The 93,678-nt window shown below is 59.5% G+C and carries 78 protein-coding genes, 2 pseudogenes and 1 riboswitch; of the genes and pseudogenes, 26 read left to right on the top strand and 54 right to left on the bottom strand.

All coding sequences use genetic code 11. The features are described from left to right. Positions 1 to 4,057 (top strand): calcium-binding protein (locus tag FHT71_RS21970; protein WP_281412175.1); only part of this gene is annotated, 4,057 nt, incomplete at its 5' end. Positions 4,058 to 4,515: 458 nt separating this feature from the next. Here the strand turns inward: FHT71_RS21970 and FHT71_RS21965 are convergent. The 3 genes from FHT71_RS21965 to FHT71_RS21955 all read right to left on the bottom strand — a co-directional run bounded on the left by FHT71_RS21965 (position 4,516) and on the right by FHT71_RS21955 (position 8,393). Next, positions 4,516 to 5,451, bottom strand: coding sequence for a HEPN domain-containing protein (locus FHT71_RS21965; RefSeq protein ID WP_183721982.1), 936 nt, complete (start codon positions 5,449 to 5,451; stop codon positions 4,516 to 4,518). Between the two features lie 300 nt (positions 5,452 to 5,751). After that, entirely contained in the window at positions 5,752 to 8,052 is a 2,301-nt protein-coding gene (locus FHT71_RS21960) for a conjugal transfer protein TraA (protein WP_183721979.1), read from the bottom strand. Continuing rightward, positions 8,052 to 8,393, bottom strand: coding sequence for a mobilization protein (locus tag FHT71_RS21955; RefSeq protein ID WP_183721976.1), 342 nt, complete (start codon positions 8,391 to 8,393; stop codon positions 8,052 to 8,054). The genes FHT71_RS21960 and FHT71_RS21955 overlap by 1 nt, the downstream gene beginning before the upstream one ends. A gap of 523 nt (positions 8,394 to 8,916) precedes the next feature. Here FHT71_RS21955 and FHT71_RS21950 point away from each other — a divergent pair. Together FHT71_RS21950 and FHT71_RS21945 are read left to right on the top strand one after the other, a co-directional pair. Next, positions 8,917 to 9,627: a ParA family protein gene (locus tag FHT71_RS21950; RefSeq protein WP_183721973.1), complete on the top strand. Its 711-nt coding sequence runs from the start codon at positions 8,917 to 8,919 to the stop codon at positions 9,625 to 9,627. After that, complete coding sequence (locus FHT71_RS21945) at positions 9,624 to 10,016, top strand: hypothetical protein (RefSeq protein WP_183721971.1); 393 nt, start codon at positions 9,624 to 9,626, stop codon at positions 10,014 to 10,016. The genes FHT71_RS21950 and FHT71_RS21945 overlap by 4 nt, the downstream gene beginning before the upstream one ends. A gap of 50 nt (positions 10,017 to 10,066) precedes the next feature. Here FHT71_RS21945 and FHT71_RS21940 read toward each other — a convergent pair whose 3' ends face one another. Then, positions 10,067 to 10,231 carry a hypothetical protein gene (locus tag FHT71_RS21940; RefSeq protein WP_183721968.1) on the bottom strand — a complete coding sequence of 55 codons (165 nt, stop codon included), beginning with the start codon at positions 10,229 to 10,231 and terminating at the stop codon, positions 10,067 to 10,069. A gap of 198 nt (positions 10,232 to 10,429) precedes the next feature. On the opposite strand from FHT71_RS21940, the gene FHT71_RS21935 reads away from it, so the two are divergent. After that, on the top strand, positions 10,430 to 11,620 hold the full coding sequence (locus tag FHT71_RS21935) for a DUF1173 domain-containing protein (RefSeq protein WP_183721965.1): 1,191 nt from the start codon (positions 10,430 to 10,432) through the stop codon (positions 11,618 to 11,620). Positions 11,621 to 11,629: 9 nt separating this feature from the next. On the opposite strand, the gene FHT71_RS21930 is transcribed toward FHT71_RS21935, so the two are convergent. The 19 genes and pseudogenes from FHT71_RS21930 to FHT71_RS21835 form a co-directional block, all read right to left on the bottom strand. Further along, on the bottom strand, positions 11,630 to 11,836 hold the full coding sequence (locus FHT71_RS21930; RefSeq protein ID WP_183721961.1) for a DUF736 family protein: 207 nt from the start codon (positions 11,834 to 11,836) through the stop codon (positions 11,630 to 11,632). A 141-nt stretch (positions 11,837 to 11,977) separates the two neighbouring features. Then, positions 11,978 to 12,301: a DUF736 domain-containing protein gene (locus tag FHT71_RS21925; protein WP_132594430.1), complete on the bottom strand. Its 324-nt coding sequence runs from the start codon at positions 12,299 to 12,301 to the stop codon at positions 11,978 to 11,980. A gap of 1,217 nt (positions 12,302 to 13,518) precedes the next feature. Further along, entirely contained in the window at positions 13,519 to 14,868 is a 1,350-nt protein-coding gene (locus FHT71_RS21915; RefSeq protein WP_246718080.1) for a type II toxin-antitoxin system HipA family toxin, read from the bottom strand. Between the two features lie 20 nt (positions 14,869 to 14,888). Continuing rightward, positions 14,889 to 15,131: a helix-turn-helix transcriptional regulator gene (locus FHT71_RS21910; RefSeq protein ID WP_183722027.1), complete on the bottom strand. Its 243-nt coding sequence runs from the start codon at positions 15,129 to 15,131 to the stop codon at positions 14,889 to 14,891. Between the two features lie 301 nt (positions 15,132 to 15,432). Continuing rightward, a pseudogene (locus tag FHT71_RS21905) lies at positions 15,433 to 16,023 on the bottom strand (type IV secretory system conjugative DNA transfer family protein); the annotation flags it as partial. A 120-nt stretch (positions 16,024 to 16,143) separates the two neighbouring features. After that, positions 16,144 to 17,244 (bottom strand): GSU2403 family nucleotidyltransferase fold protein, encoded by a 1,101-nt coding sequence (locus tag FHT71_RS21900; RefSeq protein WP_183721955.1) that lies wholly within the window; start codon positions 17,242 to 17,244, stop codon positions 16,144 to 16,146. A gap of 788 nt (positions 17,245 to 18,032) precedes the next feature. Beyond that, positions 18,033 to 19,985 (bottom strand): type IV secretory system conjugative DNA transfer family protein, encoded by a 1,953-nt coding sequence (locus tag FHT71_RS21895; RefSeq protein WP_183721952.1) that lies wholly within the window; start codon positions 19,983 to 19,985, stop codon positions 18,033 to 18,035. Further along, the gene (virB11, locus tag FHT71_RS21890; RefSeq protein ID WP_183721949.1) at positions 19,982 to 21,007 is read right to left on the bottom strand and encodes a P-type DNA transfer ATPase VirB11; all 1,026 of its coding nucleotides are present in this window, start codon (positions 21,005 to 21,007) and stop codon (positions 19,982 to 19,984) included. The genes FHT71_RS21895 and virB11 overlap by 4 nt, the downstream gene beginning before the upstream one ends. Beyond that, positions 20,973 to 22,208: a type IV secretion system protein VirB10 gene (gene virB10, locus FHT71_RS21885; RefSeq protein WP_183721946.1), complete on the bottom strand. Its 1,236-nt coding sequence runs from the start codon at positions 22,206 to 22,208 to the stop codon at positions 20,973 to 20,975. Before virB10 ends, virB11 begins: the two co-directional genes overlap by 35 nt. After that, positions 22,208 to 23,017, bottom strand: coding sequence for a TrbG/VirB9 family P-type conjugative transfer protein (locus FHT71_RS21880; protein WP_183721943.1), 810 nt, complete (start codon positions 23,015 to 23,017; stop codon positions 22,208 to 22,210). Before FHT71_RS21880 ends, virB10 begins: the two co-directional genes overlap by 1 nt. Beyond that, the gene (locus FHT71_RS21875; protein ID WP_183721940.1) at positions 23,014 to 23,706 is read right to left on the bottom strand and encodes a type IV secretion system protein; all 693 of its coding nucleotides are present in this window, start codon (positions 23,704 to 23,706) and stop codon (positions 23,014 to 23,016) included. The genes FHT71_RS21880 and FHT71_RS21875 overlap by 4 nt, the downstream gene beginning before the upstream one ends. A gap of 25 nt (positions 23,707 to 23,731) precedes the next feature. Next, the gene (locus FHT71_RS21870) at positions 23,732 to 24,766 is read right to left on the bottom strand and encodes a type IV secretion system protein (protein WP_183721937.1); all 1,035 of its coding nucleotides are present in this window, start codon (positions 24,764 to 24,766) and stop codon (positions 23,732 to 23,734) included. An 11-nt stretch (positions 24,767 to 24,777) separates the two neighbouring features. After that, positions 24,778 to 24,990: a hypothetical protein gene (locus FHT71_RS21865; protein WP_183722024.1), complete on the bottom strand. Its 213-nt coding sequence runs from the start codon at positions 24,988 to 24,990 to the stop codon at positions 24,778 to 24,780. Between the two features lie 4 nt (positions 24,991 to 24,994). Then, entirely contained in the window at positions 24,995 to 25,696 is a 702-nt protein-coding gene (locus tag FHT71_RS21860; protein ID WP_183721934.1) for a type IV secretion system protein, read from the bottom strand. A 12-nt stretch (positions 25,697 to 25,708) separates the two neighbouring features. Further along, positions 25,709 to 26,737, bottom strand: a complete 1,029-nt coding sequence (locus tag FHT71_RS21855) for a lytic transglycosylase domain-containing protein (RefSeq protein ID WP_246718082.1) — start codon at positions 26,735 to 26,737, stop codon at positions 25,709 to 25,711. A gap of 77 nt (positions 26,738 to 26,814) precedes the next feature. Next, complete coding sequence (locus tag FHT71_RS21850; RefSeq protein ID WP_183721929.1) at positions 26,815 to 29,229, bottom strand: VirB4 family type IV secretion system protein; 2,415 nt, start codon at positions 29,227 to 29,229, stop codon at positions 26,815 to 26,817. A 2-nt stretch (positions 29,230 to 29,231) separates the two neighbouring features. Further along, the gene (locus FHT71_RS21845; RefSeq protein ID WP_183721926.1) at positions 29,232 to 29,531 is read right to left on the bottom strand and encodes a VirB3 family type IV secretion system protein; all 300 of its coding nucleotides are present in this window, start codon (positions 29,529 to 29,531) and stop codon (positions 29,232 to 29,234) included. 3 nt (positions 29,532 to 29,534) lie between these two features. Then, positions 29,535 to 29,873 carry a TrbC/VirB2 family protein gene (locus FHT71_RS21840; RefSeq protein ID WP_132594456.1) on the bottom strand — a complete coding sequence of 113 codons (339 nt, stop codon included), beginning with the start codon at positions 29,871 to 29,873 and terminating at the stop codon, positions 29,535 to 29,537. Positions 29,874 to 29,890: 17 nt separating this feature from the next. Further along, the gene (locus FHT71_RS21835; RefSeq protein WP_245505552.1) at positions 29,891 to 30,424 is read right to left on the bottom strand and encodes a lytic transglycosylase domain-containing protein; all 534 of its coding nucleotides are present in this window, start codon (positions 30,422 to 30,424) and stop codon (positions 29,891 to 29,893) included. Between the two features lie 514 nt (positions 30,425 to 30,938). On the opposite strand from FHT71_RS21835, the gene FHT71_RS21830 reads away from it, so the two are divergent. Both FHT71_RS21830 and FHT71_RS21825 read left to right on the top strand, forming a co-directional pair. After that, entirely contained in the window at positions 30,939 to 31,511 is a 573-nt protein-coding gene (locus FHT71_RS21830) for a hypothetical protein (protein WP_165933185.1), read from the top strand. Between the two features lie 221 nt (positions 31,512 to 31,732). Continuing rightward, a complete protein-coding gene (locus FHT71_RS21825; RefSeq protein WP_246718079.1) occupies positions 31,733 to 33,013 on the top strand; it encodes an ATP-binding protein in 1,281 nt (426 codons plus the stop codon). Positions 33,014 to 33,088: 75 nt separating this feature from the next. Here FHT71_RS21825 and FHT71_RS21820 read toward each other — a convergent pair whose 3' ends face one another. Beyond that, the gene (locus FHT71_RS21820) at positions 33,089 to 33,391 is read right to left on the bottom strand and encodes a hypothetical protein (protein WP_132593834.1); all 303 of its coding nucleotides are present in this window, start codon (positions 33,389 to 33,391) and stop codon (positions 33,089 to 33,091) included. Positions 33,392 to 33,467: 76 nt separating this feature from the next. Here FHT71_RS21820 and FHT71_RS21815 point away from each other — a divergent pair, with 76 nt between their 5' ends. Next, complete coding sequence (locus FHT71_RS21815) at positions 33,468 to 34,010, top strand: helix-turn-helix transcriptional regulator (RefSeq protein ID WP_245505550.1); 543 nt, start codon at positions 33,468 to 33,470, stop codon at positions 34,008 to 34,010. Positions 34,011 to 34,132: 122 nt separating this feature from the next. Here FHT71_RS21815 and FHT71_RS21810 read toward each other — a convergent pair whose 3' ends face one another. The 4 genes from FHT71_RS21810 to FHT71_RS21795 form a co-directional block, all read right to left on the bottom strand. Next, positions 34,133 to 34,579: a helix-turn-helix transcriptional regulator gene (locus FHT71_RS21810; protein ID WP_132593832.1), complete on the bottom strand. Its 447-nt coding sequence runs from the start codon at positions 34,577 to 34,579 to the stop codon at positions 34,133 to 34,135. A 529-nt stretch (positions 34,580 to 35,108) separates the two neighbouring features. Then, a complete protein-coding gene (locus FHT71_RS21805) occupies positions 35,109 to 35,699 on the bottom strand; it encodes an acyl-homoserine-lactone synthase (protein WP_246699494.1) in 591 nt (196 codons plus the stop codon). Positions 35,700 to 35,813: 114 nt separating this feature from the next. After that, a complete protein-coding gene (locus tag FHT71_RS21800) occupies positions 35,814 to 36,467 on the bottom strand; it encodes a LuxR family transcriptional regulator (protein ID WP_132593830.1) in 654 nt (217 codons plus the stop codon). A 419-nt stretch (positions 36,468 to 36,886) separates the two neighbouring features. Further along, complete coding sequence (locus FHT71_RS21795) at positions 36,887 to 37,840, bottom strand: C45 family autoproteolytic acyltransferase/hydolase (RefSeq protein ID WP_132593828.1); 954 nt, start codon at positions 37,838 to 37,840, stop codon at positions 36,887 to 36,889. 357 nt (positions 37,841 to 38,197) lie between these two features. Here FHT71_RS21795 and FHT71_RS21790 point away from each other — a divergent pair, with 357 nt between their 5' ends. Further along, positions 38,198 to 39,211 (top strand): C45 family peptidase, encoded by a 1,014-nt coding sequence (locus tag FHT71_RS21790; RefSeq protein ID WP_183721920.1) that lies wholly within the window; start codon positions 38,198 to 38,200, stop codon positions 39,209 to 39,211. 7 nt (positions 39,212 to 39,218) lie between these two features. Here the strand turns inward: FHT71_RS21790 and FHT71_RS21785 are convergent, their stop codons facing one another. Next, positions 39,219 to 40,382: a hypothetical protein gene (locus FHT71_RS21785; protein ID WP_183721917.1), complete on the bottom strand. Its 1,164-nt coding sequence runs from the start codon at positions 40,380 to 40,382 to the stop codon at positions 39,219 to 39,221. 133 nt (positions 40,383 to 40,515) lie between these two features. Here FHT71_RS21785 and alr point away from each other — a divergent pair, with 133 nt between their 5' ends. The 3 genes from alr to FHT71_RS21770 are packed head-to-tail and all read left to right on the top strand — an operon-like array spanning position 40,516 to position 43,314. After that, positions 40,516 to 41,601 (top strand): alanine racemase, encoded by a 1,086-nt coding sequence (alr, locus tag FHT71_RS21780; protein ID WP_132593822.1) that lies wholly within the window; start codon positions 40,516 to 40,518, stop codon positions 41,599 to 41,601. Continuing rightward, a complete protein-coding gene (locus FHT71_RS21775; RefSeq protein ID WP_132593820.1) occupies positions 41,598 to 42,452 on the top strand; it encodes a DMT family transporter in 855 nt (284 codons plus the stop codon). The genes alr and FHT71_RS21775 overlap by 4 nt, the downstream gene beginning before the upstream one ends. A gap of 4 nt (positions 42,453 to 42,456) precedes the next feature. Next, positions 42,457 to 43,314: a TIGR01459 family HAD-type hydrolase gene (locus tag FHT71_RS21770; RefSeq protein WP_132593818.1), complete on the top strand. Its 858-nt coding sequence runs from the start codon at positions 42,457 to 42,459 to the stop codon at positions 43,312 to 43,314. 140 nt (positions 43,315 to 43,454) lie between these two features. Here the strand turns inward: FHT71_RS21770 and FHT71_RS21765 are convergent, their stop codons facing one another. From FHT71_RS21765 to FHT71_RS21755, 3 genes are all read right to left on the bottom strand, one after another. Beyond that, entirely contained in the window at positions 43,455 to 45,140 is a 1,686-nt protein-coding gene (locus tag FHT71_RS21765) for an adenylate/guanylate cyclase domain-containing protein (RefSeq protein WP_183721914.1), read from the bottom strand. Between the two features lie 279 nt (positions 45,141 to 45,419). Then, positions 45,420 to 46,769: a hypothetical protein gene (locus tag FHT71_RS21760; protein ID WP_183721911.1), complete on the bottom strand. Its 1,350-nt coding sequence runs from the start codon at positions 46,767 to 46,769 to the stop codon at positions 45,420 to 45,422. Then, positions 46,753 to 47,091, bottom strand: coding sequence for a recombinase family protein (locus FHT71_RS21755; protein WP_132593812.1), 339 nt, complete (start codon positions 47,089 to 47,091; stop codon positions 46,753 to 46,755). The genes FHT71_RS21760 and FHT71_RS21755 overlap by 17 nt, the downstream gene beginning before the upstream one ends. A gap of 381 nt (positions 47,092 to 47,472) precedes the next feature. Between FHT71_RS21755 and FHT71_RS21750 the strand changes: the two genes are divergently transcribed. Further along, positions 47,473 to 49,038 (top strand): Fic family protein, encoded by a 1,566-nt coding sequence (locus FHT71_RS21750; RefSeq protein ID WP_183721908.1) that lies wholly within the window; start codon positions 47,473 to 47,475, stop codon positions 49,036 to 49,038. Between the two features lie 327 nt (positions 49,039 to 49,365). On the opposite strand, the gene atzF is transcribed toward FHT71_RS21750, so the two are convergent. From atzF to FHT71_RS21710, 8 genes are all read right to left on the bottom strand, one after another. Next, complete coding sequence (gene atzF, locus FHT71_RS21745) at positions 49,366 to 51,177, bottom strand: allophanate hydrolase (RefSeq protein ID WP_183721905.1); 1,812 nt, start codon at positions 51,175 to 51,177, stop codon at positions 49,366 to 49,368. A gap of 3 nt (positions 51,178 to 51,180) precedes the next feature. Then, on the bottom strand, positions 51,181 to 54,720 hold the full coding sequence (gene uca / locus FHT71_RS21740) for an urea carboxylase (RefSeq protein WP_183721902.1): 3,540 nt from the start codon (positions 54,718 to 54,720) through the stop codon (positions 51,181 to 51,183). 2 nt (positions 54,721 to 54,722) lie between these two features. Next, positions 54,723 to 55,373: an urea amidolyase associated protein UAAP2 gene (locus tag FHT71_RS21735; RefSeq protein WP_183721899.1), complete on the bottom strand. Its 651-nt coding sequence runs from the start codon at positions 55,371 to 55,373 to the stop codon at positions 54,723 to 54,725. A gap of 10 nt (positions 55,374 to 55,383) precedes the next feature. Next, positions 55,384 to 56,205: an urea amidolyase associated protein UAAP1 gene (locus FHT71_RS21730; protein ID WP_132593802.1), complete on the bottom strand. Its 822-nt coding sequence runs from the start codon at positions 56,203 to 56,205 to the stop codon at positions 55,384 to 55,386. Further along, positions 56,202 to 57,026 (bottom strand): ABC transporter ATP-binding protein, encoded by an 825-nt coding sequence (locus FHT71_RS21725; protein ID WP_132593800.1) that lies wholly within the window; start codon positions 57,024 to 57,026, stop codon positions 56,202 to 56,204. The genes FHT71_RS21730 and FHT71_RS21725 overlap by 4 nt, the downstream gene beginning before the upstream one ends. Next, positions 57,023 to 57,841 carry an ABC transporter permease subunit gene (locus FHT71_RS21720; RefSeq protein ID WP_132593798.1) on the bottom strand — a complete coding sequence of 273 codons (819 nt, stop codon included), beginning with the start codon at positions 57,839 to 57,841 and terminating at the stop codon, positions 57,023 to 57,025. Before FHT71_RS21720 ends, FHT71_RS21725 begins: the two co-directional genes overlap by 4 nt. A gap of 58 nt (positions 57,842 to 57,899) precedes the next feature. Then, positions 57,900 to 58,973, bottom strand: a complete 1,074-nt coding sequence (locus FHT71_RS21715) for a putative urea ABC transporter substrate-binding protein (RefSeq protein WP_183721896.1) — start codon at positions 58,971 to 58,973, stop codon at positions 57,900 to 57,902. A 74-nt stretch (positions 58,974 to 59,047) separates the two neighbouring features. Beyond that, a riboswitch (guanidine-I (ykkC/yxkD leader) is annotated at positions 59,048 to 59,156 on the bottom strand. A gap of 1,052 nt (positions 59,157 to 60,208) precedes the next feature. Further along, the gene (locus FHT71_RS21710) at positions 60,209 to 60,700 is read right to left on the bottom strand and encodes a hypothetical protein (protein ID WP_183721894.1); all 492 of its coding nucleotides are present in this window, start codon (positions 60,698 to 60,700) and stop codon (positions 60,209 to 60,211) included. A 249-nt stretch (positions 60,701 to 60,949) separates the two neighbouring features. Between FHT71_RS21710 and FHT71_RS21705 the strand changes: the two genes are divergently transcribed. From FHT71_RS21705 to FHT71_RS21695, 3 genes are read left to right on the top strand one after another with little or no spacing between them, the layout of a single operon-like run. Then, positions 60,950 to 61,744 carry a TIGR04255 family protein gene (locus tag FHT71_RS21705; protein WP_132593784.1) on the top strand — a complete coding sequence of 265 codons (795 nt, stop codon included), beginning with the start codon at positions 60,950 to 60,952 and terminating at the stop codon, positions 61,742 to 61,744. 8 nt (positions 61,745 to 61,752) lie between these two features. After that, entirely contained in the window at positions 61,753 to 62,319 is a 567-nt protein-coding gene (locus FHT71_RS21700; RefSeq protein ID WP_183721892.1) for a hypothetical protein, read from the top strand. Between the two features lie 5 nt (positions 62,320 to 62,324). Next, positions 62,325 to 63,104, top strand: a complete 780-nt coding sequence (locus tag FHT71_RS21695; protein ID WP_183721890.1) for a hypothetical protein — start codon at positions 62,325 to 62,327, stop codon at positions 63,102 to 63,104. A 125-nt stretch (positions 63,105 to 63,229) separates the two neighbouring features. On the opposite strand, the gene FHT71_RS21690 is transcribed toward FHT71_RS21695, so the two are convergent. Further along, positions 63,230 to 63,730 carry a GNAT family N-acetyltransferase gene (locus FHT71_RS21690; RefSeq protein ID WP_132593840.1) on the bottom strand — a complete coding sequence of 167 codons (501 nt, stop codon included), beginning with the start codon at positions 63,728 to 63,730 and terminating at the stop codon, positions 63,230 to 63,232. Between the two features lie 446 nt (positions 63,731 to 64,176). On the opposite strand from FHT71_RS21690, the gene FHT71_RS21685 reads away from it, so the two are divergent. Next, a complete protein-coding gene (locus FHT71_RS21685) occupies positions 64,177 to 64,458 on the top strand; it encodes a DUF982 domain-containing protein (RefSeq protein WP_007791104.1) in 282 nt (93 codons plus the stop codon). 405 nt (positions 64,459 to 64,863) lie between these two features. Here FHT71_RS21685 and FHT71_RS21680 read toward each other — a convergent pair whose 3' ends face one another. The 10 genes from FHT71_RS21680 to FHT71_RS21635 form a co-directional block, all read right to left on the bottom strand. Continuing rightward, positions 64,864 to 65,277, bottom strand: coding sequence for a DUF2442 domain-containing protein (locus FHT71_RS21680; protein WP_183721888.1), 414 nt, complete (start codon positions 65,275 to 65,277; stop codon positions 64,864 to 64,866). Continuing rightward, complete coding sequence (locus FHT71_RS21675; RefSeq protein WP_183721886.1) at positions 65,264 to 65,512, bottom strand: DUF4160 domain-containing protein; 249 nt, start codon at positions 65,510 to 65,512, stop codon at positions 65,264 to 65,266. Before FHT71_RS21675 ends, FHT71_RS21680 begins: the two co-directional genes overlap by 14 nt. Before the next feature lie 692 nt (positions 65,513 to 66,204). Then, the gene (locus tag FHT71_RS21670; RefSeq protein WP_183721884.1) at positions 66,205 to 67,899 is read right to left on the bottom strand and encodes a dihydroxyacetone kinase family protein; all 1,695 of its coding nucleotides are present in this window, start codon (positions 67,897 to 67,899) and stop codon (positions 66,205 to 66,207) included. 63 nt (positions 67,900 to 67,962) lie between these two features. Further along, a complete protein-coding gene (locus tag FHT71_RS21665; RefSeq protein ID WP_183721881.1) occupies positions 67,963 to 68,685 on the bottom strand; it encodes an amino acid ABC transporter permease in 723 nt (240 codons plus the stop codon). After that, complete coding sequence (locus FHT71_RS21660; RefSeq protein ID WP_183721878.1) at positions 68,682 to 69,332, bottom strand: amino acid ABC transporter permease; 651 nt, start codon at positions 69,330 to 69,332, stop codon at positions 68,682 to 68,684. Before FHT71_RS21660 ends, FHT71_RS21665 begins: the two co-directional genes overlap by 4 nt. Continuing rightward, positions 69,329 to 70,102 carry an amino acid ABC transporter ATP-binding protein gene (locus FHT71_RS21655; protein WP_183721875.1) on the bottom strand — a complete coding sequence of 258 codons (774 nt, stop codon included), beginning with the start codon at positions 70,100 to 70,102 and terminating at the stop codon, positions 69,329 to 69,331. The genes FHT71_RS21660 and FHT71_RS21655 overlap by 4 nt, the downstream gene beginning before the upstream one ends. A gap of 55 nt (positions 70,103 to 70,157) precedes the next feature. Next, entirely contained in the window at positions 70,158 to 71,039 is an 882-nt protein-coding gene (locus tag FHT71_RS21650) for a transporter substrate-binding domain-containing protein (protein ID WP_183721872.1), read from the bottom strand. A gap of 30 nt (positions 71,040 to 71,069) precedes the next feature. Further along, positions 71,070 to 72,206, bottom strand: coding sequence for an FAD-dependent oxidoreductase (locus FHT71_RS21645; RefSeq protein ID WP_183721869.1), 1,137 nt, complete (start codon positions 72,204 to 72,206; stop codon positions 71,070 to 71,072). Next, positions 72,203 to 73,573 (bottom strand): NAD(P)/FAD-dependent oxidoreductase, encoded by a 1,371-nt coding sequence (locus FHT71_RS21640; RefSeq protein ID WP_183721866.1) that lies wholly within the window; start codon positions 73,571 to 73,573, stop codon positions 72,203 to 72,205. The genes FHT71_RS21645 and FHT71_RS21640 overlap by 4 nt, the downstream gene beginning before the upstream one ends. Beyond that, positions 73,573 to 73,878: a (2Fe-2S)-binding protein gene (locus FHT71_RS21635; RefSeq protein ID WP_132593755.1), complete on the bottom strand. Its 306-nt coding sequence runs from the start codon at positions 73,876 to 73,878 to the stop codon at positions 73,573 to 73,575. The genes FHT71_RS21640 and FHT71_RS21635 overlap by 1 nt, the downstream gene beginning before the upstream one ends. A 138-nt stretch (positions 73,879 to 74,016) precedes the next feature. Here FHT71_RS21635 and FHT71_RS21630 point away from each other — a divergent pair, with 138 nt between their 5' ends. Further along, positions 74,017 to 75,354: an MmgE/PrpD family protein gene (locus FHT71_RS21630; protein WP_183721863.1), complete on the top strand. Its 1,338-nt coding sequence runs from the start codon at positions 74,017 to 74,019 to the stop codon at positions 75,352 to 75,354. A 62-nt stretch (positions 75,355 to 75,416) separates the two neighbouring features. Continuing rightward, on the top strand, positions 75,417 to 76,202 hold the full coding sequence (locus FHT71_RS21625) for an IclR family transcriptional regulator (protein ID WP_007791060.1): 786 nt from the start codon (positions 75,417 to 75,419) through the stop codon (positions 76,200 to 76,202). Positions 76,203 to 76,409: 207 nt separating this feature from the next. On the opposite strand, the gene FHT71_RS21620 is transcribed toward FHT71_RS21625, so the two are convergent. Beyond that, positions 76,410 to 76,613, bottom strand: coding sequence for a hypothetical protein (locus FHT71_RS21620; RefSeq protein ID WP_183721860.1), 204 nt, complete (start codon positions 76,611 to 76,613; stop codon positions 76,410 to 76,412). After that, positions 76,614 to 78,788, bottom strand: a pseudogene (locus tag FHT71_RS21615) (methyl-accepting chemotaxis protein); the annotation flags it as partial. Between the two features lie 49 nt (positions 78,789 to 78,837). Between FHT71_RS21615 and FHT71_RS21610 the strand changes: the two are divergent. The 3 genes from FHT71_RS21610 to FHT71_RS21600 all read left to right on the top strand — a co-directional run bounded on the left by FHT71_RS21610 (position 78,838) and on the right by FHT71_RS21600 (position 82,555). Continuing rightward, a complete protein-coding gene (locus FHT71_RS21610) occupies positions 78,838 to 81,117 on the top strand; it encodes a hemagglutinin repeat-containing protein (RefSeq protein ID WP_246718078.1) in 2,280 nt (759 codons plus the stop codon). Positions 81,118 to 81,711: 594 nt separating this feature from the next. After that, positions 81,712 to 81,963, top strand: coding sequence for a hypothetical protein (locus FHT71_RS21605; RefSeq protein WP_183721853.1), 252 nt, complete (start codon positions 81,712 to 81,714; stop codon positions 81,961 to 81,963). A gap of 328 nt (positions 81,964 to 82,291) precedes the next feature. After that, positions 82,292 to 82,555 carry an Imm8 family immunity protein gene (locus tag FHT71_RS21600; RefSeq protein ID WP_183721850.1) on the top strand — a complete coding sequence of 88 codons (264 nt, stop codon included), beginning with the start codon at positions 82,292 to 82,294 and terminating at the stop codon, positions 82,553 to 82,555. 733 nt (positions 82,556 to 83,288) lie between these two features. Here the strand turns inward: FHT71_RS21600 and FHT71_RS21595 are convergent. Then, positions 83,289 to 84,623, bottom strand: a complete 1,335-nt coding sequence (locus tag FHT71_RS21595; protein WP_183721847.1) for a mechanosensitive ion channel domain-containing protein — start codon at positions 84,621 to 84,623, stop codon at positions 83,289 to 83,291. 278 nt (positions 84,624 to 84,901) lie between these two features. Between FHT71_RS21595 and FHT71_RS21590 the strand changes: the two genes are divergently transcribed. From FHT71_RS21590 to FHT71_RS21570, 5 genes are all read left to right on the top strand, one after another. Continuing rightward, complete coding sequence (locus tag FHT71_RS21590; RefSeq protein WP_183721844.1) at positions 84,902 to 86,170, top strand: DNA repair exonuclease; 1,269 nt, start codon at positions 84,902 to 84,904, stop codon at positions 86,168 to 86,170. Then, positions 86,171 to 89,665, top strand: a complete 3,495-nt coding sequence (locus tag FHT71_RS21585; RefSeq protein WP_183721842.1) for an AAA family ATPase — start codon at positions 86,171 to 86,173, stop codon at positions 89,663 to 89,665. It abuts the gene before it with no gap. 323 nt (positions 89,666 to 89,988) lie between these two features. Then, entirely contained in the window at positions 89,989 to 90,447 is a 459-nt protein-coding gene (locus FHT71_RS21580; RefSeq protein ID WP_132593743.1) for a (2Fe-2S)-binding protein, read from the top strand. A 5-nt stretch (positions 90,448 to 90,452) separates the two neighbouring features. Further along, entirely contained in the window at positions 90,453 to 92,606 is a 2,154-nt protein-coding gene (locus FHT71_RS21575) for a molybdopterin cofactor-binding domain-containing protein (protein ID WP_183721839.1), read from the top strand. A gap of 2 nt (positions 92,607 to 92,608) precedes the next feature. Continuing rightward, positions 92,609 to 93,250: an Isoquinoline 1-oxidoreductase subunit gene (locus FHT71_RS21570; protein ID WP_210294244.1), complete on the top strand. Its 642-nt coding sequence runs from the start codon at positions 92,609 to 92,611 to the stop codon at positions 93,248 to 93,250. Positions 93,251 to 93,678 lie beyond the last annotated feature (428 nt).

The raw sequence follows: 93,678 nt of genomic DNA, 5'->3' as shown, positions 1-93,678 counted from the left end.
CACCTACATCGTCGACAGTGTCGGCGACGCCGTCACCGAAAACGCCGACGAGGGAATAGATACGGTCAGGACCGCGCTGGCGGCCTATACGATCGCCTCAAGCGGCAATGTCGAGAACCTGACCTATATGGGAGCGGCGGCCTTTGCCGGAACGGGAAACAGCCTTGCCAACACGATCAGGGGTGCGGCAGGTGCCGATATACTGGATGGAAAGGCGGGAGCCGACATCCTGATTGGCGGTGCCGGCAACGACACTTACCTTGTCGATGATCTGGCCGACGTCGTGACCGAAGCGGTCAATCAAGGCACAGATCTGATCAAGACGGCGCTGTCTGCCTATGCGTTGACCAATATTGCCAATGTCGAAAACCTGACCTTCATCGGCACTGGCGATTTTGCCGGCACCGGCAATGGGCTCGCCAACATCATCACCGGCGGTGCCGGCAACGACATCCTCGACGGGGGTGCGGGTGCTGACACGCTGATCGGTGGCGCCGGCAACGACATCTACGTCGCTGACAACGCCGCCGACGTCGTCACCGAGGCGGCAGGTGTGGGCATTGACGAGATCCAGACGTCGCTTGCGACCTACTCGATCGCCGCGCTGGTGAATGTCGAGAACCTGACCTACACCGGCACCGGCAACTTTGCCGGCACCGGCAACGCGCTCGCCAACACGATCACCGGTGGCGATGGTGACGACACGCTGAACGGCGGAGCTGGCGCCGACACGCTGATCGGCGGGATGGGCAACGACACCTACATCGTCGACAGTGCCGGCGACGCCGTCACCGAAAACGTCGATGAGGGCATTGATACGGTCAGGACTGCGCTGGCGGTCTATACGATCGCCTCAAGCGGCAACGTCGAAAACCTCACCTATACGGGCACGGCAGCCTTTAGAGGTACCGGAAACGGGCTCGACAACGTTCTGATCGGCGGTGCAGCGGCGGACAGCCTGAGTGGCGGTGCCGGCAATGACACATTGATCGGCGGTGCCGGTTCCGACGCGATGTCGGGTGGGGTGGGCGACGACACCTATGTGGTTGACGTTGCGACCGATATTGTGATCGAGAATCCGGAGGAGGGGACGGATACGGTCAAGACGGCACTTGCGAGCTACTCGCTGGCGCCTACAGCCAGCGTCGAAAACCTGACCTATACGGGCATAGCGGCGTTTACCGGCGTAGGCAATGCCGCGGTCAATGTCATCATCGGCGGAGTCGGCAACGACACGTTGGACGGCAGCGCCGGCGCCGATACACTGATTGGCCGGGGAGGCAACGACACCTATATCGTCGACGACCTCGGCGACCTCCTGGTAGAGGCGGAGAATGGTGGCACGGACACCGTCAAGACGGCACTCACCAGCTACTCGCTGGCATCTGCGGCCAGCGTCGAGAACCTGACTTTCACGGGAACTGGCGGCTTCGCCGGCGCCGGCAACAGCCTCGACAACGCAATCACTGGCGGAGTAGGCAACGACACGCTCTCCGGTGACGCGGGCAACGATAGGCTGAATGGTGGGGCTGGAGCGGACGCGCTTTCCGGCGGGACTGGCAACGACATCTATGTCGTAGACAATGCCGGGGACACGGTCACCGAGAATGCGGACGAGGGCACCGATACGGTGCAGGCGAATCTGGCCTCTTATACACTCGGCGCCAACGTCGAGAACCTGACCAACATCGGCGCGACGGCCTTTGCCGGTACCGGCAATACGCTGGACAACGTCCTGACCGGTGGGGCTGGGGTCGACACGCTAAAGGGCGGCGCGGGCGACGACACCTATGTCATCAGCACTGGTGACATCGTCCTCGAGAATGCCGATGAGGGTACCGACACCGTAAAGACGGGCCTGGCCGCCTACACACTGGCGGCCAATGTCGAGAACGTGACCTATCTAGGCACCGTCGCCTTCACTGGTACTGGCAATGCGCTCGACAATATCATTAGGGGTGGTGCTGCGCCCGACAGGCTCGCGGGAGCTGCTGGCAACGACACGCTGGATGGCGGGGCAGGGGCCGACGCCATGATTGGCGGCTCCGGCGACGACGTCTACATCGTGGACATCGTTACGGACGTGGTAACGGAAGCAGCAAATGGGGGCACCGACACGGTGAAGACCGGACTCGCGGGCCTGACGCTTGCAGCCAACGTCGAGATCCTGACCTACACCGGCACGGCAGCTTTTGCCGGCATGGGCAACGACCTCGCCAACACGATCACCGGTGGAGCCGGGAACGACACACTGAACGGTGGGGCTGGCGCCGACGCGCTGATCGGCGGGATGGGCAACGATACCTACATCGTCGACAGTGCCGCCGACGTCGTCACCGAAAACGCCGACGAGGGCATTGATACAGTCAAGACCACGCTGGCGGTCTATACGATCGGCAGCGACGTTGAGAACCTGACGTATACGGGAACGGCCGCCTTTTCCGGAACGGGCAATAACCTTGCCAACACGATCAGGGGCGCAGCAGGTGCCGATATGCTGGATGGAGAGGCGGGAGCCGACATACTAATTGGCGGTGCCGGCGACGACACTTACTTCGTTGATGATCTGGGTGACGTCGTGACCGAACTGGTCAATCAAGGCACCGATCGGGTCAGGACGGCGCTGTCTGCCTATGCGCTGACCAATATTGCCAATGTCGAAAACCTGACCTTCATCGGCACCGGCGATTTTGCCGGCACCGGCAATGCGCTCTCCAACTGGATCACCGGCGGCGCCGGCAACGATATCCTGAATGGTGGCGCGGGAGCCGACATGCTGATCGGCTGGGCCGGCAACGATGTCTACATCGTGGACATTGCTACGGACTTGGTAGTGGAAGCAAAAAACGAGGGCACCGACACGGTGAAGACCGGAATCGCGGGCCTGACGCTTGCAGCCAACGTCGAGAACCTCGTCTATACCGGCATGGCTGGATTCACCGGCACGGGGAATGACCTCGCCAACACGATCAGCGGCGGTGCCGGCAACGACACACTCGACGGCGAGGCTGGCGCCGACACCTTGATCGGTGGGATGGGCAACGACATCTACATCGTCGACAGTGCCGGCGACGTCATCAGCGAAAGCGCCAATGAGGGAATTGATACAGTCAAAACCACGCTGGCGGCCTACATGATCGGCAGCGAAATCGAGAACCTGGCCTTCATCGGCACAGGCGCCTTCACTGGCACCGGCAATGGCCTCAACAACACGATAACCGGTGGCGTGGCCGCCGACACCTTGTCGGGTGGCGATGGTGACGACACGCTCGACGGCAAGGCTGGCGCCGACACGTTGATCGGGAGTGCCGGCAACGACACCTACATCGTCGACAACGCCGGTGACGTGATCGCTGAAAGCGCCGACGAGGGCATTGATACGGTCAAGACCACGCTGGCGTCCTATACGATCGCCAGCAATGTCGAGAACCTCACCTATACGGGCACCGGTAACTTTACTGGCATCGGCAACGCACTCTCCAATACGATCACCGCCGGCAACGGCAACGACACGCTGAACGGTGGCACGGGGGCCGACACCCTGATCGGCGGGGCTGGCAACGACTATTACGTCGTCGACAACACCGGCGTCGTCGTCATCGAAAAGGCCAACGCGGGCGTCGACCTAGTGCAGACGTCCCTCGCCAACTACGCGCTAGGAGAAAACATCGAAGACCTGCGGGCGGTCGGCGACCCCACCGTAGCCTTTGTCGGCACGGGCAATGCGCTCAATAATCGGATCGAGGGTAATTTGGGCGCTTCGAACACGCTGACGGGTGGCGCGGGCGATGACAGGCTCTGGGGTGGAACGGCCGCAGATTTCTTCGTCTATTCGCCCAACTGGGGTCACGATATGATCGAGAATTTCGTGGCAACTGGCGCCCAGCATGACACGATCAGGATCGATCACACTATCTTTGCCGACTGGGCATCGCTGCTTGCTGCATCGCACCTGTCGGGCAGCAGCACGATCATCACCGCGGATGCGAACAATACCATCACGCTGTGGAACGTCGCCGTGTCGAGCCTGCAGTCGGCGGATTTCCAGTTCGTATGATGTTCGCTCGGACCTACCCGACCGCATTTCGTGTCGGGAGGAAATGGGCTGGAGTTATGGGATCCGCGAGGATGCAGAGGGAGATGCTGTCGACAGCCCTGCGCGACGCATCGCCGCGACCAAGAGGCGAGAAATAACGACGAGCATGCGAAGCCCTGCAAAAAAACACTCATCATCAAAGGGGTGGTCAGCAGCGCGGCGAGCTCCAAAGAAATGCGGCTCCGGTTTAGTAATCACAGGAATTCCCATTTCCTGGGCTGCGCGAATGAGGGCCGCACGGCATCGTGTGCCGACGCATCTCCACCAATTGCGTCCAGGCAGGTCGTAACTGCTGCCCGGCAGTCCTCGCCATCGTCGTTGGCCATGCGGTAATAGCGCTGCGGCAGCATCGCCATTCGATTTCGGGGCGCCCTTCGTAATCGGATAACGGGTCGTGGATTCCTGAGCGGGCTAAACTTTCACAGAGAAAGTCGCTGCTTGCATACCGTTTCGACGAGTGTTTGAAGAGCCTTCACGTGCTCGACTAACCAACCGAGCTCCTCGTTGCTGATTGTGTACTTTGACGAATATCGCGCTTCCACGTAGGCCCGAGATAGCAACTCGAAGCAGCGTCGTGAAAACCGGCTGTCGCGAGGCCATGCGGCGATTAGTCGAGCATCTATTCCTTCGGCTTGGGAGCGAAGGATCTTTATTCGATGCGACTTGGGGCTATAGAGAGTCAGCGTCAAAAGGACACTGTGATAAAGACGCTCGGTCGTTTGATGAAGCAGGAACGCCGCCTCATTGGGAAAGTCCTTCTTTAATGCTTCCTGAGCTAGATGGAGCATGCGCGAAGCGCCATCGAACCACTGTTCAAAAAAGGTCCTAGCTTCAGTCTGCTCCTCTTCCGCCGTCAACGGCTTCGGCTCCGCCAGCGGATGGCCGGGCTCCTCGTAGACGACGATACCGTCCCTGGCGATGTCGACGAAGAAGGGGCGACCGCGCGAAAGCTGGTCGTTGACATCGGCCAGCGTGTGGATGATCGGCACGACCGGTGTTTCGATGCGATGGCCGATCTGCTCTTTCAACAGCTGCTCTTCGATGCCTTCCCAGAGCTCCTGCTCCTCGGCGAACGACTTGCTGTCGACGATGATCAAGAGATCGTAGTCGGAGCGATAGCCGCTTAAATGATCCTCGACCCAATCACCCCGGGCATAGGATCCATAGAGAATGACCATCAGGATCCTGCCGGCGTTGCGCTTCGCCGACAACTTGCTTGCCTGGAAGTGTTCGACTTCGGCAAACAGGATCTCGATGATGCGCGCCAGTTCGCGCCGCTTCCTGTCCGGTAAATGTTCGATATGGTCGGTCAAGGTAAAAGCCGCATCAAAGCCTTCGGTCAGAATCGCATCCATCGTAGCGGTTCCATCGTAATTGCGCATCTAAACGTTATACGGGAATAACGACGTAAATACAATCAAGCTCCGAACGCGGCGCCATCGTCGCTGTGGTGATGCGGCCACGCGGCTAAGCTCATCCCAAGGAACACCGCGCGGCTCCGCCAGCCTGCACAGAGTTCTGTGCTATGGTTAGCTCTCGATCGCGGAGGGTCAGTGCTACTGTCCCCCGAAAAGCTAGCGAGGGTCGCAAATCTATCTTCAACTCTCGGACCATAATCAGGAACGAATCGCCGGCGCACGTCATCGATTCCGTTCCTATTGCTCAGACTCGTCTCGATCACGGTCGCGGTCGGCTTCCTGCCGAAGCTCTTCCAACCGTCGTACACGCTCTTCGGCGGGATCTGTTCGTTCGTCTCCGCTATCCTTCATGCGATCAGCTCGCAGCAGCTTATCGGATTTTGATTTGCGGTCGTGACTCCCATGTTCGGGACGCGATGGGCCCTGACGCTCATCAGCATTACCGAACATCTTGCGTACCCGCTCGCCCGATCGTTGAGCGGCCTCGATCGCAACCCGCACGTCGTTGTCAACTTCAGCGATCTCGCGAATATAGGCGTTCCCAGCGGCGCCGAGTTCCCCTGCGCGTGCGAGCTCGAAATTCAGGCTTGCCTGCAACGACGCTCTATCGAAGCGAGTCTGATCATCGCCAGCCGACCCGATCAGCTGGCGGTAATATTCGACCGCCATCATCACACCGGTTCCTGTTTCGACCGACGACAGCCCATGTCGCGCGACAGCTTCGTCCCATTCTCGGTTGGCATCATCCAGCTGTCGGACGCGGCGATTATCGCTCGTACGGTCACGGGCCTGCTCGGCCTGCTCCATCATCTCGCGGCGGGCCTCGACATGGTCGCGCGCTGCCGAAGCGATCTCCTCGAACCGGCTCCGCCAAGCTTCCGGCGTGACGCGTTCAGCCTGAACCAAGGCAGCTTCGACACGCTTTTCATATGCCTCGAACTCGGATCGCGTCATCGTGCTCATGCTGTCGACCTCCGCAAGTTTTGACAATTCAACCAATGCAGCCCGCGCTCGCGAGCCATTCTCGTTTTGTAGATCTCGCGCGTCCGGCATTTCCTTGAGGGAAAGTTCTGCGGTCGCCATCCGAGAAAGCTGCGCCTTGGCAAAATTCTGAGCGTCGGAATTCTCTGCGTGGCGGGCAACCTCCAGCCACTGCGAGCGAACTTTCTTCATGTACTCCAGGCTTCTCGCGGTCCTCGGCGCCGTCGGCTCCTCCCGCCGTTTCTGATCATACCGTCGCCTGGCGAAATTCGAGGTGCCGGCGTGCTCGGTTCGTCCCTTACGGCTGATCGGCCGGACTTGATTGCGCGTGTAAGCCGGCGCGCTTGCCTGGTCTCGGCGATCGGTCATCTCCATTAGAATGCCGCGGGCTCGCGCCTCTTTTGCCAAGCCCTCGCGCCAGCGTCGAAGCGATCCGATCGATGTCTCGATCCGGTCGCCATCCTCGGACCGCATCGCGACAATCGCGTGGACATGAACATGCGGGCGCCTGCCACCCACCTGTTCGGCCTTCGGATCGCGCGTCGGATCATGAAGGGAAAAGACATAGCGGTGCTCGCCAAATTCCTCTGCCAGAAACGCGCGTGCCGCCGCCCGGAAGGCTTCGACATCGGTGCCGGCCCGTGCTGACACGACGAGATGCATGACGTCGCGCGACTTGCGGCTGTGGAGTTCACCGCGCCATTCCTGTTGCACCAGATCACCGGCCTGTTTGGCGTCGGCAATCTTTTCGCCACGATCGGTTTCGACAGCGCCGTCGAACCTGGCCACCAGCCTGCGCAGCCGGGCGGCACCATACTCGACGCCATTGCCGTAACCCGTGAAGCGAAACTCCGCTTTGCCGACGTCACCTCCCTTCGCTCTCATACGGGCCTGGACGATCTCAGTGGCCTTGGCGTCGGCTGTTAGTCGCTCGCCAGCCTTCGAGCGCAAGACAACAACGCCTTCGATGCGGAAAGTTCCGTCGTGCTCCGCGACCCCGAATGCAAAGGATCGATCGCCGACCGCGGATCTGACGATGTAACGCGCCCATTCATGCAGTGCTTGCCCTTTCTCGGGACCATGGGCAATGTCGATGCAGAAAAGTCCGATATCGCGGCTTTCAGTGCGATTGCCCATCAGATGTGCCCAGTCGTCGCAGAGTGCGGCTATTGCATCGCGACCTTGCAGCTCCTGCCCAGATTGGGTTTCCATCGAAACCTCTCCATTGCGGGAGATATAGCCCGCCATCGCGCCGAGCCGGCCACCACCGCCAAACGACGCCATCTTCACGACAGCCGGTTGGCTTCCGCTTGCAAGTCCGGCAAACCGCGTTCCCATCGGTCGGCGCGGCGACGAGGAATTTGGCGTCTGGGGTCGACGAGCAGCTTTTTTGAAATTTCTCGAGGGCTTCTGGCTCGATCCAGCAACAGGCACGGTACTTCCGCGACGGCCGCGATCCTCCTCATCGTCGTTTGCCCTTCCCATCAGCCGCTCATGCAGGAAGGCGGCCCTTCGGCGCTCCCATTCCTCTGTGAAAGCACCGAGAAAGATCTCCATCAGGCACGCCCTCCAACTTTACGGCCGTTTCTCCTCTTAAGCCGGTTCAGTTCCAAGGCGAGACCGGTGGCGACCGGCAGGAGGCCCTTTAGGAGTTCGCTGACGTCGCCGGCGTTGAACTGCCGGTAGGCGAGCTGTGCAAGACTGTTCAAGTTCACACCGATTGTTCGCAAGTCGCGGTGAAGAAACTCGAAAATCGCCCGATCTTCCGCCGTCAGAAACGGTTGGACCCCGGCACCTTCGAGCGTCAGCGAGCGCATGAACGCCGACACCGTCAGTTCCGCCTGCTCCGCAGCCTTGTGAACAGCGGCCAATTCCGACGCGGTGAAACGAGCATGCACGACATGCGATCTCCGCTCGTTCGAAGGCGTCGTGACCGGTGCTGTCTGCCTTGCTCGAGCCACGTCACCTGCCTCGTTCATTGATCGCCGCAGGCGCCATCGACGGCTTGTCCGTCGATCGTCAGCAATTTTGTATCACAAAATTGCGTATCCTGCCAAACCAATATAGTTCATTTCAGTTCATCGATGCAAGGCTATCCTCGGGACTGCGCTCGATGGAAAAGCTCGCAGTGGGGCGATGTTGCCGTGAGCCACGTCAATGTCGTGTGTTCATGGTGTGGCCCTGATTCCCATGGGAGTACAGGAACAATATAGCGCAATTCCAAAGATATATAGTCAACGGATGCTTTTCTTGTTGAGGGCGGGGCATGCTATCGCCGATTGGCGAGTTGACACGTAGTGGCCACGCATCCATGTGAAAAGCACCTGGATAAAAGGGGCTGGACGAGAGGAAAAAAGGAACTAATATAGTTCAACATGAAAGAGCGGCTTTTGGAGACAACAATCGTTGGAGAGAGCTTTCATGACGCGGACTTATGCAGTGGTAAGCAACAAGGGCGGCGCCGGGAAGACGACAATGGCGACGCTGATTGCGGGCGAATATGCGCTGGCCAAACAGAGCATTCTCATGATCGATGCCGACAGCCGGCAAAATCTCGCCGGCTGGTGGAAGCTGTGTCACAAGAAGGGCAACGTGCCAGCCAATATCGAGGTGGCAATTGCGGCCAACCAGCGGGCGATCGAAGATGTGCTTCGAACCTATGCACAGGCGTTCGATGTCGTCATTATCGATGCGCCCGGTGTCGACAGCGCCCTGCAGACCACCATCATCCGCTCCTCCAACATCGTCCTGTCGCCGGTGCAGCCTGGAATCAAGGAGATCGAGGCGGCCGGCCAGACGATTGCAGAAGTCAACGACGTCAACGATCAACTGGGTCTATTCGTGCTTCATATGAATGTGCGAACCCGCATCACACTGACGGGTCGAAGCCTCGAGGCCTATCGCTACATAAGGCCGTTTGTGGCGGGGCTGATTGAGGCCAACTACCAGACGATGCTGCTCGACACCGAACTTTATGAGCGCAATGTCTACCGGGAAATCCAAAATGGCCTTGGAACACTGCAAATGCAGGAGCCGACAGAACCGGTTCGCAAGGCGCGTTTTGAAGTCAAGGCGCTGGTGGACGAGATCGAGCTTCGGCGGACGAGGGCTTTGGCGGAGATTGCGGCATGACCAGGAGTACCATTGATTTTTCACTTGCTCCGAGACGCAAGCAGCCTGAACAGGGTGACATGCTGAAAGACATGTCTTCCGGCGATGGTTCGAACGCTGCCGCCGTCGACCCTCCTCGATCGGCAGAAGCCAAGACCCTGCTGCCGAGACTTCCCGAAGAAGAAAGACTGCGTAATTCGGCCAGGCGCGCGGCCGAGCAGCAGGAAACGAGACGAAGGCTCAAGAACCTGAAGCGCACGAAAGAGCGGAACATCAGGTTTTATGTCAACGTGCCGCTGGAACAGGACGTCAAGGCAAGGCTTTTACGCGCCGCCCATGAAAACGATATCCGCATGACGGTCATCATGCAGGCGGCGATCGACACCTATTTGCAAGACAATGGATATTGAGCCAGTGCCTGCACCTGACCCGTCGAAGTGTGCGGCAATGATCAGCCGCCTTAGAAAGGCGGGTCGGGATCGATGCGGCCGTCGAGCTCCGCCCAGATGACTTCGCGCTCGGCGATCATCAGCGCGAGTTCAGCTTCGATCGCCCGACGTTCCTGAAGTGTCTCGGCGTTTCTGGCCTCGGCGCGGAGTTCCTCGATGTACTGTTCGATGGTCATGGTCGTCGTCTCCTTGAGAGATGTGAGAGATGACGGTGGCGAGCTGGGCGGGGAGAGACAGGTCAAGGCTCGTGACCACGACCGGCGGAGCCGGCGCAGGGAGGACCCGATTTTGTCGGAACGTAGTAAAACGAAGTGGAGAGAAAATTGGAGGGGCCGTGCGGCCTTGGTGCGGCTGGAACAAAGGCAGCCTGACTGATGCGCGCGTTTCTCATCGACGGCGAAACGGTCTCCGACGAAGCTGAAGATTTCGGCAACCGGCTGGCGCTTGCTTATCGCAATCGCTCACGCCCGATATGCCTGTGCAGCAATCCGGGGATCCCGATGTACATTGCCATGATCGGCGATCAGCCCACGATCAAAAGGATGCCGCTGACAGGTGGTGCGCATCATCAGGCTTGCCCGTCCTATGAGCCACCCTATGAGCTGTCGGGGCTCGGTGCCCTGATGGGGCACGCGATCAAACTCGATGATGATGGTAGAGCAGCCCTCAGACTGGATTTTTCGTTGTCGAAGAGGGGGGTCGGCGCTGCGCCGTCAGCGGGCACGGAGACCTTGGAGAGCGTCAGAAACGACAGCAGAAAGCTATCGCTTCGGGGTCTGTTGCATTTTTTATGGCATGAAGGTGGACTGACCGAGTGGACGGCGCGTTGGGCGGGAAAGCGCCATTGGAGGCAGGTCCACAGCCACCTTGTCGAGGCGGCGAGGACCATGTCGGTCAGGGGTGAGCGCCTCGTGGGGCGGGTTCTTGTTCCCGAGCCCTTTCGCACGGAAGACAAGACAGCGATCGAAAAGCGGCGCGCCCTTGCCCTGGCGCCGCTTTTCGAGAACAAAGCGGGCGCGAAATCCCTGATGATCCTGGTCGGCGAGATCAAGGACCTTACACCAGTGCGGATGGGACAGCAGGTCGTTATCAAGCACCTGCCAGGTTTCAGGCTCTATCTGGAGGACGAGACGTGGCGGCGTCTCCAGCGTCGTTTCGAAACCGAGCTGACGCTGTGGCAAAGCGCCGACAATCATCACCTGATGGTCATTGCAACGATCGGCGGCAGTCCATCCGGTCTGGTCGCGGCTCACGAAATCGCATTGATGACGGTAACCGAACAGTGGCTACCTGTGGAAAGTGTTCATGAAACGCGATTGCTGGAGGTCCTGACGCGCAAACGTGAAAAGACGATCAAGGGACTGCGTTTCGATCTACCGCGGGCACAGCCCTATGCGGCGGCAGTCTTGCCGGAGCGTCCTCAGCCGTTGGCACTTTACATCGTTCCGGCAGGCGCCGATTCTGAGTTTGAGGCCAGGCTCAAGGACATGGTCGAGGCAAGGCCCGATCTTGCCGCATGGATCTGGCGTGTCGGCAAGGACGAGATGCCTGATATCACCGATTAGATGCATCCCTTAAGGGATGCCGGTCGTGCTCGCTCTCGCGGACTGCTTCTGCCAGGCCGCGTCGAACTCGACATTGCAGGCGAGAACCCGGAAGTCACGAGCGTCTTTTGACGCGCGTTCGACGTGGACGATCTTGGCTTTGACGTTGACGTTGAGTGTCTTGAAGGTGCCGGAGAAGCCATTTTCGGATGCGGTGAAAGAGCCGATGGTTGCCATTGTCTTGTTCCTTTTCAGATGCTCGGGGCCGCGCCCATCGCGGCCTCATATGACGAGCCACTCGTCAAGCTGCTGTTTGGAGCTACGGGTGGGTGGTTTTCCGTGACGCCCCGCAGGTGCGGGGCGTCACATCCAGAGCGGTCAGTCGCCAGAACGGCGGGCCGGCCGCGACCAGATGAGGCTGAAGCTCTTGCCCTCTTCGTCCTCCACGAGGTTGGCGTAGAGCGGAGCGGTGAAGCTCGGGTCGTCGAGCTTGAGACCAAGGTAGTTGCGGCCCTCGTTGGACTGCTTGGACCAGGCGGCTCCGATTTCGATCCGGCCGACGAAGACGCGGTGGCTGGGAGCGTTTTCGCCGCTGGAGCGCGTATCGGAAACGATGCGGACGTTTTTGGCCTGGAGGGAGAGGGTGACGATTTCGCCGCTGAAGTCGTTGCCGGATTGTTGGAAGGTTCCGATGGTAGCCATTGTCGTTTTCCTGACTGGGTTGCCGAAGCCGCCCCATGCGGCCTCGATAGCGGTCATAAGGCGCCGATCGGGCCGACTGCATCCCAACGGGACCGCAGCTTAAGCGCAGGACGGCGAAAGCCGAGCTTGTTGCCTCGCGAGGAATGCGGCGAAGCCGCAGGGGAAGAAGGTCGGGGGAGCCGTTGCAGGATCAGGACAGATTGGCGTCAGACCCGCCTGAAGAGAGGTCGTATGGGGCGGCTTCCGCACACCGGTCTCGCGGGAACGATGCGGGGCAACGACCTTCCAACCATGAGCAGGCACCGATGGAGCGTCAGAGTTCGCCTTTTGAACCTCCGGTCTAAGCCCGCTCCTTGATCCGCGCCCTGCACGTATCAAGCTCGTGTCCGCTCGCCGTTCCAACGGCGCCACCACAATCCCGCCTGCGGCGGCTAAGGACGATCGAGGCGAAGCCGCTCTCCCAGACATGCCTCATCGGGCCAGCGGAAGGAGCGCCGATGACAACCAGCTAGGTGACGTGACAATGGCGCCCGTGCGACCAGCCTCTTGCCGGCTTGTGCCTGGCCACTCCACAGATAGTGGAGACGGAGGACTTGTCCCGCCTCAAACACGGTCGTCGTCAAGCAATTGATCGAGGCGGCTCATCAGTTCATCATGGAGCTCGTCAGGTGCGTCGTCCAAGCCGTCGGCCACCGTGTGTACGACCAAGCAGCCCGCGATATTGTTCTGCGGTGAGAATGATGAGCTTTTCCCTGTCGCGCTTGGTAAGCGTGACAGGCTCTACCCGCGCGGTCTCGAGAATTTCGCCCGACGCTCTGTTCATATCTGAAAGGGAAAACTGCGATGGTTATGAGGATCAACCACCAAGACTCCTCCTGGCGAATTCCCATGCCTCGTTGCTGTCCTCGGTTCGAATGACCCGAGTGAGGGTGCGTTCTCGGCCGCGGCCGAAGAGTGTCTTCTCACGCATGGCGAGGATCGTCCTCCGTTTGAGATTCTGATACTTTTTCTTTCGCCGATCGATCCGATCCTCAGGTCTGTTCTTCTGCTTCAGGTGTCCGTCAGCATACTTGCCGTCGATGTGGATCTCGCCTTCGGTTTGCTGTCAGTAACGAGGGATTTGCCCGCCCTGTGCGGCATTTTCATTTCAAGAGCCCCGATCTCAACGCCGCATTTGCGCAATTCAGTAGCAATTGCCACCAACGGCTGATTGGAGATCAACGCTTGGGACCGAAGCCGTCTGCGTCATGATCGTTAACATCGCTCATGCTTTCCGTTGCCCGTGACGGCCCAGAAATGCTGTGGTCATTTCGACCATCGTGCAAACGCAGTGTTTGAGCCGGCGTCCTACCGTTCAAGATTCTGTCAAGTTCGGCTGTACGGGATCTGGATAGCCGAACCTTTTCAGCGAACTGTGGCCAGCGACTGATCGCCGTTCGAACCTGCTCTATGACTTCCTTTGCGTCGTGATCGGAGATTGAAGCCCCTCTGGAGACCGTCAATAGGTGAGACATCCCAGGGTCTCTGCCTTCACCGGCGATAGCCGCGCTATGCTCCCCACCCGGTCCGGAGGAAAAAGTAAGATCATAGGCCGGTGCCAGCGACCACCGGCCACTACCGTTCATAAGAAATGCGTGGTTCTTCACATGGTCGTCACGGTTCTTGGCATAGACATTGAATACCATGTTTCGAAACATTTTCAGGACATCCGCGCTGTCACGGGTCATCATGAGCGTAAGCTTGTGAAGCTGTTCGTAGTTCAGCGATGCCTCGCGATGGTCAGCGTTCAATAGTCCACTCGCAGTGTGCATGTGGACCCGTCCAACAGGGATTCTGTCAAAACGTTTTGTCGCGAAAAGCCGCTTTCCCTTGCGGGTATCGAAGAGCCGAGTCTCGGCCATCTCTACCCCTGCGGCTGCCGCCATAAGCGCGTAAGCCTTCTCTTCCGCACCGATCTCAGCCGGATCAGACGTACTAGGAGCTTTCACCATCCATCGTTCAAATCCCGGTTCCAACGACTGACCGTAGTCCAGAACACAGGTATTCTCGACCTTGTTGAAACCTATCATTATCTTTGGCCGTGCGCCCGCGGAGCCACCTTGGGCGCCCTGTAGGCTATCGATATCGGCAACATCCATGTCTGCCTGTACCAAATCTACTTGATCAGCAAACCAATCGAGATCAGTGGCTTGGGTTGATTGTTTCTGGTTGTCTGGCAAATCAGGAATGTATGTTAGCGCCCCCATCCCCGTTCTGCCAACAGCCGAAAGGCGATCCAATGGGGTGAGTCGGGTGTAGTCGATGCCAGCTCGCTGGAGGCGGCGGTCCAACAACAGCCGGCCCCAACCATCAGGTAGGCTGTCGTTAAATAGGCCATGGAGACCGTCAAAGGGGTCGCGTGGTGCCGCAATCAATCCTGGAGCGGTCTTCATATGGAAGGGCGAAATCAACAGGGGCGCAGCGAGAAATTCTGCCGCGTACTCGAAGTATGCCCTGCGTTCCTTACCACTCCATGCGAGGGTGCCGAGTTTCTTCTCGTGCCCTTCGAGATCCAGATAAACGCTCATTCGCTGAACTGGCCTGAACTTCATTTTCTACGCACCCGCTGCTTAAGAGGACGATCAACGACATCATCAATTGTCCGCGGTGGCCGATTTGGAAACAAGTGCTCGAACTCGACCTCGGCCTCAAGGATAAAGGCAATTTTTACAAGACTTTCGAGGGAGATTTTCCCAGATTCTTCAAAGAGCCTAAGTGATCCGTAGGAGACGTCCGATCTTGTGGCCAGCTCCCTTTGGGTCAGACCATGCTCGATCCGCCGACGCTTCATTCTTTCCGATAAGCCTTTGATGACATCCGAAGGAGAAGACATATTAAATGCGAACATATTAGCACCTAGGTAGTAAAATTTGTGACAAATGCTAATATAATGGCATTTAACGTGCTTTGCAATATTGGCGGCGTGGGCTGGCATTTCCGATCGCATCCAGCGGGCCGATGTCGGCGTCCATCACCGCTTTCGGTGTGACGCTTGACGTCAGAAACCGGTTCGTCTGATCGCCAAAGTCACCACATTCAATCCAGGCCAAGGTCCTCCGGATCCGGCACAGTCTTGGCCAGAACTTCCTGGAATTGCCGAGGAGCGAATGCCGGGCGGTCTCTCCATAGATCTCGTCGATGCTCTTCAGGTCCTGAACGACGAAGGCCATCTTGATGTTGTAACCGGCGACGTAGGGGAGCTTGTTGAAGATCTCGTCCATTTTCTTCAGTTGCCGGAATTCGTCGAGCAGGAAGTAGACGGGGAGGGCATCAGGGTTGTGCTCGCGTGTCAGCAAGTCCATCACCTGCTGCACGAAGAGGGTGAGCAATGGCCGAAGCACCGTCATGTCAGTGATGTTCGGGGCGAGATAGATCGTCACCGGGCGCCGTTGCAACGAGGAAATAGCCATGTCGGTCACCGCGGTTGCCGCAAGCACGCGTTCGTTGCGAAATGGACCCAGGGCTTTCTGGATATCGAGAAGCGCGGAGCGGGCGGCGCGTTCGTTCAGGGAGATAAAGGCGTTGAAGCTGTCGATGGTGAAGCGGGAGAGATCACCTTCGTTCTCCTTGATCCGCTTCATCATGGATTGCAGGTCGACGCCTGTATTGAAGAAGGCATTGACCTCGCCAAGATTGCGACGATTGCGATAATGCCGGCTCTCAAGCACATAGCTGATCACCCCTCAATGGGGTGGGTACGCTTCGGGCCGATGCGGCCTAAAGATCGGCGCGGTAAGCAGCCACGCGATGTCGCGCGCGATGGAATGTGCCGAGTTTCTGTTCCAGCAACGGCCGGGATCTCCTTAGGCACGAATTCCGTTTTCATGTCTGGTCCCTAGGCCGAGCTGATCCACTGACACATCGAGAGCCTTCGCCAGTGCCTGCCTGCCATTGTCGGGCATCAACGAGAGGCCGGAAACCATTGCCTCCTGCCATGATTTCCCGCGATCCCATGCCTCCTGGTAGGCGTCGACAATCAGATCGGCCTGTCGCGTCTCCAGGAGCGCCTGGAAGAGCAACGAGGCTTGCAGGAGGTCCTTGTTCCGCTTTGCGCGCCCTATCGTGTCTGGGGCCCGCCTCGAAGCCACAATGAGCTTGTGCACCGCATACCGTTCGGGCGCCGGGATGTTTACGGTTACGCCCTCGCGATGAAGCAGGACGGCCCGGACAGGCTCGTAAATCAGGAAATCGGGGAACCGCAGGTTTTCCGCCGACGCGCCGCCGAGGGCGGGCATGGGCGAGGGCTTGCCTGTGTATCCGTCTGAGCCCCTGTTGCCGGTCAGGAATTCCACGCGGTAGCCCTTCTTGTCCTGGAAGGCGACGACTTTCGTCTGGTCCGCCTGGTGCGGGGCCGCACGGAAAGACGGCTCGACTGCTTTCAGAATATCCAGAATAGGCGGCAAGCTGTCTGCGACCTCGGCCGAATTCGCAAAATCCTGCGCGAAATCCGCGTCGCCAGTCTGCATTGCCGCCGCGGGCAACCGGACCCCAAGCAGGCCGCTATAACAGCTGAAAGCCACCGACCCGATCAGGACAGCCCGCAGGCGGAACAATCCGGCGTCCGCAAGGGCTTTCGTGACGTCGCCCGCGAAAGGATTGGGGCCAGCAAGCCCCGCGCTACGGCGCAGAACGCCGACCATGCGCCGACGCTCGCGGATGTCATTCTTGATGTCCTTGTGGGCGTTCACCCGCGCCGTGATCGCGGGATCGTCGTGCGGGCCGACATAGCTTCGCTTGTCCTTGCCCTCGGGAGTAGGCCGATCGAAATACCAGTAATGGCGCCCCTTGACCGGAACGGTTACGAAACGGCCATCAAGGGGAAAGTCGCTTTCGAATTGGGCATCGAAAGATCGCTGTGCGAGTTCCGCGAGCATCGTTCGGTACACGAGGTCGATCTGTTTCATTCCTTGCGTCCCCGTTGAGTATGCCGCGGCCTCGGCCGCCAGTTCGCTCATCACCCTTTCGTAAGTCGCTTCTCTGCAGGCGATCCTTTGCAGTTACCCTCGAGCGCTGTCCTACGAACGACGGGCAAGTCCTTGCTATAATTTCCTTGTAAAAACATTATAACCGTTCTGCCTTTTGTCAACCGCCTCAGCACGTATTTAAAGCCCCGGAAAACCGGGTTTAAGTGCATGGTAATTTCAGTCAGATCGCTGAGTGCAAAGGCCTGCCTATCGGTTTACACAACTCCACCGACGCTGGTTCTTAGCTACGCGGCCTGTATTCATGAAGCGCCAGGCAGCCGCTTTCTGCTCGCTTGTGCAACGGCAGAATATGGCGGGCTCGTTTTCCGAGCGACGGCATCGAAATCATAGTTGTCGATAGCAATGCTCGCCAACCCAACTGTGCCGAGTTATAATGTTTTTGCAAAACAATTATAATAGCAACCCGACGCCGTCGGGCCCGCCAAGGGCGCCTCGGTGGCTGATGTGCGCTCTACCGTCGTTTCGTCGGCAGCCGTCGCCGCACCAGCACCGTGCTTGGTCATACTTCAGTCCAATATCTCGTCGTCTGAGCAAGTAACCTCAGCAAGCCCCGCGCACGCTCGAGGACCGTGCGAGCAAGAGAGCGGGCCGTTTAGTCTACGTCGTCGCCATACTGCTCCTCCTCGTCATAGTCTTATGTTCGCCCGAGCCAGGATTAGAAAGCATCCGGAGCAGGTCGCCGCAGCGACGATAATGGGTTTGATATGTCAATTCAGGCCGACCTCTTCCGGATCCGGAATAGTCTTGGCAAGAACATCCTGGATGCTGATCCTTTGGTTCATCGGCATGTCCGCAGCTGACAGGCAAGCAGCGATGACAGACTTCAACTTGCGTGCAGTGACAACCAGTCTTTCCTTCGAACTGACAGCAGCGTCGACGTTTTCTGCAGACGAGGCCTCAAAGGCAGCATCGTCAATGACCTCATGCCGATTGAGTTCCATCCCACCAGATCTCGGATCAGGTCCATTGTCCGCGTAGTCGGGCAATGTGGCAGGCACCGGCAAGGCTCGGGCCATTTCGACGTCTGGAACTGGTACAGTGTTCCGGCGAGAAGCGAGAGCGGCAGTCTTGAACGGCTCGATAGCGTGGTAGCGAAGCTTGCTGGCGAGGATCGGCTGCTGCCCTTCGACCAACAGGATTGCCTTGTCTTCCCGCATCTGCCGGACCTCCTGTGGCATCATCAGGTCGCGCTCACGGATCTGCTCGACCCTGGTGCGCCGGGCCCGACCGAAAACCTCAAGCGTCCTTGTTTCCGACTGATAGCGGATCGTTCGTTTTCCAAGCGCGCGTGAAGCGTATTCTGCGGTGACCTGATCGTTGGCGCCGAGGATGAGCTGAAGCCCGCAATTGCCCAGGAGCGAGTGCCGGGCGGTCTCTCCATAGATCTCGTCGATGCTCTTCAGGTCCTGAACGACGAAGGCCATCTTGATGTTGTAACCGGCGACGTAGGGGAGCTTGTTGAGGATCTCGTCCATTTTCTTCAGTTGCCGGAACTCGTCGAGCAGAAAGTAGACGGGGAGGGCATCAGGGTTGTGCTCGCGTGTCAGCAAGTCCATCACCTGCTGCACGAAGAGGGTGAGCAATGGCCGAAGGATCGTCATGTCCGTGATGTTCGGGGCGAGATAGATCGTCACCGGGCGCCGTTGCAACGAGGAAATAGCCATGTCGGTCACCGCGGTTGCCGCAAGCACGCGTTCGTTGCGAAATGGACCCAAGGCCTTCTGGATATCGAGAAGCGCGGAGCGGGCGGCGCGTTCGTTCAGGGACATAAAGGCGTTGAAGCTGTCGACGGTGAAGCGCGAGAGATCGCCTTCGTTCTCCTTGATCAGCTTCATCATGGATTGCAGGTCGACGCCGGTATTGAAGAAGGCATTGACCTCGCCAAGATTGCGACGATTGCGATAATGCCGGCTCTCGAGCACATAGCTGATCACCCCTGCAATGACCTGTTGGGCCATTCCTTGCCAGACGGCGTTCTCAGAACCAATGGCCTCTGGAATGAGGATCGCAGCCATGTTCTGAATGTCGATCGTCCGGCTGCCGCGGTCGGCACGCACGAAGTCGAGGGGATTCCAGCGATGCGTCTTTTGCGAGCCCGGCGAAAACAGGAAGACCTGGTGTCCCTTGGCTCGCCGATATCCCGCCGTCAGGTCGAAGATCTCGCCTTTCAGGTCGGTAACAATCATCGAGCCCTCAAACATCAGGGCATTGGGAATGACATAACCGACGCCTTTGCCGGAGCGCGTTGGCCCAACGATCAGATGGTGGCGATCGTCCTGTCGTCGAAGGACACGAGTACCGAAACGCCCGAAAATATGACCCTGCCTGCCGAACCAGCCGCCGCGCCGCATTGCGGGCATGTCCTCGAAGGCGGCGTCGCCGAGCGGGCTGCTGTGTCGCCTGAGGCCAAAGGCGGCCGCAAAGGCAGCTGCTGCGATTGCGGGAAGCGCCGCTGACAGCGCCACGAGCCGCAGCGATCGGTTGCCAAAATAGGCCGCAAACTGCTCAAGCGGTGCGAGCGGATTGGTCGTCGTCATTACGTGCAGGACCCGCCCGTCCTTAAAGACGATTTGCAGGATCAGGCCGTAGGCAAGCATCCAGACCGCGACCGCGATGAGCGCGCAAAAGAACAGGTAGACGGCGAGGTATCCCCGGCTCATGGCGCACGCCGGGAGTAGTAGATTTCAGAAACGCCTCTCAGCCCCCCATCACGGCGCAGCTGGATGACGATCGGGATGACCATCCGGATATAGGTCATGAGGTCGCCTTTCGAATAGCCGGATGACATGCCGGCCTGCATCATCATCATCGCAAGTTGTTCGTAGGCACCCATCGGCGTGTCTGCATGGACGGTCGACATGCTGCCGGGATGACCGGTATTGATCGCCCGCAGGAAGGCAAATGCCTCAGCGCCGCGAATCTCGCCGACGAACAACCGGTCAGGCCGCATGCGCAACGATGCTTCCAGCAGGGTCTGGATCGACACATGCGCCGTGCCCTGGTCGCCGCGCGACGCCAACAGATGCACGGCGTTGCGATGCGGGGGAAAGAGTTCACGCGTGTCCTCGAGCGTCACGATGCGCTCGCGCTCATCGATGCTCTTCAGGCAAGCGTTCAGGAATGTCGTCTTGCCCGTCGACGTGCCGCCGCTGACGAGGATCGAGACCCGCTCGCGGATGGCCGTTTCGATAAATTCGTGCGCCCGTCCGGCCTTAAGAAGGGCATTAAGACGTGCTTCGGTCTCCGACAGACCGTCGACAGTCACCGACACTTTGTCGAATCCACCGGCATCGCGATACTGCGTCAAGGTGAGGTCGTTGATGACCTGCTTTCTTATCGAGATCGATCCGCCGTCGGGTGCTGCTGGCGGCAAGACGATCTGGATCCGCTCGCCGGTTGGAAGTGCCGCGCTCAAGAGCGGATTGACAGGACTGATGAACTGGCTGCTTGCGGCAGCGACCCGCTCACCGATATGCTCGATTTCTCTGGCGGTCAGTTCGGCGATGGCGTGAAACTCCATGGCGGAGGCTCCCAGGCGTTCAACGAAGACCTCACCTGGTCGGTTTACGGAAATCTCTATGACGCGGGAATCGGCGAGGAAATCCGCAAGCGGCGCAAGCGCGCGTCGCAGAAAATAATAGGCGTCCCTATCGGGTGCGACCTTGATCGAGGCCTCGCGCATTCCTGATCTCCTTCAGTGCTTCCTCGACCGGATCCGGGTAGATGGCGGAGAAGTCGAGGTCCTGCCGGACATAGACAAAGATCCGCTCGCCCTGGGTAACGTTGATGGTCGGGGGGATACGGAGGTTTTCCGACAGCGCCTGATTGGCCATGTCGGAGAAGGTTTGTGCGATGGTCTGGCGAGCGAGCTCGCCAGCCCGGTCGTCGTTGGTTTCGCCGTTGCCACCGCCAGAGCTATACTGGTTGCTGCCGTATCCGATCAGATAGGACGAGCCCGCACCGACGACTGAAAGCAGGATGGCGGAGCCGAACCGCTCGCGCCATTTGGTATCGACGATGCCGGTAAGGCCGGAGCGGCCAAGGCTATCGGCGCCAATACTATTGAGCCGGACCGAGACGCCGTCGTCGCGCAGCAGCCGGGTCCAGATCACGAAGATCCGCTTTTGCCCGCGCGTCACGTCAGATTGATATTCGCCAATCAACCGCGTGCCGGTTGGGATGAGAAGGCGGCGCCCATCAAAGGAATAGACATCCTGCGCGGTAATGGCGCGGATCTGCCCCGGCAAATCACTGTTGATGGCGGTCTCGAGAATGCCCGGGATCAGCGTGCCTTCGGGTATCATCGCATCGATCCGGTCAATCCGACGGGCTTTTGCGGAGCGGTCACCAATCGCGGACGCCGTCGCCAGGAACTTGCTGTTGCGGTCCTCGCCTGCAACAGTCGGGCCGCTGCCGGTGCTGTCGGGGTCTGCCGTATCACCGCTGATCTTGGCGGTGTCGACGACGATCTGCTTTGAGCGATATCGGTCGGGGAACGCCTCCGGTTCCGGGTCAGGGGGCACGGCCGGTTCGACGATCTGCGGTGGAGGAGGCACATTGAATTCGGTCGTATCCGGAGGCGCTTGCGGCTTTTCGGGGGGAGGCTCGGGGATCTGGATAATGTTGTCGGCGGGCTTTGGTTCAGGCGTCTGCTCTTCGCGCAAGAACGACGGCGGACTGTAGGTCGTTGTCGTAAACTCCTCATCGCCTTGCAGAACATCTGGTGTCGTTTTGTGAGGCGCGAAGACGGCAATATAGGCAAGAGCGGTACCGGCAAGCAGCAAGGCCGCCGCGCCAAGCAGTTGCTTTTTGCGCACACGCCTGTCGCCGACTGCCGTTTCGTCGGCCGCAAGCATGGCCTCGAGCTCAGGCGAGCGCTGCATCAATTGCCACTCCTTCTGCGGTTCGTCGCCTTCTCATCGACAGAGGGAGCAAAAAGCGCGGGATCCGGCTGACCGAAATCCGGCTTTCTCAGATTGAAGATGCAGGTCCACTGATTGCCGTCGCGCAGCGTGTACTGCGACGCGGTTCCATCGAGGACGATGTAGTCTCCTTCTCGACGGAAGTTCAAAAGTGTTTCGGTGAAGTCGCTGTTGACGGCAAAGACGGCCGGCACCTTTTGGCCAAACTTGAAAAAGGTCTTCTTGCCGTCATCGAAGATCATCAGCGGTTTGAGGGCCGGATCGCCGGAGAAGGAATAGTCGATGTTGACGTTGGCCTTGTCGATACCGGACATGTTCGGGTAGCTTGCCCGGGCTTCGGCTTGTTTCCTGAGTGAGGCGTTCAAATCCTTGTCGGGGTAGACGAAGCGGATACCGAAGACCTTTTTGTTGTCCTCCGGGGCATAATCGTTGAGCTCCAGGTAGTAGATCCGTTTCGTCGTCACGACATTCATGTTGGTCGCGACGTTTTTCGCCTTCGGCTTGACGAACAGGATGTTTGCCTTGTCCGCCGGGACGATGTCCCAGCTGTCGGTATCGCCAACAGCGATCGTCTCGAACCTCTCGTCCTCATCAAAGATGATCATCGTCGAAATGCCGTAGGTGGCAAATACCCGCACGACGTCGTCCGGTCGATAGACCACGCTGGTCACCCGTGGATCAAGCCGGCCTGCCAGGGGGGTTCTGGCAGCATGCGATGATGCCGGCAAGACCGAGGCGATGATTGCAACCATTAAAATGCGTCGTCTCACGGGTTGGTCTCCGTCACCGTCTCCTGATCGCGTCGATAATCGTAGACCTGAAATCCCAGAGGGTTTTCAAAGCGCCACTCGTTGGCGGTGGGCGTATCGGTGTAGCGATAGCGGACAACTGCAATCCAATGGCGCGTGATTGCATCCGAGTCGGAGACCTCACTTGTTGCGAAACGGACGATGCCGGTTGAATTGTTTGGGAACGTCACGGACGCGATCTCGGTCATCACCCGCTTGGCTTTTCCGTAAAGCCTCGCAGGATTTTGAACGTTGGCCGCGCTATAGAGGTCCTGTAGCTCCCGCGCCGCGTTGCCAGTGGAAAGGAGCGCTGCAATTTTAAAGTTCTGCTCGATCGCATAAGGGTCATATCCCTCCCGCGATCTGATATAGCGAACGATGTTGGCCTGCGTGACGGCCTGTTGGTCGGTGAGATTGGCCGGCCGGGTCAAGCCGCTCTTGACTTCGAGATAGCCGGTGTTCTTGTCGACCTCGACAATATATGGCTCGAAACTCTTGAGTGGCACGAGCATCACCAGCGCGATCAGGCTGAGCAGCGTGATGCCGGCAAAAATCGTCGTCACGAACCACGCGAGCGTCCGGGAGCGCTTGGCCCTCTTGACGATTTCCTGCTCCCAGGCGTCACCGCTCTGGTAATAAGTGCTGAGCTCGAGCTCTTTTTTGTCAGCCATCGTTTATCTCTTCGTTTCCGGGTCGTCAGCTGGGCAGGCTCTGGCGGGAGATCTTCGTTTGCATGGCCGAGCGCGCCCCGGAGGCATTGTCCTCGCCTTTACTGTCGCCGCCGCTGAAGCGGTTCGAGAGCCAACGAGTGCCGCGATAGGCAGCGACGCCTGCGCGCGCGCCGCCCTTGGCAGCGGCCAATGGATACTGGATGCCAAGCCGGCGCGTCACTCCAGCGGCTGCGTTTCCAACGCCGACGGCAATCCCGCCTGCAATCCCCTGGCCGATCGACTGGATGTAGAGCATCACGAACCCGCCGGCGATGCACAGAAGCAGGAAGCCGGCGATGTCGGCAAGCGTTAAGGTCCGCGACCCGCTTGCAGCATCGATCTTGCTGAGCTCCGGGTTCACCGCTGCAATCAGGAAAGCGGCGATGACGTAGACGAACAGGGGAATGAGCGCATAGGTCAGCACCTGATTGAACCACCCCATGCCGTAGCCACGCGTGCGATCAAACAGCATGCAGGCAATGAAGACCGGCGCGGTGCCGATCAGCACCCAGAGCATCACCTTGGCCAGGATGAGGACGGCAAGTGCGATTGCGATGAAGATGCCGGCGCCAACCAGGATCAGGATGCCAACCATGCTCGGAAGGATCGAAAAGTAGCCGGACTGCTCCGCAAAGGCCGAGGCTGCCTCGTTGGCCCGCATCCAAATCTCAGACAGACCGTTCGTCGGCTCGGTGATCCCCGTTCCGGAGGCAGCCAGGATCGCCCGGCCGACGTCTTCGGGCGTATCGTTGAGCCAATGATAGAAAAGATTGTCGAAGTTGGCCCAGGAGCTGACCAGTGCGAGAATGATCATCATTCTGACGATCCGGCCAAGAATATCGCCGAGCGAAAGCCGTGACGTGCCCATGACGAGCTGCAGGCCGTACCAGGCGAGGTAGACCATGAACATCACGCGCAGGAGCGGCATCAGTTCGTTGCCGACCACCGTGTAAGCCTGCTGCGAAAAACTCGAACCGGAGTCTTCGATGCGCTGGAGGAGATCGCCAAGAAAATCCTGCATGCCTGAGATCCTCATTGCTCGTCGGGAAGAATGACGCCGATCGCCGCAAAGGCTGCGGCCGGGTCATTGACACGCCGCATGACGCCGCAATCCTGTCTGGTGTCGCTGGCAAACGACGCAAGGCTTAAGGGTCGTTTGCACGGAGCCGTCTTCTCCTTCACGGTGCCGCACCCCGACAGCAAAGCGATCCCGACGGCGGCAATGGCAAGCATTCTTCTGATCATCATGCTAGTTGCCGTAGGTCAGCGTCTTCCTGGTGTTGGAAATATCGGTGAGGCGGCGTTGGTTTTCGGCCTGCAGCGACGAAACCGCCCCGTTCATCACTCCGATCATTTCGTTCAGGGTCAGTCCAGACTGCACCTGCAACTGGCTGTTCTGATCGATCGAACCCTTGATATCCTCAGCAGTGCCGATGCGCGCACCAGCTTCTTGGAAGGCGCTGCGCCGCGTTTGTGCTGCCTTTTGCGAACCGTTGGTCAGGGCGGAGACCCCAAGCACGGTGTTGACCAGCTGCTCATAGGACTTGTCGCCCGAAAAGCTGCTGCTTTCTTTGCCTGACAGGTTTTTTACCAGCTGCAGGCCATTGATGAACATGGTCGCCGTTTTGGCGATGTCGCCGCTCATCGACCCGAAGTTCGGCGCCCCCTCCTTCAGGATGTTCTCAAACGATGGGATCTCAGAGACGCTGAAGCCATTCCCGATCGCCAGATTGTTGAGGGGTGCTGCGGTGCTGGCACGCTCTCCGGTCACCGCCTTCAGCGTATCGTCTACCGTCGCCAGGATGCGCTTGTTGGTGTCGAGGATCCTGTCCGTGGTTTCGGCGGTCCTTCTGGCGACCTGATAGTTTGTCTTGTCGATGACCGGCACGTCGCCAAGGGCAGCCTGCTGCATGGAAAGCAGGACGGAAATTGTCAGGACTTCAAGTCTCATGTCGTTCTCCCATCATTGCGGTTGCAGCATGAGCTGCACCTGGTTCACATCGGGGCGTTTTTCGATGCAGGCCTGGTCGGCGGCGCTCCAGACCAGATCTTGCCGGGGGGCGCACAGACCCGGTGTGTCTGGCGATGCCCGGTGATCTGGCTTGCTGCGGCTCGTCTGCGAGGAGCCGGAGAGATTGGCCGATGCCATGGCATTGCGCGAATTCAAAAGATCAGCCATGGCAGCGGCGAGCTTGACGAGGTTGTTCATCATGTCGAGATTGGCGTTGCGGGCCGTCGAATTATGATCCCAGCTGTCCTGGAGGGTTCCGGTCTGCAACGCGGAGAGTTGCTGGTACCAGCTTGCGACATTGCCAAGGCTGGCAGACGTCGACGCGCTGATCGCCATGGCGTTCAGGGTCGAGGCGCGCATGCCGGTATAGGCTGTTCCTCCACCCCCGAAATTCAGAGGAATTCCCGACTTGTCTGAGCCACCAAAGGCCGGCAGCCAGTCCCTGGTGATGGCAGCGACATAGCCTTGGGTTTCCTTGAAGGGAGGGATGCCGCCATACTTGCTGACGCTGCCGGGACCAGCGTTATAGGCGGCAAGGGCGAGGTTCACGTCACCGCCGAAATTGGAGAGTTGTTGCCTGTAATAGAGCGCCCCGCCCCGCAGGTTCTCTTCGATGTTGTTCTCGTCGACACCAAGCTGCGCGGCGGTGTCCGGCATCAGCTGAGCAAGCCCGGTCGCTCCGGCCCCGGATTTGGCGCATGGATTGAAGCGGCTCTCCTGATAGACGAGGGCGAGGAACTGGTTCTCGTCGACACCGGATTGGCGGGCGACGCGACGCACAAGACCCGAAATTTCGGGATTGCCTTGTGCTGCGCCGATTGGGTCATTGCGCCGGCCTGGCCGGTACATCGAACAGGTAACCGAGGTGTGGATGGTATAACGATCGTGATCGGTGTCCTTGAGTGCGGCGGTCGTCTTGTCGCGCTGCGCACGCGGATCAAGATTGCTCTTGTCGAAGGTTGGAACCTCTGCCCCTGCCAGCTGCGCACTCAGGCTGATCGCGGAGGCGGTGAGGACGAGGAGGGTGGCGCATGGCGGCCTTTGTGCTGCGTCGCTCGTCACCGGCCTTCCTCCCACCCGCAGAACCTTGCCAGCCAGCCGGAGGGATCATCGCCGTGCTGTTTGCGAAGCAGGGCGCATTCCTCGATGGTTTCCTTGCGTGCGGAGAGCACCTTGATCAGGTCAGGCATCGAACCGAGATCGAGCCGGGCAATGACGCTGTCGTGACCGTGCTTGATCAGGAAGGATCGCTTTTCAGGCGGGGTGTTGCGAACGAAGCCGAATTCCTTGGCGGTGAGCCCGAAACGGTTGATGTAGCTCTCCTCGTCGGCGCGCGGATTGGGAAAATGTATCGTCGTGGCAGACTGCTCGATCAGCGTATGGGCGGCCGGCGAGCGGACGATATCTGCAGCGGACTGTGTGGCGAAGCCGACAATGCCGTTCAGCTTGCGGATGGTCTTCATCTTGTCGACGATGAAGTCGCTGAAGGTCTGGTCTTTCAAAAGGCGCCAGCCCTCGTCCATGAAGATCATGACCGGGCTGCCGTCGAGGAGCTCGTCCAGCCGATGGAAGATGTACATCAGCGCCGGGGTGCGCAGATCGTCATTGTCCAGGATGTTCGTCATGTCGAAGCCGAAGACGCGGCCTTCGCAGAAGGACAAGACGTCGCGGGACGCGTTAAAGAGCCAGGCCTTCTCGCCCTCGATCCAGGGGCGCAGCCGCGCATGGAGGTCGTTCGGGCCGGCGCGTGAGCGTCCGGTGACGAGCCCGGCCAGGTTGGTCAGCGTTCGCTGCGCCGCAGGCTCGCGCATGAGCCGAATGATCGCGCGCTCAAGCGTGTCCTCTTCTTCCTGATCGAATGGGGCGTCTTTGTCCTTGCTGAGCATTGCCTTGAGCAAGCGGAGCAGAAATTCCCGGTTTTCACCGGTGTTTTGGATCTGCATGGGATTGAAGCCGGTCGGTATGCCCGGGGTGAGGATCTCGTATGAACCGTTCATTGCCCGCAGGAAGATTTCGCCACCCCGGTCCTTGTCGAAGAAGACGGCGCGCGGCGAGGGTTTCACCCTGAACGCCTGCGCCAATAGAAAGGCAAGGGCGACGGTCTTGCCGGATCCGGTTGGGCCGGTCACCAGAAAATGGCCTATGTCACGCTGGTGGAAGTTGAACCAGTAGGGTGTCTGGCTGGATGTTTCCAGAATGGTGACCGGCCTTCCCCAATGCATCCCGTCGCTTCGGCCGGCCGCGAAATTGTGCATCGACGAAAGGCCGGAGAAGTTGGCGCTCGAAAGCATCGCCCGCCGGGCGATATAGGCATGATTGCCCGGCAGTTGCGCCCAGAACGCTGCCTCAAGGTTCAGGTCCTCGCGCAGCCAGTTGATGTTCATGTCGGTGAGGCAGGCACCGAGATCTGCGACCGCCTTGTTGACGCCATCGAGGTCGCGCGACAGGCAAAGCAGCGAAAGATGATGGAAGCCGAAGACAGCCTCCTGGTTGAGCAGGCTGTTCAGCGCGAAATCGATGTCGGTTTCGATATCGCTGCCGGCTTCGTCTGACGCGCCGATCTGCCGCTTGAGTCTCGAAATGCGTTCCTGAGCAATCGGTTTGTCGGCTTGCGTAAAGGACTGGGTGAGGATGAATTCGTGGTTTACCTGTAAGAGGCCATCCAGCATTCCAGGACCCGTGAACGGCGGATATTCCTTGATAGACAGCATCGCTCCGAAGCGGTCTTCTTGCCTGACCGGCCCCTGCGCCTGCATGGTGCGGCGTGCAAAATGGAGCCGCGATGATCCCAGAAAACTGGCAAGACCCATGCGAGGCAGACGCATCTTGCGGGGCACGCCGCAGGTCAAGATGGTATTCAAGAACGCCGAAGGCTCCGAGTAGGGCTCGTTGTTGACGCTTGAAATACCAAGGACTGTCGCACCGTATTTGCCAAGGTCGCGCACGATATTGCCGACGAGCTCTTCGAGCTCGCCAACCGCCTCGATAAGTTGGTCTTCCTCGGCGTCGCGACCCAAAGCTTGTCCGAGGAGACGTCGGACGCGCTCACCCACCGCCAGCGCTCCACGCATGCCCGAGCGCAAGACGGTCAGGTAAAGCTCATTTGTGAACATGCGCTTGCGGCCGAGGGCATCCATGTAGCGGCGGTCGAGCTCGGCGCAAAACGGATCGTCGAATTCGCCGGCAATGAAGGGATCGACCTGCCGGCGGATCACCGTCGACCAAAGGGAAAAACGGCTGGAGCCGAGCGAGCGGATCAACGTGTTCTGTACCACCACGCGCATGTTGATCTCGGCCTGGTCCTCGGTCTGAAAGAACAGTCCGTCCAGTTTGATGACGCTCATCAGGGTGCCGTCTTCGAGCTTGATGACGGTGTCGGCGACGTGACGCAGGTAAGGGATGTGTCTGGCCATCGGCCGTTCGCGATGGTGGACGGATCCGAAGCCGAGTTCTTCACGGATGACGCTGAGCATGGTCACGGCCCGTAGGAGTTCGCGCCCCAGAACGCCTTGTTCGGCGTCTTGGGCGTCAACCGCGTGGAGACCTGCAACACATCGAGGACACGCGCGTCAAAGCTGCAGAGCGTGAAAAGAGCGGCGTAGGCGCATGGCGCCGTCATCAGCGCCCACAGCTCATTGGTTATCAGCCAGGCGATGATCGTGAGACCGATGACGATGACGACGGCCATGTAGGGCACGCCCCAAAGCGTCGGTGAGCGCGTGAGCCCGATCACCAAGGGCGTCAAGTGGGGTTTTTCATCCTCCAGCGCAGCCATGGCCTAATTCCCGACTGTCGAGATCAACTGGTCGACGATGGCTGGTGCACCGAAGACCAGGCCGATGCCGAGAACGACTGCGCCGGCCGTGAACCAGCTGAGGCGACCTGCGAAGGCAAGAAACCCGAGGCCGATGACTGCGATGATGGCGACGAGACGTCCGAATGGCCCGGTGATGAAATCGACAACGGCCTGCACGACCGTCTGCAGGGGCGCAAACGCCTGGTTGGTCGCCTGCGCCATGGCCAGATCCGCCGCGGCAAATTGCATAAGAGCAAGAGCGACAAGAACGGCAGCCCCACGCGCCCGCCGCTTTTGATGATGAGACAGTACAAGCTTCATGGCCATCTCCTTTCAGTTCAGAACTTCATGACCCCGCCGATGAATTTCGGCCTTCGCGCCCCGAAAACGTCGCGTATGTATGTGTTGTCGAGGTCGGTTGTCTGATTGCGGCTGCGACCGTCTCGCTTGACAGGGAAGCTGATCCCAAGCTGGCGGTTGATCACCGAGGCCACGTAATGGAGGGTCTCGGGATAGGCTGGCAGGCCGCGGCTGTCGTAGACTGCCTGTTCGCCGGCGTTATAGGCTGCGGCGGCGACAATCGGGCTTTTGAATTCGTCGAGAAGCGTGCGTAGATAACGCATGCCGCCGTCGATATTGTCGGCAGGATCACAGACATTTGTGACGTTGAAGCGCTTGGCGGTCTCGGGCATCAATTGCATCGGCCCGCGTGCACCCTTGGGGCTGTTGCGGACTCGATCGAAGCGGCTTTCCGTCCAGACGACGGCAAGGGCGAAATCCGGGTCCACGCCGTGGCGGCCAGCGCTGTCAACCGTCAGCGCCTTGATCTCTTCCACCGATGCGGGCGAGGTGCCGCAAGGCGGCGAAGCCAATGTGTGGTCTTTCCGAACTGCTTTGGTTTCTTCCTCCATTGAGAATGCGCGACGGGACGCCTTTGCTCGACTGTCGTCAAAGGCAGCTGGATACGAACTATAATAGTTCGAATTTTGATGGGCGCTGACGAGTGGCCGCGCTGGTGCCAGAAGGCCTTCCCTCTTGATTCCGAGCTGCGCCGTCCATGGCCTGTCGAGGCGCGGCGGCGGGAATGCATCGTCAAGATGTTGCTCGTAAGCGACTGGTAAATCGTTGTTATCTGCCGATTTGGCTTGATCTGCCAGCGAATGAAGGCATGCCGCCGTCGCAATCAAAGATGCCTGGAACTTGTTGGTCATCAGCTCACCCCTGCGTTCCGTCTGGGGTCAAACGACACCAAAAAAGACCTGTTGTCAATTCAAAAAATGAACTGTTATAGTCTATAATATGGATGCGAAATGCATTGGACATCGTCGGGAGGATATGCGGATGGCGAAAACTGTGTTGGTTCGAGACGCTGTAATCGCGACCGCGATGGTGCTTGCGGCGCTCGGCTCTCGCGCCTTTGCTGCTGGCGAACCCGCCTACATCAAGTCTCTTGCTGCTCCCGGAAAAATGGTTCTGGTGGTTGAGTATTACGACGGGGGCAGGACCGTCGTTTCCCGAAAGGGATACGCCTCAGCGATCGGGTTTCGCGCCAGCTCGCCTAACGAGATCATGGTCGACAGCAAGACCACCTTGCATCTTTATGGCGTGGAGCCTTGCCAGGGAGAGATGGTCAACCAAAAGGAAGGCTTTTCCGGCAGCTGCGAAGAATTTGCCCAGCAGCAACTGAAAATCCTTCTCAAATACCCAAAGGTCATCCTTTGCCGGGCCTTTCTTACCGAGGAGAATGCGGCAAGGCAGGATGTAACCTGCTTCGGCTACTACTTCTTCCCGGGGTCGCTCGACAGCATCGTCAATTTCGAAGAGGATTTGCTGTCCTTAGGGGCGCTTCGTTTGGCAAGGAAGGCGGATGGCTCACTCATGCGTCCCGACCTCGCCGAGGCCGAAAGGATTGGCCGCCAGGGCTTCGGCATGTGGGCTGACCCGAGGACAAAACCATGACAGGGGGATGCAAATGCCACAAGGGCAGCCCTTGGAGCCTGAACAACTTATCCGCATTTCGCTTGATACCTAACGGCCACTTCGCTTGACGCCTAACGGCCATTTCGCATAGATGATAACGGCCATTTTGCACGCCTCTATCGGCCATTTTGTCTAACATGTATCGGCCATTTCGCTAAAATCCAGACGGGCCGATGATCTAGCTAATTTGAAAGACGGCAATGGCAAACATGACGCACGGTCTTTACGATCGCCACCTAAAAACGGAGCTTGAAGATGCCCTGGTAAGTGCCCGCGTCGTCAACTTGATTGGCCCTCGACAGACGGGAAAGACGACCTTGGTGCGGGACATGTTAGGGACCGGTCAATTCGTTACATTCGATGATGAAAATATTCTCTCAGCGATTGAAGCGGACCCACAGGGCCAGCTTCAATCGCTGATCACGTCCGCAAAGGGCGAGCCAATAATTATCGATGAGGTTCAGCGATCTAAAAAAATTGCCCTGACATTGAAAAGAATTGTCGATGAAAATCGGAGAATGGGCCAATTTGTGCTTACGGGTTCATCCAATATTTTTGTCTCGATGGAAATCATGGACTCGCTGGCAGGCCGAGTTCAGACCATTAAAATGCTTCCTCTAAGCGCGGCCGAAATCAACGAATCTGGACCATGCCAATTGCTGGATTGGGCAAAGGCCAGCGGAGAACCTGGATCACTCCCAAACTGCCAGCCGATAGCCAGGGATGAACTTATCGATCGCATCATCCGCGGCGGCTATCCAGAAATTCGACCGCTGCCCGAGCGTTCGCGTCAACGCCGATACAGGGAGTATATTGATACCATCGTTGACAGAGACGTCGCAGATGTAATGAAGATACGCAGAACAGACGCAATGCGTAGACTGGTCGACCAACGAGCGATTAGGACCGGGAGCGAGCTTAACCTCGTCGAACTCGGGGAGAAGGTCGGCCTCAAACGCCATACTGCCGCTGACTATCTGGATATTCTCGAGCGCCTTTCGCTCGTTGCGAGGTTACCCGCTTGGTCGTCAGGCGAGACGGGTCGCGATGTAAGGCATCCAAAATCGCACATTATCGATACCGGAATCGCTGCCGCGCTACGCGGATTGACGGCCAGCGATTTTGGTCTGGGAAAGGATCAAGCGCCACTTGGTTCACTGTTCGAAACTTACGTGTATACCGAATTGCTAAAATCCCTGCCGCTTCAACATGATGAATGGCGGCTTTTCCACTGGCGTGATCGCGGTGGAAAAGAAGTCGATATCGTTGCGGAAAATGGAAACATGCTGGTGGGCTTCGAGATGAAAGCCTCATCGACGATTTCATCAAGCGACTTTAAGAATTTTCACGCCTTTAAGGCGGGGCCCGCAAAAAAATGGGACTTTCTTGGCTTGGTAATTTATATGGGCGACCAGGTGTTAGTGTTCGGCGACAAACTATTCGCGCTACCAGTTTCTATGCTCTCATCCTTTCCCAGATAAGAAGATCACAACGTCTGCCTGAAGGTGGCCGGCGTCGAAAGTCGCGATCGACCAGGCGGCGTTCGCCTCTTGGAGTTAATTTTTAGCCTTGCGTTGAAAGCCCCGGCATTGCGCCTGTATTTTTGCCAGCGCCTCTTCGTCGAATGCGATCTTCCCGACGAGGACATGTGCAAGAAGGTGAAGTAATTTTTCGACAGCAAGAGGGGCTGTCGGTGCTTCCCAGTCGATCAGGTCATTTCTTGTGGCCGCTTCGCTCGCAAGCACCTCGTCTCGTTGAAAGCGTGTGGCGTTGCTGCCGGCGAAGCCTCCGTTCATTTCGATCATCAGCAATAAAGAACGTTCGTGTGCCCTGATCCGTCTCAACAGTTCGGCTCTCACATCGTTACCCTTTCTTTGAAACGCACCTCATCGAAATACCCAGCTGGAAAAGCAGCTCGTCGAGCGCCGTTACAAGTTGGCAAAACCAGATGGCCAATCGCCGGATGAGTGCTATAAACCAAGCCATCGATTTGAGCGGGAATGCATGACGGCAAGGACTGACAGCTACATCACCGAGGCAGGACTCGAGCCAACCGCCGACGCGAAGGTGGATCGACCTGTCTATCGCCGCCCCGGATTTGACGGAATTGCCTCTACACAGGCGATGGATGAAACCATCGCCGAAGCATTGAGTAAGTTTCGCAAACAGAAAGACTTGTCGCGGGCCGAGCTCGCCATGCTTATCGGCTCGATCGAGGCGGTCTACGGACGCTATGAGCGGGCGGTGACAAAGCTCCACGCCACGCAGGTCCTACACCTTTGCGAAGTGCTTGGCATTTTTCCAGATGATCTGCTTTTCGATGCTGCTCCCCATCTTTGGGGTAATACGAGGGAAGAAGCCCTGGAACGTCGGCGCATCACGAGGATGATACAGGCTCTTCCGCCTGAGACCTTACGCACGGTCGCAACGATCCTGGATTCGATATTCGCGCTTCAAAAAGCCCCTGGTGGTGCTTAGAGGGTCTTTGTCGACGAAATTGCGATGATACGCGGATCGCGCGCTGCCGGTCATTGCGTCCGGCAGCAATGGGTCCCCTAAAATCCTCACCGCCTTATCATTGCCTATCCGATATGGCGCCATCAAAGCTCTTTTGAAAACGTTGCCAGCAGCGAAATGAACTTGGGCCGCATTTTTTTTGGAACTGCGAGAAAGGCGTCCACCAATCGCTGGCCCTCATCGGTAGCGACGAACTCTTCCCTGACGGCTGCCTTGCGGGCCAGTTCACAATTTGCCGGCGTCAAACGTTGGGTCAGGCTTTCAAAGAAATAGGTGATTGGTGTCTCGAGCACATGCGCGATCTCGTAAAGGGTCGACGAGCTCACGCGATTGGCGCCTCGCTCGTACTTCTGGATCTGCTGAAACGACACGCCCACAGCGGCGCCAAGCGCGGTTTGAGACAGCCTGAGTTGCTGCCTTCGTTTCTTGATGCGTTTGCCGACTTCGATATCAGCAATATGCTGGGCGGTAGTTTCATTTGTGGCATCGGTCAGGGTCGATGCAGCATCAGCCAATGTTTTCTGCAACATGAAAAGCGCTCCCGCTGGCCAGACAAGCTGGCAACCAGAAGCCGGGGAGATGGAAAAACCGTCAAGCTGGCGGCCCCATGGTCTTTAGCGCGAACGCCTCTTGCATACGCCATAGGCTCCCCGACGAATTGGTCGCGAAGAATACGCTCAAATGAAGAGCAATAAGCTTGAATGGGGTTTCCACGCCCCAAGGCGATTACATCGCCTGAGTTGTAGTCTATCAACAGGATTCACGTTTGCAAAGAACTTTAGGAGGGTGTCCTAACATTCGCGGATGCATCGCACCGGCAGGCGTCAATGGTCCTCAAGGATCGTCGGGACCCATACTCCGTTTCGTCTCAACGACAATCATGCGCAGCAGATATCGGACGAAATGCAGGTCATCATTCGGGGGATGGCGATGACAGATCTCCTCGATGATTCTGAGCAGTTGTGAGGTCTCCGCATGAACGGTCGCGATCGCGAAGCGGCGGGCATCGCCATCATCCAGCAGGGACTTCCTGCGGCGGACCACCGCCTCGCACCTGCGCTACGCAGCCGTCGGAGGACGCTGCGGAGTGGCCGTGCCCTCACGCCCCCAAACGAGCAATGATTGCTTGATACCGTGCCTTTTGCGATGCAGGGAAAGGAGCTTCGGCGGCAAGCTCGAGGAGACAATCTCAACCCGCTCACCGTTCTTGAGCGAAACGATGTCCTGACATTGCACGGGATATCCGCGCCGCCGCATCATTTTGACAAGGGGCGTGTACGTGACGAAAACGATCGCCCTGGCGTTCATCTGCACAAGGCATTCGAGGACGCCGGTCATCAAGAGATCAGAAGCAGCATGACCGCCAACCGGGGGCGCATCAAGAGCCGTTGCGCAGCGGCTCCACTCGAATATTGAAGGCCCGAAGGGCAGTCTGGCCGACAAACTGCGACGCAGGCTGCTCGCGAAATGAGGGCGTGTTGTTGGAATGAGCCTTGAATATCCAACTATTCTCCCGCGGTGAACCAAAACAGCATGTATGGCATCCGCAGTATCGAACTGATCCCGCTCGCGGCCATCTTCTCTGCGAAGTTCTTCCCAGCCCAGTTGCTCGACGAACCTTTTGTGCCGGAAAAGCCAGACCTGCTCCATAAGCTCAGGATCGTCTGCTCCACGAATAATCCTCAACATTCCAAAGCCTCCGCGTGCACGTGATAAGGATGCAACCACGGATAAGCAAAATCTATTCGTAAAAAGTCGTATTTTTCAGCGTAGCAAGCCCCTGCGAAACGCTTCGGCAATAAGTCGGGCGCGGTTGGTGGCGCCAAGCTTGCGCTGAAGGTTATGAATATGCGCCTGGATCGTGCGAGGAGATCGGCCGGTCAGGGTCCCAATTTCTCGATCGGTCTTGCCAGAGGCGCACAACGTCAGGCATTGGCTCTCGGTTCTGGTGACTGTGAGATCTTCCGACGGCCGGACGGGCGATGCAGCCAGGTCAAGCAGACGACGGTGAGCGTGTGTCGCAACGAATTCCAACAGCGTGACTTCTTGCGGCGTGAACTTCGGGCGCCTGCCTGCAACCGAGAAGACGCCAGCTATTCCATGTTGCGAGTGAAGCGGGATGGTGACCCCGTCGACGAGACCAAAATCGCTTGCCTCGTCCATGATCCGCTTCGACTTCGATGACAGGTGTTGCAGCTTCAGCGATTGGGACCAGATCATCGGGCGCCCGGATCGCCGGACAAACCGCACGACCGGATCGGAGTGGAAATAGTTGCATTTCAGATAGCGGTCAAACCACGGGCTCGGCCAGTTCTCCCAAATGAAGTAGGAGTCGAGCCGCTCATGGACCAGGGGCAGGAATGCCGCCGCGAAGTGTTCTACTCCAAGCTGACACGTCGCCCCCTCAACGGCGGCCATCAACTGGCCTCTATCAACATTTCCCTCACATGCCTGCAAGAAATCGGTCAAAATTGCTGTCGGGAAGAGGCTCATCGAAAGTCGCTCGCAAATTGATCTCGGATCAACAGGTGGACTGACCAACATGTCGACGTGAGGCGGTTGCAATACGCAGGATGCTACTGATGCTTGTACACCTTGGCGGCAGGGACGTAAATCTCGGCGGATCGACGACGTCCTGACCGGCTGTCCCAACAGCGCTCCAGCAATCGTCGAGGCTAGTCGGAGGTCCTGTCCTTGCGCCTTGGAGATCGTCTCGCGCTGGCATTCCTTGCGACAAGGCCCTTTCAATAGTCGAGTTGCAGATCTTCAACCCTGCTTGCACGCGTGGAACCTGGATGCCGGATGAGGGCGGCCTATGCTGCCTGTGCTGCAAAAGCCTACGCAAAGCTGTGCGTGTACGCACCTTCGTGGAAATCCAGGAAGCTTTGGGACCAACGTTTGCCCGGCCAGATATAATCGACCCGTCCTTCCGCTGCCCGGTAAATGGCCGTGTAGAGAGTGGGCGATGAGGCACTCCTGGAGTATAGCGGTGGCAGAAGAAATAAATCGGTCAATCGCGAAAGGGACATGCTCGGGTCCTCGAGTGCCTGATGAATGGCCATCTGACGTGCCAGTGAAGACAATGACGGCCTGATTGTCCGCTGATGGTTGGTGCATGCCTTCAAGCGCGAAATGATTGGCCGCTGGTGAGGGCCGACAAACAGGGTGGCATATCGGCCGGAACGATCGAGGACGGTGACGTTCTGCGGAAGTGCGACCGGTATTCGGCATAGCGCTTCCACAGCCTGGTCAACCCGATGACAGGTCTCAAGGATGTAACGGATCACCAGGATTATCGAGAAACCGACGCCCTGAGCGCGGCTCCCGCCGAGAGTGACGCTGGCTACAAGTCCATCCTCATTCATGCCGTCCACGCAACCTCCCCATGGCCGCTGTGCCTTGGAGATCACCCGCAAGTTCGACCAGGTGGTCATCTCAAAGCGATCCGAAACGATATCGGGGGGATAGTCGAAGTTCCGGACGAGTGCGGGACCTTCGCGTCCCAGCCAGACAGCCTGACTGCAGCCAAAGCGTTCGGGCGCGGGCCGGTAGTGACTGAGCATCCGATGCGCCACCTCATTATCTCCAACAAGGGCACACGCGCTCTCGTAGAAAGGCATCAACTCGGGCATATGATGGCGCAAGGCAGCGCGGCAGTCTTTGACTGTTGGGGTTTGCGCCACAGCCTGGCCGAAATACCATTTCTCGGCCTCCGCTCGCCCGGCGACGAACCGCGACAGCCACGCTTCTCCAGGCCGATCTTCACGCGCTGTGACGAACGTTTTGTCCATAGCGACAGAAATATAGGCGCCGCATCACATGAGTGACAAGCCAGCGTTGTTGGTGGCTTAGGAATGGAGCGGACAAGCTGGGGAGTTGTGCCCTCAGCCTTCGCGCCGATCCACTGAGTGCGGGTTGGTCTGCTTGCGTGTCGGCAGGATCGGGACGATCCAGTCCATTCTGGTCAATCCATCCCCTTTGCGGGCAGCAGCTACTGCGGCCCGAACAGCCGCTCCCTACCAAGGCCACGCCACGCTGCATTGAAGTTTCGCACAATCTACACGGGCAACGACTGGATCAAAGGTAAGATCCACAATATGGATATGCCAGCCTAACCCATTCCGAGCTGTGCGGTGACCCAGGATCAAATGCCCATTATTACACTCCGGGGATCGCCGAAAGAGCGCGGACGCCAACATGGCCTGAAATTGCGCGGCATGATCCTGGAGGCCGTCACGACGCTGCGGCGGTCGATGGACGATGCACGCTGGAACCTGGCGCAGGCCCGTGCGGCTGTTTGCCTTGATCAGCTATCGAACGTTGCTATGAATATCGTCGGCGAACTGGACGGCATTGCCGAGGCAACTGAGCTCTCGACGCAGAGCGTTTTGCTGCTCTCGGCCTTCGAGTATTTTGGCGAGGGTCAGAGCGGATGCACGTCGGTCGGACTGGTGCAGCCTGGCGGTGCCGTCGTTGCCCAGAACTGGGATGCCCCGGCCGGCGCCGAGCGCCATTTGGCGGTCTTCATTCACGAAGGTGCACAGTCGCTTGTAACCATCGCGTCGGCAGGCACCCTTGGCTGGGTTGGCATGAATGGGCATGGCCTCGCTTTGGTCAACAACGATCTCATACTCGACACATCGCAGGACGGTCTGCCGAGCCTGGTGATCCGGCGCATGATGCTGGAGCAAAACAGCGTCGACGGCGCGGTTGCCATTCTTCGCGCACATCCACACATGTCCGGCCGATGCTTTCTGCTCGGTGACGCACATGGCGGTCTGCGTGCGGTCGAAGTGGGGCCTTCGGCCGGATTAACCGACCGGGCTTTCCGCAGCGTCGTTCATACGAACCATCCGCTTTTCCCCAAACCTGCCATGTGGGAGGACGTGGAAGAGGTCGCCCGCCATTATCCGTCGAGCCGCTCTCGCCTTCGGGCCGCGCGTCAATTCGAATTGGCTGATATCAACGACCTCGCGGCACTGCTGAGAGATCGGTCCGGCGCGCCTGACGCGATCTGCAAATCGCCGTCGGTCCGTGAACCGACCGCCACAGCCTTCTCGGTCATATTCGACTGCGGCCGGCGAGAGGCGATGGTCGCGATCGGTCGGCCGGACCAGACAGATTACCGCGTTATCAGAATGCTGCACCCGGCAGATGTCTAGATCCTGTTCAGCTTGCCCTTGCATCCAGCATTCCATTGGCGCGGGCAAACTGCGCAAAGTGTGCCGCCAATTCCTCGGCACGCATCTCGCATTCCTGCGGCCGGTAGGCCTGAAGGTCATAGCCGAGCACCTCGTTTAAAACGCCGGCAGCCATGTCGGTAAAACGAACGGTTCCATCGTCGTCAACGCTCTCGATGCCGTCGTAGCGCTGGCATTCTCGATTGATCGCGATCGCTTCGTCGAGACTGAGATTGGCGGGAAGATCGACGAGCAAGCCGTCCGGAGAAACCCTCACCGGATATCCGCCGACCAGGCCGAAGGGTCCCGGGGCGTGGACGACGTCTCCCGATCGGCGCGCAAGCGCCAAAAGCATGGCGGTGGCCGACGAGGCCGTGACCGACTGTCCTGCGAGACCTTTCACCCGACGAAACCGTCCGGCAACCAGTGAGAAAAGCGCGGCGTGATCGATCTCTTCGCGGGGCACCTCCAGCCCGTTCGCATAAACGCTCAAGTGGTAGGGTGCGCCGTCCGTTCCTCCGGTGCTCGGCATCCGATAGCTGAGATAATGATGCGCGAAGAACCTGATCTCGATCGATGCCGGCGGCAGCGCCAGCATGTGGGCGGCAGCAAGCCGGATGCCAGGAACGGCATTGGCGATGTTGCCGATGCCAACGGCGGGGGCCAATCCTTCGGCGGCAAGTGAAGCATTGACAACATCGGGATAGGAGGCATTGACGACAACCGCATCGCAGTTGGCCAGCCGAACGGCTTTCATCAGTCTGCGGATCAGAACCTGATGCATCGGCGTCCAAATACCGCCGCGCGCCTCGTCGAGGCGCTTGAACGCGTCCTGGGGGAGCTTCGTAATCACCCACCAGCTATGTAGGGTCGTGGCGTTGAAGACGATGTCAGGCTTTATCCGCAACAGACGCTCGGCCGTTGCTTCGACGTTCATGAGATCGATCGAAACGATGTCGACGGCGTTCGAGAAACCAAGGTTCATGGCTGTGTAGCGCGCCAGATTGACGCGATGAAGCGCCCTGTCAGGATCGCGGGCGCCAACGGTGACCTCGAGATCTGCCCCGCTCTGCAGCAGGAAGTCGAGAACGTCCCCGCCAAGGACGCCTTGTCCGATAATCAGGATCTTCTTGCGATGCTCGGTCCGTGCCATCTGTCGTCTCCATATACTCGCATAGCGGATAAATGATTGTCTGCGCATCTAATGATTGCATCATGCGCTTGTCCGCTGTAGATTGCAACCATTAGATACGACGTGCCATCGGCACCATCACAGGTAGTTGTTCATGCGATCATATAAGCCTGTCTTATCCGTCGACCTGACGGCGATCCAAACCAATTTCTTGGTGATGCGGTCATTGGTGGGGCCGGCTGTGGGCGTTAGCGCGGTCGTCAAGAGTGACGCCTATGGGCTGGGACTTGAGCGGGTGATCGGACCGCTTTGGGACGCCGGTTGCACGAGCTTCTTCGTCGCGAGCATAAAGGAAGCAATCCGCGTCCGCCGTCTTCTGACGCAGGCCGACATTGCCATTCTCGAAGGCTTGCGAAAGGGCAGCCTCGAAGCTTATCGGGAAAGCCGCCTCACACCGGTCTGCAACACGCTGGCCGAGGTGGCTCAGGCCACGTCGGCGGCAATCCCCTATATTCTTAATCTCGAAACCGGCTTTGGGCGGCTTGGCCTGAGGTTTGACGAGGTTCGTTCGCTCCTTCACGCAAAGCTGCAGGTGCCGGAACTGGTGATGAGCCATCTTGCCTGCGCCGATGACGCTGGAAACCCGCGCAACCGACTGCAGAAGGACCGTTTTGTCGGCATGTGCGCGATGCTGGCGCCTTCGACACCGCGCAGTCTCGTTGCCTCGGCAGGTGTTTCGCTCGGCGTCGACTATCATTTCGACAGGGTGCGCGTTGGGTCGGCACTTTACGGGCTCAACAATGCCGGCCTCGAGCCAAATCCGTTCAAACCTGTCGTCCGGCTCAGTGCCCGCCTGATCGACATCCGACACGTCCAGCGCGGCGAACCCGTCGGGTATATGGGAACATTTCTCGCAGATCGGCCGACCTGTCTCGGTATCGTCGCGATCGGCTACAGGCATGGCCTCGCCTGGCAGGTCGCGAACCGCCTGTCTGCTGAGTTTGCCGGGTGCTCCGTGCCGGTCATCGGACGCGTATCGATGGAATATTGCGCCATCGACCTGACCGACCTACCGGCCAAGCTCGCGCGCATCGGCGCCTTCGTGGATTTCATCAGTGCGACGGCACCGCCCGAACATATGGCGCGCTCGGCCGCGACCGTGGCACAGGAAATCCTGGTCCGCACCGGTGCCTCATGCGCCCGCCGATACCGTTTGGCACTTTCTGGACGACACCCATGAGCGCAGAACGACGAGCCCAGTTTCACGCGCTGTTGTCCGCCGTGTTTTTCAGCACCGCGGGCCTGTTCATGGGCCTGATCGAGGCCGGCGTCTGGGCGGTCGTCTTCTGGCGCAGCCTCTTTGCTCTCGTTTTTACCTGCGCACTTATGCTGGTCATGCCCAATCGAGGCGTCACGGAGCTCGATCGAGCTGGTCTTGCTGCGGCCATGCTGTCGGCCGCCGCGATGCTCGCCTTCATTCCGGCGCTGCGCCTGACCTCCGTCGCCAACGTCGCGGTCATTCACGGCTCCTTGCCCTTGCTGACGACACTGTTTGCGCGGCTGACGATCAAGGAACCTATATCCTTGTCTACTGCCGGCCTATGCGCGATGGCTGGAATTGGGACTGCGGTGATCTTTTCCGGCTCGGCATCATCCGGTGTGCGCATTGAGGGAGACGGCCTTGCACTTCTGATGACGACGTTCATGGCGTTGATGACGATCGCTTTTGGGCGATCGCAATCATCGAGCCTGCTTCTGGTGGCCCTGTCCAACGGCTTTGCCGGGATCGCCGGCGCGATGCTTGCCCCTTCACTTGAGGTTTCCGCAGGGCAGGGCGCTGTCCTTGCCTGCTTCGCCCTTGTGCAGATGACGCTGGGGCTCCTCTTCTTCGCCATCGGGTCACGCGGGTTGCAGCCTGCCGAAATCGCGCTGATCTCGCTTTCCGAAGTGCCGCTATCGGCTCTGTGGGTGTGGCTCGCGTTTTCGGAGGTGCCCGCAACGGAAACGATCGCCGGAGCAGGTATTATTCTAACGGCCGTCCTTGTTCACCTTGCAGCGCCGCTTAAGCGCAGCCGCAATCTTGAGGATTAGTCCGATGCAGACTGGCCGCTTGCCGCATGAGCAAACGATAAAGGCTATAGCTCAGTCCTTTCGGGGCGTGGTACTCGATATCTTCGGCGTCATCCATGACGGCGCAACACTTTACGAACCGGTTCACGAGGCGCTCACCAGAATGCGTGCGGCCGGTATGCGCATATGCTTGCTGTCCAATTCGCCGCGGCGCGCTGCTGCGGTCGCCTCCCGTCTTTTAAACATGGGCCTCGGGCCTGATCTTTATCAGGGCCTTATCACCTCGGGAGAGATGGCTCGTGCGGCGCTTGGTGGTAGCGGGCGGACCTCCCGAGCGCCTGGCGGCAGGCGCTATTGGCACGCCGGGCCGCCCGATCTCGCAGACCTTCTTGATGGGCTAGCGCTTGAGCGTGTCGCGGAGATCAAGGAAGCCGATTTCATCCTGGCGACCGGCAACATGGAGGAGAGCGACTCTTTGTTGCAGCAGGCGCGGCAGCAGGGATTGCCAATGGTTTGCGCAAACCCGGACCTTGAGGTCATGCTCGCCGAGCAAAGGATCCGTTGTGCTGGCTCGCTTGCTGCGCGATACGAAGCAATCGGCGGTAGGGTGATCCGCTTCGGAAAGCCGGAACCATTTGCCTATGAAAGCGCTCTACGAGTTCTCGATCTGCCGGCAACCGCCGTGATCGCGATTGGCGATAGTCTCGCCACCGACATTTCCGGCGCCAATCGAGCCGGCATACGCTCAGCGCTCGTGATGACCGGAGTTCATCACGTCGAGGCATGTCCGAACGGCTATCCCGATCATGGACTGCTAGCTGCTCTTTACGAACAGCATGGAGCCTTGCCCAATTTCCTGTTGCACAGACTTTCCTGGAACTAAGGCGAATTCCTCGTAAGGCGGGTTGAAAAACGAGATGGCCCTCAAGCGCGAAATTATATCAGACGGGCTCGCGATTTCACCCAGCTCTGACAATTGGGTCGCGCCTGCTATCGGCGTTCGGTGTGAATGTATCAAAACACCTAGGTGGCGGTTCCGAACGCGGCAAGGATCTTCGCAAGTGCACCTTCGTCGCGATAGGGAAATGTTCGTTGCACCAACTCTGGGCTCAGCCGCGGCTGGAGGCTGCGCGCCTCCACCTCATTGTACTGCCGTCGTACTTCGTCACCGCGCAGAGCATGAGCTGCGGCAAGCAAGATCAGGGTCCGCCACGACTTTTTGGGAATATTCTCGAAATCCTCGACCGCATCAGCCACACGGCCTTGCTGAAACCGGATAATACCCCTGACTGTCCAGAACCACACAGGCGGATATTTCGACTTCCTGAAGCATTCCTCGATTTCGGTTACAGCCTTTCCCAGATCACCGATGTAGTGCAGCAACTCAGCATGATCGGCGCGGATCTCCACGTCGCCTGGCGCCAGGTCGCGTGCTTTGACATAGTGGGATTCCGCGCCATCGTAGTTTCGCATCGCCAATTGAACCAATGCCGCGGCGTAGTGGGAGAAGGCATGGTTATTGTCGAGCCGCAGGCCAATGCGAGAGATTTCTTCGGCGCGATGCAGTCGCTCGATCACGCCTTCCGAGGAGAAGGAATAAGTCAGTGCAATGGCATACATGGCATGCGCGTCGATGAGCGCCGGATCGAGTTCCGTCGCTTTCTGGAAGAAGCGTTCTGCTTCGGGCAGCAGATGTTTCGCGTCGAGCATCCTGCCGTACAGAAAATTCTCGTATGCCGACCAGGAAGCCTCCGGCTTCTTCGCAATGGCCTGTGATGCAGTGGACAGTACTTTGTCCACGACCAGCGAGACGATCGCCGCCGCCACCGATTCGATGGCGTCGATATCGCAATCCGCAGGAAGCTCGAAGGCCCTCGACCAGAGGATGGACGTGGCGCAGGTGTGCTGGAACCTGAAGTTCAACCGGAACGGACCCGCCCCATGAACGCCGACGCTGACCGTGTAGTCGTGGGAACGGCTGCCCATTTCAGCCGTCGAGGCGGAGGCGACGTCGATCCAGTGCCGATCCGAGAGGAACTGTTCGAGGCTGGAGGTGATCAGACCCAGAGCCTCCTGCTGATGGGGAAGCGCCGAGGACGTGACCGCAACTCTGACTAGGACTTTCCCCGAGGCCCGCGATGCTGCCGATTCGGCACCACGCCAGGGCACCGCTTTCTCCGTGGCCGAGTGACGCGGTTGCCAATGCCAGACGCGAACGGGTCGCTCGATATTCTTCAGACGTTTGTCTCCACCCTCCACGAACTCCGCGCCGATCCGCGCGGCGATTTGGTGGTAGACACCATCGGTAATGCATATGCCGCCGGGCAAGGCACTTGCTTCAACGCGTGAAGCGACATTCACTCCGTCACCGAACAAGTCTGTGCCGTCGACCAAAACGTCGGCAAGATTGACCCCAATTCTGAGAGTTAGGCGACCGCCGTCCGGCTCTCGGTGAACTAGTTCGCCTTGGATTGCCATTGCGCATTCGACTGCCCCCGTGACGGAATCGAACACAGACAAAGTTCCGTCCCCAACCAGCTTGAATATCCTGCCGCCGTTGCGCTCTATGTTCGGCGTGATTACGTCGGCCTGCATCGCCTTGACCAGAGCAAGGGTCGCCTCTTCGTCACTCTCCATGAGGCGGGAATAACCAACGACATCCGTGGCCATGATTGCCGCCAGCCGCCGCTTGACAGGAACGCTCGCCATTAGCCCTCCGAGTAGCTCCCACAGATCGCATCTACGACGTTTGGGAGAGAGACTAACACAGAACCGTTGGTCCGTCGTCGGAAGGGGCGGCGGGCTGACAAACGAAGATGATGCCTTGACGGTCGTTACTCGGCATCGATGGTAATCGAACCACCGCTCTACACGGCATGCGGTACGGTCCTATTGAGAGAAGACTCCAGTAGCAAAACTAGCGCTCCTCGGGAGGTAGCATCAGCCCAGGCCGCAGTACATTATTGGGCCACAGAACTACGGTAGCGGTTATTGGCGAAGATCAAGGACACCGAGTTCGTGCCACATCCACTCGAAACTGTAAGTTGCCATCGGGTCTGCGGCGTCGGGCTGCTTTAAAGACTGGTTTTCGAGATATTTGAGCCATTCGGCGACCTTATGGCGGCCCGAGGCTGATTTCGCGGCCTGACGCGGCGTCTTGTTGCCGAGCATTCCAACCGGCTGATCAAGAGTTTCACGATATTGTCGATCCATGAACTGGTGAATGACCTGCTCGGCAATTTCGGGCGGGATGTCAGATGCGGGGTTTTCCTTTTTGCCGGCCGGCCGCTCGGTCATCATCTGTTCGACCGTGCGGATTTCGGTGAGCGGCGCGCGAACGAGAGCACCGAGAGCCTGCTGGATCAGAGTTGTTCCTTTTTGAGCGCGTTCGGCCGAGTTGGTCGACAGATGCAGGAATTTTCCCTTCAATTCGATATTGCCCAGCACGCGCGCGCCGTTGTCCATCGTGGTGTCGAAGGCCTGGCTCGTGCGCTTCCGGGCCTTGTTCTTCGGCTCTTGCTCAAGCCAATTCCAGAATTTTGCGTTTTCCTGCGACATGCCGGCAATGGTGTTCACCGATGCTGCAACATCCTTCTGCGCAGTTCCGGACGCCAGGGGAAACCTGACATCGTGGAATACGAGATCATCTCCATCGCCGTTCTGGATCGCTGGCAGGCCCATGGCACGCTCAAGTGTGTCGAACAGCCACGACAGGGTGAATATGGAGGCTGCCGCCTGTAGATCGTCGTCCTTGATGACCGGTAGCTTCTTCGCATTCTTTTTGCCGAACATCTGTCGCAGGCCGTCGAACAGCGCGTCGGTGGCCTGCGGCGTGAAGGGCAGAAGACCGCCGGCGAAGACATTCTTTCCCATAACAGGTACGATGCGGGCGGCGATCCGGTCCCACTGTTTCAGCGTCTTCGTCGCCGTTCCCTCGCTGACGGCGATCGGCTCGCCGCCGCGAATAAGGTCGCGCGCGATGAGCGACTTCCCCGGCTCGATCTCCCTGACCTCATACAGGCTCATGACGGAGGTCCGCAGCGCTTTCATGTAAGCCTTTGCCTGTGCGTTTTCCTTCCAGCCGCGGCGTTTGAGATATTCATCGACGATGTTGCCGCCCTCGACCTCGAAGTCCTGGGTGAGGAAATCCTCGAAGGCGCAGCCCCAGAGCGTCATGGCCCAAACCTCACCGAGGATTTCGACAATATCCTCGAAATCCATATCGCCGGCATCCAGGATCGGCCCGAAATGGTCAGAAAGTACTTCATCGAAGCATTCGCGCCATTCGTCGCGGGTGAGGAACTTCATCAGTCCCTTGAGGTCATGACTGGTCGGCACGGCTGGTCTCCAGTTTCTTGCGGTGTTCGGCGACGATGCGCGAAACGGTCGGTTCGCTGATATCGTAAAGCCTCGCCATTTCGGCGCCGCTCTTGCGTCCGCACAAGACGCTTTCGGCGATCTCGCGGCGTTTCTTCGGGTCGAGCTTACGGTGTCGCCGTCGCGCAAGCTGATCGAGCATACGATGCAGTTCTGGCCGATCCCAACGCCCACCGGACGCCTTTTCCTCGAACAGGCGCTTGCAGCCAGCCTCGGACAGGGCACGTGCCTGCTTGTTCGATTGCTGGTCTCCCTTGCTCACCCGGGCGTAGCCGATCAGCATCGAGGTCCTTTCAAAAACGGAAGTTTGCGCAAGCGCGCCGACTCACGTGACGAATCAAGGTGAAAATCCCTTCACAATCAATACTCCATCGTAAGGCAGCGGTTTTTGAAAGGATTTTTGGATGGCGGCGCGAAATTCGATGACCATGAAAAAGAGGGACGCAAAGCGCCTTGCGAAACGGTTCTTGGCAAGGCCGAATTTTAGTTTGAATCCAAGGCGTGAAATTAGTGTAGTTCAAACTCGCAAAACTAGTGTAGTTCAATAACTTGAAATTAGTGTGATTCAAATGCAAGATATTAGTGTTTGTCAAGGACATCAAATTAGTGCAACAGCAATGCACGGAAGTAGTGGTTTACCACTCGCACACCGCCGGAGGCCAACATGGCGAAACCCAACGAACTGCTCGCGGCATCCCTGGCTGAGCTGAGGGGAGTGACGCAGAACGGCACCCGATCGGTGGTGAAATCGGAAGAGCTCAGCCGTGTCCACCGGGAGCGACTACAGGACAATGGGTTCCTCGAAGAAATTATGAAGGGCTGGCTTGCGGTGAACTCGCGACCGTCGGCCAACAACAGGATCGATGCGGCCTGGAGCACAGTCTACTGGGAGTTCGTTGCCAGGTATCTCGACGACCGCTTCGCGGGTGAATGGCGGTTGTCCGCGGAGGCATCCGTGGCTCTATGGTCCGAAAATCATTCCATTCCCGGGCAGGTCATCGTCAGAAGCTCTAAGGCGAATAATCAACTTGTGAAACTACCGAGCAATACGTCGCTCTATCTGCTGCGCTCAAAGGAAAACGAGCCCGCCGAGATGAGACAGCGATTGAGATTGATGCCGATGGAGGAGGCGATCTGCAACCTGTCGCCGGAGTCGTGGAGAACGTCAGCGACCGATGTCATCGCGGTCATTGGCTCAATCCGCGGAACAAGCACGCTGCTGCAATACCTCCTGGACGGCGGCCGGAGCCACGTTGGCGGTCGCATCGCGGGAGCCCTGCGCCATCTCGGCAGGACAAGGGACGCGGACACGATCATCAAGACGCTGGAATCGGCCGGCTACAACCCGCACGAGGACAACCCTTTCGACCCTGCAGTCGATCTGGTCACGCTGGATGCGCGACGAACTCAGGCGCCGTCCGCTACCCGGATCAAGAACCTCTGGGCGAAAATGGGGAAAGACGCCCTCAATCACATCGGATTCGAGCAAGTGCGTATTAACGACCGTGACGGATATATCGCGGACATTGATGAGCGTTATGTGGCAGACGCCCTGAACTCGCTTTCGATCGAGGGTTACGAGGTGTCGGAAGAGCTGATCCGGAGGGTACAGGACGGTCAATGGAAACCGGACGAGGACGCGCAGGACTACGAGACCAAGAACGCGCTCGCCGCCAAGGGATACAGACTGGCTTTTGAGGAGGTGCGCGGTGACATCAGGAAGATCCTTGATGGAGCACCTACCGGCGAACTGCTCGAGGCACGGGCCCAGGATTGGTTCCGAGCCATGTTCAGCCCTTCGGTAAACGCGGGTATCATCAAGGCGCACCAACTCGCGGGTTACCGATCGCACAATGTGTATCTGCGGGGATCCTCGCATGTCCCCTTACCGCCGCATGCAATCGCCGACGCCATGGACGCACTGTTCGAGAGCATTTCGGAGGAATCCGATGCGCGCGTGAAGGCAATCCTCGCCCCGTTCCTATTCACCTACATTCATCCATTCCCGGACGGAAACGGGAGGATAGCGCGCTTCATGATGAACGCCCTGCTGACCGAAAGCGGAGCGCCGTGGACTGTCATACCTGTCGCGCGCCGTGACGAGTACATGAACGCCCTTAAGGAGGCGAGCCAGCACGAAAACATCGTGCCTCTCACGAACTTTGTCTCCGAGCTGGTCGACGCGCCACGACCACCTGCGGGAGCTACGGCGGCGCGCAAAGACAACTAGACCTCGACGCTCACCGAAAATGCACGATCAGCTGACGTTGACTTGAGGGTTTTCTACTGTCTGACACTAACGTCTGAAGTCCGCTTATCAGTTGCTCTATTCGTTCGTCTCGACAGGTCACGTCTGTCGCTGCCGCGGCGATCGCTTCAGCAAATCCGACGCTTCGACGCCCAGTGCCGTCGCCAAGCGATTCGTCGTGGCGATGAAGGCCTGCCCCGACAATCGATTACCATATTCCGCGACCGAACCGTCGAAAGGCACTTCGGGCCTCAAGCCCCGCCAGCAGCGCTAACAGGAGCTTTTTGAGACGATCCTTCAAGCTGTTTTTCATTTACCCATCCCTTGATTTGCGATGTAGGCGCGCCAGCCTCCGAGTTCCGTTATCTCGCGCGCACCTTCGAGGGCATGAGCTTCGCAGAGAAAACCGGAAGTTTGGGAACCGTCATCGAGAGTTACCTTGCCGATGCCGAGCGGGGCCGGGATGTTCTGCACAAAACGCCCGAAAGCCTCCGGCGTCACTTTCCAGACCTCAACTTCGAGCCCTTTGCCGGCAAAGCCCGGTTGGCGGATTAGGCCCGGTTTCGGCGGTACGGTATCGGGCAGGACGAACAGGCGGTAATCCGGCGCAGTACGACAGGATTTGACGCGCTTGCCGCCTGGTCGGGTCAGTTCGTGGTTGAGGGGCATGCCGGTGAGATGCGCCCCGACGACGACGATCGGCACCAAGCCGTCATCGGCCTGCGGCACGCGGCTTGCCTCCGGGATTGGGGCCAGGCGATCCTTGCCCATCCCCGCGTTCAAGGTGCGATGCATAGCGTCGGCGAAGGGGGCGAGGGCGTCGTCGGTAAACGCCGGCCCGACCAGTGTCACGCCGGCCGGCAGATGGCCGTCTGCGTCGAAGCCGGCCGGAACGGCGATCGCCGCACAGTCGAGCAGATTGACGAAGTTGGTGTACCGACCGAAATGGCCGTTCTTGGCGATCGGATCCGCCGTCATTTCTTCAACCGTATAAGTGGTCGGCGAGGTCGGCAACATCAGGATATCAGCCTTCTCCCACTCCTTTCCGGTCTTTTGGCGCAATGCTTCGAGCTTATATCTGCCACCGAAGGCAGCGACGGCGTCATAGGCTTTCGCGCCCTCGATGATTGTGCGAACCGTCGGGTCGAAGTCACTCGCGTTGGTGACAAGAAAGTCCTTGACCGCCGCCAGCCGTTCGGCGACCCAAGGACCGTTGTAGAGCAGTTCGGCGGCCTCCCGGAACGGCGCGTAGTCAAAGGGAACGATGGTGGCGCCCAGTGCGCGCGCCCTTTCGATTGCCGCATCATAGAGAGCCTCGACGTGCCTGTTGCCGAAGAATTCCCGTTCGGCTGTGTCGAGCACGCCGATGCGCAAACCGGAGGTGGGCAGGTTGGTGGGAGACGCCTTACGCGAGAACGGGTCGGCGGCATCGTACCCTTCCATCACCTTGCGGATCGTGACGCCGTCGCCGACCGTTGCGGCAAAGACGGTGACGACATCGACGCTGCGGCAGGCTGGCACCACGCCGACATTCGGCACCAGCCCCGGTGTCGGCTTGATTCCGACGAGGTTATTGAAGGCAGCTGGTACGCGGCCAGAGCCAGCCGTGTCAGTGCCGAGCGCGAAGCTCGCCAGGCCCGAGGCGACGGCAACTGCCGAGCCCGAGCTCGATCCCCCCGAAACATAATCCTTGTCGAAGACCGAGCGCGGCGCGCCATGCGGCGAGCGCGTACCGTTCAGGCCGGTCGCGAACTGGTCGAGATTGGTCTTGCCGATCACGATCGCGCCTGCCGCCCGCAGCCTTGCAACGACTGTTGCGTCATAGTCAGGCTGATAGGCGAAGGCAGGGCAGGCGGCCGTGGTCGGCAGACCCGCCACGTCGATATTGTCCTTTACGGCAAAGGGAATGCCCCAAAGTGGCAGGCTGTTTGGCGCCGGCGCCCGTTCCATCAGAGCGCGTGCTTCGGTGCGCAATGCTTCCTCGGGTGTCGGCGTGATGAAAATTGCCGGATCCGTCGAAGCTGCCTGACGGGCAATAACGGTCTCGATAACGTCGAGCGGGCTTTGACCAGCCGCATAGGCTGACCGAAGGCTTGTCAGATCAAGAATGGTCGGCAGCATGGATCAGCACTCCTCCAAAACAACGATGATATCGCCCGCGTTGACGTTTCGTCCGGGCCCGGCGCGCAGGTCGCGGACGCGGCCCGGTGCATGTGCGGTGACGTTGATTTCCATCTTCATGGATTCGATGATGGCGAGCGTGTCGCCGGCCGCGACCGGCGCGCCTGGCTCGACCAGAAGTTTCCAGATATTGCCGGGCACTGCGCTGGCAACGCCGAAGCAGCCTTCGGGAATATCCCCATCCGGGCTTTCGCCGTTTCCTTCGTCCATGACGAAGCTGTCGAGGCCCGCCCCTTTCCAGCGCTCGCGCTCCGCATCAAAGGCAGCCTGCTGGCTTGCCTTGAAGCTCCCGATCGAAGCGGCATTCGCCCGCAATTCCCTCTCATAGGCGCCATAGGAGAACTCCGTCTCCTCGATCCTGACGGGATAGCCGCCATGCGGGAAGGCGCTGCGGGCTTGCGCCAGTTCCTGGTGACTGACTGGGAAAAAGCGGATCTGATCGAAGAAATCGAGCAACCACGGCTTGTCCTTCGCGAAAACCGGCGTCTGCCGCCAGGTGTTCCACACCTGGATAGTGCGGCCGAAGAGCTGGTAGCCGCCGGGTCCTTCCATGCCATAGATGCACATATAGGCCCCGCCGATACCGACGGCATTTTCCGGCGTCCAGGTGCGGGCTGGATTGTACTTCGTCGTCACCAGCCTGTGGCGCGGATCGACCGGTGTGGCGACCGGTGCGCCGAGATAGACGTCGCCGAGGCCGAGCACGAGATAGCTGGCATCGAAGACGACGTCGCGCACCGCCTGTTCGTCCGCCAGCCCGTTGATGCGGCGGATGAACTCGATGTTATCAGGGCACCAGGGCGCATTTGGCCGGACGAGCTCCTGATACTTGCGCATGGCAAGTTCGGCATCCGGATCGTTCCAGGAGAGCGGCAGATGCACGATGCGGCTCGGCACCTTGACGTCTTGCGCCGCCGGCAGGCTCGCCTCGATCTCGGCCAGCAGGCCGAGGAGGCGGTTGCGGGGCAGCGCCGTGCCGTCATAGTGGATCTGTAGCGAACGGATGCCGGGCGTGAGATCAATGATCCCGGGCAGGCGCGCCTGCGATACGGCCTGCATTAAGAGATGCACCCTCAGCCGCAGGGCGATATCGAGCGTCATCGGCCCGTATTCGACCAGCAGATTGTCATCGCCCTGGCGGCGGTAGACGACCGAGACTGGCCCGTCGTGGCGGTAGCCGACGATCGGCGATCCTGCTTCTTCCTTCGCACGATGCACCGCTGGACCGGCAATCGGATCTTCAGGTCGCGTGACGGGATGGAAGCGGATGCGATCACCGGGTTTGAACTGCCCCATCTTCCATTGTTCGTCACGGGCAATCACCGCTGGGCAGACGAAGCCGCCAAGGCTCGGCCCGTCAGGCCCGAGGATAATCGGCATGTCACCGGTGAAATCGATCGCGCCGACCGCATAGGCATTGTCGTGCAGGTTGGAGGGATGAAGACCGGCCTCGCCGCCATCGCTGCGCGCCCATTTCGGTGCGGGACCGATCAGGCGCACACCGGTGCGGGCGCTGTTGAAATGCACCTCATAGCTCGTCGAGAACAAGGTCTCGATATCGCCGTCCTGAAAGAAATCAGGAGCGCCGTGCGGACCGTAAAGAACGCCGACATCCCATTCGCGCGTCAACTCCACCGGATCGGTAGCCGGCTTCGACGGTTCGCCGGCGGCGTGCCGGGCAAGGCGCAGCACATGGCCGGCTTTCAGCGTGCCGGTGGCATTGCCGCCGAACTGGCCGAGGCCGAAGGTGGCGCGCGAGCCGAGAACGACGGGAGCAGCAAAACCACCTGCAACAGCGAGATAAGCCCGCTGCCCCGGCCCGCAGATGCTACCGATCGAGAGTGTCTGGCCGGCGCGGATGGTCGCCGCTTCGTCATGGGACAGCCTTACACCATCGACGCTCATCGCCATCCTGGCACCGGCAAGCGCGACCAGCGTATCCTTATGGAATTTCAGGACAGGACCGGAGACCGTCAGCTCCAGCGCCGCGACCATGTCGTCGTTGCCGACAAGACGGTTGGCATGACGGAACGAACGCTCGTCCATCGGGCCGCTCGGCGGCACGCCGACATGCCAGAGGCCAAGCCGGCCCGGCAGTTCCTGAATGCTCGACTGTGCGCCGGGCGCGATCACCTCGACGACGTCAGGCACGAAGGAAAAGTCGCGCAGCGCCGTCGTCGCCACCTTACCGCTCGCGAGGAGCTCGGAGCTGGCAATGGCGCGAAGATAGTCGAGATTGGTCTCGATGCCCGATATCGACGTGCCGGCAAGTGCCGTCTTCAGCTTCTCGATTGCCGTTTGACGATCCGCGGCGCAGACGATGACCTTGGCGAGCATCGGATCGTAGAAGGGCGTCACTTCCGTCCCGGTCTCGATCCAGGCGTCGATGCGGGCATCCTCAGGAAAGGCGACCTCGGTTAGCAGGCCGGCACTTGGGCGGAAATCGGCATGCGGCATCTCGGCATAGACGCGTACTTCGATGGCCGCCCCCTTCGCCTGCAGAGCCTCGGCGCCCGAGAGCAGGTCCTCGCCTGCGGCCTGGCGGATCATCCATTCGACGAGGTCGATACCGAAAACGGCCTCCGTCACGGGATGTTCGACCTGCAGGCGGGTATTGACCTCGAGGAAATAGAACTCCTCACGCAGGGGATCGTAGATGAACTCGACCGTGCCCGCGGATTCGTAGGAGACGGCAGTGCCGAGGTTGACGGCTGCCCTGTGCAGACTGGCGCGGGTTTCGACCGAAAGGCCGGGAGCAGGGGTCTCCTCGACCACCTTCTGGTTTCGCCGCTGCAACGAGCAGTCTCGCTCGCCGAGTGCAATTACCTTGCCTTTGCCATCGCCGAAGATCTGTACTTCGACATGCCGTGCCTTCGCCACGAAACGTTCGATATAGACGCGCGCATCGCCGAAGCTTGCCCGCGCGGTGCGCTGCACGCTTTCGAACGAAGCCTTGAGGCCCGCTGGATCGGCGCAGAGCTGCATGCCGATGCCGCCGCCGCCAGCGGTACTCTTCAGCATGACGGGATAGCCGATCGTCTCTGCCGCCGAAAGCGCTTCTTCGGCGCTCGAGAGTAGGCCGGTACCGGGCAGGAGCGGTACGCCGCTCGTTTCGGCGAGTTCGCGTGCTGTATGCTTGAGACCGAAAGCAGCAAGGTGCTCGGGTCGGGGGCCGATGAAGGCGATGCCTTCGGCGGCGAGGCGCTCGGCAAAGCCGATATTTTCCGACAGGAAACCGTAGCCTGGATGCACTGCCTCCGCCCCCGTCGCCTTGCAGGCAGCGATGACGGCCTCGACATTGAGATAGCTTTCGCTGGCCGGTGCCGGCCCGAGGCGAACGGCTTCATCGGCCATCATCGCGGGCTTGGCGAAACGGTCGGCATCGGAATAGACGGCGACCGAGGCAATGCCCATCCGCCGTAGGGTCTTCATGACGCGGATGGCGATTTCGCCCCGGTTGGCAATCAGGACTTTCTTGAACATGCTCAGTCCTCGCCATCCCAGATCAAGACCCGGATCGGCGTCGGATCGAAGCCGTTACAGGGGTTGTTGATCTGCGGGCAGTTGGAAATGATGCAGAGCACGTCCATCTGGGCGACGAGCTCGACATGATCGCCCGGTGCGGAAATGCCGTCGACGATCGTCATCTCGCCATTGGGCTTGATCGGCACATTCATGAAGAAGTTGATGTTCGGTACGATATCGCGCTTGCTCATCCCGTGTTTGCTGACTTCGAGAACGAAGTTGTCGCGGCAGGCATGCAGGTATTTCGTTCCGTGACCGAAGCGCACGGTGTTGCTCTCGCAGGAGCAGGCACCGGCCGAAGTGTCGTGGCGGCCGCAGCTGTCGGCCGTCATGGTCAGCATGACATTACCTTCATTCGACATGATCTTCGTGCCGATACCGACATAGGCGCTACCCTGCATGCGCATGGTATCCTGGTTGGAATAGCGCTCCGAGAAATCATCGGCCCGGTAGAAGAGCGTGTCGATTGCCTGTTGGCCGTAGCTATCCTCGATCCGGATCGTCTGACCCTTGCGAACGATGCCGGACCATGGGGCTTCCGCCGCAATGAAGTGATCCTGCACGGCACTTTCGACGCTGCGGGCGGGAGAAGTCTGGATGAAATCGGACATCATCGTCTCCTCAGGCCTGCATCAGGGCGTTGTTTTCGAAACCGCGCAGGGCTTCGGCAGTCGCCGTGCGGCAAAGATCATCCGCAGCCGGGACCGGGGCCTTGTAGCGGGTGATGACAACCGGCCTCGGCTGGTAGGTGAGATCGGGATCAAGCGGATGCGGGCAATTGGAAAAGCCGACCAGCATGTCCATCTCCGCGCGCAGCTCGACATAGTCGCCGCTCTTGGAGCGCTTGCCATGCCAGCCGAAGCCGCCGGCCTCGGCGAGGCGCACCGGCGCGAAGAGACTGAGGATGCCGGGTATGTCGCGGCGGTCGAGGCCGAGCTTGACGGCGGCGAGGATCAGGTTGTCGCGGGTGTTGCGTGTCTTTTCGCCCGGATATTTCGCCGTGTTCGAGGCAGCCGTCGAACCGCCCATAAGGCAGTCATGGGCGCCAGAACTGTCCTCTATGATCGAGAACATGACGCGGCCCATGTCGGAGAAGATCACACGCCCCTTGCCGAGGGCCGTCGTCCACTGGACTTTGGCGGTATCAACGAGATTGATCCGCTCGCTGGTGTCGGCGGCATTCCAGGCGACGAGCGCCACTGTGGAATTGCCTTCAGCCTGATCGATGCGGATCGCTTCCCCACGCAACAGCTTCGTCGACCAGTACCAGCCGCCCGGGACAGTCTCCTGGTGGATAACGGCGGCCGCAGCGATGGCCGGCGCCGGCAGGGGGCTCGGGTCGGGCAGGGCCCTGGGGGCGAATTCCAGCCCCTTCTTCTGATGCTCCTCATAGCGCGCGCGATTTGCGGCGATTTCCACGGGCGAGCGTCTCACATGCATCATTGCATCTCTCCTGGCGGTGCCAGGTCGTCCCGGCGGTGCCCCATGGAAGCGACCGGGCCGTCCCGGTCGGGGCTGAAGACTGGCGACTGTCCGGCAAGGCGCGGCGGCCAGATGGAAATATCTTTGGTGATGGTCGCGCCGTAACGCTCCTTCTCCTCCGGCCGGTCACGGCGTCGCTCGAAGGCGACGACGCGGCTTGCAAGCGTGAAGGCTTCGCGCATGTCGTGGGTAACCATGACCACGGTCATCTGCGTTTCGTGCCAGAGCCGCTTCATCAGCGTGTGGATTTCATGACGGATGCCGGGATCGAGTGCGCCGAAGGGCTCGTCGAGCAAAAGCACCTTCGGCTTCATGATGAGCGCCTGGGCAAGCGCGAGGCGCTGCTGCATACCGCCGGAAAGCTGGGCTGGATATTTGCCTTCGCAGCCGGCGAGGCCGACATCGGCGATCAGCTGGCGTGCTTCCTCAATGACGTTGCGGCGTGCGGTGCCGAAGAGTTTGGCCTTATATCGCGCGGCGGAAAATTCCTTGCCGAGCAACACATTGCCGAGCACGGTCAGATGCGGAAAGACGGAATAGCGCTGGAAGACGACGCCACGATCCGGTCCCGGTTCCGCTGGTAGAGGCTCGCCGTCGAGCAGGATTTTTCCCTTCGTCGGCTGCTCCTGGCCGAGCAGCATGCGCAGGAAGGTGCTCTTTCCGCAGCCGGAGGGGCCGACAAGGGCAACGAAGGCGCGCGAGGCGACGGTCAGGGATACGTCCTCGAGCACGATCTGGTCGCCGTATTCCTTCCAGACTCTTTCGACCTTCAGTTCGCTCATGCCTGCTTCTCCAGTTCCGACCAAGGGAAGACGGCGATGCGCAGGCGATCGAGCAGCGCGTTCATGACAACGGCAATCAGGGTAATCCAGACGACATAAGGGAAGATGATGTCCATCGAGAGATAGCGGCGGACGAGGAAGATGCGGTAGCCGAGGCCGGAATCCGAGGAGATCGCTTCGGCTGCGATCAGGAAGAGCCAGGCTGGACCAAGCTGCAGTCTGAGGCAGGTGATCAGCCGCGGCAGGATCTGCGGCAGCACGACACGCAGGCCGATCTGCCACGAGGAGCCGCCGAGCGTCTCGGCCTTGACGATCTGCTCGCGAGGCAATTCCAGCGCCTTCAGCGCCAGATCGCGGATTATTGTCGGCGCGACACCGATGACGATCAGGGCGATCTTCGACGTTTCGCCGAGCCCCAGGACGATGAACAGGATCGGCAGGAGCGCGAGCGGCGGTACCATGGAAATGACGGCGATGAACGGCGCGAGCAGTGCTCTGAGATAGGGAAGCATGCCGATCAGCATGCCAATCAGGAGCGCGATTGCCGTCGAGATGCTGAGGCCTGAGAGCAGCCGTATCAGGCTTGCTGCGGTGTCCGACCATAGCAGAAATTCGCCGGTGCGCTGGTCGGCGACGAAGGCCAGACGGTTGATCGCATCGGCAAAGCCGGCAAGGCTCGGCAAAAGCTTGTCATTGGCGTTTTGCGCCAGTCGCGCGGCCGAGCCGAAGACATAGGCAAGGGCCAGCAGCACGAAGGGCAGCAGCATCAAGGCAAACTGCGCGCCACGGCTCGGCCTCGTGTTGATCCAACGCATGGGAATGCTCCGCTGGTAAAGGGGAGGAGGCGCCGGCAAACCGCGCCTCCTGTTGCGGTCAGAGCGAACCGTCGGCGGCTGCCTTCATGTAGGTCTCCGTGAAGCGCAGCTTCACATTGCCGCTGTCGCCCAGAACCTTGCCGTCGGGCATTTCGATGCCGATGACGTCGGCAGACGGCGCGCCATTGCCGAGAAGGCCCTTCTCGAAGAGGAAGTTGCGCACCAGATCCATGGTCTTCGGCAGGCTGGGCGAGGCGGTGAAGGCAACGGCGTCAGCCGGTTTGTCGAAGAGCTTGGTGGCGGCAAGCTGGGTTTCGAAACCGGCCAGATCGGTGCCGGACGCCGAGCCCATCGCCTCGCGGGCTGCCTTGCCTTCCGCGGTATCGGCGCGCAGTAGGGCGGCCGTCTCATACCAGATGCCGGCAAGCGCCTTGCCGAAATTCGGATTGTCCTTCAGCACGCCGCTATTGGCGACCATCAGGTCGATGATCTCGCCCGGCACCTGTGAGCTGTCGAAGACCTTCCTGGCGGTCGGATCTTCCAGGATCGTCGACACCAGCGGGTTCCAGGTGACGACGGCGGTGACATCGGGCGTCTTGTAGGCGGCAACCATGTCGGCATCGGACGTGTTGACCACCTTCACGTCGCGCTCCGTCAGCTTGACGCCTTCGAGTGCGCGGGCAAGGAGATAGTGCGAGACGGAGAATTCAACGAGGTTGACGTTCTGGCCCTTGATATCGGCAAGGCTTGCCTTGTCCTTCAGGATGACCGCGTCATTGCCGTTCGAGAAGTCGCCGACGATGACGGCGGTTGTATCGACGCCGCCGGCGGCCGGGATCGACAGTCCGTCCATATTGGTCAGCGTCACGGCATCAAAGGCGCCCGCCGTATACTGGTTCATCGACTCCACGTAGTCGTTGAACTGCGTGACATCGATCTTGATGCCGTACTTGTCGGCCCATTTCTTGACGATGCCGTGATCGGCGGCATAGCCCCACGGCATCCAGCCGACATAGATAGACCACGCCACCTTGAATTCGGTTTTCTGCGCGGCCTTGGCGATGGAGCCAAATCCCAGCGCCAACGAAGCGGAGAGGGCGGTGATGGAAAGGATCTTCGAAAAAGTCTGCATTGAAATTCCCCTTTTGCTTTTCTTCAAAAGGGATCGGCAATGACCATCGTGCCGCCAATCCCTTGGCTTACGAGGTCTCCCGGGCTTTTGTCCCGCCGTGCACCCGACGGGATTTCTCCCCCGCCGACGGCAGCTCTCGGACCAGCACGCTCTTGAAGCGCCGGAACCCTAGCCACCAACTCACCATTTTCGAAGCAAGAGGTGTGCCAAATTATAAATTATTGATTTTTATCACTTCTGGGCCCAGGGCGATTCACGACTGTGTACACTCGGCGGCAAATGCCTAATGTTTGAGCAAGAATTGGCCAGCGCCGCGCATCTTATCAGTCGCGCATCGTGCGGGCGCATCAGCATGCAGCAGACAAGGTCAAAGGGGGCAGATGCTCAGGCCCTGGGTTGGTCTCGGGGCGGATTGAGCACCAAAATCCATGCAAGTGCAATATAAACGGGAATAAGAATAATCTTACAATCCATCTCTTGACAATCATTTTCGCGTTAAACTAGCAACAGGAAGGGTTCCGTGGCGAACAGGACGGGAGAGACGCGGGGTGAGGCTGTATGACGGAAGAATACCAGATAATGGTGCGCGATAATGCCATTGGCGGTAGGACCTTTGCCGCTAATGCTAACCGCTATTAGCGCCTATTTTTATGCACTCTACGCGATAAGAAAGAAAACGACGTTTGGGTTAACGTAGCGTGTTCGTTCGATTTTACGTCCATAGCTGCACCGAAAGTAGAATCTTCAATGACGAGCCGAAGGTGCCTGTGATGCGGTTAAAATGGAAGGCCTCCTTCACAGGGCACGGCTGCCGGCGCGATTTCGATATCTACTTGCGGTTGGGTTTCTCGGTTGCTACGAGAATCTCTGTCAGGCTGGGGGGTCGTAATGGAAAATCTTGTCGGCTGGATCGTCATCGTTGGGGCGCTCTACATTTTCGTGCCATCGTTCAAAAGGATGGTGAATGGCTGGATCGTTCAGCTGGGCGATAAAGTCCGACAGGACGCGGAGCTGCCAATCAAGAAGGAAGCGCCTGACGAGAAGCAGGTCGAAGAGATCGCGTTGATGATGTTTCGCATGCAGTACCCCGACAATCCCGGGTTTCGACGGTATCTCCGCGGAAGCAAGAAATGCGGTCCGATCATACTACATGATGCGTGCAAGGGCGTTTCTAGCTGGCGAAGACATGGACGAGTTCGACGCGTCGCTGAAGAGCGGGACCAACTGACCTTTAATTATGCCACGACGTTCAGAAATTTTTCAGCGTCGTCCCTCGGTTCCTGGCGCAGTTCGTAGCGAGAATTCGCTGACACAACAGCGCCCATGCCGCAACGCTTATCCTCAGCTTCCTTCTTCGCGGCGGCGACCTTTTGCTGCCGATCCGCTTCCGCGAGAAGGCGAGCCCTTTCGGCAGCATCCTTTTCCTCGGCATCCTTCATTGCCTTGGCATCGGCGGCAATTTTGGCAGCTTTCGCGTCGGCTATCGCCTTGATGGCGGCCGGAAGCTCAGCGCGTGATGACAGCCCGTAGTCCTGATAGATGTTCAGATAGCAGTAAGTTGTACCGACGGTCGCGATGAGAACAACAATGAGAGCGACACGCACGGCGACGCCGGTCTTTCGTACCCCGGACTTCTTTGCCCGACTGCTGCCGATGACTTCCAACGCCAACCAAGCAATCGAAGCAGCAACAATGACCGCTCCGACGTAAAACCAATTTTGATACATGAAATGTCCCCATCTGTTCGTGAAGGCGTAAATTGTTACCATTCCTGATTCAATGCGGCGGCAGGCTTGCGGCGCATACGCGCGGCGCAAACTGGTCGAGATCACCCGCACTGGCTCGACGCCGCCGACTGCATCGTGACCGCTTCCGATGGTCCAGGATATAATTTCGTGCCGGCTAGAACTTGCCGCTTTACGATTTGCTTTACATTATTATAGTAGCAATTGCCACATCAATCACTTGAGTACGCCATGAGCCAAAACGTCACCGACCCGCTATACGGAGATGAACCCATCGAGGTTCCTCTGGCGAATGCACCGCTCGCCCGCGTGGTAGCGCAAATCCGCTTCCCCGAAATCCTGTCTATGCAGGACAAGGCATTTGTCGCGCCGTTTCAGGAGCGGATCAGGCGAACCTATCCTCTGGCGCAAAGCGACGTAATCAACACGTTCGTAATCGGCCCGCAGCGAATGGTCTCGTCGACCGTATGGAGGTACTACGACCCGCAAAAGAACTGGCGCGTGTCGATGTCCGATACGTTTCTCTCCCTGGAAACGACGAAATACGTTTCGAGGAAGGATTTCGTCGAGAGGTTCGGCTTTATCCTCACCCAGCTGGAAGAGACGATTAACCCAAGCCATATCGCCAGGGTGGGCGTCAGGTATGTCGACCAGGTCTCCCTAGAAGGCGGTGAGTCGATGAAAGGGATGCTGCGTCCCGAAATGGCGGGGATCAAGGACGTAGTCGGAAATACGAAGCACGTCATTTCCGAATTCGAAGCCGATACCCGTGAGGGCGCGGTGCAGGTCCGATGGGGGCATCTGCCCAAGGACGGCACGCACGATCCCGATATCATGCCGGCCATCCAACACCCTTCGTGGTTCCTAGATGTGGATTCCTACATCTTCCGGGAATCAGAAATGATGGAATATAGTGCAGAGACGGTGAAGTCGCAGGTTCTCGCTCTTGCAGGTCGGGCCTACTCCATCTTCATGTGGTCGGTGACCGATGACTTCCTTGTCAAATACGGGAAAGAACAACAATGACGCTTCCGATGAGAAACTTTGCAAACTCTCGTACGACAAACACCATCGTAGTTCCGGCATCCTTCTGGCGCGGGGGCACGGGCTCGGAAATAGTACCGAGCCAGGCGAACCCCGAAGAGAAGCGTACCTACACCCAGCTTCACGAGTTGAAGCGGATCACGGGCTATTCCTGGACTAGGATTTCCGAACTGTTGAGCTGCTCGCGAGTATCGGTTCACAACTGGATCAACGGGGTTGCGCCCGGTGATAGGACTATCCGAGATATCGGCCGTATGTACGACGCTCTTGCATACATTGATCGAGGAAGTCAGGCTGACACGAAAACCGTACTCGAGGCAGAGGACGGTGCTGTGTTCAAGCTCCTAAAGAACCTTGATTTCGAAAGGGCCAAGAAAACGGCCGGACAGGGGGCAGGCAACATCGATAATTTCTGGAAGGGCGTCGTTAATAAGCTGCCGGGGCAAGAAGACCATTGGACCGAGACCGTCAACGCGCTGTCTGGCAGCCCACTCGGAGACAACGAAGGTTTTCCGGCCCGTAAGGCGGTCGGTAGGCTGAGAGACCGTAAGAAGTAGGATGCATGGCGGAAAGTGAAGTTGAAAACGGTCTCTCGAAAGAAGCCATAGAGGCCGTACGCCAGTGGAGACAGGGGGATTATACTTTAGATTTCCCCGCATTTCCGTCAGGGCAACTGGACGAAAAGGGCTATGACGCCGAGATGGAAGAAGTCGCGGGCTGGGTGGTCATCAGCCAGACCTGCGACATCGTTAATATCGGCAAAGGCGACCGTCATCATGTTGTGGTAGCCCCACTGGTAAAACTAGAAAACGAGAAAAAGCTCGAAGACACCAACGTTGGCGCGACCCCATCCACGGCTCCGCTCGAGCATCCTCCGTCGCCTGTCGTAGACCTCACGATGGCTACGACCATCCAGAAAGCCACCCTCGCGAAGCTCAAGCGCCACGACGGCTTCCGGACGGAAATCGGGCGCGCGAAATTCGGCCGTCGTCTCGAGCGCAGGTACGGCCGCTTCGCCTTTCCTGACGCACTCAATCCGACACTGGGAGCAATCCGCGATCAGTCCAAATCAAAACATAACAAGGAATCGGACCAGGGCCGGATTTACAGATCGATCTACGGCTTCCGTGTCGCCGCCAGCCCGAACTTCGACGTCGAGAAACCTACGATCCGGATCATCGCAGTCCTCGAAGACGAGGATGCCATGGAAGCGACAAGAGCCGAGATCATCGCGGAGCTGAAGACCTTGGAGGATGCTCCCAAGTTCAAATGGCCTGCGGCTTTCAGCAAGGCGACCCCTCTTTTCGACTGCGAGGCAATGGGAACTCAGCATGCCCGTTGACCTGGATTATCTGTCGGAACCCCCAATGCCTGAGCCCGGTTCAGAACCGGGCGACGCAGTCTAGGTGTGACGTTTCAGCAAATGGACCTGTCAAGATAACCTCGCCGCCGTCGGCCCGTAAGCGGTCATTTCAAAAGCTTTGCCATAAGAGGATTAGGCCGGTGTGCATCGACAATTTCCCAGCCAATTTTGCAATAGAAACCCACTGCGTCGGGCGCTGCGTGGGCTTCTAGCCTGACTGCCTCGTGAGCCACGGCTAGTCTCTCAACGGCGGTCATCATGGCTCGGCCGATACCTTGCCGCTGGCGCTCCGCAACGATTGCAACCGTGCGAACGACCCCATTCCCGTCCCCGGTGAGATCAAGACGGACGGCACCGATGCACTCATTGCCATCGACAAAAACCAGCGGAAGATGCTCCGGCTTTCTGTCGTCAGGATGGTGATCGTCGTATCCAGACAATCCGCGCAGATCGAACAGCACATGCCGTCGAATCTGATGATACGCCTCCCATTCAGATTCGCTCGATACCCGTACCAGCTTCAATTCAGCAGCCTCTCGCAATAGAACGATTATAGGGGCGGTCCATCGCGGCGCAATGACCGCAAGTAGTGCATTTTTGGCCATCTCTGTCGCGGCGGTATTATGCGAAACGGCAATGCGCGCATCGTCAAGGTGCGAGGCAAACAGCGCTAATTCTTCAGAGTGAAGAGCTTCGACGCCGAACTATGGCCTTGTGAACAGCACTCGTCATGGCTGTAGCTGTCAGGGCCGAACTTCATACTATCCTCCTGTTCCGCCCCTCCACGGAACTTTATGCATTTCACCTGATGCTAATATGATGGGTGCGACTTAGGCTTGCCAGTCAGACTTAGGTCCGACTTTTCCGCCGCGTCATCTGACTTAAATGCTCCCCCATCCTTGTTGAGAGGACATCAGAGAGCTCTTGGTCGTTGTTGCGCAATTGCCGCCAGGGCTCCCCGAGCAAGCACCAAGTGGCCGATCCAGGGGTGGGCATGTGAGTTTCACAGCGGATGTGGAACGCTTCTTGCAGGGTTAAAGGATTATTAGCCATGCAAAGGGCAGGTGTAATGGATTGGCACAGAAGCGAAGATTTCGCTCCTCTGTTGCTTGTAATGAGCGGTCGAGAAAAGCACAGGCTGGTCACATCACTGCGGGAAGTCGCCGAGGCCCTTATCGTCGCCTGGCCCTCAGACGATGGCGAGGAATACATGGCCGCCGTAAAAACATGCCTGGATGCCATTCACGGCCATACCCCCGCTATGGCAGCACGGGCCGCACTTATTCGCGCTGCTGAGGAAGCCGGAATTCCCGTCATCGCCGTTGTTCACTGACGGTATGCCTCGGCCAGATCGCATTTGGAGGCGCTTGTGGGCGAAGCATTCGTCCACCTCTGAAACGATGGCGTAAGGGGACACCGAGGGGATCCCAAGAGAGCTTGTGACCTCCCTCATCCTTCGTCGCCGCGAGCTATTGGATCGTGGCTCTTAGCCAAATGACGGCGGCGGCAGCGCCTGCGTCCGGATGACCGATCCGGCGCCAATCAGGCCGGTATGTATCCGCTCGGCGCTCGTGATGACCGGAGTTCACCATGGCGAAGCATGTCCGCACGCCGTGCCTGATCATGAAGTGCTGATGGCTCTCTATGAGCGGCATAAAGCTGTGCCTGACTTCCTGCTACACAGGTTCGCTTGGACCTGAGACGATTTCCGATCTTTACGCAGGTGCGGTCTTAGCGATTACGCGGCGACATTCTTCCTGGGACGACCGCCCTTTAAGCCATTGAGTCTCGATGAAGCGGCCTTTGCGCCGGATTTTGCCTTCCCACCAGTGGACCCCAATTGCGCTGCCATCCACTTTCTGGACCCCAAAATTCCGTCCATCAGAGCTGGAACATAGAGATCGGCATCGATATCCGGCCAGTGAAGCCCAAGACCCTTGGCCTCGACAACGACGTTGTTCAATTGCGAAGCGTTAGCACCTTGAAGCCCTTGCAGTTTCTCGACCGGAAAACCGATGAAAGAGCCGTTGTTAAGCACCACGACGATGGCGTCATGCTCAGCGTCGTAGCGGGCCGATGTGGCGTATGGCCCCAACTGCGGCTCCATTCCGCTCATGTTGGCCAGGTCGAACTCAAGATCAGAAATCTCCATGGATGCGGCTCCATGCTTCGCAGATACCTTTTCGCGCATCGTTTGAACTCCTTGCGATCCTACCGAGTTCTGGTTTCCCGAACCCTCTGTTCTCTCTCAGCTCTGGCGACCCATCAGGGCAGTTCATGATAAAAACCGCAGAGCAGTCGTTGCCAATGACGTGTACATGAGCAGGCCGATGATCGTTGGGATAAATGACCGCTCGCAGTCCTGCGAAATTCAACACCGTTGGCATCTGTGTTCACCTTATATTAAAACCTAAGCGCTTAGGAAAGCGATTTATTCCGCGCTGACGCATGTTCAAGATCATACGAATACGACAACGCTGACCTTCCGCTCGCCGACCCCGGCGAGGTCCCGTCGTATCGCGTAACTTACAGGGAACTGAACATGGTCTCCGACAAGCTCCCACCCGTCATTCCGCAGCCGCGCAAAGCCGCGCCCGACCTGGAGATCCTCCGGAGGGTGGAAAAATTGAGGCAATCAGCGCTTCCTGCTCTCGCCCTACTGCCGGACCCTGCGGCACGGTATGGAATACAACGATCCGGGAGCCTCCCACTACGAGGAGAATTACCGTCGACGCGTCCTCACCAATCTCGAGCGAAGAGCAAAATCGTTCGGGTTACCCTACGGCCCGCGCCAACATCCGGCTGAATGTTTCTTAGGAATTGCGCAAAATCTGAATAGCCTGCGTTCACTCAGCTTTGAGGAATGGCTTGGCTGATTTCGGCTTTTCTTCGGCAGCATTCCACACACCTTCAGTTCATCACGTAGCCTCCTTGCCTACCGAAAGCTATCCCATGCTCGCCGGCGCCGTCGGGGCCACCAAGAGCAAATATCTGGCTGATGTCATTTGCAGCAGATCGTCAACATCGACCTGGAAACCCTCCTGCTCACAGCAAAAACGTCAGCCGGCTGCACCGCGAGCTATTGAATCGTGGCTCTTAGCCATATGACGGCGGCGGCAGCGCCTGCGTCCGGATGACCGATTGCGCGCTTTCCGAGATAACTCGCGCGTCCAAGCTTCGGATGCATGTCACTCGTCCGCTTCATTCCGTCCTCGGCTGCCTCCACGGCCGTGCGCCAAGCGGTCTTGAAGGCCACGTTCGAACCGAGTTGATCGCTGAGCGTCCGGGCAGCGGGTTCCAATGCGTCAACCATGGTCCGGTCGCCGGGACGGGCCCCACCAAGATCCATGATCGCCTGAACCGCGTCCAAAAATGCGCCTGCTATGTCGGCGGCGGTCGGCTCGTCAATTGCAGACAAACGACGTGCCGCACGCATGAGTGCAGTGGCATAGAACGGCCCCGAACTTCCCGCGATCGCTTTCCTGACCCGCTCGCCAGCTTGTGACAACGCTTGAGCAACGCTTGAGAATGCAGCGTCAGGCAGGGACAGCAAAGCGTCCGCGCCGCGCCGCATGCTTGCCCCAAGGTCGCCGTCGCCAGAGATGCTATCCAGTCGCGCCAACTCGTCTTCTGCATTGACAAGCGCGCTGGCGATGCTGGCGAACAGTTGACGCAACCGCTGGCCCGATTGAGTAACAACGGCGCGCCGACTGTCATCGGCGGGTACGGAATGGGAGGGGATGCTGATCGTCGCTCCAGGTTTATTGATTTTGCCTCCGCCTGGCCAGGCGAGCGTTTCGACCGGATGATCAAGACGCACCAGGTCGTCTGCCGTTATCGGCAAAATCGACAGCGAAAACCCAGGCATGTCGAGAGCGGAGAGGAACGTTCCGGCCCAACTGCGAACGACCGTCATGCCTTCTCGCTCAAGCCGCGCCAGCCCGGCGCGTGCCAGGATGGCGAGCTCCAGGGGCGGCGTCGATCCAAGGCCATTCACGAGGAGCGCGACATCGTCTCCACGCTTGATTTTTCCGTCGGCAATCATCGTGTCGATAACGAGATCCACCAATGCGTCCGCCGAAGCATTGGCCATCCTCTTGACACCCGGTTCACCATGAATGCCGAGCCCGATCTCGATTTCATTCTCCCCAAGTGTAAAGCCGGGCTTGCCGACCGAAGGAAGCGTACAGGATCCGAGCGAAACACCCATGGAGGAGATCCGCTCTGCCGCAGCCTTGGCGATCGCTGCGACACTGCCAAGTGGCAGGCCCTCAGCGGCCGCCGCGCCGGCGAGCTTGTGAACCAGGACGGTGCCGGCGATGCCACGGCGGCGCTCGGCAGGAACCGTGTCACGAAGTGCTGTATCGTCTGCAACGACGACAATCTCGACCGGTATCCCCTCAGCACGGGCCATCTCGGCGGCGAGCCCGAAGTTCAACCTGTCGCCCGTGTAGTTCTTGACAATGAGAAGAACGCCGGCGGGCCCGCCAACCGCCCGGATCGCGGTAAGGACGGCATCGGCACTTGGCGAGGTGAAGACGTCGCCTGCCACCGCCGCCGTCAGCATGCCGGGTCCAACATAGCCGGCATGGGCCGGCTCATGGCCGCTGCCGCCGCCGGAGATCAGCGCGACCTTGCGGGCGCAATCTTCCGGCAGTCGGGCCTGAACGACGATGTTTTCGTCTCCCAGGCGTGCGGTTGCCGGCGACAGGGCAACAACGCCTTCCAGCATTTCCCGGACGACATCTTCCGGCCGGTTGATCAGTTTTTTCATCTTCACTCCCATAGCAATGTAAGGATTATTGGACCCCATGGGTCTGCGGCAACACCCTTGCGGTCACCCCACGGCCGTGACCTCGACGGCGGGACGCTTGCTGCGGCCGCGGTCACGCTGCGCTGCCGGGCGATGAAGGCGCTGCTCGAGGGCGCGGGCAACGAGCGAGGCCGGCCAGGCGAGCACAAAATAAAGCAGCGCAGTCAGCGCGAAGACGGAGAGCGGCATGAAACTCTCAGACATGATCTCGCGCGAGACCAGCGTCAGTTCCGGAACCGCGATGAGGGCGCAGATGGAACTGTCCTTCAAGAGCGAGACCAGATTGATCAACAGCGGGGCAATCGTATGCCGGACCGCCTGCGGCAAAAGAACAAGCCGGAACGTCTGGAATGGTGTCATGCCGCTTGCCAGTGCCGCCTCGCGCTGGCCCGTCGGAATGGCGCTAAGGCCAGCGCGGAACACTTCGGCGAGATAGGCGCCATAGACCGCTGCAAGGCCGATCGTTCCGGCAGACAAGGCCGACAGGGTGATTCCTGCGACTGGCAACGCGAAATAGAGAAGATAAAGGATCACCAGAACCGGCACGCCGCGCGCACATGCGATATAAAGGCGTGCAATGAGCCTGAGCGCGGGATTGCGGCGACTGCGCAGATATTCGATGAGCAGCGCCAGTACGAAGGCGAGGCAAAATCCGCCCGCCGTCAGCGCAAACGTCGATCGCAGGCCAACGAGCAGCCGCGGCATCCAGTCGGTAACATTGTCTGCAATGGTTTCGACGAACATCATCGCGTCTCCAGCCTGCGCTCAACCAGGGACGTGAACTGCGCAACGGCGCCAGTCAGAACCAGGTAGACGAGTGCGGCACTTCCATAAATCAGGGTTGTTTCGAAGGTCTCGTTGACGAGCTGGCGAGCGTTGAACATGATCTCGGGTGCAGCGATTGCGGCGACAAGGGACGTATCCTTGACAAGCGCAACCGCGTAGTTGCCGAGCGAGGGCAGCGCCATTCTCAATCCCTGCGGAAACACGATCAGTCGAAAGGCGACGAAGGGCGTCAGGCCGATCGACGCCGCAGCCTCACTCTGGCCGGCGGGAACGGATAGAAACCCCGAGCGAAATATGTCGACGGTAATGGCGCTGCCAATCAGGCCCAGCCCGACGATGGCCGCCAGCATCGACGGCAGCCTGATTCCAAGCGATGCAAGGCCGAAATAGAGCAGGAACAGAAATGTCAGGCTCGGCACGTTGCGCAGCGCTTCGACATAGACGCGGATGGTCGTCTGGAGCATGCGGTTGTTCGTCAAAACGGCGGCTGCGGCAAGCGCCATGCCAATGGCGAGCGCAACGGCAAGCGCGCCTGCGGTGACCTTGACGGTAACCAGCGCTCCGGTCAACAACGCCTCAGCGATCAAGCCTGGAAGTGCATCACTCATCGGCCCCCCCCAAGCTTGAGGCTTGCGAGAAATTGCTTCAGGCGAGGTGACTTCGGCTGATCAAGCACCGCCTTTGCGGATCCCTCTTCGATGATCTGTCCGCCATCCATGAAAATGATGCGATCGGCGACCTCGCGCGCAAAGGCGATCTCGTGCGTGACGAGAACCATCGCCCGCCCTTCGGCTGCCAGCTCCTTGATCACGGTCAGCACTTCACCGACGAGCTCTGGATCGAGCGCCGACGTCGGTTCGTCGAAGAGCAGGAGCTTCGGCTGCTGCGCCAGCGCGCGGGCGATCGCCACACGCTGCTGCTGGCCACCAGAGAGCCGCTGCGGCATCTCCTCGGCCTTGTGCGCCAGATGGACCTTGCCGAGCAGATCGCCTGCAAGCGTCTCGGCATCACCGCGGCTCATCCCCCTGACCTTGCGTGGCTGCAGCGCGACATTGGCGCGAACGGAAAGATGCGGCCACAGGTGGAAATGCTGGAACACCATCCCGATTTCCGCCCGCTGCGGCGCCATCTCCCGATCCGTCATTGGCTGCCCATTCCGCCTGCGTCCGATCAACTGCCCTTCGAGGCTTATCTCGCCCTCTGTCGGTGGCTCGAGATAGTTGATGGCTCTCAGACAAGTCGATTTGCCGGAGCCGCTCGGACCGATCAGAGCGACACGCTCGCCCCGGTCAAGCTTGAATGAGACATTCTTGAGGACTGTCAGGTGACCGAAGGTTTTGCCGAGATTGGCGACCTCCAGTAGAGTGTCGGCGGCCATGGTGACCTCCTTGTTCGAACGGTGGATGCGGCCGGTCGCCCGGCCGCCACTCTTGCTATTTTCCGCAGGCTGGCGGCGTCCAGCCGGCGGCGCGATCCGCACCCACCCGAAAGTTTGCGGCCGACGGCGTATAGTTGGCCTCGCTGATATTGCCGTAGCGTTTGCCGATCGCCTTCACTTCACATGAGCTCCAGAGCGCGCGAATCTCGGCGCTGAGATCAGCGGCAAGAGCGGCATTCTCCTTGGAGAGGCCAAAAACATACTGGCGGCCGAGACCGGTCAGCAGCGGAAAGTCGGGGTTATTGTCGGTAAAGGCGAGATTGACGAGACCCCAGTCAGGATTCTTCAACAGGGCATAGTCGATGACCGGCGGGTCGCCGACCAGCGCCTCGATACGCCCGGCCAAGAGATCGCGAAGTGCCGCGTCGGTGCTGTCATAAAGGGAGAGTTCCAGTCCAGGTACCCGTCGAAGCTCCGGCAGGAACGAGAAGCCCGTCATTGAGCCGACCTTGCGGTTCTCGAGGTCCTTGAGTGTGTGCCATCCAGAGGCCTTCTTCGAGGTGATGCCGTTTTGAAAGTAGCCGGTCGGATCCGTCATCGAGAGCGTATCGGCACGCTGCTTTGTCCAGGCAACGTTGCCGCCGATAATGTCGACGCGGCCGGTCTGCACGGCAGCGATCGCTCCCGACCACTCCATTGGCACCGGCTTGATCGTCAGGCCGAGCTTGTCGGCCACGATCTGAAGGATGTCACCGTCATAGCCGGCAAGCTTTCCATCGCGGGCCACCAGTCCTGGCATGTCGCCGGTGATGGCGACGGAGAGCACGTTTTCTTCGCTCAGATGGTAGGACGGATCGATGGCCGCGGCCGGACCCGATGCGAGTCCGATTGTGAGCGCCACAGCGCCGCCGAGAAATTGATGAAGTGGATGTCGCATGTCTGTTCCCTTTCGTTTCCCTTGTGAATTTCAGGATTGAACGGCCGTCGCCGGAGGCTGGTTGAACCGGGTCATGGCGAGGCCGGATATGGATGTCGGTGAATGACCTTCGAGGCAGAGCTCGGCGAGCACCGCACCGACGGCCGGTCCGAGTTGGAAGCCGTGGCCGGAAAAGCCGAAGGCGTGAAAGAGGCCGTCGACGGTCGGGCTTGGCCCGACAACCGGCAGTCCGTCGGGCATCCGTCCCTCAATGCCCGTCCAGCTTCGCAACAGCAGGACGTTCTTTAGCTCAGGCACCATGGCGACGGCTGCTGCGGCCGCCTCCATGGTGATTTCGGCGAGCGGCCGGGCGCGCAGGCGCTCTCGATCGGCAGTACCGAGGCCTGCGCCGAAGATGACGCTTCCATGGGCGGTTTGGCGGATGTAGATGCCGCCGCCACAGATGCCGAGATTTGGACCAATCAACGGGGCGATCGGCTCGGTCACGCACATGTTCGGCGCCATCACCGTCTCATCAACGTGGTCGCCGAATTGCGCGGCGATCGCCGCACCCCAGGCACCGGCAGTGTTGACCAGACGGCGCGCTGTGAGCACGATCGGATCATTGTCGAGGCGGATGGAAAATCCGCCCGTGCAAGAATCGGCGCCGATCACCCGGCAGCCCTCTCGAATGTCGGCTCCCAGCGCGCGGGCAGCGCGCGCAAAGGCAGGCGCGACAAGCCGCGGATTGGCTTGACCGTCCTCGGCGCACAAAGAGCCACCCGCATAACGGTTCGAAAGATACGGAAACCGGGCGTTGAGATCGCCTGCGTCGAGGATAAGGGTATGAATGCCGTGTGCGCCAAGGAGCAAATGATGCGCAATCAGCTCGGCCATGTCGTCATCGTTGCGGGCAAGTTTCAAGTGGCCGGTGGCCGTAAACTCGCAGTCCGTGCCGATCAAACTTTTCAGGCTGCCCCAGATTGCCCGGCTCCTGCGCGCAAGGGCAAGCTCGGCTGGATGACGCCCCTGCTGACGGACACCTCCATAATTGACGCCGCTTGCCTGGGCGCCGCAGCGGCCGCGCTCCACGAGTACCACGGAGGCGCCCTTGAGGCGGGCATGGAGAGCCGTTGAACAGCCAGCAAGCCCACCGCCGATGATCGCAATGTCGAAGACCCCGGTCACGGCTCGCCTCCGGTAAGATCGGCAAGCGTGACTGGCTTGATGGGCGCCTGTGCGCGCAAGCGACCAACGGTCTCGATGCCAACGCCAGCCGCCGAAGCGATGAGTTCGGCAGCGGAAGCGCCACAAAGTCGTCCCTGGCAGCGCCCCATTCCGACGCGGCAAAAGGCCTTTATCCGATTGATCTCGGCCTCGCCTGAGGCGGCCACCGCCTGACGGACTGTCCCCGCGGTCAGGCCTTCACAGCGACAGACGAGGACGTCGTCCGAAAGCGCGGCAGCGACCCGATGCGGGAACGCGAAGATCTGATCCATCGCTTTTCGAAAACGCGCGGTCTTTGCGACCGTGCGCCGGTCACGTCCAATCTCGATCGGCTCAATGTGACCGCTGTCACAAAGCAGCGCTGCTGCCGCCAGCCGTCCACTGGCCTGGGCAGTCTCGCTGCCGCGGATCGAAAACCCGTCACCGGCAAGATAGACGTTCGCCATTGACGAGCGGCCGTCGCGATCGGCGTGGGGCAACCATTGTCTCTGAACAGGGTCAAAGGAGAATTCGAGCCCCAGCAGATCAGCGATCTGGGTTTCCGCCTTCAGGCCATGACCGATTGCCAGGCCATCGCAGGTCGCAACCTTGTCGCGGCCACGCCAATGATAGGCAATGCCCGTCACATGATCATCGGCGCCGCGCAGGACCTCGATCAACCGGACGCCAGTCAATAGCGGAACGCCGCGCCTGCGAAGCGTGGCCATGTAGAACAGCCCTTTTGTGAAGGCGGTTCGGCCCGAAGCGAGCGCAGGCAGCAGCGCCATATGGCCGAAGGGATTGCCGACTTCGAGAACCGCGACAACGGTCGCGCCCGCCTTGGCGTACTGGTAGGCGACGAGGTAGAGGAGAGGGCCGGTACCGGCAAAGACGACGCGCTGGCCGATCAAGGATGCTTCCGCCTTGAGCGCAATCTGTGCGCCCCCGAGGCTATAGACGCCCGGGGCCGTCCACCCTTTCACCGGCACGATCCTGTCCATCGCACCCGTCGCGATGATCAGATGGGACCAGTTCTGGACGGAGGGCCCGCTTCTACTGACGACATGCAGCTTGCCTTCGCATGCGCTCCAGATATGGGTCTCGGGTCGATAGTCGATCTTCGGTGCGAGCGCAGCGAAACCATCCCGAAATTCGACCGCCCTTCTTGCGTCGAAGCCGTAGAGCTCGTCGTCGGTTCTTTTGAGCTCGGCCCGTGGATGGCGGAAGATCTGTCCGCCCGACTGAGCCGCCTCGTCGATGACAACCGGCCGCAATCCGCACTGCGCAAGGGCGGCTGCGGCCGCAATGCCTGCTGGTCCTGCACCGATAATGACTGGGGTCGTGTCCATCAGATCGCCTCCGGCGCAGTCGTCAAGAGTTCCATGTCGGCTTCCACACGGCTCGTGCAGGTCCGCAGGCGGCGCCCATCTTTGCGCCACAGCCAGCAATCCTGGCAGGTGCCCATCAGGCAGAAGCCCGCACGCCTCTCAGGAAGAAACTCAAAGTTGCGAGCGTGACCGATTCCCATCCTGATGGCCGTCAGCACGGTCTCGCCTTGCCGGGCAGTATAGGGTCGACCATCGACCATGATCCGGATCGCCTTGGCGCCAGCAGCGGCAAGTCTCTTCGGGCCGGAATGGGCCTGATCCACCATCTTCGTATCCTTCCTCCCGGATTTGATGTTGACAGGCTATGCGTCCATATTATGGATGTCAATGCTGATATAAATCCACGGATGCAAGTTCAACAGAAGGATGCTCGAAACTTGAATACTACCACAGGGAGTATCTCGATGACCCGCCACAGCGAATGCGGCGCTTCGGTTCTGGCCGCCCGTTGCAACGGAATCGACCGCGTTCCGTCAGGCGTGCACAGTTCCGCGCGTCGCACACTCTTGGATACGCTCGGCGTTGCGGCGGCAGGATCGACGACGGATGCGGGCCGGGCCTCGCTCAAGGCGGCAGCCGAGATATGGGGAGACGGCGCAGCGGCCGTCTGGTTTACAAAACGGCGTCTACCGCCTGTTGGAGCGGCCTTCGTCAATGCCACCTACGCGGCCGCCCTTGATCTCGATGATGGGCACCGTAAGGCATCCGGTCATCCCGCCGCCGCGATCGTGCCCGCCGTACTTGCCATTGCCGGGTCAGCCGGCTGCAGCGCCGACCGGTTGCTTTGCGCGATCGTCCTTGGCTACGAGATTGCCGTGCGCATTTCGGCTGCGCGCGATATCAGGACGATCCGCACAACGGACACAGGACTGTGGTGTGGACCGGGTGTTGCGGCTGCCTGCGGATGGCTGAAAGGCCTGTCGACATCGGTGATTGCCAACGCCATCGCGATCGCGGGACAGACCGCGACATCTCAGGCGGCGACCGGTTGGACCAGGCTCGGCCATACCGTCAAGGAAGGCATACCTTGGGCAACGGCGAACGGGCTTCAGGCGCTGGCGCTTGCAGCCGCGGGCCATCGTGGCCCCCTCGATATACTGGACGATCCCGCGCTCTACGACCGGCAGCGTCTGCTGGACGGCTATTCAAAGACCTGGGCGATCGATGAGGCATACTTCAAGCTCTACAGTTGTTGCCGATGGGGACATGCCGCAATTGATGGAGCATTGGTTCTCGCTCAGCGACTGCAGGCGGGTCCCGACGATATCGAGGGCTTGATGATTGAAACCTTCGAGCGTGCGCTGACGCTGCCGAACCAAAGTGAGCCCCAATCGGCCGAGGCCGCACAATATAGCATTCCCTTCTGTGTCGCCTTGGCACTGGTACACGGCGAAAAGGCGTTGCTGCCGATGGACGATGCGCACCTTTTCGACAAGCGCGTGACCGGGCTTGCCCGACGCATCGGCTTGTCGAGCGCAAATGACTATTTCGATTCTTTTCCTGCCGCCACGCCGGCACGTGTGACGATGACGGCGAAGGGAAAACGCGAAACGATCGAAGTGCTGCATCCAAGGGGCGAACCGCAAAATCCGCTGACTGCGCGCGAACTGCAGGAAAAGTTCATGAAGCTCTCGTCGGCTCTGAGCCAGGAGCAGACGGCAGGTATTGTGACGGCGGTCCACGGGCTTGGCATCCATCATAATCCGGCTGCGCTGATTGAGACATTAAGCAGCGCCAGCTAGACGTTTACAATGTCGCCCGGATGTATAAGGAATTCCTCGAACTTTGAGTTTGGGGGCAACGCATGGCGAAGGACGAGATCGCGGCAACAGGAACTCAGCTGCTGGACAGGGCGGTCGCGATCCTGAAGTATCTCGGTGATGTCGGCCAGCGCGGTGCGTCGATGGCGACAATCGGCGAGGCCATGGGCCTGAAGCAGCCGACGGTTCATCGTATTGTTAGCGCCCTCGAGCGTCATGGCCTGGTCGATCGCGAGCGGGAAACAAAGCGCTACCGGCTGGGCCTTGCGCTCTTTGCAATGGGGGTGTCGGCAGCCGATGGCACAGGACTTCGTCAGCTCGCCCGCCCAGCGCTGTTGCGGCTTGCGGCTGCGACAAGCGACTCGGTGTACCTGATGGCGCGTGCCGGCTTCAACACTGTTTGTGTTGACCGCCAGCAGGGCACCTATGTGATCGACAGCCTGACCGGCCATATCGGCGGGCAGATCCCGATGGGCATAGGGCCGGCAAGCCAGGCCATTCTTGCCTTTCTTCCGCCGGCGGAAGCCGACGTCATTCTCAACACGAACGCAATGCTCTACAAGAAATTTGGCACCTTCACGTCACGTAAGATCAAGGACGCGCTTGAGAAGATCCGCGAGCAGGGATATGCGATCGACGATGGAGAACTTGTCGCAGGGATTGCCTCCATCGCAGTGCCGATCTTGCCGCCGGGCCGCGATGCAATCGCTTCGATTGCCATCAATCTCACGAGCCCCAGGTTAACGGCCGAGAGAAGGCCAGAACTCGTCGCACTGTTGACCAGGGAGGTGCGGGAGATCGAGCAGCAGCTCAATCCACTCGCCACCTGACGCCACAAGCGCAACGACAGAACCCAGAGAACCCACCGCCGGACCGGGCGCCATTAGCGATCTGCGATCCAACCGTCGCGTCATGGCCCAGTAAAGCAGCGCATCGTTGCTTATCAGGTCGTCTTGCTGCCCTATCGGAACAAGCCACAGAAGAAATAAAGCCGGAACGTCGTCACATATTCCGGCCCACTTGTTTTGACGAACGACCTATACGTGCTGCTCTTGCGTGCATCTTTCTACGGGCGGCATTGACGAAAGACGGGGACGAGGCGTTGCGGCGCAGCGGCGTTTCCGCTGCCCATCCCGGATCTCCCGGATCGAGGTGGTCTTGATGCAGAACCGCTCACCGCCGAGATGGAAGGCGATGATGTCCAGCGTCGCCTGACCTGGGGCCGAAGCTGCCGTTTTCATTCAGAACTCCTCCCACTTCGTCGCGGCGGCTGCCGTAGCCGCGCGGCCGTCAAATGCGCCGGCGAGCTTGCGCGACAGCGCCCGGGCGGGCGAGGCAACCGGCCGCATCCGCTGGCCGGCGAGGCGAGGCGTGGCCGCGGCCTCGGTCTTGAAGCGGGCGATCAGCCGCGCCAGATTGGCGGCCTCGTCGGCGAGCCGGCTGGTGGCTGCGGTCGATTCCTCGACCATCGCCGCGTTCTGCTGCGTCACCTGGTCCATCTGGTTGACAGCGATCGAGACCTCGCTCAGCCCCGTGGACTGTTCCTTGGCGGCGGTAGCGATCGAATGCACATGCTCGTTGATCTTGACCACATGGCCCTGGATCAGCGAAAGCGCCTCGCCGGTCGCCGTCACCAGCCTGACGCCGGAGTTGACTTCCCCGCTGGAGCGGTTGATCAGCGCCTTGATGTCCTTGGCGGCATTGGCCGAGCGCTGGGCGAGCTCGCGCACTTCCTGGGCGACGACGGCAAAGCCCTTGCCGGCATCGCCGGCACGCGCCGCCTCGACGCCGGCGTTGAGCGCCAAGAGGTTGGTCTGGAAGGCGATCTCGTCGATGACGTTGATGATCTGGCCGATCTCGCCGGAGGCCTTTTCGATGCGGTCCATCGCCGACACCGCATCCTTGACCACCGCGCTCGACTGCTCGGTACTTCTCCTCGCCTCGTCGACCATGTGGCTGGCTTCCGTCGCCCGTTCGGTCGAGCTCTTCACCGCGGCGGTGATCTCTTCCAGGGCCGAGGAGGTCTCCTCGAGCGAGGCCGCCTGCTGCTCGGTGCGCTTGGAAAGAGCGCCCGAGGCCATGCGCATCTCGCCGGCGCCGCCATTGATCGTGTCGATCGCCGCGCGCACCTCGCCGAGCACCGAGCGCAGGTTGGCCATCGTCTGGTTGACGTTCTGCTGCAGCTCGCCGAAGGCGCCCTGGAACGCGCCGCGCATGGTGTCCGTCAGATCGCCTTCGGCGAGGGCTGAAATGACCCGGCGGGTTTCGGCAATACCCTTGTCGACCGAGGTCACCAATTCGTTGACCTGGGCGGCGAAGCGGTTGAGGTCGGCATTGTCGTAGTCCTTGATGATGCGGCGGGAGAAGTCGCCGGCGACCGCCGCCGAGACGACCTCGCCGATGCTCGACTGCAGGTCGGCGCTCTTTGCCTGCAGTGCTGCCTCCTGCGCATTCATCTCCTGGACCCTGATGCCGTTTTGTCTGAACACCTCGACGGCGCGGGCCATCTCGCCGATTTCGTTCGTTCGGTCGGTGAAGGGTACGTTCGTCCCCAGATTGCCTGTTGCGAGCGCGGTCATGCAGTTGGCAATCCGCGCCATCGGCCGAAGCACACCTCGAAGGACGATCCTGAATGCCGTGCCGGCCAGCAGCAATCCGCCGACAAGCACGGCGCCATTTGCAATCATGGACAGGCGCGCATCGCTGGCGGAGGCAGCGGTCAGTTTGTCGGCGGCGTTCCCAGCCTTGTGCGCCAGGGCGAGCAAAGCGTCGATCGCGGAGGTTGCCTCGGCGATCCATTTGCCGGCGTCGAGCGGATAGGGCCCGCCGGAGATGCCCGCCTCATAGACTGCCTTGCGTGTGGTCTCAAAGCTGCCGAAGAATGTTAGATTGACGGCCGCCGCTGCCGCCTTGACATCGGGGTCGGCATCCTTTCGGGAGAGATAGGGGGCGACCGCCAACCAGGACTGCTCGACCCGTCCCCGATGGGTGGCGAGCGTCTGCAGTGTTGCGGTGTCCAGCGCTTTCCCGCTCGATACGGCCCGGCCGATCAGCGCGCGCTCCCGTCCGGCATATTCGCTCATGGTCCAGATCGCGCCTTTGGCGTCCTGAATCTGGCTGATTTTGGTTTCTGCCGTGTCCGGAAGGTATTGCGCGGCGATTCTGAGATTCTGCGACGCCATGATCAGTGCCGTCATGGTCGGCACCCATTGCTCCGCAACTGCGCTCTCCCGTGCAGCAAGCGGGCTCTCGAGCGCGTTATCCACTTGGCGGCGAAGATCGACGACCTGCTTCCACGCGGCTTTCACTTTGGCGACGGTCGTGTCGCCGGCCTTGACGGCGTCGACTTCTCCAACCCGTTGCAACGCCTCGGCCAGTGCGGCGTCGGCATCTTCCCGACGTTCCCGAAGCGCCTTTCGGGTCTCAGAAGACAGCGGGTTCTTGCCCGCAAGGGCCGTATTGGCGATGCCTCGCTCGGCAGGCTTCCAGTATTCCAAGAGCAGCGACACCTCGTCGAGCTCCAGCCCGGTACCGACGCTCGTCCGCGGTGGCAATTCCGTCACCATCGAGGCGACATCAGGCGATCTGACCAGCAACGGTGCGCAGATCGTTGCGGGCTACGACGCGAATGGCCAGGAGAACGGCAAGGCCGGAGATATCGCCCTGACGGCGGGTCACGATGTCGTGCTCAAAAGCGCCGAGGCGACGAACGCCAACACAAGCAAGAACAGCTCGGGCGGCGTCGCGGTCAACCTCGACCTCTCGGGCGCCAGCTTCAACTACGCCACCGGCAAGGCGAACGGCTCGTCCGTCAGCCAGATCAACAGCCATGTGACCGGAACCGGTGATGTCTACGTTCAATCCGGCAACGACACAAAGCTCCAGGGGGCTGTCGTCTCCGGCGACAGCGTGGTTGCCGATGTCGGTCACGATCTGATCATCGAGAGCCAGCTCGATATTGCCACGCAGAAGGCCAATCAGGTTTCTGCCGGAGGCGGTATCGGGAATGGCAGTTTCGGTCTCTCGGGCAGCTACCAGAACGCCAATGGCGATGCCGCGGTCGTCTCGGAGCAATCCGGCATCCATGCCGGTTCCAGTGGCTTCGATATCACCGTCGGTAACAACACCGCACTGATTGGCGGCGTCATCAGCAGCCAGGCACCGGCAAGCGACAATTGGCTTCAGACCGGCGCGCTTGAATGGCAGGACGTCGACACATATTCGCAGTGGCAGGCGGACACCTATGGCGGCGGCCTGTCGCTGCTCGGGCCGTCGCTCGCTCCGCACCTCAGCGAGGGCGAGAGCGCCACCGGACAGGCGCTTGCTGCCATCTCTCCCGGTCAGATCATCATCACCGATCCGCCCAGCCAAAGCCAGAACGTCGATGATCTGCGTCGTGATACTGATAACACCAACACGTCTCTTCCCGGACTTCCGGATCTGCAGAATATCCTGCGTGAGCAACTGAAGACGCAGGAGCTCTATCAGGATGCGGCGGCCAAGGCTGCCAAGGCGATCGGCGACATCTCGCTCAAGCTTGAGCGGGCGGCAACGACACCCGAGGAGCGCGCCTATTGGGCCGAAGGCGGCGTTGGGCGTGCCGCGCTTCACGCCCTTGCTGGCGGACTGCTCGGCGGGGTCACCGATGTCACCGGCATGATCCGGGGCGCGCTTGGCGGCGCGTCCTCGGCCTTGCTCGGTCCGCATATCCGCGAACTCGTTGCCGAGATCGTCGATAGCGCCAATATCACCGATCCGGCCCTGCGGACCTTCCTGATCAATTCGATCAGCAGCGGCATCGTCGAAGGCATCGGCGCCGGGATTGGCGGCAGTGAAGGCGCTGCCTATGCCGGCAATGCTTTCCAGTACAATTACCTCACGCATCGGCAGTTGGAAAAGCAACTGGAGGAGATGATTGCGTGCGACCAGAACCAATCCTGCATCGGCAAGGTCGCTGAAAAATACAAAGCGATCGACGATATCCAGGACGAAGCCCTGGCAAATTGCCGGACGATCGCGTGTGTAGGAATTCACCTCAAGGAGATCGAAGACGCCAAAAAGTATCTGCTCGAAAACGATTACGTCGTTGAACTCGCAGAATATTCCCTCGACGCTGCGAGCAGGATTAATGCTCGTCAGGAAGGTCTATTCTTCTCGCAGGCCCTGACTGAGGTCGAAGCCGGCGGCGACCTCCGAGCTGTTGCGTATTGTGAACGCAGCCCAGGACCAAATTGCAAGCTGCTCGGCGGCATCCTTGCCGACATTAGCGACGGCTTGGTCGCCGTCGCATACGCGAAGCTTTCCTATGCATTGGAAACGGGGCAGCTTTCAGACAATGCGCTCGAAACCCTCGTTCGTGGGACTGGTGGGAACGTAGTTGCCCGTTACGGCCCTCTCAACGAAGGCCCCCTACCGCCTGATATTGCACGGACATTCAGAAGTTCAACCTATACAGAGGTAATTACGACTGAGCCGACGAAGCTATACCGTGTAATTTCTGAAGACGGAAATCCGGCTGGAGGCTATTGGACGAAAAGCGCGCCAACAGGACCGCTTCAGTCCGTTATCGATAGCGCCTTGGATCAAAATTGGGGGAACACTGCAACGCGCGTAGTCGAGATGAATGTTCCATCAGGAACAAAGCTGTTTGAAGGTTCAGCGGCTGAACAGAGAGGACTAGTTGGAGGCGGCAATCAGGTTTATTTTGACAAGAATATTAACCCGATCCATGAAGACTGGATATGAAGATAAATGTCTCGTTGTCTTTGGGAGCAAATCGAAGCCTTTCAATCCATGGGAGAGTTCTCCCGTTTTGTAGCCTGGATTGAACAACAAGCCAGCAGCGGGGAATGCGAGGAGATAGATCCTGAGAGCATCTCAGGTAATCAGTTCTGGCAGGAGCGGCGCTTTCGTTGCTGCCAATCGGGAGAGACATGGAAGCTTAGTCGGCCAGATCCTGGCTACTATCCGGGATCCTGGGGTCCAGATTTGACCCCAACGCAACGCGTCATTGGCAAATGATCCACAAAGATCAAGACGGCATGCCCAGTGCCGCAAAGAGATGGCGCGCTGCCTACAACAAGGGTTGATCGCCAGCAGCTTTTAAGCAGGTGCTCGTAAGGGGCAAACAGGTAACGGCGGGCGCGGCGTTGGCGTTGCTCGCAGTCGCCGGGCGAGAGCGCCACCGGACAGGCTCTCGATGCCGTCTCTCCCAGTCAGATCATCATCACCGACCCGGCCAACCAGACTCAGAATGTCGACGACCTGCGTCGCGATACGGCGAATACGAACACGTCGCTTCCCGGACTTCCGGATCTGCAGAATATCCTGCGTGAGCAGTTGGAGACGCAGGAGCTTTATCAGGATGCAGCGGCGAAGGCGGCCAAAGCGATCGGCGATATCTCGCTCAAGCTCGAGCAGGCGGCAACGACACCCGAGGAGCGCGCCTATTGGGCCGAAGGCGGCGTTGGGCGTGCCGCGCTTCACGCCCTTGCCGGCGGACTGCTCGGTGGCGTCACCGATGTCACCGGCATGATCCGGGGCGCGCTTGGCGGCGCGTCCTCGGCCTTGCTCGGTCCGCATACCCATTAACGACGTCGGGCAATTCTCGAAGTGGAGGGCCGAACCCAAGTGTCACTTTCCGAAGGGGTTCTTCCTGATTGAAAGCGAACCATCGGCCGTTGATTGACGCGCCACCGTCTGCGGCAGCAGCCATCGATTGAACAACAACAATCCGCCACGCTTCGCTAAAGGTGAGCACTCCTTTCTCTGGGGGGGCGGTGACACGGAAATGCGGCGCAAACGGTCACGTGGAGGTTTTGCCATGTAGGCGGAGGCTAAGAAGATTCGGCTCGTTGATCACGAGTTCGACAACTACCGCCCCGACGATCTCTATGATTTCTATCTTGCGGCCTAGGTTTTGATTGGAATTGCGGGCCAGGAGGGGGCAGAGATTTTCTCCTTTGAGGTCTCAACGCCGAGTTGGTTCGCCGAAAACCGGATGGATGAACCGACCTTCGTCCGGCACTGGATTTTTATGGACCACTACAATCCGCAGGCGCTCGAAGCGCTTGTTCGACGCACTATCGCTGACACTGAAGGAGAAACGTGGAATGAGATTGCGACCAAGCTGGCGCGATATATGTTCTGGGAATACGAAGACTACCAGCCGTTCGAAGCGTAACTCCGACGCTGGATTGCCGCGGCTAAATGTTATCTTCCTATGTTTGATTGTTGCCGCTTCCACGCAACTGGTTGCGTGCACTACTGCAGGTTCCGTGAAAACCGGCATAGACAGGGCTATTAGCACGAGTTTTGCCTTGCCCTATAACAAGCTCAACGATCAATGGAGGGGTGCGCCAGTCGCAGAGTTCCGTCGCAAGTTTGGTCCGCCCCTTAAAACCACGGAATCTCCCGATGGGTATGTGTTGACCTGGCAGCATGAACGCATGGCTCGAGCACCGGGTCACTGGGCTCAGTACCCCACAGCCGGCGGCGGTATGACATACTACGTCCCAGAACACGACGAGGTGAGGCGATGCGTCATCGCGGTCTCGACAAAGACGGGCCTAATCTCCCGGATCAAGACGCTAGAGGACAGCATGGCTCCCGGCGCCAATTCCATTTGTCAAAGTGCCTTCGGCCAATGACGCACGGGCGAGCTAGGGGAGAGGGAAGGGCTGCCAGCAATATCGCTACGGAACTCTGCCCCGCCGCTTAAAGGCGGACTCGGCCCATTGATTTCTTTCAGGTTTTGGCAAACCTGACCACCATAATGGAATCATCTGGCATAAAAGCGGACTTTGCGTACCGCAGGACGCATAAGCAGGGATTCGCAATTGTGCGTTATGGCGATGCCATCGGCACGAATGGCGCCGACGTAATCTCGGTCGATGTTAGCACGGGGGAAGTCTTCCTCAGGACGCCGATTGCTGCTCGCGCCGCATTTCTTTGCTGCGTTCGAGTGAATCCACGACCTCCACAGGTGTCTTCATGATAATCTCACGATGCGGGAACGGGATTGAAATACCGGCCGCCTTGAACGCATCCCACAATGCCATCAGGACCTGACCGCGGACATTGGTCAGCCCGTTGCTCGGGTCGGAGATCCAGAATCTCAGTTTGAAGTCGAGCGACGATGAACCAAATGCGGTCATCCAACAGACCGGCTGGGCGTGGGCACTGGCAACGCGCGGAATGGTCTTCGCAGCTTCGGCCGCAATGCGGGCAACCTCGTGTGGGTCGCTGTCGTACGAGGTGCCAAAATCGACCTCGATGCGGACATACTCGCTGGAAAAGGACCAGTTGACGACCTGCTGAGAAATAAAATCTTCGTTCGGGATCAGGTACTCCTTTCCATCTCTCGTGATAACGGAGACGAAACGGGAGCGTAGGTCGCGGATCGCGCCGAAGGTTTCTCCAAGCGTAATCGTGTCGCCCGGTTTGATCGACTTATCGAGAAGGATGATGATTCCGGAAATGAAGTTGGAGACCACTTTCTGCAGGCCGAAACCGATGCCGACGCCGACGGCACCCGAAAAAATCGTGAGGGCTGTCAGGTCGATGCCTGTCGCAGAGAGGGCGACCGCAATCGCCAGACCGATCAAGCTGATCTTGATGAGCTTGCTGATGAGGACTTTTAGCGATGGTGTGAGATCCGCAGAGTTCTGTATCCAATGGGATGACATGCTACCGATCAGAACGGCCAGCCAGACCAGCGCGGCAGAAAGGACGATGGCCTTCAAGACCAGCAACATCGAAAGACGGGCAGCACCGAGGTTGACGGCAACGCCATCAAGGGCGGTGAGGATCGCCTGATCCAGCCCAAGTGCGTACAGTGCAAAATAGAACCAGCCCGCGACCGCAACGACCCTTGCGAGCATTTGGTTTCTGATTATGCGCGTCAGCACCGCGATCACAAACCACGCCGCCACGAGCGTAAGCGCTATGCCCACCAGCCACCGGTACGAGGGCCATCCGAATCGCGACAGGATCACATCGGCGATCCCGAGCCATACGATCAAGAAGAGCCAGCGCAGCCGCCTCATGAAGGCGATGATGACGCGGAGCAGATCGGGGTTTCCTTTGATCGTGCGCGCGCGGGTCTCCAATGCAGGCTCTATCCGTTTTGCCAGGAAACCGCAAAACAGGTAGCCCGCTACAACCACGACGGCCTGATAGACCGTCCACTCGTTCAGAACGACGGTTTGCAGCCAGTATCCGGTCGCATTGACCGTTTCTTGAAAATCCATCGCCTTTCTCGTCAAAATTTCTGCAGGAACAACCCGCGGCATCCAGTTCTCTCAAAACCGAATGCGCTGACATTATTGAAAACTCGAATGAGACAAGGATGGTTCCTGCCCCCCCGGCAAAGCCATGGGAACTGGGACGACGACCGGACACCGACGCTCGCCACGGTCGGGTTTGCGTCGACCAACTATGCTGTGGAGAAGAGAACAAAACGCGAATATGTTCTGGCGCGAATCCCAGCGTTGCCTTATCAATCAGGCGCAATGGATGAGGTTCCAACTTGACCTATCGCTTCCTGCACACGGCTGACATTCACCTCGACTCGCCGTTGAGAACGCTCGCGCTGCGTAATCCCGAACTATCCGAGCTTATTGGATTAGCGACGAGGCGTGCGTTCGTACGGATCATCGATCTCTGCCTTGAAGAACGAGTCGACGCGCTTGTGCTGGCGGGCGATCTATATGACGGCGATCAGACGTCCATGAAGACGGCACGCTTCCTAGCGGAGCAGCTCCGTCGACTGCATGAGGCCGGGATCAGAACCTTCCTCATCCGGGGCAATCACGACGCCCTGTCGAAAATCACGACGGAACTGGTGATGCCCGACAGCGTGAAGGTTTTCGGAGCGGCTGCAGAAGTCGTAGCGATAGATCGCGCTCCTGGCGCGTTTCCGGTCGCAATTCACGGTCTCAGTTTCGCCAAGCCGCACGCGCCCGAAAGTCTGCTGCGGCACTACGCCATTCCGCTGCCCGATACGGTCAACATCGGTGTCATGCATACAAGCCTCGGCGGATCCGAGAAGCACGATCCTTATGCTCCATGCAGCGTCGCCGATCTTCAGCAGAGTGGTTTCCGCTATTGGGCGCTTGGCCACATTCACAAGCGGTCGATCGTTGAGGATCCATCATCAGCGATTGTCATGCCTGGCATGCCGCAGGGAAGGGACATCAATGAAGATGGTCCGAAATCCATCTCCCTGGTGACAATAAGGGACGACCGCTCCATCGATATCGAGGAGCGTCAGACGTGCGTCGCCCAGTTCGAGAGGCTCGTCGTTAATGTCACTGGTGTCAACGAATGGAAGGACTTGGTCGAGAGAATTAATGTAGAACTGGAGCGGATGCGTGGAACAGTTTCCGCTGACCATCTGGTCGCCCGCATCCATCTCACTGGAACCAGCGTGCTTTCCTGGCGGATGCGGCGGGATGCGGACCTGCTACGGACCGAAATGGAGACGCGTGGATCGATCATTGGCAAGACGTGGATCGATAAGGTGCAGATCGCAACTTCCCCAGCGGGGGAAGCCGATGGCGTGTCGTGCGATGCGCTCGCAGAGCTCGCAACAATTATCAAGCAGGAAGTCGACGGTTCGACGGGATACCGCGCCGAGTTGCGCGAGATCGCGGAGGAACTTAGAGGTCAATTACCCTCGGAGCTTCGCGACATCTTTGGGGCCGACCGGGACGCCTTCGAGAACATGCTGGCCAACTTCGGCCGGGAGGGGTCGGCGAGCGTGCTGGCCCGCCTGAGAACGCGCGAGGCCGAGTAGATGCGCCTGAACCGCCTCGATCTCACCCGATATGGAAAGTTCACCGATGGGGTGCTCGATTTCGGCGACAAGCCGCACGGGTCGCCTGACCTGCATGTCGTCTACGGCCCGAACGAAGCCGGCAAATCGACATCCCTGGACGCCATTCTCGATCTGATATTCGGGATAGGAACCACGAGCCGGTACGGCTTCCTGCATCCATACCCGACAATGCGGATAGGCGCGAACGTCACCGTAGCGGGGATCGATCGGGAGTTCGTACGCATCAAGCGGCCCCAGAACAGCTTGCTTGACCGCGAGGATCGGCCTCTGGCGGAAACGCTCATCAAGGCTGACCTAGGCGGCATCGATCGCGACGCCTTCAGCACGATGTTTTCCTTGGACGACGACACACTGGAGAAAGGCGGCGAGGGGATTCTGGCGAGCAAGGGCGATCTTGGCCAGCTTTTATTCTCGGCCAGCGCTGGTTTGTCTGAGCTCAGCCGGGAACTGCTGTTGATCCGGTCCGAAGCGGACGGCTTCTACAAGTATCGCGCGCGAAGCGGGGTGTTGTCTGACCTCAAAGCAAAGCTGATCTCGCTCAAGACCGAGCGTGAGGCGCTGGACGTACAGGCAAGCGATTATGCTCGCCTCGTGGGCGAGAAGGTCTCATTCGGCCGACGTTACGACGAAGCTGTAGCCGAACGAGCCGGAACGCAGGGCCGCATAGACGAGATCAGACGTATCCTTGGGGCGCTCCCACCTATGACCCGTCTTGGCGCCGCCAGGGAACGCTTGGCCGCTCTTGTGGAGATGCCCGAGGCGCCGGAGAGCTGGGGGCGGGAACTGCCGGAACTCCGAAAGGCCGAGATCGAGTACGACGTAAAAAGTCGCGGCCTTGAACGCGCGATCTTCGAACTCGAAGATCGGATAGCTGGTCTCGTCGTAGATGACGCAGCATTGCGCATGTCGTCCCGCATGGATGAGCTCTCAAACTTGCGGGCGCGTTACATGACCGCGCAACTGGACATTCCAAGGATATCCGCAAAGGCCGCCGATCTCTCGATCGACGCGCTGCTCCTCCGGCTTGGCAAGCCGGGTGAAGCATCCCCTGCGAGATTGGTCCTCGATGCCGCCCATGTTGGAAAGCTACGCGGGCTGATCGGATCGAAGTCAGGGGTCGACGCCAATGCAGTCACTGCCTCGCAGGAGCTTGCCAAGGTCGCCCGCCTGTTGTGTGAACAGCGCGCGAACCTCGGCAGGTTTGCAGAACTCACGCCGGAAAAGATAAAGGCGTTCGAGCTGCTCGCGACGATGATAAGAACGATACCGCGCTCCGACGAAGAGTTGGGGCTGCGTTCTCTGATGAGACGCCGTGAACAGACCTCTGCCACCTTTACCCAAACCCTGGCCAGGCTCTTGCCTTGGCGCGGCTCGGGTGAAGAGCTTGCCGCGTTTGCGTGCCCGACGGGCTCCAAGATCGAAAGTTGGAAGAGCCGCCACAAGCAGGCAGAAGAAGTGGTACGCGCGTCGAACGTCGATCTCGACCGTCTGGAAGCTGAGGCGAGGAAGCTCGACGCCGAAACAGGTGCGGTTCGAGGGCAGGCAGGTGATATCGACGAGTCAGCCGCCTCTGCAGCGAGGGCAGAACGCAACGAAGCTTGGACGGCTCATCGAAACAGTCTGGACGCCGCCTCGGCCGACGCCTTCGAAGCCGCTATGAAGACGGACGACCATCTGACGTCACGACGACTGCTGTATTTTGCCGAAGTAGGCAAGCTCCATCAGCTCGGCCATCGACGGGCCGCCGTCGGCGCGGAAATCGACACCTGTCGCAACCGACTGCAGCAAGCGTCGAGCGAACTGGAGAAGATTAAGACGGAGATCGGCGAGTACACGGCTTCCTTTGCCTCTGGCGCAGCCATGGAGCCGTCGGAGTTCTCGGAATGGCTCCAGCGCCGCGAGGACGCTTTAAGATCACATGGGGAAGTGCAAGCCATCGAGATGGAACTTGCAGAGACAAGAGACAGGCTGAACCGGTCAAGGCGTCTCTTGACCGACGCGATGAGCCGGGCAGGAGTGTCCTTCGATCCGGACGCCGAAATGGGAGCGTTGATCGCGGCCTGCGAAAACGTGCTGGACGACTACAACGCGTACGATAGCACGGTGCAGCAGCTTGCCCGCCTCGAAAAGGAGGAATCCGAGCGACGCGAGGCGGCGGACAAGGCGCAGGCGGCAGCGTCGAGCTGGGTTGCGACCTGGAAGTCGCTGTGCGAGGATTGCTGGCTGGGCGAGCTGGACAGTGTTCCGGGACCGGAGTCGGTAACGGAAATCCTGGAGATTCTCGACCTGCTGGCTACCGCGATCGATGCCAGGGAAGGATACCTTGACCGTATCCAGAAGATGGAAAAGGACCAGGCGCTATTCGAGGAGGATGTTCATCGCGTCTGCGGCAACCTCGGGATACCTTGCGGCAGACCGCCGGGCGAACTCTTCCATGCGATCGCAGAACGGGTGAAGACGGCCGGACTCGACAAAGATCGCCGAGAGAAGCTTCAGGAAGACCTCAAATCTCTGCGGGCGGAAGAACGCGCGCTGTCCTCGTCGCGTGAGGTGTCCGCGATCCGCCAACGTGCGATGCTGGATCATTTCCGGGTGGCGACCCTCGACGAAGTCGAGTCCTCGTTGGAGATCGTGACGCAGCGGCGTGCGTTGCAAGTTGCGATACTCGACCTCGAACACCAGCTCGTCGAGATGACCGGCGCCTCGGACATCCTGGCGGTCGAAAGCCTTTTATCCGCGAGCGATAGGACCGAACTGGAAAGAGAGCTCGCTACGCTGAAACCGCTCGTCGAAGATCAAGAAGCCCGATGCCACGACCTCTATCATTCGAAATCCAAAGCCGTGGACGCGCTCGACGCCGTGGGAGGGGACTCCAAGGTCGCCGAAATCGAGGAGCAACGGCGCACCCTGCTGCTCGAGATCACGGAAAGCGCCGGGCGCTACATGGAGATTAGAGCCGGCGTGGCGGCCGCCGAACACGCACTTCGAATATACAGGGACAGGCATCGCAGCGGGATGATGGCCCGCGCGTCGTCGGCGTTCAGGACCATCAGCCGAGGCGCCTACGAGGGCGTCGCCGCTCAGCCGGGAAAGGACGCAGAGGTATTGATCGCCGTCGCGGCCGGTGGCGGATCGAAGGCGGCGAACGAGCTTTCGAAGGGCGCCCGTTTCCAGCTTTATCTCGCGCTCCGGGTGGCAGGTTACCACGAGTTCGTCACCAGTCGCGGCTCAGTGCCTTTTCTTGCCGACGACATTATGGAGACGTTTGATGACTTCCGCGCCGAGGAGGCCTTCAAGTTATTCGCTGAGATGGCTCAGCACGGACAGGTGATTTACTTCACGCATCACCGGCACTTGACGGAGATTGCCCGGAAGGTCTGCTCTTCAGTTCGAGTCCATAACCTGGACGAGGTCGGGACGGGCAGGCGGTTGGAAGTCGTTGCGGCGGAATGATTGGATATCGACCAAGACATCAATATCCGTAGTCGTTGCCGTCGTCCCAGCTCACTCCAGGTTTCGCATGATACTGGATAGGCATTTTGACAAGCCCCAACGTGAATGCATCCCACCTCGTTCAGCATGGAGGGGCGCAGGTGACCGGCTGCTGGCAGAAGGCGTTTGGCGCTCCTTTCCTAAGCGGAGCGGTTTACCCTCTTGTCGCTCAGGCAGCGTGCGCCAGATTTCACAATGCTTCAGGGGCAGGCGGCTAATCTTGCTGGCAACCTGCTTGCACTTTGCGTTTACAACAGGGGGACGGCTCCAGCCGATGGTTCGCGATGTCTTTCGATCTTTCAGTCAATGGTAAGAACTACGCTGTCGACGTCGATGGCGACATTCCACTTTTGTGGGTCCTGCGGGATACGATCGGACTCACTGGTACGAAATTCGGCTGCGGCATTGCGATGTGTGGCGCGTGCACCGTCCATGTCGGCGGAGTTCCAGTCCGGTCGTGCGTGATGCCCGTTGCTGATGCGGCGGCCAAGCCGATCACTACGATCGAGGCCATCGGGGAAACCGAGGCAGGCGCGCGGATACAGAAGGCTTGGCTCGACATCGATGTCGTTCAATGCGGCTATTGTCAATCGGGCCAGATCATGTCGGCAACTGCATTGCTTGCCGCAAACTCCACGCCGACGGACAAAGACATTGACGCCGTGATGGCCGGAAACATCTGTCGATGCGGAACTTATCCTCGCATCAGGGCTGCCATCAAACAGGCTGCGGAGGCGAGGTAGCTGTCATGTCGCTCCACGACAAAATCAACCTCACAATCTCGCGCCGGCAATTTTTCATCGGCGCCTCGCTGACGGCCTCGGGACTTCTCATCGGCCTTCAACCAGAGAAATCCTCCGCCGCGGTCGCGGCCTTGGAGCCGAGCCCATTCATCCGCATCCCCGCCGAGGGCAAGATCGTTTTCATCATGCCTTCCGTGGAGATGGGGCAAGGTATCTACACGGCGGTAGCCATGCTCCTTGCGGAGGAGTTGGAAGTCCCGCTTGAAGAGGTGGTTCTCGAGCATGCGCCTGCAGACCCTACCCGATATGCAAATCCACTTCTTGGCGATCAAATTACCGGGGGGTCGGTAGCCATCCGTGCCGTCTACGAGCAAATGCGCAAGGCAGGTGCCGCCACGCGGATTGTGCTGGTGAATGCTGCTGCGCGCGGTTGGGGCGTCCAGCCGGAGAGCTGCAAAGCCGAAGCCGCGCACGTTGTCCACGCGGAAAGCGGCCGTCGCGCTGCCTATGGAAGCCTCATTGAGGCGGCCGCCTCGGAGGCCGTGCCACAGGAAGTGCCCCTCAAAGCGGCCTCAAGCTTCGCCGTGATAGGCAGGTCCATCCGGCGTCTCGACAGTCCGGAAAAGGTTAACGGGACCGCCAAGTTCGGGATCGACGCGCGCCCGGAGGGCGTCTCGTATGCGGCGATTGCGATCTGTCCCTATTTCGGCGGCAAGCTCGGTTCGGTCGACGACGAGCCCGCTACGAAGGTCAAAGGCGTCAAACAGGTGGTCCGAACCGAGGATGCCGTTGCAGTCGTCGCCGACAATACGGGCGCTGCGCGCAAGGGGCTGGCAGCTCTCTCCATCGAGTGGAACGCCGGCCCACACGGTGACGTCTCATCGGCGGAGCTTGAAAGGCGTGCCGAAGATGCGATTGGCGGCGAAGCCCTGGCGCACATCAATGAGGGGGACGTCGCCAAGGCCGAGGCAGAGCACGGGCCTGTACATCAATTCGTGTATCGCATGCCGATCCTTACCCATACGGCGATGGAGCCGATGAACTGCACCCTCCACGTTCGTAACGATGGATGCGACGTTTGGGTAGGCACCCAAGTGATGGGACGGGCACGCCAGGCCGTTGCAGATGTGACCGGGCTCCCGGTCGAGAAGGTGGTCGTTCATAACCATCTGCTCGGCGGGGGCTTCGGCCGAAGGCTGGACGTCGATGGCATCATACTGGCGGCGAAGATCGCAAAACAGGTTGACGGCCCGGTCAAGGTGACGTGGAGCCGGGAAGAGGACATCCGCCACGATTGCTATCGCTATCTCAACTATAGCAAGGTCACTGCGACGCTCGGGCAGGATGGCATGCCCGTTTCCTGGCGTCATCGCGTCATCGGCCCTTCGGTCATGGCACGCTGGCTGCCGGCATTCACCCGCGATGGGATAGACCTCGACATTATGGGGGGCGCGGAATCGCCTTACGATATCGCGAACAAATACACCGACTTCGTACGTCACGAAGCCCCGGACGGGATGCTGACGGGCAACTGGCGTGGCGTCGGCGCGACCCGCAACATTCCGCCGGTTGAAGGCAGCATCGACGAACTCGCTCACATTGCCGGGGTCGATCCGCTAGAATACCGGAGGCGGCTATTGCAGCAGAAGCCGCGGCTACTCGGGGCCCTGAACCTTGCGGCGGAGAAAGCCAACTGGGCTACTGCGCTTCCAAAGGGAAAGGGAAGGGGAATTGCACTTTCTGAGGACTTCGGCAGCTTCGCGGCCATGATCTCGCAGGTGAGCATAGACGACAACGGAACGTTTACCACAGACCGTATCATCTGCGCTGTCGACTGCGGCCAGGTCATCAATCCCGACACCATAGAGGCTCAAATCCAGAGCGGCATCATTTATGGCTTGAGCGCGGCACTTTATGGCCGCATCACCGTACAAAACAGCGCCGTCGTTGAGAGCAACTTTGACGATTCGCCGGTCCTGCGCATTCATGAGACGCCGTCGATCGAGGTCTACATCGTTCCAAGTTCGGAAGCTCCGGGAGGTATCGGGGAAGTCGGCACACCCGGCGTTGCGCCATCGTTGCTCAACGCGATCTTCGTGGCGACCGGCGAGAGATTGCGCACTCTGCCCATCGACCAGTCCAAATTGCGGAGGGTGTGATTATGACGAAGAGAACAATCGCCGTCCTCGTGACGGCGGCCATGACGTCCGTAGCGATCGTTGCTGGCATGGGCCCGTTGGAGACCAAGGCTGAAAACTCCCAGAAGAACGGCTTGAAGACCGTTTCCGACTTCAATTCGATCGAAGACAAAGCTGCTCGTTCAAAAGCAATCTTCGAAGAGGCGAGCCGTGTCCTGACGCATCCCCGGTGCATCAACTGTCACCCGGCGACGCGCCGCCCAACGCAGGGCGATGACATGCATCCGCACGTCCCGCTGATGATTGCAGCCGATAGTTCGCTGGGGCCTGCGGGTCTCGTGTGTAGTACCTGTCACGGTCCGGAGAACCGGAGTGTCGTCGGAAGCCGTCTCAAGTCGATCCCTGGCAATGCCCACTGGTCTCTCGCTCCTGCGAGCATGGCCTGGCAGGGGCTCACCGTCGGCGAAATATGTCAGCAGGTCAAGGACCCAGCACGCAACGGCAATCGTTCACATGCTGACCTGGTCCGTCACATGGGGACCGATCATCTCGTCGGCTGGGCGTGGCATCCGGGAAGCGGCCGTGCTCCGCCTCCCGGTTCACAAGAGGCATTTGCGGCGTTGATCTCGGCATGGATCGATTTGGGGGCCGAATGTCCGAGTTAAACTGGACGATTGTTCCCCTCCGTGCCGACCCGCTTCCCACGCGTGGCATGTCAACCCTCGGCGTCCCCGGGTGGGCAAGAGGATAATGACGGGAACGCAATCCGCCCATGACGAGTTCGAAAAAGCGAGGACGATCGAGGCATGGCCGGTAGACACGCCGAAAGGTCGTCGTCCTGGCGACGCTTGCATAAGATCGCAGCCGCCAGTCGTATGACAGAAAGGTTCTCCGCCTGAGCGTCGAGGAGTGCTCTCGTACCGCCGGCTGATAACCGGGAGACTTGCCGATGGCGTGCGCACGTTTCCTCTGCTCTCTTGGGGTCGTCCCCTCATTCGTCCCTGAATGCCTTCATCATCTGGTCGGTGAATGGCTTGAGGAGGTATGAGAGAGCGGTTCGTTCGGCGGTCTGGACGAAGACTTCGACGGGCAT

The organism is Rhizobium sp. BK060, assembly GCF_014193145.1.
Taxonomy (GTDB): Bacteria; Pseudomonadota; Alphaproteobacteria; order Rhizobiales; family Rhizobiaceae; genus Rhizobium.
This window is presented reverse-complemented; position numbering and strand designations above follow the sequence as displayed.

What these genes read in the sequence shown, in the direction of transcription:
- FHT71_RS21965 (WP_183721982.1), bottom strand. Translation starts at nt 5,451, where the DNA reads ATGGATGCGATTCTGACCGAAGGCTTTGATGCGGCTTTTACCTTGACC.
- FHT71_RS21960 (WP_183721979.1), bottom strand. Translation starts at nt 8,052, where the DNA reads ATGGAGATCTTTCTCGGTGCTTTCACAGAGGAATGGGAGCGCCGAAGG.
- FHT71_RS21950 (WP_183721973.1), top strand. Translation starts at nt 8,917, where the DNA reads ATGACGCGGACTTATGCAGTGGTAAGCAACAAGGGCGGCGCCGGGAAG.
- FHT71_RS21945 (WP_183721971.1), top strand. Translation starts at nt 9,624, where the DNA reads ATGACCAGGAGTACCATTGATTTTTCACTTGCTCCGAGACGCAAGCAG.
- FHT71_RS21940 (WP_183721968.1), bottom strand. Translation starts at nt 10,231, where the DNA reads ATGACCATCGAACAGTACATCGAGGAACTCCGCGCCGAGGCCAGAAAC.
- FHT71_RS21935 (WP_183721965.1), top strand. Translation starts at nt 10,430, where the DNA reads ATGCGCGCGTTTCTCATCGACGGCGAAACGGTCTCCGACGAAGCTGAA.
- FHT71_RS21930 (WP_183721961.1), bottom strand. Translation starts at nt 11,836, where the DNA reads ATGGCAACCATCGGCTCTTTCACCGCATCCGAAAATGGCTTCTCCGGC.
- FHT71_RS21925 (WP_132594430.1), bottom strand. Translation starts at nt 12,301, where the DNA reads ATGGCTACCATCGGAACCTTCCAACAATCCGGCAACGACTTCAGCGGC.
- FHT71_RS21915 (WP_246718080.1), bottom strand. Translation starts at nt 14,868, where the DNA reads ATGAGCGTTTATCTGGATCTCGAAGGGCACGAGAAGAAACTCGGCACC.
- FHT71_RS21910 (WP_183722027.1), bottom strand. Translation starts at nt 15,131, where the DNA reads ATGAAGCGTCGGCGGATCGAGCATGGTCTGACCCAAAGGGAGCTGGCC.
- FHT71_RS21900 (WP_183721955.1), bottom strand. Translation starts at nt 17,244, where the DNA reads ATGAAACAGATCGACCTCGTGTACCGAACGATGCTCGCGGAACTCGCA.
- FHT71_RS21895 (WP_183721952.1), bottom strand. Translation starts at nt 19,985, where the DNA reads ATGAGCCGGGGATACCTCGCCGTCTACCTGTTCTTTTGCGCGCTCATC.
- virB11 (WP_183721949.1), bottom strand. Translation starts at nt 21,007, where the DNA reads ATGCGCGAGGCCTCGATCAAGGTCGCACCCGATAGGGACGCCTATTAT.
- virB10 (WP_183721946.1), bottom strand. Translation starts at nt 22,208, where the DNA reads ATGCAGCGCTCGCCTGAGCTCGAGGCCATGCTTGCGGCCGACGAAACG.
- FHT71_RS21875 (WP_183721940.1), bottom strand. Translation starts at nt 23,706, where the DNA reads ATGGCTGACAAAAAAGAGCTCGAGCTCAGCACTTATTACCAGAGCGGT.
- FHT71_RS21870 (WP_183721937.1), bottom strand. Translation starts at nt 24,766, where the DNA reads ATGCAGGATTTTCTTGGCGATCTCCTCCAGCGCATCGAAGACTCCGGT.
- FHT71_RS21865 (WP_183722024.1), bottom strand. Translation starts at nt 24,990, where the DNA reads ATGATCAGAAGAATGCTTGCCATTGCCGCCGTCGGGATCGCTTTGCTG.
- FHT71_RS21860 (WP_183721934.1), bottom strand. Translation starts at nt 25,696, where the DNA reads ATGAGACTTGAAGTCCTGACAATTTCCGTCCTGCTTTCCATGCAGCAG.
- FHT71_RS21850 (WP_183721929.1), bottom strand. Translation starts at nt 29,229, where the DNA reads ATGCTCAGCGTCATCCGTGAAGAACTCGGCTTCGGATCCGTCCACCAT.
- FHT71_RS21845 (WP_183721926.1), bottom strand. Translation starts at nt 29,531, where the DNA reads ATGGCTGCGCTGGAGGATGAAAAACCCCACTTGACGCCCTTGGTGATC.
- FHT71_RS21840 (WP_132594456.1), bottom strand. Translation starts at nt 29,873, where the DNA reads ATGAAGCTTGTACTGTCTCATCATCAAAAGCGGCGGGCGCGTGGGGCT.
- FHT71_RS21830 (WP_165933185.1), top strand. Translation starts at nt 30,939, where the DNA reads ATGGTGCTTGCGGCGCTCGGCTCTCGCGCCTTTGCTGCTGGCGAACCC.
- FHT71_RS21825 (WP_246718079.1), top strand. Translation starts at nt 31,733, where the DNA reads ATGGCAAACATGACGCACGGTCTTTACGATCGCCACCTAAAAACGGAG.
- FHT71_RS21810 (WP_132593832.1), bottom strand. Translation starts at nt 34,579, where the DNA reads ATGTTGCAGAAAACATTGGCTGATGCTGCATCGACCCTGACCGATGCC.
- FHT71_RS21805 (WP_246699494.1), bottom strand. Translation starts at nt 35,699, where the DNA reads ATGGAGCAGGTCTGGCTTTTCCGGCACAAAAGGTTCGTCGAGCAACTG.
- FHT71_RS21800 (WP_132593830.1), bottom strand. Translation starts at nt 36,467, where the DNA reads ATGGCCGCCGTTGAGGGGGCGACGTGTCAGCTTGGAGTAGAACACTTC.
- FHT71_RS21795 (WP_132593828.1), bottom strand. Translation starts at nt 37,840, where the DNA reads ATGGACAAAACGTTCGTCACAGCGCGTGAAGATCGGCCTGGAGAAGCG.
- FHT71_RS21790 (WP_183721920.1), top strand. Translation starts at nt 38,198, where the DNA reads ATGCCCATTATTACACTCCGGGGATCGCCGAAAGAGCGCGGACGCCAA.
- FHT71_RS21785 (WP_183721917.1), bottom strand. Translation starts at nt 40,382, where the DNA reads ATGGCACGGACCGAGCATCGCAAGAAGATCCTGATTATCGGACAAGGC.
- alr (WP_132593822.1), top strand. Translation starts at nt 40,516, where the DNA reads ATGCGATCATATAAGCCTGTCTTATCCGTCGACCTGACGGCGATCCAA.
- FHT71_RS21775 (WP_132593820.1), top strand. Translation starts at nt 41,598, where the DNA reads ATGAGCGCAGAACGACGAGCCCAGTTTCACGCGCTGTTGTCCGCCGTG.
- FHT71_RS21770 (WP_132593818.1), top strand. Translation starts at nt 42,457, where the DNA reads ATGCAGACTGGCCGCTTGCCGCATGAGCAAACGATAAAGGCTATAGCT.
- FHT71_RS21765 (WP_183721914.1), bottom strand. Translation starts at nt 45,140, where the DNA reads ATGGCGAGCGTTCCTGTCAAGCGGCGGCTGGCGGCAATCATGGCCACG.
- FHT71_RS21755 (WP_132593812.1), bottom strand. Translation starts at nt 47,091, where the DNA reads ATGCTGATCGGCTACGCCCGGGTGAGCAAGGGAGACCAGCAATCGAAC.
- FHT71_RS21750 (WP_183721908.1), top strand. Translation starts at nt 47,473, where the DNA reads ATGGCGAAACCCAACGAACTGCTCGCGGCATCCCTGGCTGAGCTGAGG.
- atzF (WP_183721905.1), bottom strand. Translation starts at nt 51,177, where the DNA reads ATGCTGCCGACCATTCTTGATCTGACAAGCCTTCGGTCAGCCTATGCG.
- uca (WP_183721902.1), bottom strand. Translation starts at nt 54,720, where the DNA reads ATGTTCAAGAAAGTCCTGATTGCCAACCGGGGCGAAATCGCCATCCGC.
- FHT71_RS21735 (WP_183721899.1), bottom strand. Translation starts at nt 55,373, where the DNA reads ATGTCCGATTTCATCCAGACTTCTCCCGCCCGCAGCGTCGAAAGTGCC.
- FHT71_RS21730 (WP_132593802.1), bottom strand. Translation starts at nt 56,205, where the DNA reads ATGATGCATGTGAGACGCTCGCCCGTGGAAATCGCCGCAAATCGCGCG.
- FHT71_RS21725 (WP_132593800.1), bottom strand. Translation starts at nt 57,026, where the DNA reads ATGAGCGAACTGAAGGTCGAAAGAGTCTGGAAGGAATACGGCGACCAG.
- FHT71_RS21720 (WP_132593798.1), bottom strand. Translation starts at nt 57,841, where the DNA reads ATGCGTTGGATCAACACGAGGCCGAGCCGTGGCGCGCAGTTTGCCTTG.
- FHT71_RS21715 (WP_183721896.1), bottom strand. Translation starts at nt 58,973, where the DNA reads ATGCAGACTTTTTCGAAGATCCTTTCCATCACCGCCCTCTCCGCTTCG.
- FHT71_RS21710 (WP_183721894.1), bottom strand. Translation starts at nt 60,700, where the DNA reads ATGTATCAAAATTGGTTTTACGTCGGAGCGGTCATTGTTGCTGCTTCG.
- FHT71_RS21705 (WP_132593784.1), top strand. Translation starts at nt 60,950, where the DNA reads ATGAGCCAAAACGTCACCGACCCGCTATACGGAGATGAACCCATCGAG.
- FHT71_RS21700 (WP_183721892.1), top strand. Translation starts at nt 61,753, where the DNA reads ATGAGAAACTTTGCAAACTCTCGTACGACAAACACCATCGTAGTTCCG.
- FHT71_RS21695 (WP_183721890.1), top strand. Translation starts at nt 62,325, where the DNA reads ATGGCGGAAAGTGAAGTTGAAAACGGTCTCTCGAAAGAAGCCATAGAG.
- FHT71_RS21690 (WP_132593840.1), bottom strand. Translation starts at nt 63,730, where the DNA reads ATGGCCAAAAATGCACTACTTGCGGTCATTGCGCCGCGATGGACCGCC.
- FHT71_RS21685 (WP_007791104.1), top strand. Translation starts at nt 64,177, where the DNA reads ATGCAAAGGGCAGGTGTAATGGATTGGCACAGAAGCGAAGATTTCGCT.
- FHT71_RS21680 (WP_183721888.1), bottom strand. Translation starts at nt 65,277, where the DNA reads ATGGAGATTTCTGATCTTGAGTTCGACCTGGCCAACATGAGCGGAATG.
- FHT71_RS21675 (WP_183721886.1), bottom strand. Translation starts at nt 65,512, where the DNA reads ATGCCAACGGTGTTGAATTTCGCAGGACTGCGAGCGGTCATTTATCCC.
- FHT71_RS21670 (WP_183721884.1), bottom strand. Translation starts at nt 67,899, where the DNA reads ATGAAAAAACTGATCAACCGGCCGGAAGATGTCGTCCGGGAAATGCTG.
- FHT71_RS21665 (WP_183721881.1), bottom strand. Translation starts at nt 68,685, where the DNA reads ATGATGTTCGTCGAAACCATTGCAGACAATGTTACCGACTGGATGCCG.
- FHT71_RS21660 (WP_183721878.1), bottom strand. Translation starts at nt 69,332, where the DNA reads ATGAGTGATGCACTTCCAGGCTTGATCGCTGAGGCGTTGTTGACCGGA.
- FHT71_RS21655 (WP_183721875.1), bottom strand. Translation starts at nt 70,102, where the DNA reads ATGGCCGCCGACACTCTACTGGAGGTCGCCAATCTCGGCAAAACCTTC.
- FHT71_RS21650 (WP_183721872.1), bottom strand. Translation starts at nt 71,039, where the DNA reads ATGCGACATCCACTTCATCAATTTCTCGGCGGCGCTGTGGCGCTCACA.
- FHT71_RS21640 (WP_183721866.1), bottom strand. Translation starts at nt 73,573, where the DNA reads ATGGACACGACCCCAGTCATTATCGGTGCAGGACCAGCAGGCATTGCG.
- FHT71_RS21635 (WP_132593755.1), bottom strand. Translation starts at nt 73,878, where the DNA reads ATGGTGGATCAGGCCCATTCCGGCCCGAAGAGACTTGCCGCTGCTGGC.
- FHT71_RS21630 (WP_183721863.1), top strand. Translation starts at nt 74,017, where the DNA reads ATGACCCGCCACAGCGAATGCGGCGCTTCGGTTCTGGCCGCCCGTTGC.
- FHT71_RS21625 (WP_007791060.1), top strand. Translation starts at nt 75,417, where the DNA reads ATGGCGAAGGACGAGATCGCGGCAACAGGAACTCAGCTGCTGGACAGG.
- FHT71_RS21620 (WP_183721860.1), bottom strand. Translation starts at nt 76,613, where the DNA reads ATGAAAACGGCAGCTTCGGCCCCAGGTCAGGCGACGCTGGACATCATC.
- FHT71_RS21610 (WP_246718078.1), top strand. Translation starts at nt 78,838, where the DNA reads ATGCCTCGCTCGGCAGGCTTCCAGTATTCCAAGAGCAGCGACACCTCG.
- FHT71_RS21595 (WP_183721847.1), bottom strand. Translation starts at nt 84,623, where the DNA reads ATGGATTTTCAAGAAACGGTCAATGCGACCGGATACTGGCTGCAAACC.
- FHT71_RS21585 (WP_183721842.1), top strand. Translation starts at nt 86,171, where the DNA reads ATGCGCCTGAACCGCCTCGATCTCACCCGATATGGAAAGTTCACCGAT.
- FHT71_RS21580 (WP_132593743.1), top strand. Translation starts at nt 89,989, where the DNA reads ATGTCTTTCGATCTTTCAGTCAATGGTAAGAACTACGCTGTCGACGTC.
- FHT71_RS21575 (WP_183721839.1), top strand. Translation starts at nt 90,453, where the DNA reads ATGTCGCTCCACGACAAAATCAACCTCACAATCTCGCGCCGGCAATTT.
- FHT71_RS21570 (WP_210294244.1), top strand. Translation starts at nt 92,609, where the DNA reads ATGACGAAGAGAACAATCGCCGTCCTCGTGACGGCGGCCATGACGTCC.